This window comes from Psychrobacter proteolyticus, from assembly GCF_003350005.1.
GTDB classification, from domain to species: domain Bacteria; phylum Pseudomonadota; class Gammaproteobacteria; order Pseudomonadales; family Moraxellaceae; genus Psychrobacter; species Psychrobacter proteolyticus.
The window spans coordinates 287,617-402,959 of record NZ_QLKS01000001.1 but is presented as its reverse complement, the minus strand read 5'-3'; the positions used below and the strand labels follow the sequence as shown (position 1 = coordinate 402,959).

At 42.7% G+C, this 115,343-nt stretch carries 91 protein-coding genes, 1 tRNA gene, 2 pseudogenes and 1 riboswitch (2 of these 95 only partly in view); of the genes and pseudogenes, 54 read left to right on the top strand and 40 right to left on the bottom strand.

The genetic code is table 11. The annotated features are described in order from the left end of the window. From DXK30_RS01565 to DXK30_RS01515, 11 genes are all read left to right on the top strand, one after another. Positions 1 to 267, top strand: the end of a protein-coding gene (locus tag DXK30_RS01565) for a pyridoxal phosphate-dependent decarboxylase family protein (RefSeq protein WP_114700163.1). Its footprint begins 1,239 nt before the window's first position; the window shows 267 of its 1,506 coding nt (coding positions 1,240-1,506); its start codon lies off the left edge, out of view; the stop codon is at positions 265 to 267. Position 268: 1 nt separating this feature from the next. Further along, a complete protein-coding gene (locus tag DXK30_RS01560; protein WP_114700162.1) occupies positions 269 to 2,098 on the top strand; it encodes an IucA/IucC family protein in 1,830 nt (609 codons plus the stop codon). A gap of 117 nt (positions 2,099 to 2,215) precedes the next feature. Beyond that, entirely contained in the window at positions 2,216 to 3,613 is a 1,398-nt protein-coding gene (locus DXK30_RS01555) for a lysine N(6)-hydroxylase/L-ornithine N(5)-oxygenase family protein (RefSeq protein WP_114700161.1), read from the top strand. A 61-nt stretch (positions 3,614 to 3,674) separates the two neighbouring features. Continuing rightward, the gene (locus DXK30_RS01550; RefSeq protein ID WP_114700160.1) at positions 3,675 to 4,277 is read left to right on the top strand and encodes a GNAT family N-acetyltransferase; all 603 of its coding nucleotides are present in this window, start codon (positions 3,675 to 3,677) and stop codon (positions 4,275 to 4,277) included. Continuing rightward, positions 4,277 to 5,776, top strand: coding sequence for an MFS transporter (locus DXK30_RS01545; protein ID WP_114700159.1), 1,500 nt, complete (start codon positions 4,277 to 4,279; stop codon positions 5,774 to 5,776). Before DXK30_RS01550 ends, DXK30_RS01545 begins: the two co-directional genes overlap by 1 nt. 120 nt (positions 5,777 to 5,896) lie before the next feature. After that, positions 5,897 to 7,861, top strand: coding sequence for an IucA/IucC family protein (locus DXK30_RS01540; RefSeq protein ID WP_114700158.1), 1,965 nt, complete (start codon positions 5,897 to 5,899; stop codon positions 7,859 to 7,861). A 4-nt stretch (positions 7,862 to 7,865) separates the two neighbouring features. Continuing rightward, a complete protein-coding gene (locus DXK30_RS01535; RefSeq protein ID WP_162799502.1) occupies positions 7,866 to 9,971 on the top strand; it encodes an IucA/IucC family protein in 2,106 nt (701 codons plus the stop codon). A 28-nt stretch (positions 9,972 to 9,999) separates the two neighbouring features. Beyond that, positions 10,000 to 10,641, top strand: coding sequence for an RraA family protein (locus DXK30_RS01530; protein ID WP_162799501.1), 642 nt, complete (start codon positions 10,000 to 10,002; stop codon positions 10,639 to 10,641). A 208-nt stretch (positions 10,642 to 10,849) separates the two neighbouring features. After that, positions 10,850 to 13,246, top strand: coding sequence for a TonB-dependent receptor (locus DXK30_RS01525; RefSeq protein WP_114700155.1), 2,397 nt, complete (start codon positions 10,850 to 10,852; stop codon positions 13,244 to 13,246). 185 nt (positions 13,247 to 13,431) lie between these two features. Continuing rightward, positions 13,432 to 13,599: riboswitch (yybP-ykoY riboswitch) on the top strand. Between the two features lie 7 nt (positions 13,600 to 13,606). After that, positions 13,607 to 14,182 (top strand): manganese efflux pump MntP, encoded by a 576-nt coding sequence (locus DXK30_RS01520; protein ID WP_114700154.1) that lies wholly within the window; start codon positions 13,607 to 13,609, stop codon positions 14,180 to 14,182. Between the two features lie 421 nt (positions 14,183 to 14,603). After that, on the top strand, positions 14,604 to 16,286 hold the full coding sequence (locus DXK30_RS01515) for an NAD-dependent malic enzyme (protein WP_114700153.1): 1,683 nt from the start codon (positions 14,604 to 14,606) through the stop codon (positions 16,284 to 16,286). A 239-nt stretch (positions 16,287 to 16,525) separates the two neighbouring features. On the opposite strand, the gene DXK30_RS01510 is transcribed toward DXK30_RS01515, so the two are convergent. The 7 genes from DXK30_RS01510 to DXK30_RS01480 all read right to left on the bottom strand — a co-directional run bounded on the left by DXK30_RS01510 (position 16,526) and on the right by DXK30_RS01480 (position 25,882). After that, a tRNA-Ile gene (locus DXK30_RS01510) sits at positions 16,526 to 16,602 on the bottom strand. Between the two features lie 95 nt (positions 16,603 to 16,697). Further along, positions 16,698 to 17,510 (bottom strand): pteridine reductase, encoded by an 813-nt coding sequence (locus DXK30_RS01505; RefSeq protein WP_114700152.1) that lies wholly within the window; start codon positions 17,508 to 17,510, stop codon positions 16,698 to 16,700. A 37-nt stretch (positions 17,511 to 17,547) separates the two neighbouring features. Beyond that, positions 17,548 to 18,729, bottom strand: a complete 1,182-nt coding sequence (locus DXK30_RS01500) for a tRNA nucleotidyltransferase (protein ID WP_114700151.1) — start codon at positions 18,727 to 18,729, stop codon at positions 17,548 to 17,550. A 271-nt stretch (positions 18,730 to 19,000) separates the two neighbouring features. Continuing rightward, positions 19,001 to 21,319 (bottom strand): NADP-dependent malic enzyme, encoded by a 2,319-nt coding sequence (locus DXK30_RS01495; RefSeq protein ID WP_114700150.1) that lies wholly within the window; start codon positions 21,317 to 21,319, stop codon positions 19,001 to 19,003. Positions 21,320 to 21,701: 382 nt separating this feature from the next. Further along, entirely contained in the window at positions 21,702 to 23,168 is a 1,467-nt protein-coding gene (locus tag DXK30_RS01490; protein ID WP_114700149.1) for a protein adenylyltransferase SelO, read from the bottom strand. A gap of 335 nt (positions 23,169 to 23,503) precedes the next feature. After that, entirely contained in the window at positions 23,504 to 24,682 is a 1,179-nt protein-coding gene (locus DXK30_RS01485; RefSeq protein WP_191115423.1) for an acyl-CoA desaturase, read from the bottom strand. 471 nt (positions 24,683 to 25,153) lie between these two features. Next, positions 25,154 to 25,882 (bottom strand): glycerophosphodiester phosphodiesterase, encoded by a 729-nt coding sequence (locus DXK30_RS01480; RefSeq protein WP_114700148.1) that lies wholly within the window; start codon positions 25,880 to 25,882, stop codon positions 25,154 to 25,156. 331 nt (positions 25,883 to 26,213) lie between these two features. On the opposite strand from DXK30_RS01480, the gene DXK30_RS01475 reads away from it, so the two are divergent. Beyond that, a complete protein-coding gene (locus DXK30_RS01475; RefSeq protein ID WP_114700147.1) occupies positions 26,214 to 27,143 on the top strand; it encodes a hypothetical protein in 930 nt (309 codons plus the stop codon). Positions 27,144 to 27,322: 179 nt separating this feature from the next. On the opposite strand, the gene DXK30_RS01470 is transcribed toward DXK30_RS01475, so the two are convergent. Beyond that, on the bottom strand, positions 27,323 to 27,916 hold the full coding sequence (locus DXK30_RS01470) for a cob(I)yrinic acid a,c-diamide adenosyltransferase (RefSeq protein ID WP_114700146.1): 594 nt from the start codon (positions 27,914 to 27,916) through the stop codon (positions 27,323 to 27,325). A 233-nt stretch (positions 27,917 to 28,149) separates the two neighbouring features. On the opposite strand from DXK30_RS01470, the gene cysS reads away from it, so the two are divergent. From cysS to pdxH, 5 genes are all read left to right on the top strand, one after another. Then, positions 28,150 to 29,610 carry a cysteine--tRNA ligase gene (gene cysS, locus DXK30_RS01465; protein WP_114700145.1) on the top strand — a complete coding sequence of 487 codons (1,461 nt, stop codon included), beginning with the start codon at positions 28,150 to 28,152 and terminating at the stop codon, positions 29,608 to 29,610. Between the two features lie 154 nt (positions 29,611 to 29,764). Further along, positions 29,765 to 31,750: a mechanosensitive ion channel family protein gene (locus tag DXK30_RS01460; RefSeq protein ID WP_227670733.1), complete on the top strand. Its 1,986-nt coding sequence runs from the start codon at positions 29,765 to 29,767 to the stop codon at positions 31,748 to 31,750. A gap of 268 nt (positions 31,751 to 32,018) precedes the next feature. Beyond that, entirely contained in the window at positions 32,019 to 33,491 is a 1,473-nt protein-coding gene (guaB, locus tag DXK30_RS01455) for an IMP dehydrogenase (protein ID WP_057760534.1), read from the top strand. Between the two features lie 211 nt (positions 33,492 to 33,702). Then, entirely contained in the window at positions 33,703 to 35,070 is a 1,368-nt protein-coding gene (glmM, locus tag DXK30_RS01450) for a phosphoglucosamine mutase (protein WP_114700143.1), read from the top strand. A gap of 90 nt (positions 35,071 to 35,160) precedes the next feature. Next, positions 35,161 to 35,823, top strand: coding sequence for a pyridoxamine 5'-phosphate oxidase (gene pdxH / locus DXK30_RS01445; protein WP_201508029.1), 663 nt, complete (start codon positions 35,161 to 35,163; stop codon positions 35,821 to 35,823). Positions 35,824 to 35,965: 142 nt separating this feature from the next. On the opposite strand, the gene DXK30_RS01440 is transcribed toward pdxH, so the two are convergent. From DXK30_RS01440 to DXK30_RS01410, 7 genes are all read right to left on the bottom strand, one after another. Then, the gene (locus tag DXK30_RS01440; protein ID WP_114700141.1) at positions 35,966 to 37,228 is read right to left on the bottom strand and encodes an HlyD family secretion protein; all 1,263 of its coding nucleotides are present in this window, start codon (positions 37,226 to 37,228) and stop codon (positions 35,966 to 35,968) included. Positions 37,229 to 37,313: 85 nt separating this feature from the next. Further along, positions 37,314 to 39,002 carry an MFS transporter gene (locus tag DXK30_RS01435; protein WP_114700140.1) on the bottom strand — a complete coding sequence of 563 codons (1,689 nt, stop codon included), beginning with the start codon at positions 39,000 to 39,002 and terminating at the stop codon, positions 37,314 to 37,316. Positions 39,003 to 39,403: 401 nt separating this feature from the next. Continuing rightward, complete coding sequence (locus DXK30_RS01430; RefSeq protein ID WP_114700139.1) at positions 39,404 to 40,033, bottom strand: glutathione S-transferase family protein; 630 nt, start codon at positions 40,031 to 40,033, stop codon at positions 39,404 to 39,406. Between the two features lie 30 nt (positions 40,034 to 40,063). Next, positions 40,064 to 40,741 carry a type 1 glutamine amidotransferase domain-containing protein gene (locus tag DXK30_RS01425; RefSeq protein ID WP_057760524.1) on the bottom strand — a complete coding sequence of 226 codons (678 nt, stop codon included), beginning with the start codon at positions 40,739 to 40,741 and terminating at the stop codon, positions 40,064 to 40,066. A 209-nt stretch (positions 40,742 to 40,950) separates the two neighbouring features. Continuing rightward, positions 40,951 to 42,000: an NADP-dependent oxidoreductase gene (locus DXK30_RS01420; protein WP_114700138.1), complete on the bottom strand. Its 1,050-nt coding sequence runs from the start codon at positions 41,998 to 42,000 to the stop codon at positions 40,951 to 40,953. A gap of 167 nt (positions 42,001 to 42,167) precedes the next feature. Then, positions 42,168 to 43,379 (bottom strand): iron-containing alcohol dehydrogenase, encoded by a 1,212-nt coding sequence (locus tag DXK30_RS01415; RefSeq protein WP_114700137.1) that lies wholly within the window; start codon positions 43,377 to 43,379, stop codon positions 42,168 to 42,170. Positions 43,380 to 43,737: 358 nt separating this feature from the next. Next, positions 43,738 to 44,337, bottom strand: coding sequence for a TetR/AcrR family transcriptional regulator (locus DXK30_RS01410; protein WP_114700136.1), 600 nt, complete (start codon positions 44,335 to 44,337; stop codon positions 43,738 to 43,740). Between the two features lie 428 nt (positions 44,338 to 44,765). Between DXK30_RS01410 and DXK30_RS01405 the strand changes: the two genes are divergently transcribed. Next, positions 44,766 to 46,244, top strand: a complete 1,479-nt coding sequence (locus tag DXK30_RS01405; protein WP_114700135.1) for an aldehyde dehydrogenase family protein — start codon at positions 44,766 to 44,768, stop codon at positions 46,242 to 46,244. Positions 46,245 to 46,359: 115 nt separating this feature from the next. Here DXK30_RS01405 and DXK30_RS01400 read toward each other — a convergent pair whose 3' ends face one another. After that, positions 46,360 to 46,608, bottom strand: a complete 249-nt coding sequence (locus DXK30_RS01400) for a hypothetical protein (protein WP_057760515.1) — start codon at positions 46,606 to 46,608, stop codon at positions 46,360 to 46,362. A 212-nt stretch (positions 46,609 to 46,820) separates the two neighbouring features. Here DXK30_RS01400 and DXK30_RS01395 point away from each other — a divergent pair, with 212 nt between their 5' ends. Further along, entirely contained in the window at positions 46,821 to 48,203 is a 1,383-nt protein-coding gene (locus DXK30_RS01395) for a DASH family cryptochrome (protein ID WP_114700134.1), read from the top strand. A 280-nt stretch (positions 48,204 to 48,483) separates the two neighbouring features. On the opposite strand, the gene DXK30_RS01390 is transcribed toward DXK30_RS01395, so the two are convergent. The 3 genes from DXK30_RS01390 to DXK30_RS01380 form a co-directional block, all read right to left on the bottom strand. Continuing rightward, positions 48,484 to 49,230 (bottom strand): hypothetical protein, encoded by a 747-nt coding sequence (locus DXK30_RS01390; RefSeq protein WP_114700133.1) that lies wholly within the window; start codon positions 49,228 to 49,230, stop codon positions 48,484 to 48,486. A gap of 120 nt (positions 49,231 to 49,350) precedes the next feature. After that, the gene (locus tag DXK30_RS01385) at positions 49,351 to 50,097 is read right to left on the bottom strand and encodes a hypothetical protein (RefSeq protein ID WP_114700132.1); all 747 of its coding nucleotides are present in this window, start codon (positions 50,095 to 50,097) and stop codon (positions 49,351 to 49,353) included. 309 nt (positions 50,098 to 50,406) lie between these two features. Further along, complete coding sequence (locus DXK30_RS01380) at positions 50,407 to 51,339, bottom strand: dienelactone hydrolase family protein (protein WP_162799500.1); 933 nt, start codon at positions 51,337 to 51,339, stop codon at positions 50,407 to 50,409. 541 nt (positions 51,340 to 51,880) lie between these two features. Here DXK30_RS01380 and DXK30_RS01375 point away from each other — a divergent pair. From DXK30_RS01375 to mmsB, 8 genes are all read left to right on the top strand, one after another. Then, positions 51,881 to 53,071 carry an MFS transporter gene (locus DXK30_RS01375; RefSeq protein WP_201568044.1) on the top strand — a complete coding sequence of 397 codons (1,191 nt, stop codon included), beginning with the start codon at positions 51,881 to 51,883 and terminating at the stop codon, positions 53,069 to 53,071. Positions 53,072 to 53,551: 480 nt separating this feature from the next. Further along, positions 53,552 to 55,222: a fatty acid--CoA ligase gene (locus tag DXK30_RS01365; RefSeq protein ID WP_114700129.1), complete on the top strand. Its 1,671-nt coding sequence runs from the start codon at positions 53,552 to 53,554 to the stop codon at positions 55,220 to 55,222. Between the two features lie 313 nt (positions 55,223 to 55,535). Then, positions 55,536 to 57,557, top strand: a complete 2,022-nt coding sequence (locus DXK30_RS01360; RefSeq protein WP_114700128.1) for a propionate--CoA ligase — start codon at positions 55,536 to 55,538, stop codon at positions 57,555 to 57,557. A 515-nt stretch (positions 57,558 to 58,072) separates the two neighbouring features. Continuing rightward, positions 58,073 to 59,557, top strand: a complete 1,485-nt coding sequence (locus DXK30_RS01355) for a CoA-acylating methylmalonate-semialdehyde dehydrogenase (protein ID WP_114700127.1) — start codon at positions 58,073 to 58,075, stop codon at positions 59,555 to 59,557. Positions 59,558 to 59,776: 219 nt separating this feature from the next. Then, positions 59,777 to 60,937 (top strand): acyl-CoA dehydrogenase family protein, encoded by a 1,161-nt coding sequence (locus DXK30_RS01350; protein ID WP_114700126.1) that lies wholly within the window; start codon positions 59,777 to 59,779, stop codon positions 60,935 to 60,937. A gap of 32 nt (positions 60,938 to 60,969) precedes the next feature. Further along, on the top strand, positions 60,970 to 61,752 hold the full coding sequence (locus DXK30_RS01345) for an enoyl-CoA hydratase (RefSeq protein WP_114700125.1): 783 nt from the start codon (positions 60,970 to 60,972) through the stop codon (positions 61,750 to 61,752). Positions 61,753 to 61,807: 55 nt separating this feature from the next. Continuing rightward, entirely contained in the window at positions 61,808 to 63,055 is a 1,248-nt protein-coding gene (locus DXK30_RS01340) for an enoyl-CoA hydratase/isomerase family protein (RefSeq protein ID WP_227670732.1), read from the top strand. A 107-nt stretch (positions 63,056 to 63,162) separates the two neighbouring features. Beyond that, positions 63,163 to 64,107: a 3-hydroxyisobutyrate dehydrogenase gene (mmsB, locus tag DXK30_RS01335; RefSeq protein WP_114700124.1), complete on the top strand. Its 945-nt coding sequence runs from the start codon at positions 63,163 to 63,165 to the stop codon at positions 64,105 to 64,107. A 205-nt stretch (positions 64,108 to 64,312) separates the two neighbouring features. Here mmsB and DXK30_RS01330 read toward each other — a convergent pair. Then, positions 64,313 to 65,076, bottom strand: a pseudogene (locus tag DXK30_RS01330) (IclR family transcriptional regulator). Between the two features lie 584 nt (positions 65,077 to 65,660). On the opposite strand from DXK30_RS01330, the gene DXK30_RS01325 reads away from it, so the two are divergent. Next, positions 65,661 to 66,539 carry a hypothetical protein gene (locus DXK30_RS01325; protein WP_114700123.1) on the top strand — a complete coding sequence of 293 codons (879 nt, stop codon included), beginning with the start codon at positions 65,661 to 65,663 and terminating at the stop codon, positions 66,537 to 66,539. A gap of 136 nt (positions 66,540 to 66,675) precedes the next feature. On the opposite strand, the gene DXK30_RS01320 is transcribed toward DXK30_RS01325, so the two are convergent. From DXK30_RS01320 to DXK30_RS01310, 3 genes are all read right to left on the bottom strand, one after another. Continuing rightward, the gene (locus tag DXK30_RS01320; protein ID WP_114700122.1) at positions 66,676 to 67,491 is read right to left on the bottom strand and encodes a 4'-phosphopantetheinyl transferase family protein; all 816 of its coding nucleotides are present in this window, start codon (positions 67,489 to 67,491) and stop codon (positions 66,676 to 66,678) included. Positions 67,492 to 67,707: 216 nt separating this feature from the next. Continuing rightward, positions 67,708 to 68,226, bottom strand: coding sequence for a peptidoglycan-associated lipoprotein Pal (gene pal, locus DXK30_RS01315; RefSeq protein WP_057760480.1), 519 nt, complete (start codon positions 68,224 to 68,226; stop codon positions 67,708 to 67,710). 141 nt (positions 68,227 to 68,367) lie between these two features. After that, entirely contained in the window at positions 68,368 to 68,976 is a 609-nt protein-coding gene (locus tag DXK30_RS01310) for a DUF6231 family protein (protein ID WP_114700121.1), read from the bottom strand. A gap of 434 nt (positions 68,977 to 69,410) precedes the next feature. Here DXK30_RS01310 and pepN point away from each other — a divergent pair, with 434 nt between their 5' ends. Continuing rightward, positions 69,411 to 72,011, top strand: a complete 2,601-nt coding sequence (gene pepN / locus DXK30_RS01305) for an aminopeptidase N (protein ID WP_240314063.1) — start codon at positions 69,411 to 69,413, stop codon at positions 72,009 to 72,011. A 233-nt stretch (positions 72,012 to 72,244) separates the two neighbouring features. Here the strand turns inward: pepN and DXK30_RS01300 are convergent, their stop codons facing one another. Further along, complete coding sequence (locus DXK30_RS01300; RefSeq protein ID WP_102091498.1) at positions 72,245 to 73,327, bottom strand: 3-deoxy-7-phosphoheptulonate synthase; 1,083 nt, start codon at positions 73,325 to 73,327, stop codon at positions 72,245 to 72,247. 429 nt (positions 73,328 to 73,756) lie between these two features. Between DXK30_RS01300 and lpxB the strand changes: the two genes are divergently transcribed. The 3 genes from lpxB (at position 73,757) to DXK30_RS01285 (ending at position 77,462) form a co-directional block, all read left to right on the top strand. Beyond that, a complete protein-coding gene (gene lpxB, locus DXK30_RS01295; RefSeq protein ID WP_114700119.1) occupies positions 73,757 to 75,073 on the top strand; it encodes a lipid-A-disaccharide synthase in 1,317 nt (438 codons plus the stop codon). Positions 75,074 to 75,095: 22 nt separating this feature from the next. Next, on the top strand, positions 75,096 to 75,971 hold the full coding sequence (locus DXK30_RS01290; RefSeq protein WP_114700118.1) for a ribonuclease HII: 876 nt from the start codon (positions 75,096 to 75,098) through the stop codon (positions 75,969 to 75,971). 237 nt (positions 75,972 to 76,208) lie between these two features. Further along, positions 76,209 to 77,462 carry a CAP domain-containing protein gene (locus DXK30_RS01285; RefSeq protein WP_114700117.1) on the top strand — a complete coding sequence of 418 codons (1,254 nt, stop codon included), beginning with the start codon at positions 76,209 to 76,211 and terminating at the stop codon, positions 77,460 to 77,462. 138 nt (positions 77,463 to 77,600) lie between these two features. Here DXK30_RS01285 and DXK30_RS01280 read toward each other — a convergent pair whose 3' ends face one another. Further along, the gene (locus DXK30_RS01280; protein WP_114700116.1) at positions 77,601 to 78,266 is read right to left on the bottom strand and encodes a DUF924 family protein; all 666 of its coding nucleotides are present in this window, start codon (positions 78,264 to 78,266) and stop codon (positions 77,601 to 77,603) included. Between the two features lie 99 nt (positions 78,267 to 78,365). On the opposite strand from DXK30_RS01280, the gene DXK30_RS01275 reads away from it, so the two are divergent. The 3 genes from DXK30_RS01275 to DXK30_RS01265 all read left to right on the top strand — a co-directional run bounded on the left by DXK30_RS01275 (position 78,366) and on the right by DXK30_RS01265 (position 81,727). Further along, positions 78,366 to 79,607, top strand: a complete 1,242-nt coding sequence (locus tag DXK30_RS01275) for a carboxynorspermidine decarboxylase (RefSeq protein ID WP_114700115.1) — start codon at positions 78,366 to 78,368, stop codon at positions 79,605 to 79,607. Between the two features lie 275 nt (positions 79,608 to 79,882). Then, positions 79,883 to 81,157, top strand: coding sequence for a saccharopine dehydrogenase family protein (locus DXK30_RS01270; protein WP_114700114.1), 1,275 nt, complete (start codon positions 79,883 to 79,885; stop codon positions 81,155 to 81,157). 204 nt (positions 81,158 to 81,361) lie between these two features. Further along, a complete protein-coding gene (locus tag DXK30_RS01265) occupies positions 81,362 to 81,727 on the top strand; it encodes a hypothetical protein (protein ID WP_114700113.1) in 366 nt (121 codons plus the stop codon). A gap of 343 nt (positions 81,728 to 82,070) precedes the next feature. On the opposite strand, the gene htpX is transcribed toward DXK30_RS01265, so the two are convergent. Then, positions 82,071 to 82,985, bottom strand: coding sequence for a protease HtpX (gene htpX / locus DXK30_RS01260; protein WP_114700112.1), 915 nt, complete (start codon positions 82,983 to 82,985; stop codon positions 82,071 to 82,073). Positions 82,986 to 83,206: 221 nt separating this feature from the next. Here htpX and DXK30_RS01255 point away from each other — a divergent pair, with 221 nt between their 5' ends. Beyond that, a complete protein-coding gene (locus DXK30_RS01255; protein ID WP_057760460.1) occupies positions 83,207 to 83,539 on the top strand; it encodes a YnfA family protein in 333 nt (110 codons plus the stop codon). A gap of 108 nt (positions 83,540 to 83,647) precedes the next feature. Here the strand turns inward: DXK30_RS01255 and DXK30_RS12865 are convergent, their stop codons facing one another. Next, entirely contained in the window at positions 83,648 to 83,770 is a 123-nt protein-coding gene (locus DXK30_RS12865; protein ID WP_021815223.1) for a hypothetical protein, read from the bottom strand. A 393-nt stretch (positions 83,771 to 84,163) separates the two neighbouring features. Here DXK30_RS12865 and DXK30_RS01250 point away from each other — a divergent pair, with 393 nt between their 5' ends. The 11 genes from DXK30_RS01250 to radA all read left to right on the top strand — a co-directional run bounded on the left by DXK30_RS01250 (position 84,164) and on the right by radA (position 95,020). Then, positions 84,164 to 84,781: a 6-pyruvoyl trahydropterin synthase family protein gene (locus tag DXK30_RS01250; protein WP_114700111.1), complete on the top strand. Its 618-nt coding sequence runs from the start codon at positions 84,164 to 84,166 to the stop codon at positions 84,779 to 84,781. Beyond that, a complete protein-coding gene (tsaE, locus tag DXK30_RS01245; protein ID WP_114700110.1) occupies positions 84,774 to 85,304 on the top strand; it encodes a tRNA (adenosine(37)-N6)-threonylcarbamoyltransferase complex ATPase subunit type 1 TsaE in 531 nt (176 codons plus the stop codon). The genes DXK30_RS01250 and tsaE overlap by 8 nt, the downstream gene beginning before the upstream one ends. 53 nt (positions 85,305 to 85,357) lie before the next feature. Next, entirely contained in the window at positions 85,358 to 87,148 is a 1,791-nt protein-coding gene (gene mutL, locus DXK30_RS01240) for a DNA mismatch repair endonuclease MutL (protein WP_114700109.1), read from the top strand. A gap of 82 nt (positions 87,149 to 87,230) precedes the next feature. After that, positions 87,231 to 88,397, top strand: a complete 1,167-nt coding sequence (gene miaA / locus DXK30_RS01235; RefSeq protein ID WP_114700108.1) for a tRNA (adenosine(37)-N6)-dimethylallyltransferase MiaA — start codon at positions 87,231 to 87,233, stop codon at positions 88,395 to 88,397. A gap of 327 nt (positions 88,398 to 88,724) precedes the next feature. Further along, positions 88,725 to 89,252 carry an RNA chaperone Hfq gene (gene hfq, locus DXK30_RS01230; protein ID WP_114700107.1) on the top strand — a complete coding sequence of 176 codons (528 nt, stop codon included), beginning with the start codon at positions 88,725 to 88,727 and terminating at the stop codon, positions 89,250 to 89,252. Between the two features lie 219 nt (positions 89,253 to 89,471). Further along, entirely contained in the window at positions 89,472 to 90,464 is a 993-nt protein-coding gene (locus DXK30_RS01225) for a KpsF/GutQ family sugar-phosphate isomerase (RefSeq protein ID WP_114700106.1), read from the top strand. Between the two features lie 77 nt (positions 90,465 to 90,541). After that, complete coding sequence (locus tag DXK30_RS01220) at positions 90,542 to 91,108, top strand: KdsC family phosphatase (RefSeq protein ID WP_114700105.1); 567 nt, start codon at positions 90,542 to 90,544, stop codon at positions 91,106 to 91,108. Then, positions 91,105 to 91,689, top strand: a complete 585-nt coding sequence (gene lptC / locus DXK30_RS01215; RefSeq protein ID WP_057760443.1) for an LPS export ABC transporter periplasmic protein LptC — start codon at positions 91,105 to 91,107, stop codon at positions 91,687 to 91,689. The genes DXK30_RS01220 and lptC overlap by 4 nt, the downstream gene beginning before the upstream one ends. Before the next feature lie 89 nt (positions 91,690 to 91,778). Continuing rightward, positions 91,779 to 92,336, top strand: coding sequence for a lipopolysaccharide transport periplasmic protein LptA (gene lptA, locus DXK30_RS01210; RefSeq protein WP_057760441.1), 558 nt, complete (start codon positions 91,779 to 91,781; stop codon positions 92,334 to 92,336). A gap of 143 nt (positions 92,337 to 92,479) precedes the next feature. Next, on the top strand, positions 92,480 to 93,190 hold the full coding sequence (gene lptB, locus DXK30_RS01205) for an LPS export ABC transporter ATP-binding protein (protein WP_379544987.1): 711 nt from the start codon (positions 92,480 to 92,482) through the stop codon (positions 93,188 to 93,190). Between the two features lie 393 nt (positions 93,191 to 93,583). Beyond that, positions 93,584 to 95,020, top strand: a complete 1,437-nt coding sequence (gene radA, locus DXK30_RS01200) for a DNA repair protein RadA (RefSeq protein ID WP_114700104.1) — start codon at positions 93,584 to 93,586, stop codon at positions 95,018 to 95,020. Between the two features lie 162 nt (positions 95,021 to 95,182). Here the strand turns inward: radA and DXK30_RS12915 are convergent. Both DXK30_RS12915 and rodA read right to left on the bottom strand, forming a co-directional pair. Next, a pseudogene (locus DXK30_RS12915) lies at positions 95,183 to 95,524 on the bottom strand (septal ring lytic transglycosylase RlpA family protein); the annotation flags it as partial. 1,097 nt (positions 95,525 to 96,621) lie between these two features. Next, positions 96,622 to 97,764, bottom strand: coding sequence for a rod shape-determining protein RodA (rodA, locus tag DXK30_RS01190; protein WP_057760433.1), 1,143 nt, complete (start codon positions 97,762 to 97,764; stop codon positions 96,622 to 96,624). Between the two features lie 285 nt (positions 97,765 to 98,049). On the opposite strand from rodA, the gene DXK30_RS01185 reads away from it, so the two are divergent. Further along, positions 98,050 to 98,997, top strand: a complete 948-nt coding sequence (locus tag DXK30_RS01185) for a D-Ala-D-Ala carboxypeptidase family metallohydrolase (RefSeq protein ID WP_114700102.1) — start codon at positions 98,050 to 98,052, stop codon at positions 98,995 to 98,997. Between the two features lie 264 nt (positions 98,998 to 99,261). Further along, positions 99,262 to 99,849: a hypothetical protein gene (locus DXK30_RS01180; protein ID WP_114700101.1), complete on the top strand. Its 588-nt coding sequence runs from the start codon at positions 99,262 to 99,264 to the stop codon at positions 99,847 to 99,849. A gap of 148 nt (positions 99,850 to 99,997) precedes the next feature. Here DXK30_RS01180 and DXK30_RS01175 read toward each other — a convergent pair whose 3' ends face one another. From DXK30_RS01175 to DXK30_RS12695, 3 genes are all read right to left on the bottom strand, one after another. Beyond that, positions 99,998 to 101,575, bottom strand: coding sequence for a M16 family metallopeptidase (locus DXK30_RS01175; RefSeq protein ID WP_114700100.1), 1,578 nt, complete (start codon positions 101,573 to 101,575; stop codon positions 99,998 to 100,000). 67 nt (positions 101,576 to 101,642) lie between these two features. Further along, positions 101,643 to 103,139: a M16 family metallopeptidase gene (locus DXK30_RS01170; protein WP_114700099.1), complete on the bottom strand. Its 1,497-nt coding sequence runs from the start codon at positions 103,137 to 103,139 to the stop codon at positions 101,643 to 101,645. 65 nt (positions 103,140 to 103,204) lie between these two features. Next, positions 103,205 to 103,354: a hypothetical protein gene (locus tag DXK30_RS12695; protein ID WP_162799499.1), complete on the bottom strand. Its 150-nt coding sequence runs from the start codon at positions 103,352 to 103,354 to the stop codon at positions 103,205 to 103,207. A gap of 765 nt (positions 103,355 to 104,119) precedes the next feature. On the opposite strand from DXK30_RS12695, the gene ftsY reads away from it, so the two are divergent. Further along, positions 104,120 to 105,031: a signal recognition particle-docking protein FtsY gene (gene ftsY, locus DXK30_RS01165; RefSeq protein WP_227526712.1), complete on the top strand. Its 912-nt coding sequence runs from the start codon at positions 104,120 to 104,122 to the stop codon at positions 105,029 to 105,031. 54 nt (positions 105,032 to 105,085) lie between these two features. Further along, complete coding sequence (locus DXK30_RS01160) at positions 105,086 to 105,652, top strand: methylated-DNA--[protein]-cysteine S-methyltransferase (protein WP_114700097.1); 567 nt, start codon at positions 105,086 to 105,088, stop codon at positions 105,650 to 105,652. Positions 105,653 to 105,726: 74 nt separating this feature from the next. Here DXK30_RS01160 and DXK30_RS01155 read toward each other — a convergent pair whose 3' ends face one another. Beyond that, positions 105,727 to 106,476, bottom strand: coding sequence for a YebC/PmpR family DNA-binding transcriptional regulator (locus DXK30_RS01155; RefSeq protein WP_114700096.1), 750 nt, complete (start codon positions 106,474 to 106,476; stop codon positions 105,727 to 105,729). 317 nt (positions 106,477 to 106,793) lie between these two features. Here DXK30_RS01155 and DXK30_RS01150 point away from each other — a divergent pair, with 317 nt between their 5' ends. Then, complete coding sequence (locus tag DXK30_RS01150; protein WP_057760421.1) at positions 106,794 to 107,624, top strand: ion transporter; 831 nt, start codon at positions 106,794 to 106,796, stop codon at positions 107,622 to 107,624. A gap of 33 nt (positions 107,625 to 107,657) precedes the next feature. On the opposite strand, the gene DXK30_RS01145 is transcribed toward DXK30_RS01150, so the two are convergent. Then, positions 107,658 to 108,959, bottom strand: a complete 1,302-nt coding sequence (locus tag DXK30_RS01145) for an ABC1 kinase family protein (RefSeq protein ID WP_114700095.1) — start codon at positions 108,957 to 108,959, stop codon at positions 107,658 to 107,660. A 123-nt stretch (positions 108,960 to 109,082) separates the two neighbouring features. Then, on the bottom strand, positions 109,083 to 109,619 hold the full coding sequence (aroQ, locus tag DXK30_RS01140) for a type II 3-dehydroquinate dehydratase (RefSeq protein ID WP_114700094.1): 537 nt from the start codon (positions 109,617 to 109,619) through the stop codon (positions 109,083 to 109,085). Between the two features lie 443 nt (positions 109,620 to 110,062). On the opposite strand from aroQ, the gene DXK30_RS01135 reads away from it, so the two are divergent. Next, the gene (locus DXK30_RS01135) at positions 110,063 to 110,278 is read left to right on the top strand and encodes a cold-shock protein (RefSeq protein WP_057760416.1); all 216 of its coding nucleotides are present in this window, start codon (positions 110,063 to 110,065) and stop codon (positions 110,276 to 110,278) included. A 290-nt stretch (positions 110,279 to 110,568) separates the two neighbouring features. Continuing rightward, positions 110,569 to 111,723: a DEAD/DEAH box helicase gene (locus DXK30_RS01130; protein ID WP_102091784.1), complete on the top strand. Its 1,155-nt coding sequence runs from the start codon at positions 110,569 to 110,571 to the stop codon at positions 111,721 to 111,723. Between the two features lie 107 nt (positions 111,724 to 111,830). On the opposite strand, the gene DXK30_RS01125 is transcribed toward DXK30_RS01130, so the two are convergent. The 5 genes from DXK30_RS01125 to DXK30_RS01105 all read right to left on the bottom strand — a co-directional run. Beyond that, positions 111,831 to 112,727 (bottom strand): sulfite exporter TauE/SafE family protein, encoded by an 897-nt coding sequence (locus tag DXK30_RS01125; protein WP_114700093.1) that lies wholly within the window; start codon positions 112,725 to 112,727, stop codon positions 111,831 to 111,833. Positions 112,728 to 112,825: 98 nt separating this feature from the next. Continuing rightward, a complete protein-coding gene (gene ccoS, locus DXK30_RS01120) occupies positions 112,826 to 113,086 on the bottom strand; it encodes a cbb3-type cytochrome oxidase assembly protein CcoS (protein ID WP_227670731.1) in 261 nt (86 codons plus the stop codon). Positions 113,087 to 113,201: 115 nt separating this feature from the next. Further along, the gene (locus tag DXK30_RS01115; protein WP_227670730.1) at positions 113,202 to 113,930 is read right to left on the bottom strand and encodes a YdcF family protein; all 729 of its coding nucleotides are present in this window, start codon (positions 113,928 to 113,930) and stop codon (positions 113,202 to 113,204) included. A 49-nt stretch (positions 113,931 to 113,979) separates the two neighbouring features. After that, on the bottom strand, positions 113,980 to 115,137 hold the full coding sequence (gene murB, locus DXK30_RS01110; RefSeq protein ID WP_114700091.1) for a UDP-N-acetylmuramate dehydrogenase: 1,158 nt from the start codon (positions 115,135 to 115,137) through the stop codon (positions 113,980 to 113,982). 198 nt (positions 115,138 to 115,335) lie between these two features. Further along, a protein-coding gene (locus tag DXK30_RS01105; RefSeq protein WP_114700090.1) for a low molecular weight protein-tyrosine-phosphatase crosses the window boundary here: on the bottom strand, positions 115,336 to 115,343 show its end. Its footprint extends 490 nt past the window's final position; 8 of the gene's 498 nt are visible here — the last part of the coding sequence; its start codon lies off the right edge, out of view; its stop codon occupies positions 115,336 to 115,338.

Genomic DNA, 115,343 nt, shown 5'->3' with positions numbered 1-115,343 from the left:
AGTGTTTTGTTTTACTTTGCACCTAAGGATGCCGTGCTATCTGATGAGCAACTCGCACAGCTCAATCGTCACATTGCACAAGCGTTATTGGTCAATAACATCGCCAATGTGGCCACCACCCAGTTTGAGCAGCGCCTTTGCCTTAAATTCACCATTCTAAATCCCAATACCCAAATCAATGATATTGCAGACATCATTGAGCAGATGGCTATTGCTGGTTTTAACCAACTCAATTCTGACAACCTGAACGTTGATGGGAAGAAATAACATGATGCAGCATAAAACGCTTGATCGTCTCACACTACAAAATCTAATCAATGCTTACTGTTTTGAGACTGGGCACGGCGATATTATTGCCGTAGAGCAGCAGGATGATATACAGAAGCAGGCCTCACAAAACAAGCCTCTATTAGTGCTAATGCTATTGGCTTCGAACACGGTAATGGTCGCACCTGTCGATAGAGTGAGCCAATTGGGTCAGCACCGTTTGGCAGGCACGCCGCTTATATTGAATAAGCAGGTCAGCATACGATCAGACTCAACATTAGACACGCAACTGGACGACCCTTTGCAAAACAGCCGATGGATAAAATCCTCTGCTATGAGCCTAGCGTCTTTGATTATTGAAGACATCGTGCATCGTTATAAAGACAAAGCGACGCTAGATGCTAATGGTGTATTAAAGCGCTGGATTGAGAGCTATGAGGGGCTACAGATTATCTTAGAGCATCGTAATGATGAGATTGATGACATCGTTGACTATCAGCAAGATTTCATTCAAACCGAACAAAACCTTATTTACGGTCATGCCATGCATCCTACACCCAAAGGCCGTGCTGGCTTTTATGGTGCCGAATGGGCAAAGTATGCGCCCGAGACCAGTAGCAAAACCCAGTTGCACTATTGGCTAGTGCACCCCAGCAGCATTACAGAAGAATTTGTAGATGGCGATAGCATTACCACAGCGCTCAAATCAAAGCTACAAGCTGATATGAGTGGTTATCAGCAGCAACTTGTGGATGAGCATCCTGACTATAAGCTGTTGCCATTGCACCCTTGGCAAGCAAGGTTTTTGCAGCAGCAGCCATGGTATCGAAAGCTGCTAGAACAAGGCCAATTGTTTGATTTGGGCGAGCTCGGGTGGCATTTGCATCCAACAACATCAGTACGCACACTGGCTGCCTTTGATGCGCCTTGGATGTTTAAACTGTCGTTGTCTGTAGCGATTACCAATTCGGTGCGGATTAACCTGCCCAAAGAATGCAAACGCGGGATGCATGCCTGCCGAATCTGGCGTAGCGACTATGGTACTCAGCTCAAGACCCAGTATCCTACAATTGCCGTATTGAATGATCCTGCTTGGATTGCCTTACGTGTGGATGGCAAAATCATTGATGAGACTATTTGTATCTTACGTGACAACCCTTTTACAGAGGATACGCAAGTCACCAATCTTGCCAGCTTAAGCCAAGACCATCCAACCCGTCTCACCAATCGCTTAGAGACATTGTTTAAGTCCATCCACAAACAGACAGATGAACCTTTAGAACAGGTGGCTATCCAGTGGTTTGACACTTATTTGCAAGTTGGTTTTATACCGCTTATTCATATGTATTATCAGCATGGTATTGGTTTTGAGGTACATCAGCAGAACACTCTGATTGAGCTAAAAGACGGCTATCCTACTAAATTTTGGGCCAGAGACAATCAAGGGTTTGGCTATATTGCGGAGTACGCCACGCCGCTCATTGATGCTTACCCCGAGCTTATTAGCGAAGGAGAGTGCGTCATTCCAGAAGACTTTGCCGACTCACGTTTTGCCTATTATTTAGTTGGCAACAGTATATTTGGTCTTATTACTGCTATTGCTCGTACTCAGCTTGTGACTGAGGAAGCATTAATTACGACGTTTAAAGAGTGTCTAATAGCGTTAGAGCAACAATACCCACATCGCTCGTTATTTGACTTGTTGTTGCGTAGTCCTACATTGCCGTTCAAGGGCAATCTACTCACCAGACTTTATGCGCTCGATGAGCTGACCGCACCTGTTGAGACCCAGTCTATTTATGTCGATATCCCAAACCCCATGGTGATGTAGCAAATCATATTGTGACGGCAAAGATAAGCACAGGATAGAAGTTAGGGTTCGATAGAAACGAACACCAGAATTAACGTAACTATCAAATCACTACCACCAGATCACTAAGGGGCGACCGTGTTAGATATTATTGGGATTGGCGTAGGGCCGTTTAATTTAAGTTTGGCAGCATTACTGACAAAGACCGACGTAACCGCCAAGTTTTTTGAGCAAAAGGCTGAGTTTAATTGGCATAAAGGCATGATATTGCCGAGCACCACACTGCAAGTGCCTTTTATGGCAGACTTGGTGACGATGATAGACCCAACCAGTCCATATTCTTTTTTGAATTATTTGCATACTCAGCACCGATTGCTTAAGTTTTATTTTTTAGAAGAATTTAAAATTTATCGTAAAGAGTACAACCACTATTGCCAATGGGTAGCAGGGCAACTGGATAGTCTGAATTTTGATTCGCCAGTGATCGACGTGGCATTTGATGACAATAATGGTGGGTTTTTAGTGACTGTATCTGAGCAAGGCACACAAAACACCTATCATGCTAAAAATTTAGTCATAGGAACAGGCACACAGGCCACGCTACCACCATCGTTGCAAGATATTGCCAAGCAAGCGCCTAACCGCTGTATGCACACCGCCCATTTTGCAGATAATTTTGACTTGGATAGCCTCAATAATGCTAGTAGCCTTGATCTGAATAGCACCAAGACTAAGGGCAAACTGACTAAAGTGTTGGTGTTGGGGTCTGGGCAGTCTTCAGCAGAAGTGTATCGAACCTTATTCGATCAGCAGTTTGATGGCGATGATAGTACTAATGACGACCCTAAGTTTCAGTTAGATTGGATGACTCGCTCGGCAGGATTTTTTCCCATGGAATACTCCCCATTAGGTTTAGAGCATTTTAGCCCGGCGTATACAGATTACTTTTATCATTTAGACTCAGCAATCAAACCTCAAGTCACTGCTAAGCAAGACCTGCTCTATAAAGGCATGGGCTTTGAGACCATACGTGATATTTATCACCGTCTTTATGAACGCAGTATTACCAATAAAGATTTGCATTCAACGCTGCTGTCCAATTGTGAAGTAATTGAAGCAACACTGACAACTATGCTAGAAGATCCAGAGCCGACAGACACTATAAAACTGGTGGGTAGACAGCGTGAACAGAATCAATCATTTACTGCTGATTATGACTGTGTGATTGCTGGTACAGGCTATCGTTACGGTCTGCCTGAGTGTTTAAACACGATACTGCCTAGCATCGCGCACGATGAGTTTGAGCAGCCAGTCATTGATAGAGACTATGCACTGAAATATGTACTGACGCATCAAAAAGACATCGCAACTGATGGCAAAATTTTCGTACAAAACCAGGAGGTGCATACCCATGGTGTTGGGGCACCAGACTTGGGGTTGGGGGCTTATCGAGCAGGGTGTATCGTCAATCAGTTAACAGGTGAACAGACTTACGACACTGACGCCTTAAAAGTATTTCAAAAATTTGGCACGTAGTTTTCTATAAGCATCGTATTTCATAAAAACCACATAGCAAAATAATAATTAGGAGCAAGTCATGCCGACCATCACCCAAAATTTGCCCGATACCTTTAGCATTGAGGCTTATCAAAAGACGTTTGCCTTGAGACCTGTCAGCTACCCAGATGATATGCCATTGCTGTATAAATGGATGCATGCTGAGCATGTGGTCGATCAGTGGCAGCTCCATCTCCCGATGCCGCAATTAAAAACCCATTTTGAAAAAATGCTAGCCGATGATCATCAGCGTCTCTATCTCATACTTTGTGATGATAAGCCGATTGGCTATACAGAGATTTATGAGACGGCTCGTGACCGGTTGTCTCATTATTACAAAGCCAAGGAGACGGACATGGGTTGGCATATTTTGCTTGGTGATCCAGCGGTGGTTGGCAAAGGCTATCTCAAGCCAACAGGCATGATGATCAGCAAGTTTATATTTGAGCATACTGAGGCCAAAAAAATCGTAGTCGAGCCGGATAGTAAGGTTGAGGTGTATCAATGGATTGCTGATAGCTTCGCTTATCGCGTACAACGTCTGATTGAGATGCCAGAAAAAACCGCCTCATTATATTTTTGCAATCGCGATGAGTTTCTAGAATCTAGAGGTTATCTCAATTTCTATGGTGCCACTGCTTAATGAGCAACGCGCCTATAAATGAAGCACCTATAGATAAGGTATCTACAACTGAGTCGCCTATAAACGAAGCCTCTAAGAGTAGCAGTCATGGCTTGACCGATAAGCAAGTACAGCAGGTATTACTGACATTACTACTCGGCGGTACGGTCGTCAGCTTCAGTAATAGCGCGCTTAATCCAGCAATTCCTGTTTTTATGTCGGTGTTTGATGTCGATATCGTGATGGGCGGCTGGGTGTTAAATGCTTATGTACTGGCCATGAGTGTGGGGCTTATGCTAAGCGGCTACTTAAACAAAAAGTTTCCGTTTAAGCATGTTTATTTGGCGGCAATTTTTGGATTTATGCTGGGCTCAGTCATTGGCATGCTGGCGTCTAGCATGAGCTTTGTCATCATTGCCAGAGCCATACAAGGACTGAGTGGCGGTCTGATTATCCCGCTGTCTATTGGTATGCTATATCAGATTTATCCGCAGAAACAGCACGGCAGAGTAATGGCGCTATGGGGCATTGTCATTATGATGTCGTTGGCGTTTGGCCCTTTGGTCGGTGCTTACTTGGTTGAGCAGTTTGCGTGGTGGACACTGTTTGCCATTACCTTGCCACTCAGTGCGGCGGTCATGGCGATGGTGTGGTGGTTAATACCTGATATGCGCTCACATGATAAAAAAAGCCCTTTCGATACCATTGGGTTTATCAGCTTACTCATTTGGCTATTGACCATAATGGTGTGGCTGAGCACGCTGAAGATAGACTTCACTGGTGGATTATTCAGCAGTGACGGCTTGTTAAAGATAGCCACGTTGGGTTTATTATCTATTGGATTTCTACTGTCCGCGATGGTTTGGTGGGCATATGAGCGGCGGCAGAAATATCCATTATTAAACGTGCGCTTGTTCAATAATAAAACCTATTTGCACAGTAATATCATTAGCATTAGCCAAACAGTCGGTTTGATGCTGTGTCTCTTGCTATTACCCGTGCTGATACAAGACGTGATGGGCGAAAGTGCTTTATGGACAGGCATTGTCCTGATGGTCGCGACGCTCGTAGCCAGTATCACCACGCATTACGCTGGCAAGATGGTAGATAAGCAAGGTGCCAGAGGGATTGGCATCGTAGGAATTGCGATTAGTGCGCTATCTACTTTGATGTTGGCAGGGTGCTTGTATCAGCCCACGCTTTGGCTATTAATGCTAATTATGAGTATGCGAGGTATTGGGGTAGGTTTGGCTTACCTGCCAACCACTACCGTTGGGTTTAGTAGCTTACCCAAAGATTCGGTCACTGAGGGAGCTGCACTTAATAACATCAGTCGCCGCATCATCTCTACTATATTTATCACGCTTTCCACCCTTTATATAGGCAGTCGAGGTGCGCAATTATTAGCAGCAGGTAGTAGTGACGGCACGGCAAGTGCGATTCAAGAAATACTGGTAGTAATCGCGGTGATTTTATTATTCACGATTCCTTCAGCGTGCAAACTACCACGATCCTTATAAACAAATATTCCGTATCGGGGTTTACCTTAACTTATCAACGTAAATAATTATCATTCGCTTTAAATGTATTTAAATTTATACTTTTATTTAATTCAATTTTCAGACAGGAAGCTTATATCTATGCCCAATCATCTAGCAAACTCTACCAAAAATAATAATAGTGCAAATATCACTTATTCGACTAAACCGTGGCAAGCACCTGTTAATTCTCAAATTATGGCACGCGCTGAGCAACGGGTGATCAAGCAATTGCTACAAGCATTACTATATGAAAATATTATTGAGTTTGAATCTGAAAGTGTGAACATCGCTCATGACAGTGCTGATAATGAGACGCTGCTGAATTTTATTATAAAATTAGGTAAAGCAGGTAATGATGTCTGTTATACCGCACAAGGCTATATTCATTATAGTTTTGACATCATCCGTTTAAGTGACCTAAATGTGCAGCGAGTGGTTAACGGTGTTGCCGAAGACGCCATTCTTGAGCATGTAATCAGTGATATCTTGCTCAATATTGAGGGTGCAGAACTCAAAGACAGTTTTATCAAAGAGCTGCGCCATACCTTAGTGAATGAAGCACAATCTCAAATACTGGCTTCTAATATGCCTATGCCTATTGATACGCTCACTTATGAGCAACTCGAAGGCTATTTGACGGCAGGGCATCCTTATCATCCGTGTTTTAAGTCTCGTATCGGTTTTGATTTACAAGATAACTATGACTATGGCCCAGAGTTTGATCAAAATATCGGCGTAGTGTGGTTGGCGGTCAAAAAAGAGCTACTGGTGAGCAATACCACTACTGGTATCGATATAAATGAATGGGTGAAAGATTATGTGGGTGCTAATGAATTTGATGCACTCAATGCCAAACTCACAAAAGTACTTGCAATCATAAATAAGCAAGACGAAGGTACAGCTAGTCATGAAGTAGACGAGACGGCTAATAATTATTGCCTAATACCTGCACATCCTTGGCAATGGCAAAACACCTTAATTCAAGCATTACAACCATTGATTGCCACGCAAGAAGTTGTCTACTTAGGTAGTGCGGGTCATCAGTACCGTGCTCAGCAGTCTATTCGCTCACTGACGATGCTTGGTAATGCTGATGACAATGTTAATGGTGATACTGACGTTAGTAATAATAAAGCCTACTTAAAGCTGAGTATGCACCTGATTAATACCTCAAGCACGCGTATATTGGCAAAGCATACTGTGATGAATGCGGCTGTTGTCACCACTTGGTTGAATCAACTGATTGCCGACGACAAGACTGCCAAAGCATTACCCATTGCGTTTTTGGGTGAGACCGTTGGCGTTAGTTTAGATCATGAGGCGTTACGCGCGCGCGGCTATCAGCATCCAAATATGTATGGCGGGCTGGCTGCCATTTGGCGAGAAAATGTCAGTCAGTATCTATCAAAAGGTCAAACAGCATTTCCGCTCAATGGTGTCAGTTATGTCAATGCTGATGGCTCGCATCTTATAGCCCCTTGGCTTGATAAATATGGTGTAGAGGAATGGATTACGCAGTTAATTGAGGTCGTCGTAACCCCTTTACTACATATCTTATTTGGTTATGGTGTGGCACTAGAGTGCCATGCGCAAAACATCATCTTGGTACATGAAAATGGCTATCCCATCAAGATATTATTAAAAGATTTGCATGATGGGGTTCGTTATGCACCTGAGCACTTAGCCCAACAACACTTGCGCCCAAATTTTTATAGCTTGCCACCTGCACATGCAGCCTTAAATAGAGGCTCATTCATCGAGACCGAAGATACCGATGGCATTCGAGATATGACGGTTGCTTGCTTGTTTTTTGTGGCGTTGTCAGACATTGCGATTTTTATGCAGACGCATTATAACTATGCTGAAGTGGCGTTTTGGCAACAGGTTGCTGGCTGCGTGACCGACTATCAAACCTCTCATCCAGAGCATCAAGTACGGTTCGACTTGTTTGATGTATTCGCTGAACAAACGCGCATTGAGTCATTGGCTAAGCGCCGATTATTCGGAGATAAAGCATTCCCGATTAAATACATTAATAACCCATTGTTTAAAAGTCGGGGGTAAGACGATGCATACCTTATTTCCTGTGCAAACTTCTGCGCAAAACCGCCACCTTGATGCAAATCCTGAGCCAGATATCGAGGCCATCCAATGGTCGCTGATTAGTCATTTGGTAGAGTGTTTTCTATTAGAGCAGTGGGTGGATGAGCAACTTATTCAAGTGACAACCACCGCTGAGTATTTAGAAAACCATCAGACGACTCAAGCTCAAGACGCGCATCAATTTTTAGAATCACTACCACAGCAGTATCAAGATTTTTTTGACCAAGATACCCCGTTAATGGTGATGCAGATTAATCAGAATAGACAGTTACTACTATTGGTAGAGCCTGCTTATGCGTCACCGTGGCGATTGTCTAAATCCTGTCTGCCTATCATACATAACCTTAATAACAGCTTTAATAGTAACCTTAGTAATAGTCATCATGTACATAGCGCTTGGCTAGAACTAGTAAGCTCAGCACAGCAGTTGTTAGATATCTTTTTATCAATGATGGATAGTGCCGCGTTATCTGACGTTGGTGTCTTAAAGCTAAAAGAGAGCTTAGAAGCCTCCTTTATAGCGCAGAAACAATCAGCAACTGCAAACATCACGACGACAGTATGTCAGTATCCGCATTGGCATCAAACCTTGATTGCAGCGGAGCAGTGGGCATCACTGATGGATCGTCCGTTTCATCCACTGGCAAAAGGTAAACTGGGCTTTACGGCAACAGAATACAAACGTTATATGGCAGAGTTTAATCAACCCATTAAGCTGGTATGGGTCGCCATTGCCAAAAGCCATGTCATGGTGGCAGACCATGTTCAAGACACAACAACGCAAAATCCAGCGACTTATCTTTTGGACACAACGCAGCAGCAGAGTTTGATGCGAGAGCTAAGCGATAAAGGCATTGCAGACACGCACATTGCGATGCCCGTACATCCTTGGCAAATGACTCATGTGGTTGATGACATATATGCCGACGATCTTGCCAATGGCACAGTTGTTGCGCTCAAATTTGATACGCTAATTACTTATGCCAGCTCATCCATGCGCAGTGTGTTAATTGATACGGATACGCCAAATAGCATTAAGCTACCTATAGGTGTGTACGCACTGAACTCAAAGCGCTACTTGCCAGCCCTCAAGCTGATCAATGGTGAAAAAAACCAAGCCATATTGATGCAGGCAAGAACGTTAGACCCCGATCTATCCTCGCAGCTACGGTTATGGGATGAACGTCTGTGGTGGGGTTACATGTCGCCCTCTCATTCGCATGATAAAAGCGCTATCAATCCTTACTTTTATCAAGAAAAGCCCACGCATCTAGGCGCGATGCTACGCCAACTGCCAGCAGACCTGTGTGACGATTCGATTCGACTGTTTCCTATGGCAAGCTTGGGTATGTTGGTCTACAAACAAGGTGTCAGCTATCACGTTTTTGATGGCATTGTTCAGGAGGATATTCATAGTACTACCCAGAATAGTAGCCAAAACAGTGCTCAAGACAGCTTTCAAGAAGGCGCGTCACAGAATAAAAAACTCGCTGTCATAGCGTGCTTTAAAAACCTTTGTGATGTGTTTTTGGGGACGATGCTACACTGCTTACGCCTAGGATTTGCTCCTGAGATGCACGGGCAAAATATTGTTATCGTATTAAAGGAGAATCGTTTTACCAGTCTGTTATTGCGTGACCATGATTCCGTACGCATCCATCTACCATGGCTGGCACGTCATCAAATAGCAGATCCTGAGTATTTAAGCCCGCCAGATTTTAAAAACCGTCTATATCGCGAGACGCCGAAAGCGCTGATATTTTATCTACAGTCGTTAGGACTACTAGTCAATATTCGAGCGATTATCGAGTCATTGGTTGAGCACTATCATATTAATGAAGATGCGCTGTGGCACGAGGCAATGATAAGTATCGAGGAATCCTTAGTAACTATCAATTTTGATGATGATCAACGTCAGGTACTTCGTGATGAGCTATTGAACGCTTCACATTATCCGCATAAAACATTGCTATTGCCTGTGATTGCACGTGGCTCCGATCCTCATGGCAGTATGCCAGCTGGAGAAAGTAAAACGATCAACCCATTCAAGCGTGTCAAGAACAGTGGGTAAAATTATGAAATACCATAATGAGAACATAATGAATGATATTGATATTCGCGAACTTATAGATAGTTATAAAGAGATAGGTACCTCTACCATTGGTCATCTGACGGAAGAGGGGTATTTACCAGATATTAAATCGCTGAATCCATGCACGGCTACTATAGTCGGCCGAGTGTTAACAGTGCAACTAACCTCTGACAACACGGATGTAATCAACCAAGCATTGATTCAAGCAGCGCCCAATGATGTGTTATGTATTGATGCTCGGGTATTAGGCGTCAAGGCATGTTGGGGAGCATTGCGAACTTGCGCGGCTATCTATGAAAGGCTGTCTGCGGTCATTGTTATTGGGCAGGTGACTGATTCGTTACAGATTCAGCAGCTAAGTTTTCCGGTATTTACGCAGGGTATCAGCGCTGTGACTACCTTCAAGAGTAACCAAGTACAAGGCACACTAGCACCCGATATTTGCTATCGCTTCGGTGAGCAGGCAACGACGATTCATTCAGGCGACATTGCCATTATGGATAATGACGGCGTATTTATATTGTCTGTTGATATAGCACAGCAGCTATTATCAGATTGTCAAAAGAAGCATAGAGAGGATGAGGCAAAATTTCAGCGGTTTTTTGAGGCCTATCGTAATAATGAGCTAGATAAGTTATTCAATAACTAATAAAAATATCAGAGGTTAAATAGTCAGCGATATCTAAAAACAGTACAAATAAGCGTTTACTAGCAAGGTGTAAATACATATAGAAATAAAAACGATTATCATTTACAATACTATTCACAAAGTTAGTACACACAGTATTATTAGCTAAATATTACTCATAACACTGTTTATTTATTCAACTAAGTGAAATAACCTAAGTGAAAAAATTATGAAAAGCCATCATCAAGTTGCTCTATCTGTTCTTACCCTTTGTATTAGTCAGCAATTATATGCACAAAACAATGTCAATGAAGCGAATGCCGTATTAGATGCACAGACCTCAGCGGAACTGTCTTCAAGTACTGTGTCTGACGAAACACCTAATGTGACTTTAGACACTATCAATGTCACGGCTAAAGCCAGAACGGGCACGGCACTGGCACAGAAAATTAGTGAGATGCCAGCAGTCACCCAAGTAATTACTGAAAACGAGATTCAGATGCAGGCAACGGGTGACCGTACCACTGGTGATATCTTGGCACAGTTGATACCGAGTCTGGGTGCCAGTAGTGGCTCAACTAGTAACTATGGTACGACCATGCACGGTCGCCCTGTACAGTTCTTGTTGAATGGTGTGCCTTTAAGCAGCTCACGTAGTCTTTCACGCGAGCTAAATAGTATCGATCCTGCGCAGCTTGAGCGGGTAGAGGTGCTTTCAGGTGCCACCAGTATTTACGGTGCTGGTGCAGCAGGTGGCCTAATTAACCTTGTGACCAAATCTTTGGTCGGTTATGGCCCTATCAGACAGACTAGAGTCGGTGTCAGTAGCAGTCGTAATTTTGAGTCAGACTCATTGGGTTATCATGTAGGGCAAACCTTAGGATATGGCGGCGAGCGAGTGTATGGTCGCCTAGATGTCGATTATGATAATAAAGGCGGCAAATTTGATAGTCATGGCGATCGTGTCAGCCCAGATGTGAACCAAACGGATCAACAAGATACCGAATCGCTAAGTGTGAATGGTAGCTTGGGTGTAGAGCTCACTGACAGCCAACGCCTTGATCTTGCAGTGACTTACTATAAGGATGAACAAGACACCGACTATGGTCCAGACTATGGCGATAACTTACAGGTCTTGCTAAAACCTAAGGACGCACCACCGTCTTTAAAAGCCATTGATGGTGCTAACGTAGAAAATGAGCCATATACCGAAAAAAGCTCAGTAAATTTAAGCTATAGCGATGATGACTTTGTAGGCTCAGGGTCTAGCTTAAGCTTGACAGGCTATTATAGAGATGAGAAAGGCCGTTTTTATCCTTCTGGTAAAGATTTCCCTAAACAAGCGGGCAAAGTCTGGGTAGCTAATGGTCTTACCGATAAGAGTACGCTAGAAGAATTATTGGGCGGGGCAGTCGTCGTCACTCAGTCAGAAGCTGATATCGAAGTAATGGGCCTACGTGCCGCCATGCAAACCGAAACCGAAATCGCAGGCAAAAAGACACTTTTTAGTTACGGCGCTGATTTCGAACGCGAAAACAGTGAGCAAACTTACTACGGTCAAGACTTAAATACGTTCCTTGCTAGTAATGGCTTGAGCGCCCAAACCAATGGACTTACCTATAATGGTGGTCCAGATACTACCATTGATAAATGGGGCGCTTTTGTCAATGCAGATGTAGATATAACCGACAAGTGGCATACCAGTGCTGGTGTGCGTTACCAAAAGCTGAAGTCAGAGACTGATAGATTTACGCCTATCTATGAGCAACTGCTTGAAGAGTATTTTAATAGTTCTGCTATTAGTGGAACAAGTGCAGCTTATGGCATCGACTATCAGGCAGGCGACGTAGAAAAAGGCAGCACAGACCACGACAAAACCTTGTTCAATCTCGGCACGAGCTATCAATTAACCCCAAATGATCAAATATTTGCTAATTTTTCACAAGGGTTCACCACAGCGGATATTCAGCGTGCGCTGCGTGATGTGCGTGCAGGTTTTGTAGTTAACTCAGACAACGTGCAACCTATTGCCATTAACAACTACGAGTTTGGTTGGCAGGGCAAGCATGGTGATACTGCTGCGCGACTGAGCGGTTTTTATAACGAATCAGACAAAGTAGTACGTTTTACTGATAGCTATACCGTAGAAGTCGTCGATACTGATGAGCGTGTCTATGGGGTAGAAGGGTCGCTTAGTCATGACATTAGTGATAAATGGCAAGTAGGCGGTAGTGTGGCGTACACTCGTGGTCAGTATGACAAAGATGGTGATTGGCTAGAGCTGGATGCAGTACGTCTAACACCGCTAAAAGGTACGGCATTTGCTCAGTATAACTTCGATGAAGGCAGCAATATTCGTCTGCAAGCATTGGCAATCGGCGGTGATGATAAAGCCTTTAAAGACCAACAACGAGACCCTGATTCTAGTGCATTGCCAGTTACGGGTTATATGACCCTTGATGTATTAGGTCAAGTAAAAATGCCAGTTGGCCGAGTAGATTATGGCGTTTATAATTTGCTTAATAAAGACTATCTAACGGTCTATCATCAAACTACGTATGGCGATCTGAACCGTTTACCTGCATCAGGCACGACTTATGGCCTAAGCTATACTGTCGATTACTAAAAACAGAACGTATTAAAAACCCTTCATGCTAATTTTCATAGTATGAAGGGTTTTTTAATGTTGATAACTCAAATCATTCATTCGATCCAAAGTATTTGCTAGCGTTTCCAACTTTACGCTTGATCAGGTGCAAAAAATTTTCGTTTAGTGTTTTATGGTTGACTTATAGTGTATCAATGCTAATCTTACCCTTCTTTGGGGAGTAGCCTGCTTTCGTACTGCGAAAGCGTTCGTATCAACATACTTGGCCACATGCCATGGTACGAACACCTCTCGGTTGGCGAGACCATCGATATATCTACACTGCAGGTCGAGGGTGTGGCTATGTCGTGGACTCTATACTCGACCAGAGAAAATTACATGAACCCTATCGCTCTTCTCTTACTTGCTCTTTCTATGTCTACTGATGCCTTTTCTGTGGCAATTAGTAAAGGCGCAACTCTTAAAAACCCTCGTTTTACCGAAGCTCTAAGAATGGGGGTTATCTTTGGCACTATTGAATCTATCACCCCTGTTATTGGTTGGTTTATTGGTCATTCTGCCACCTCTTTTGTAGATGCAGCTTTCATTGAAGCATGGGATCACTGGGTCGCTTTTGTCATACTTTGTGCTCTCGGTCTGCACACGTTGCATGAGGGTTTGAAGCCAAATGATGAAAAAGCAGAAACGCTGACGAGACATTCTTTTTTCAAACTCGTTTTGACCGCATTCGGCACCAGTATTGATGCGATGGCTGTCGGTGTTAGTCTCGCGTTTATAGAGGTCAATCTTTTACTGGCGGCAGGTCTGATTGGCTTGGCTACGACGGTGATGGTCACGCTGGGAGTAATGCTAGGGAAAGTGTTGGGCTCACTAATTGGTCACAAAGCTGAAGTGTTTGGTGGTTTTATGCTCATTGCCATCGGTGCATGGATTTTATCCAGCCATCTTCAATGATAGTGTGAGGCTTGAGGCATACTTCGGACAGGTAGTTATGACAAACTACAAGTTAAGCTAATGGTCTATCTAGCTCAAACTGGTACGATAAGATAATATATGACAGATTGTCAAAAGACGTTATTAGTATAAAGAGTTATAAACTAGCTTCCTAATAAAGACGAAGCCCATCTACTCATGTAGATGGGCTTTATTATGGATGAAATTCGACTGCCGAGTAACGCTGACTTGGTATTTGACTCTGTTCATAGACCTCTATAGAAAATAATATTATTTCTAGATGAACGTATAAGGGTCATCAAATTTAGAGCCATATTTAATCAAATGATTTGTTATCTATTGTTAAGTATGGGCTGATGCTATGTATAATGCAGCACTAGCATAGTTTCCATCCATACATCCTTAATAAGAAGATTTTATTATGTCAAAAAAGCGTCCTTTATATATCCCCGTTGCTGGTCCTGCTCTTTTAGAGACACCTTTATTGAATAAAGGTAGTGCTTTTTCATCAGAAGAACGTAGTAGCTTTAATTTAACTGGATTATTACCTCATAATATTGAAACGATTGAGGAGCAATCATTACGTGCTTATCATCAATTGAGCTCATTTACTGACGCTATGGATAAGCATATTTATCTGCGTAATATACAAGATACCAATGAGACCTTGTTCTATCATTTAATTGAGCAGCATATTGAGGAAGTCATGCCGCTCATTTATACCCCAACAGTTGGTCAAGCGTGTGAAAAATTCTCGCAAATTTATCGTCGTAAACGGGGTTTGTTTATCTCATATCCTGAGCGTCATAAAATCGATGATATGCTACAGAATGCGACCAAACAAAATGTCAAAGTGATCGTTGTTACTGACGGTGAACGTATATTGGGCCTAGGAGATCAGGGCATTGGGGGTATGGGCATTCCAATCGGTAAGTTGTCTTTATACACGGCTTGTGGTGGTATTAGCCCAGCTTACTGTCTACCTATTTTGCTAGATGTCGGTACCAATAACCAACAGTTGCTTGACGATCCTATGTATATGGGTTGGAGAAATCCGCGCATTTCTGGCGATGAATATAATGAATTTGTGGACTTATTTATTCAAGCCGTTAAGCGCCGTTGGCCAGAAGTGTTATTGCAATTTGAAGATTTTGCTCAGGAAAACGCGACCCCGTTATTGAATAAATATCGTGATCAGCTATGCTGCTTTAATGATGATATTCAAGGGACTGCTGCGGTATCGGTTGGTACTTTGATTGCAGCGTGTCTAAATAAAGGTCAAAAACTTAGCCAACAGAATATCGCATTTTTAGGCGCAGGATCTGCTGGTTGTGGTATTGCTGAGCATATTATTCGCCAGATGCAGCGTGAAGGATTGACTGAAGAGCAAGCTCGTAGTCAAGTATTCATGGTTGATCGCTATGGTTTATTGACAGATGGCATGACAGAGCTGCAAAAATTCCAAGCACCATTAGTACAAAAGGAATCCGCTATTGCACACTGGGATAAAAGTCAAAAACTAGGTTTGTTGCAAGTAGTTAAACAAGCCAAAGTAACCGTGTTGTTTGGTGTCAGTGGGCAAAAAGGTCTGTTCACCCAAGAGGTGATCGAATCCTTGTGTGTTAATACTGAAAACCCAATTGTACTACCGCTATCGAACCCAACGTCTCGTGTTGAGGCAACGCCGCAAGAAGTGACAAACTGGAGTCGTGGTAAGGCAATTATTGCAACTGGCAGTCCTTTTCCTCATACTACTTTTAACGGTCAGTCTTTTGAGGTTTCTCAGTGTAATAACAGCTATATATTTCCCGGTATTGGTCTAGGGGTTTTAGCAGCACGGGCAACGGGTATCAGCGATAATATGCTAATGGCGGCAAGTCAAGCCTTGGCAGATATATCAATGGAATACGAAAAAGCACCTGGTGCCATACTACCACCAATCAAAGTTATTAGAGAGATCAGTGAAAAAATAGCGTATGCAGTGGCATTGCAAGCAGCTCAAGATAAGCTAGCACTACCTATCACATCGGAGAACTTACAACGCCGATTAAAAGCGAATTTTTGGTTACCTGAATATCGTGACTATCGCCGTACTTCTTTCTAGTTCCATAAAAGAGATATAACAAAGCCTAATGCCGCGATTAAAAGTAGCATTAGGTTTCTTTGTCTGAGTCATCAGATAATAAGTATAACTATGCTATAAGAGATGCGAGAAAATTAGAAGTATACTAACAGTATACTAACAGTATACTGGCAGCTTATAAGTATAGAGATTAAATAACCCAACCAAAGCCATCAAGCAAAAAAAACCCTTACAAGCCAATGCTTGTAAGGGTTTGAATTTGGTGGGCCCAGTAGGACTTGAACCTACGACCAAAGGATTATGAGTCCTCTGCTCTAACCAACTGAGCTATGGGCCCTAACGTTAGACGCACAATGATACCTGATTTTTTTAATTTTTCAAGTAAAAGATAGGCAGTAATCAAGATATTTTTTATTGAGCCATATTTCCGTATTACAGGTGACCGCCAGCTATGGTCAGGCTACGGCCTCCATCCACGGTGATGATCTCTCCTGTGACATAATTTGCCTGCACAAGATACAGTACGCTATTAGCAATCTCATCAGGTTGGCCTATTCGCCGCATAGGGATCGCATTAATGATACTTTGTTGTTGCTCGTTATCAATAGCTTGATCGCTATTAGCATCAGGAAGAATATTGACCCCTGGTGCGACACCATTTACACGTACATCTGGTGCCATCTCTAGCGCTAGCGATTGTACCATCATTCGATGCGCAGCCTTTGCCATGTTATAGACAGTATAGTTATTAAACGGTCTATCATGCGCGTGTATGTCCAATAAGCTGACAATACAGCCTTGTTGTTGCTTAAGGTAGGGCAGTAGGGCTTGGCTTAATAGTAGAGGGGCTTTGGCATTGGTCAAAAGCAACTCATCCCACTGTGCATGATTGATACTACCGAGTGGGCTAGGATAAAACCGTGAGGCATTATGCACCAGTACATCAAGCTGTCCAAACGCCTCTATAATACTTCCAACAAAGCTGTTTAAAGCCTTCCCATCGTTGACTATCGTTAAGTCAGCAACGATAACTTTTGCACTATTAGCACGGATGTCGTTCAGATGGTCAGCTAAGTCATTAGCATCTCGTTCACTACGGTAGCAATGAATGATAACGCGGTAACCTTGCCTATGAGCCGCTTTAACAATAGCCGCCCCAATGCGCCTAGCACTACCTGTGACAAGCATCACTGGCGCTTGGCTACTTATATTTTCTGCTTGATAGGTGTTAAGTTCTTGGTTCATAGCAATACTACTTTTTTCTCTAAGGTGCTTGTCTATATCATTGTTGCGCTTGTAAGTGTTCAATCCTACTTTGGCGTAAGGCTGCACCTATAGCGGGGCCTTTAAGGTCTGGCGCAATATCAGTCATGCCGATGGCGTGAAAGCTATTTAGCGCTAGCATCATTTGACGATGCTGTATTGCTAGCTGTAACACATGACTACATACTAGCAGTTGAGAGAGCTTGTCAGGCTCTTTATGCGCACCGCAGGCTTGGATTAGATCGATTTTTTCAGCTGCATTTAGACTGTTTATTGTGCTTAGTTTGTCAGCTTGCTGAGCGAATAAAATCGCGAACTGAGTATGTGTTTTTGGGACTTTGGCTTTATTACCGATAGCGTTAATATTTTTTATAGCGGTTGATACGTTAGACGTAGACTCAGAGTTTTCGCTATTAAACAATGATGAGGTCAAGCTAGTCATTAGTAGTGCCCAGCGCTGCGATAAATTTAAATGTATCTGTCCCGCAAAGTATAATGCTGTCTGCACTGTTTCCCTTATTTGAGCATCATCCCAAACATGATGCAAAGGCGCGAAATACTCTGTGAGTGCACCAATTTCAAACAGTTTTTGCCAATAGACTTGCGGTGATAACTGCATAGTTGCACGGCTTGACTCTTGCCAGATACGCTCGGCACTTAAATGAGCCAGCTCTCCTGTATCGACCAATTGACGCATCAGCGTTAAAGTGTCATCCGCGATGGTGAACCCCAGATCGTAGTAACGGCTATAGAAACGCACTGTGCGAAGTACACGTAATGGGTCTTCATTAAAAGCACTGGACACATGACGCAATGTCTTGCTTTCTAAGTCTTGTAGGCCGCCATAGTAGTCGATGACTTGTCCATTAATCGGAGTATCATCGGTTAAGCTGGTAACTTCAATTGCCATCGCGTTGATGGTTAAATCACGACGGCGCAAATCATCCTCTAGACTAACATCAGGACTGGCATGTACGCTAAAACCTTTGTAGCCTGATCCTTGCTTGCGCTCTGTACGTGCCAATGCATACTCTTCATGACTGGTCGGATGCAAAAACACAGGAAAGTCAGCGCCCACTTGTTGAAACCCTGCATCAATCATCTCTGCCACAGTAGCGCCAACGACGACAAAGTCCTTGTCCTTGATAGGACGCTTAAGTAGTCGATCGCGCACAGCACCGCCCACAAGGTAAATCTGCATAGAAGCCTCTTGTTATTATCGAGCTTTATATTGCTAGCTCAATTTTTATGAATCAAAAAAACAGCCAATGCTTTATAAGTTGCATTGACTGGTTTTAGTATAGCAGAAGGGCTCTGTCAATGGATGACAGAGCCCTTCTTAATATAGTCAATCCTCTATAAATTGCGTACGGTGTCAGTCTCGCTCAGTCTACTATTTTTAGTACTTTCACTCGGCTTTCTTGTATCCAAATTATATTGAACCGTCTATAGTGCATTCATACTGTGTATGACTATTTTTCGTTTTCTAGGTCTTGTGCTTCAGTAACGGTCAATGCAGTCATGTTGACGATACCACGTGCTGTCGCTGATGGCGTCAAAATGTGGACTGGCTTATTGGTACCCAATAGGATAGGGCCAATAGAAGCACTGCCAGTCGCTGTTTTAAGCAGGTTAAAAGCGATGTTTGAGGCATCAAGGGTTGGCAAGATAAGCAAGTTCGCTGCACCTTTTAACGGGCTTGATGGCATATCGTTTAGACGAATATGTTCGTTAAGCGCGGCATCACCTTGCATTTCGCCTTCAAATTCAAAGTCGACATTCATATTGGTCAATAGTTCATGAACCTTACGCATTTTGACAGCGCTAGCACGATCTGAAGCACCGAAGTTAGAATGAGACACTAGCGCGACGCGTGGCGTGATACCAAAGCGACGTAATTGATCCGTTGCCAAGACAGTCATTTCAGCCAATTGTTCGGCGGTTGGGTCTTCATGGACATAGGTATCGGCGATAAAGATATTACGATCTTGCATGAGTACCGCATTCATCGCATAGAAATCATTCATACCTTGTTTTTTACCAATGACGCTTTCGACATATTTCAGATGTAATTGGTAATGGCCAAATGTACCACATACCATGCCATCTGCTGCACCATTTTCAACCAGCAAAGAACCAATCAAAGTTGTCTTACGGCGAACATCACGACGAGCAAGCTCGATGCTTACACCGCGGCGTTTGTTCTTCTCGTAGTAGCCCTGCCAGTAGTCTTTGTAGCGAGGATCGTCATCAACGTTGACGATGGTTATATTCTCGCCAGCTTTTAGACGTAGGCCTAGCTTTTTAATATTGGCTTCGATAACTGAAGGACGACCAACCAAAATAGGTTGCGCTAGCTTCTCATCAACGACGACTTGCACAGCAAGCAAGATGTTGTTGTCTTCACCTTCACAGTACACAATACGTTTTGGATCGGCTTTAGCACGAGCAAAGATTGGCTTCATCACAAACGCTGAGTTATAAACAAACTCAGACAGACGTTGACGATAGGCTTGCATGTCATCGATCGGTAGCGTGGCAACGCCTGAATCCATCGCTGCTTTGGCCACAGCAGATGCGATTTCAATGATTAGGTTTGGCTCTAGAGGGCCTGGAATCAAGTAATCACGACCAAAGCTCTGCATTTTTTCTATGTTTCTAGCGCTAGTAGTTGGAGTGGCTTCAACGTGTGCCATCGCAGCGATTGCTTTTACGCAGGCGACTTTCATCTCTTCGTTAACAGTGGTCGCACCAACATCCAATGCACCGCGGAAGATATACGGGAAACATAGTGCGTTGTTTACTTGGTTTGGATAGTCTGAACGACCAGTTGCCATGATGACGTCTGGACGTACCGCGTGTGCCAATTCTGGCATGATTTCAGGTGTTGGGTTGGCAAGTGCAAAGACGATAGGGTCTTTTGCCATACGGCGAACCATATCTTCTGATAGTGTACCTGGCATTGATAAGCCTAGGAACATATCGACATCGTCCATGACTTCTTCGATAGCAGTAGCCGTAATATCACGAGCATAACGCTGTTTGGTTTCATCAAGGTTTTCACGGCTAGTACTGATGATACCGCGTGAGTCTGAAACAATGATGTTGTTCTTATTAACACCAAGCGCGCAAATGATATCTAGGCAAGAAATGGCTGCTGCGCCTGCGCCTGAACAAACAATTTTAATCTCTTCAATTTTTTTGCCAGTAATCAACAAAGCATTTAGCATAGCTGCGGCGACGATGATTGACGTACCATGTTGATCATCATGGAACACAGGAATGTTCATGCGCTCACGTAGTACGCGCTCAATTTTGAAACATTCTGGTGCTTTGATGTCTTCTAGGTTGATACCACCAAAGGTAGGCTCAAGAGAGGCAACCGCTTCAATAAACTTATCTGGATCATTTTGAGCAATTTCAATATCAAAAACGTCGATACCTGCGAACTTCTTAAATAGAACGCCTTTACCTTCCATAACTGGCTTCGATGCCAATGGACCGATATTACCCAGACCCAATACAGCAGTACCGTTAGTGATAACACCAACTAGGTTGTTACGTGCCGTGTATTTAGAAGCAAGTTTTGGATCTCTTTGGATCTCAAGACAAGGTACAGCAACGCCTGGAGAGTAGGCGAGTGCTAAATCACGTTGGTTGGCTAGCTGCTTAGTAGGGGTTACCGAAATTTTACCTGGGCGTGGAAACTCATGGTAATGTAAGGCAGCTTGTTCAAACTGCTCTTTTTCTGTACTGAGGTTATCCGTATTCGAAGTGGTATCGTCATTCATAATAATTGCCATGGTTGGAATAAATTGGAATAAATTAAATGGTGATAAAAAACAACGTCCAACCCTCCAAAAATCATTGAATGATAATAATTGAAAAGTATAAAGACGTTAAACGACTCACGACCATCAGAATCATGGTCGACGATCAAAGATCAGGTCAAAAAAGCAAACTAGCTAAAATATTCATTCTAGCATTATTGCCAATTCACTGCCTAGTCAACAACGGTGAATTGTGCGAATAATATAATAAAATGATATTCGTTATTTATCTCGTTGATAATGCCAAAAAATGTGTCTAGATATCAACCTTAATTTCATAATATTTCAAAATATTACAGAATTGAAAAGTGTTAAGGCGAGCAACTACTAAGAAGAGCAGCTACTAAGACGAACAACTAATAGGCATCTGCGGTGTATCAGGCGCAGGCGCACTGCTATCTAAATCACTAGCAATATCTTGCACACTGTAAGGATTGGTCAGTAAACGGAATACCCGATCAACCTCTTCAAACTGACCTTGCTCTGCGGCAGTAATTGCACGCTGCGCCATGCTATTACGAAGGACATAAACAGGATTGTTGGTCTGCATGTCGTTAACTACCTGCTCAAGTGGCAGCTGCTTGATCTGTGCCAGATAACGTGTTGACCAGTCTTGCCATACTTGCTGCGCATCAGCGCTTAATTCAGTGGTCATGGTAGTCAGTAGCTTTTGCTCATAAGGATGATCTGCTGGTGCGACCAAACCGAGTAGGGCGCGGAAGCTATTGGTGTAGTCAAGCAAGTTGTCTTCTAATAGTGTCAACCATTCAAAGGCCAAGCTGAGACTTTCTCTTTGATGCGGTAAGCCAAGCTTGCGGCACAGACCTTGCTGATAGTGCTGCATAAAGGTTGCTTCATAAGGTGCTAAGCAGTCAGATAGGGTCTCACGGGTAACGCCTTCTAAACGCATAAAGTGTGGCAGCCAAACATTTAGATTCCAATGCCCAATAGCAGGCTGATTCTGATAAGCATAGCGACCCGTATGATCAGAATGATTATTAATCCATGCAGGATTGAAGCGTTCCATAAAGCCAAACGGCCCGAAGTCCAAAGTACTGCCTGTAATAGATAAGTTATCTGTATTCATCACACCGTGAGCAAAGCCAATCAATTGCCAATCAGCAATCATACGAGCCGTACGCTCAACCACTGCGGTCAAGAAAGCTAAGACAGGCGTTTCGCTATCGCGGCACTCTGGATAATAAGTGTCAATCATATAGTTAGTGAACTCACCTAGTACATCAGGGGCAAAGCTGGCAATCCATTCGACATGACCTAAACGAATATGACTGTCTGCCACACGCATCAACGCTGCACCTGCTTCGATACGCTCACGGCGTACTCTCGTATCAGATACCACAAACCCCAATGCGCTAGATGAGGGGATGCCAAGCTGGGTCAATGCATGACCGCATAGATACTCGCGAATGGTACTACGTAAGACTGCGCGCCCATCACCCATGCGTGAGTAGGGCGTCAAACCAACACCTTTGAGATGCAAGTCTTGTGGCTGTCCATCATTATCGAGTACCTGCGCCATGAGTAAACCGCGTCCGTCACCCAATTGCCCAGCCCATTGTCCAAACTGGTGACCAGCATAGGCCATTGATAGTGGTTTAAAATCAGCTGGCACGTATTGACCGCCCAATATCTCAACCCAATTGGTCATAAGATCCTCGTCGCTTGCCCAACCTAACTGCTGTGCAACTTGAGTATTGAAGTGACCAGCACGAGGATTGTCTAGTGGCGTCGGTGGCTGCTCATGATAAAGGCGCGTGTCTAGGTTGACGTAAGTGTTTTGATAACGCATACAGGCCGTTTCCATTAAAATATAAAAGTGAGAATGTCACTATAGCATAGCTCTCATATGGCATCGTTGCACTCTGTCCGTCTCTTGTAATATCTAACCAAAAAATGAATTCCTCTGTCTTTAATTGACTGAATGTGATGAGCGAGATTGTTATTGTTTGTAGGTTGAATCTGGCAATAGCTCAGTCAAGGTATTTGACCATTTATTATGATAATAAGGTCATTAGAAGTAGCTGTAGTGACATAAGCGATAAAGTATAAGCAAAAAAATCCCCCTATCTAGGACGGATAGGGGGATGGAGAAGCTTCAAAATTATAAAACAAATCAGAGGTTAATTAAGCCGCTTTTTCATTTGCGCCAATAGAGCGGAAGGCGGTTTTTAAATTGCTGTTATGCTCAAGGATTTTCTGTTCAATTTTGGCATAATCATGCTTTAACTTATCATCAACTTCATGCAAACGATCAGCAAACTCTGTCTTCTTAAGCTCGATAGTTTTTGCTTTTAGCGCTTGCCATTCTTCAACAGTCTGCGTAAAGGCATCATATTCAAACTTAATACGGTCTTGGAAACTCTTCATCGCATGAGGAAGATCAATGCCGCTTACTGCTGCTGTATCGATTTGCTGCTGAGCTTTCTTAAACTGCATTTGTACTTCTGCATGTTTGATAGTCGTATCATCAACAGTACGTAGCTCAGAGGTCAAACCAAGTTTTGATAAACCAGCGATTAACCATTTGGTTGGGTCATATTGCCACCATTTCACACCATTACGATAGTCGTATTGGAAGAAGTGATGATAGTTATGATAACCCTCACCCCACGTAAAGATAGCCAAGAAGAAGTTATCACGAGCACTGTTAGTATCCGTATAAGGACGTGTACCAAACATGTGGCAGAACGAGTTGATAAAGAACGTAAAATGATGCGTCAATACCAAACGTAGTAGGCCTGCAATAACCAACGTACCCCAAACATCACCAAGCAACCAACCGATAGCGGCAACCATACCGACGTTCATGGCAACTACCCATAGACCGTAGTATTTATGCTGAATCTGTAAGACTCTATCTTTAGTCAAATCAGGAATGTTTTTGTAGTCGAACTTGCCGCTAGGGTAGTTACGTAGCATCCAGCCAATATGACTGAACCAGAATCCACGCTGTGCTGAATACGGATCATCCAAACGATCATCTACATGACGATGGTGAGTACGGTGACCAGAAACCCAATCAAACGCAGAACCCTGTACCGCTAGGGTAGAACCAAGCAATAAAAAGTTTCTAACAATTGGATGCGCTTTATAAGCACGATGCGCCATTAGACGATGGTAACCTGCCGTAATACTGATACCAGTCCATACCATAAAGGCACCAAATACACCCCAAACAGGTGCGCTCACTTGATGAGTGAACAAGTACCATGGCGTAATGATAGCAGCAGCAATCGGCGTCGCTACCAAGATAGTCGCCGGAATCCAGTTGATCGGTGCTTTGGTAAATTCAAACTCGCGCATATCAATGCTTTGCTCTTGCGCAGAAAGATCCGCTTGCTCAGAAGCTTTAGCATAATTGCGTTTGGCAACAGGCTGCTCATCAAGCGCCATCTGCGCTTTTTTCTCATCAAAACGAGTTTTAAAACGCGTTACTTGAGTGCTGGCAGTCTTTACAAGCGTGTCACCAGATTTGATAGCGAAACGTAAGCCTTTAAGCGGTAAGCCAAGTGCTTTTTTTGCAATCATATAATATCCCTAACGGTATTAATTTAAGCCACCATAGTACCTTAAAAAGCGTGTAAAGTGAACACTTATACACTATAAAAATATTGCTAAATAACAATAACTTGTATGGATTATAGAATGTATTGGTCAAAAATACGAGTGACTTATCAGACATGAAGGAGAAGTGTAACAAGGAGGGTAGATATGTAGGAAAGAATGCGTTTATCGAAAAAATGATTAAATATCAAAAAAGTACGGTTAAGTCGGTTAAGGCAACAGCAAATGACTTGGAAAATCCGTAATGATGACATCGGTTTGCCATTTTATGAGCTGCTCAATGGTGGGAATATCATTAACCGTCCAAGCACTTACGGGCAATCCATAACGGTGGCTATGTTTGATGATAGCTTGGGTCAAAAGCGGATAATGAATGCCCAGTTGAATACAGCCGAGTTGCAATGCAGTATTGGTAGCGCTTGCCAACGCTTCTGGCGTACGAATGAGCAAGCCGCGAGGCATATGAGATAATAGTTTGTGACGTTGCAAACGGTTGTGTAACTCGACATCGAAGCTCGTCAACACAACTGGTAAGCTGGCAAGAGGTGTATTAATAAATGCCTGCCGAAGCGCTGCAATCAACACCGCATAGTTGGTGCGGCTATGCGTCTTAATTTCCAGCTCAATAACGTTAAATCCACTAAGCGCAGGTGCTATGCTTGCGAGCGTCATAATGGGTTGACCAAACTGCAACTGGCATTGAATCTCAGTCAGTTTTAACTGATCAATACGTGATTGTCGCCCGCACATACGCTCTAGATCGTCATCATGGAATACGATTAAGTGACCGTCAGCGTTTAGTTGTATATCAAACTCTACGCCTGCTAAGCCTCTTGACTTGAGGTTTTGAGAGTATTGAAAGCCTGAAAAGGTATTTTCTAACGCCTCACCGCGTGCGCCTCGATGACCTAATAACAACGTATCTCTAAAATTTATCATATGCACCAATTATCGATGATTTTTATGCCCAATCATATAGCGTCATATCCATGACGTCTAACGAAAACTGTGATGAAATCCGTACTTTTTTAAATATGACTTTTTAGAGTCCAAATCTGCGAATGTTTGTTATGTTTTTGCAACCAAACGCAGGTTTTTTCCACAATGAGGGGCACTATTTGTATATCCATGGGCTACACTAATGACCATTTGATTTAAACACCGTATAATGATGTGGTTTTCATATCTGTAGCAGCTAGCGTTGCGATTTGAATGTTGAACACTGTCAGTCAGTGGCGGTACGAACCTGTAAATTGGGAGTAGAGTTAGTATGAGCGTAGCAAATATAAGTTTGAGCAAGTGGCATAAAGTTGCTGGGATTGGATTGATATGTGGTTTAGCGCTTGCAGGCTGTGATCGCTCAGATAAAGAAGACGCTTCTGAGCAGGCAGAGCAGGAGACTGTCGATACTGAAAATAGCGTGGCGCCTGCGATCAGTTGTGATGATCCTATGGTGCAAGATCGCCTCAAGTCAGCTCTAAAGAATACGCTCAATCAACAAGCACAGTCATTGGCTGCCAATTATGCAAATGATGCTGAAATCAGTTTAGCAAGCGGTGTGGTTAGCGAAAAAACCAATGGCGTCGTCATTGATGTCCAAAACGCTGCTATCTTGCAACAAGCCAATGAGAACGGCATGACCACTTGCCAAGCGAGTGTCAGTATGACGCTACCAAGTGAAGACTTGTATCAAGCCAGTCAGGTACAAGCAGCCAATAATCAGCCAAGCTTACAATCACGTTTAGCCCAAGACAATATCCGTATTAATAACAATATGCTCGTTGATGATGCTTTCACTTACATCGTCGGTACTCAAGGCGGTCAAGTGCGTACGCGTATTGCAGGTCAACCTGCCTTGATCACTGTGGTTGCAGATGTGATGGCGGGCTCTGTATTAAAAAATGCAATGGATGAACAGCGCGTTCAACGTGCTGCTGAGCGCCGCGCAACGCAGAACAATGACACTACTCAAACAGCACCAATCCGTCAGCCAAGAACTGTGACGCCAGTTGAGCCGATTCGTCCAACTGAACCTACGCCGCCGCCAACTATCAACAAACCTACTGAAAGTCAGAATGGCTCGACTTCAAATAGCCAAGCGGCTGCTGCTGAGCCTAGTAAGCCAGCCACATCAAAAGCAGTGCCTAAAGATGAAAGCATCGATATGGTAATTGTAGAAGACGATAGTGCTACTTATTAATTTTTCATTGTAATAAGAGAGAGTGATATCTAGTAAAGCGAATCGCTATTGTCGAATAATAAAACCCCCGCAACAGTAATGTCGTGGGGGTTTTTATGCGTTTAAGCCGATTAATAACAAGTATAGTGGATTGGCTACATTTAGCTCGTTTAGTTAAAAACTATAACGGGTCGACAATATTATTGATTGTCAGTGAACGTCTTCAAGGCTTGACTGTCCCACAACACCTCAGAGACTTTTTCTGGGTCTGTACAGAAGCGTGCAGCGACAAACAACCAATCAGATAAGCGGTTGATAAAGCTGACGGCAGTACTGCGAATCGCTTGTGGACGCTGCTGCAATATTACAGCTTGACGTTCAGCGCGGCGACACACACTACGCGCCACGTGTAATTGACTGACCAATATAGAACCTGTTGGCAAAATAAAGTCTTTTAGCGGTGGCAATGTGGCATTCATCATATCTATTTGCTGCTCTAACCATTCAATATGAGTGGCATTAACCCCTTCATATTCTGGCATGGCAAGCTCGCCGCCTATATTGAATAACAAGTGCTGAATGATGACCAAGGCTTCAGAGAACTCTTTCTCTATAGATTGGCCTTTATTGTGCTTTAGTTGCACACGTACCAAGCCAATATGCGAGTTGAGCTCGTCGATGTCACCCATGACGCTAAATAGATCGTCCGCTTTGCTAAGGCGGCTGCCATCAGCCATACCAGTGCTGCCGTCATCTCCAGTACGTGTGTATATTTTGCTTAAGCGATTGCCCATCTTTACATCCTTAACGGTTTTTATGATTGAATAGCGTTAGTTGCACGCTCATTGTAGTATTTTACGCCTGTTTTCGCTAAGATAATGGGTTACGTTTTATATCACGACGTTTTTTGGTCTGAATTTTTTTATTTGCTTAATTTATAGTCACAGTTGTTGGTATGGCTTATTCATACACCGCGGCTTAGATTTCACATTTCTCTATTTTATTTACGTTACAAGGCTTTTTTACTATGACCACACCACTTGCAGATGCGATGTCCCAACTTGCCATTTACGATTCATTGACTGGCAGCAAGCGTCAGTTTGTACCACTCAAAGCAGGGCAGGTTGGTATGTATGTGTGCGGCATGACCGTTTATGACTATTGTCACATTGGTCATGCGCGAGTGATGGTCGGTTTTGATATGGTCGTTCGTTGGTTAGCGCGCTTGGGTTACGACGTGAACTATGTACGTAATATCACTGATATCGATGATAAAATCATTGCCCGTGCTGCTGAAAACGGTGAAGAGATTGGTACATTGACGCAGCGCTTTATTGAAGCAATGCATGAAGACGCGACTGCCCTTGGTTGCGAGATGCCAAATGCTGAGCCACGTGCGACCGATCATATCGACGATATGCAGAATATGATTGAGACGCTAGTCACTGGCAACTACGCGTATGCAGGCGATAACGGTGACGTCTACTATGCTGTTGATAGCTTTGACGGTTATGGTAAATTATCTAAGCGCAATCTGAACGATATGCAGGCAGGTTCGCGAGTCGAAGTTGAGAATGATAAACGCAATCCATTTGACTTTGTACTATGGAAAGCGGCAAAACCTGACGAGCCGCAGTGGGCGTCACCATGGGGTCAAGGGCGTCCAGGCTGGCATATTGAATGTTCAGCGATGTCGACTAAGTGCTTAGGTAGCACCTTTGATATTCACGGCGGTGGTCATGACTTACAGTTCCCGCATCATGAAAATGAAATCGCGCAGTCTGAGGCAGCAACTGGTTGTGAGTATGCACGTAACTGGATGCATGTTGGTTTTATCAATGTCGATGGCGAAAAGATGTCTAAATCATTGGGCAACTTTTTTACCATTCGCGATGTGATGGCAAAGTACTTACCTGAAACGGTGCGTTTTTTCTTATTATCGAGCCATTATCGCAGCCAAGTTAACTTCTCTGATAGCGCCTTAGATGAAGCGCATAATAGCCTAAGCAGACTGTATAATGCACTAAAATTGGCTGAGCAGCAAAAAGGACAGTCAATCGTAATCAATGAAGATTTGGTGGCTGAAGCTTATAATAGCGCGGTTGGACAAGACTTCATCAAGGCGATGAATGACGACTTTAATAGCTCGACCGCCATCAGCGTCTTATTCGGATTGGCTCGTGATATCAATAAAGCCATTAAAGCAGAAGACGTCGACACCGCATGGCAGTTGGCACAGCAACTAAAAGCATTGGCGCAAGTATTAAATATTTTACAGCAGCCAGTGCAGCAGTTTTTGCAAGCAGTGGTCGGTGATCAGGCAGAAGACGGTCTAACCGATGCGGTTATTGATAATTTGATTATCGAACGTGCAGAGTCTAAAGCCAACAAAAACTTTGCCCGTGCTGATGAGATACGTGAGCAACTAAAAGAGGCGGGTATTGAGCTCGAAGATAGCCGTGCTGGCACGACATGGCGACGAGCTTAAAATAATTTTTGCCGTTTATATAGTAAATAGCTACAAATCTTGTAATAAATTAAGTCAGCTTTAGGCTGGCTTTTTTTGCTTACTGAATTAGGTTAAAGCAGCATGAATATATCTTTTACAGACATTCTCTTTCTAGACTGGTGATTTTTAAAACATGAATACTCTTAAACGTAACCCTATGAACGATCATGATGGCATCATTAGTTCAGACTGTGACCACCGCTTAGACCAAAAATACTACGGTCTACAGCATCACGTTTTACGATGGCTACTAGGCGCTAGTATTGTGGTTTTGAATATCATTTACGTGCCTGCTCATGCAGCAGAGAGAGAGAGTGGGCAAAACGTAAGCGATCAAACAAAACAGCCTTCTAGTAAACCTGATAATTTTGTTGAGTATGCAGTTCAACAAGTTAACACCATCAAAAATGGAAGTATTAGTGTCTCTGGTATTACTGAAGAGATCTTTGATCCTACCGAGCGTAATGCAGTAGAACAAGCGGGAACCTTGCAAGGCAACGCAGAACTAACGGGAGAGTATAGTGAAAGCTATTATTTACTCAGCAAACTCAATGCTGGATTGCCACCGCTGTCTAAATCACCAAATTTAGCAACGCCGCTCGCGACTTTAGAGTTCTTTCAATCTGCAGTAATGAAGCAGCAGTATGACCTAGCAGGTTACGCGCTTAATATGAACTTGATTGAGGAGCAGAACCAGAAAAATCGTGCGATTGATTTGACTAAGCAGTTAGATTTTTTGTTGTCTCAAAAAGAGCTGTATGTATTTGATGACATGCCAGATCGTCCTGACGGTCTTATTGAACCACCTCTTGGTAACAATAGTAGTGTTATGGGTATTGCTAGACGGTCTATTAAGCTGGGTTATGTGGATTATCGAGAGCGACGAGTGCCTATTTATTTGCAGCGGGTTCGAGTAGGTGATAGAGCACCCGTTTGGGTGTTTTCTGCGCAGACAGTGGATAATATCGAAAATCTTTATGAACAATATCATCCAGCAGAATTTGAACGTTACTTGCCCACTTGGTTGAAGTTACAGTTTTTTGGAATTGCTTTATGGGAGTTTTCAGCATTAATACTGTTTTTCTTATTGACCATGGGCGTAGGATGGTTACTCAGTAAAGGCACAGAAAAGCTTATCAGTCGTTATATTGATGTTGAAAAATATCGCATGTATATCGGTAGTACCAACGGTGTGGCAGATTTAGTTAGTAAACTCACTGTGCCATTAACTTTTACGATCAGCTTTTCACTTGTTTTTACCTTAGTTTCAGGTGGCTTTCCTTATTTGGATGCGGTAGCGTCGTCGATTCGTCCACTTATTTGGATTGGACTGGTATCAAGTGCCATGTGGCTTGGCATACGTGTTATCAATTTTTTTGCCAATCGCTATCAAGACATGCAGATTGAAAACTTAGGAGAAGAGCATTTTGATAAAGTGCGCCGTCGTCGAACTTATGTATCGATATTTCGCCGTGTTTTTATATTTGTAATGGTGTTGGGTAGTATATGGATAGGTCTGAGCGAGTTTGCGAATATGGAAGGTCTCGGCAAGACGTTATTAACCTCCGCTGGTATTGCTGGGGTGGTGCTTGGTATCGCTGCTCAACCAATATTAGGGAACATCATTGCTGGTGTACAGGTAGCAGTAACGCAGCCAGTGCGAATTGGTGATAGTGTGATAATGGATGGCAATTTTAGTACTGTTGAAGATCTGCGTTATACTTATGCAGTGTTAAAGACATGGGATGAGCGTCGATTGATTGTGCCGATGCGCGAACTGATTACTGAACGAGTAGAGAACTGGTCACACACGGAAGTGCATCAGACTTGTCCTGTGTTTTTGTATATCGATTATGGTGCGGATATTGGTGCTATTCGAGAAAATTTTATATCGATGGTCAAGTCTAATAAGCTTTGGGACGACAAAACAGAGCCTGAAATGTATGTGGTTGAGGTGACAGAAAACACCATTCAACTGCGCGGCGCTGTTTCATCGGTAGGACCTATAGAAGCATGGACGCTGGCCTGTGAGATACGAGAGCAAATGCTGGGCTACTTGCATGCGCAGCAAAACAAGTATTTACCCACAGAGCGTTTTACGTTAACAAAAGGCGAATAGGAATTGGAAATAGCGATGGGCTTTGCAAGCCTTGAAAAGAAGTTATTAATGGTTTGAAGTATGACTGCTATCGCTAAAGACTCATTTGTGTAAAATAATCTGACAAATATAGTGTGTCAGCGAGGCACTTATTTGTTATAATGTGGCGTTATTTTTATAGGATAACTGAGTGGTTGGTGATGAGTCGGCACTGTGCATGCAGCTGCAATGATTAATACGCTTGACCCTTAGCTCCTACCCATCAAAATAACCACCACTAGGGGTCTGTATGTTGCGAATTGTCGATGAAGCCTTAACCTTTGATGACGTTTTATTATTACCAGCCTATTCTGAAGTTCTGCCAAAAACTGCTGATCTGTCTACTCGTTTGACCAAAAACATCACACTTAATCTTCCGCTAATCTCTGCGGCGATGGATACGGTGACTGAGTCTGAAATGGCTATCACTATGGCACAGCTTGGTGGCATGGGTATTTTGCATAAGAGCATGGACATCGAGAAGCAGGCCACCCAAGTACGCCGTGTCAAAAAATTTGAAGCGGGTACCGTCGTTGATCCTATCACTGTACATCCAGAGATGACGATCGGTGAGTTGCTGCGTTTGACCCAAGATAACAATATCTCAGGTGTGCCGGTGGTCGAAAAAGGCACAGATAATGTTGTGGGTATTGTTACGCATAGAGATTGGCGTTTTGAGACCAATTTATCGTTGCCAGTTAGCCAGATTATGACGCCTAAAGAGCAACTAGTAACTGTGCATGAAGGTGAAAGCAACGAGAATATCAAAAGATTGTTGCATGAGCACCGCATCGAAAAAGTCATCGTTATTGACGACAATTTCCGCCTGCGTGGTTTGATTACTGTTAATGACTTTGCAAAAGCTGAAAACAATCCAAATGCTTGTAAAGACGAGCAAGGTCGCCTACGTGTTGGTGCAGCTGTTGGTACAGGCGCAGACACGCAAGCACGCGTTGAAGCATTAATCGCCGCTGATGTTGATGTGATCGTAGTGGATACGGCGCATGGCCACTCAAAAGGCGTAATTGATAAGGTCTCTTGGATCAAGAAAAACTATCCGCATGTACAAGTAATCGGTGGCAACATCGCAACAGGTGAAGCTGCAATCGCTTTACGTGACGCAGGTGCTGATGCAGTAAAAGTAGGTATCGGCCCTGGTTCTATCTGTACCACGCGTATTATCGCAGGTATCGGTGTGCCACAAATCTCAGCGATTGATAACGTTGCTAGTGCTTTAAAAGACAGCATTCCATTGATTGCTGACGGTGGTATTCGTTATTCAGGTGATATGGCAAAAGCAATCGCTGCTGGTGCATCATGCATCATGGTTGGTTCGCTAATGGCTGGTACCGAAGAAGCGCCAGGTGAAGTTGAGCTGTTCCAAGGGCGCTATTATAAAGCTTATCGCGGTATGGGTAGTCTAGGTGCGATGTCAGGATCAAACGGTTCTTCAGATCGCTACTTCCAAGATGCAAAAGATGGCGTAGAGAAGCTAGTACCAGAAGGTATCGAAGGCCGTGTTCCTTATAAAGGACCAGTTGCGGGTATCGTTAATCAGTTGGTTGGCGGTTTACGTTCATCAATGGGTTATACTGGTTCTGCCACTATCGAAGATATGCGTACCAATCCGCAGTTTATCAAAGTAACCTCAGCGGGTATGAAAGAGTCGCATGTGCACGATGTGCAGATCACTAAAGAAGCACCGAACTATAGAGTAAACTAGATCGTTTCGTAAAATGCTTCTCTGTTCTGTATTTGCATCGTATTAAAATCAGCTGAGACGTAAGGTTGCAGCGAGCTTAAGATACAAACAGCCAACAATGCTCTGTTATTGTTGGCTGTTTTTTTTGTAAAATACAGAAACAGATTATTACAACAATAGTATTGCCTGCGTATACGTTTGGCCTTTTATTTTTTGACTTGAGGAACACATAATGAGCTATTTTGGCACCGATGGTATTCGTGGAAAGTTTGGTGAATTGCCTATTACACCTGATTTTATTTTAAAATTGGGCTACGTCACTGGGCTTGTTCTCATAGAAAAAAATGAAAATCCTACGCGTAAGCCAAGTGTGGTGATTGGTAAAGATACGCGTCTTTCAGGATATGTGATAGAAGGGGCACTACAAGCAGGTTTTAATGCGGCTGGTGTTGATGTTTATATGCTTGGTCCATTGCCGACTCCAGCGATTGCGCATTTGACCCGTAGTTTTAATGCAGATGCTGGCGTGGTTATTTCAGCCTCGCACAACCCTTATTATGATAATGGCATCAAGTTTTTCTCAGGCGACGGCAAAAAAATTACTGATGAGATGCAAACTGCAATTAATGATAAATTGACGGCAATTATGAATGACGTTAGTAGTGACGTTGCTATGATGCCTATTCTTGATCCTGCAAATTTAGGTAAGAACAATCGTATTAATGATGCAAAAGGTCGATATATTGAATTTTGCAAAGGCAGCTTCCCTTATCAATATGACCTCAGTCATCTGACGGTAGTAGTGGATTGTGCCAATGGCGCGGGCTATAGCGTAGCACCTAGAGTGATGCGCGAGTTGGGGGCAAACGTGATTGCCATCAATAATACGCCAGATGGCATCAATATCAATGCTGAGTGTGGTTCTACCCATCCTGAAAGTTTGCAAAAGGCCGTGCTTGAGCATGAAGCAGATGTCGGTATTGCATTAGATGGTGATGGCGATCGTATCGTAATGGTTGATGAGACGGGTAAGCTAGTCGACGGCGATGGTATCTTATACGTGCTTGCTACCCAAGGTCTAGTCAAAGCTGAAGGTGTAGTGGGTACCCTCATGAGTAACATGGGATTAGAGCTGGCACTAAAGGATGCAGACATCCAATTTACTCGCGCAAAGGTGGGTGACCGTTATGTGATGCAGGATTTAGAAGCTAATGGCTGGATATTGGGCGGTGAGCCATCTGGTCATATTCTCTGCTTAGACAAAAGTCGTACAGGGGATGCTATCATTGCTGGTTTGCAAGTACTGGCAGTGATGCAAGCCAAAGAGCGTGCGCTAAGTGAGCTTGTTGAAGGTTTTGAAGTGTTGCCGCAAAAGCTAGTCAATGTACGTTTGTCTCAAATGCAAAACCCATTCAAACATGAGGAGTTGGTTGCTGCTTTTGACAAAGCACAGGCAACGCTAGAGGGTCGTGGTCGTCTTCTAATACGTCAGTCAGGTACAGAGCCTATGATTCGCGTGATGGTAGAGTCAGATGATGAAATTGAATGCGATGTAATGGCTAATGACTTGGCTGATCTTATAAAATCAGTACTAGGCTAATAGTATTTACGACAATAACTGGTATTTAAGATAATGACTGGAATTTAAGACAACAACATTATAGTTTTCAAATAAGGAACTGCCATGAGCATGGACTTTACCGACCAACGCCTCTCATATGAGAAAGGTGAGCTTGACCAACAGTCAGTGCCAACGTCACCATTCGAGCTTTTTAAAGCTTGGATGAATGAGGCGCTAGCGCAAAAGGTGCAAGAGCCTTATGCAATGAGTTTGGCGACATGTGGCGCAGACAATAAGCCTAGCGTCCGTATTGTGTTACTACGCGAGATTACTGAGACAGGTATCGTTTTCTATACCAATTATGAAAGCGCGAAGGGGCAGGATATCGCAGAAAACCCTAATGCCGAAGCGTTATTCTTTTGGCATGAGCTAGAGCGTCAAGTCCGTATCAGCGGTAGTATCGCTAAAATCGCTGCTGATAAATCGGCTGCTTACTTCCAAAAGCGTCCCCATGATAGTCAAGTAGGCGCTTGGGTCAGTCAACCGCAAAGCGGTGAAGTGGCCAATCGTGAAGTCATGGAGCAAACGTTTGAACAGCTTCAAGCAGAGCACCCTGAAAATACTACTGTACCAACGCCAGGGTTTTGGGGTGGGTATGAAATTACGATTGAAAGTATTGAATTTTGGCAAGGCCGCGCCAATCGGATGCATGACCGAATTGTGTATACGCAGAGTGGCGGTAATGACAGTGAAGGCAATACAAGCTGGACGACCAAACGTTTATTACCATAGTTGCTGTAGTTTGAAGCTATAGATTATACAAAACTAAAAAAGCCACTCTAAATCCAATTTCTTTGGTATCTAGAGTGGCTTTTTTACGTTAGCTATTGACCTTATTTGGCATTATTTTTTATTTAGCTTTTTATTCAACCTTTCATTTAATATTGGTATCGACATCCACTGAGACTGACATACCAGGACGTAAGCGTGCAAGTTCAGGCTGGTTTTGGTCTAGGTCAATGCGTACAGGAATACGTTGAGCGATTTTTATGTAGTTACCTGTCGCAGGGTTGGCTGCAGCAGCACTAAACTCGCTACCAGTCGCTGGCGAGATATTACTCACGTGACCCGTAAATTTGGCACCGCCAAGCGCATCAACGTGAATGGTCGCAGGCTCGCCGATTGCCATATTGGCTATTTGAGTTTCCTTAAAGTTTGCAATGATCCAAATGCCTTTTGGTACGATATACATGAGCTGCGTACCAGCGCTGACGTATTGGCCTTCTTTGACACTGACTTGGCTTAGCTGGCCAGATTCAGGCGCAGTGATAATAGTATTGTCTAGATTGATTTGCGCTTGCTTGACGCCTGCCTCAGCATTTTTGATATTTGCATCTAGCGATGAGCGACTGCCACTAGTCTTTTCACGGTTTTCTTGGGCGGCCTGTAAATTGGCTTCTGCTTGCTGTACACCTGCTTGTGCTTGAGCCAATTGCGCCTTGATGTGAGCAACTTCTGCTTTCGATACTGCCCCAATAGCATCTAAACCTTGATAACGGTTGACATCTTCACGCGCGCTTTCTACATTGATTTTGGCACTATACAAATCAGCTCTACGTGCTTCGATTTGTGCTTGACTGGTTTGCGTATCTTGTTCATTGGTAGAACGGTTAGTAAGAGCTACCTCTGTATTTGCTTGGGCTTGTTCGAGCTGCTGCTGAAAGGTTCGATCGTCTATTTTTATGAGTAAGTCGCCAGCTTTTACGTTGGCGAAGTCTTGCACGGCTACCTTGGTGACATAGCCAGAAACTTGCGGGCTAATAATAGTCGTCTGACCTTTGACAAAAGCATTATTGGTTTGCTGTACCGTTGGGGTGAACGGTGGAAGCTTCCATGCATACAAAATCAATGCCACGCCAATGACAATCAATAAAATTAATAAGCCTAAGTTTAGATAGGATTTTTTCTTGGGCGACCAACCAGTAGTATCGGGTATCGGCTCTTTTGGCGGCATTGGTGTTTCATTGCTGTCTGAACTGTTTTCTACCTCATCTTGTGCTGTCTTAGTTACTGATGGCGAAGAGGTTGTAGCAGACTCTTCTTTACTTATATCGGACGCTATAGGTGTGTCTGTTGCTGGAGCGCCAGTGGACGTCTGAGGTGTTTGATTAAGCTCATTTGGTTTTTCTTGGCTCATGACATGCTCCTAAATTCTTAATAAATATTAAAATAGACTGGCTATAAATGAATAGGGTGAAACATTATTAATATAATAAGGTGAGCTATTTTGACTCACGCATTTTTGCAATAACGGCAAGCTCTTTAGCAAGTGGATTGCGCTTGTGGTAACGGTTATAAAAATAGTTGATCAATAAAATGGCTGTAACGAAAGTAGCAAAACTGGCCATCAAAAAGAACAAATCGCTATAAGCGGAGACAGTTGCTTGGCGCTGAATCCCTTGCAACACTTGGCTCATCGCGGCCACATTCGCTTGTGCTGCGTCCGTCGTTTGGTTTGACAATACACTACGAGTACCAGCAATTTGAGCGCTGAACGTAGGATCACCCAAATTCAGTGAGCTGACCATATCTGCATAATGGACCTGTGTACGAATGGTCGTAAATGCCTGAATAGCCGCTGCACCTGCCAATCCGCCAACTGTTTGGGAGATGCCAAAAATCACTGAAAAACTAATAATATACGCAGGGCCACTGCCAATAGCCCGCAAAAACCCTTCAAAAACCAAAGGCCCCATGAAATAGACTGCAGCAAAGGCAATCAAAAACTGGCTAAGATAAAACATATAGGGCGCTGAATTAATAGACACACCAACATCCATCCAAGAACCTAAGGCAATCAATGCCACGGCAAAAATAACAGGTCGGCGCAAATCCATCGCATTGGTACTAAAAATACTAATAATCAAAGCCAGTGCACTGGCGGCTATAATAACAGCATAAAAAGTAACCAGCTGATCGTTACCGTAGCCGAGGTTAGCGAGCAATCCTGCCGCTCCGACGTTTTGCTCAGATAGCAAAATCCGCATGACAGCGCCCGTCACCATGAATGCAATAATATTGCGACTACGCATCCAGCGTACTTGGAGCATTGGATTTTTGCGATGCGTCTCAATCCATAACGCGATGCCAATCCCGACGATAGCAATCATCAGTGGATAGACGAGCCAAGGTGTCGTCCACCATAAAATTCGACCTTGTACCAAAACGACAGCCAATGCAGCCAGACCACTTGCGAAAAAACCAAAGCTTACAAAATCCAATTTCTCAAATACTTTTTCTGTATTCCCTGGTGGTAGCTCTAATATATTAATCAGCCCAAAACAAATCAGCGCCAGACCAAATTGAAATAAAAATAAGTTTTCAAGCTGACCGTCGATGGCGAGGTAGGGCGAGATGACACGTGATAATGGAATACCAAACTGTACCAAACCAAAACCCAATATGAGACCACTAGTACGTTTGACGGTTGGCATACCCTGAAGACAATAAAACAAGCCCAATACGGTCATACCACTTGCCACCATACCACTAAGTCCCCTAGCGACAATCTCTAAATAATAGGGCTCAATGCTAATATTAGGTGTGTCTAACAAGTGACTGCTGATCAGCCACTGTAGACTGGTGGCGGCCAATAAAAAGAACAGAGTGATTTTGCTAAAGAGTGACATGCCAAATTGTTGGCGAATTTTGTACAGCAGAACGGTGATACAGGCATTGGTCATATTGTAGCTAACAGATATCCAACCACCTTCGGCTGGTGTTAAGCCCAGTTGACCCTGAATTTGAGTAAGATTTGCAACGAGTAGACCGTTTTGGAGGCTAGCTGTGAGACCAACGAAAATTCCAATCAGTAAGTAAAATAATTTACGGCGTGCAGGATGATCAGGATTGGCAGGAGAGCCTACCATTATCGGTTGTTCGTGGGGCTTAAACTGATATTCGTTACTCATGGACGTACCATAATCTGTATAAGGAAATAGAATGGCATAGAATAGATTCCAGACACAAAATCAGGTCAGTACGATGAATGTTCATAGCTTAAAACACAGTGGAGTTACTGATATAAATGCTGGTCAAACTGGAAAGATAACACAAGAAATGTAGGGCATATTTTATCATAATTTCTACAGCGCTTTTGTCATTAGCGCGTAACTCATTGGCGCTGCTGAATAAAGATATAGCAGTATTTCATGCAATTTAACGAACATTAAAACAAACGATGCAACAAGCAAAAATGCTATACGCATAAAAAACAGCTCTATACAGAGCTGTTTTTGTATACCAAAAAATTGGGCAGGCAATTACTACGTAGAATTTTGACTAACAGCATAGTATTAATTAATACCAAATACTAAATTGATTCATCATATTCTGCTTCTAGCTGCATCGCCCGCTGATAGCTATCAAGACCGGCCAGCTTTTCAGCATACTTTTTGATATGCGGATAGGCGTCGAGTTTTTGACGCTTAGCGAGAATGATTAAGTCAAATGACAACATAAAGTCAGCACCACTTAGCTTATCACCCACAATGAACGACTTACCTTCAACCGAAGTATCCAGATACTTAAACAATCTGGTTTTTTCTGTCTCGATATAGCCGTTTAAAAACTCATTGTCATTGATGCCTGCTTTATTAGTAAATAGCTCAAGCATTAACGGCAACATGAGCGAGCTCTCTGCAAAATCAATCCACTGTAGATAGTAGCCATAGTCTGAGCTTCCTGTAGCAGGGCGCAGACGCTCTGGCGCAAACCGTTCAATCAATAACTCAGTGATGGCACCTGACTCAGCATAAATCTGTCCATCCATTTCGATAACCGGAGACTTACCGAGTGGATGTACAGCTTTTAGAGAGTCTGGTGCTAAATGAGTTTTGGCATCGCGCTGATGGCTGACTACTTCATAAGGAACGCCTAGCTCTTCTAAGAGCCATAGCGTACGTAATGAACGTGATTGATTGAGATGATGTAAGCGAATCATGGTATCGGCCTTATTGCGTAGTGGATTTGACTAACCTTTCAGCTTCGCCATTAGACGCTTAGCAGCTTCTTCTGATGATGCAGGGTTTTGACCTGTGATTAGAAGACCATCTTCAACAACAAATGATTCCCAATCAGCCGCTTTTTCGTAGTTACCGCCATTGGCTTTCAATGCGTCTTCTACTAGGAATGGTACTACGTCTGTTAGGCCAACTGCGTCTTCTTCAGAGTTAGTAAAACCAGTCACTGTTTTGCCTTTTACCAAATACTCGCCATCGACTTTAACGTTTTTAAGCGCTGCAGGAGAATGACAAACAAAAGCAACAGGCTTGTCTTGCTTAACAAAAGTCTCGATCAGATTGATAGAGTTTTTATCTACTGCCAAATCCCACAATGGGCCATGACCACCAGGATAAAATACTGAATCGAAATCTTCAGCGTTCATATCAGCAAGTTTTTTGGTATTAGCCAAATGCTCTTGAGCGTCTTTGTCGTCTTTAAAACGAGTGGTATCCTTGGTTTGCGTGTCTTCTGTGTCACTACTAGGATCTAGTGGTGGCTGACCGCCTGCTGGAGAGGCTAGAGTTACATTTACACCGGCGTCAAGAAATGCGTAGTAAGGAGCAGCAAATTCTTCTAGCCAAAAGCCAGTTTTTTTACCAGTATCGCCTAAACGGTCATGAGAAGTTAGTACCATTAAAATGTTCATAATTATCCTTGTTTATTATTTATGTGTTATTAACTATATAGCCAACAGTCATAAGTTTTACGTTGCATCGTCAGCCGTTTTTATTTAATTAACCTAAATGCAAATAATGACTGTTAGCATTATTCCTGCTTTGTGAGCAACTTTCAGTAGTGGTATTAGTAATTTATGTTGTTAAGTAGTTATTCACAATGATTGCTAACTGTTAGTGGCTACTTAACGTCAGATACTTTGATTACGGTTTTACCAAAGTTATCACCGTTTAACATACTGACAAATGCATCTGGGGCATTATCTAAACCGTCAGTAATGTGCTCTTTGGTTTTCACTTCGCCTGACTCTACCCATTTACTCATGGTTTCTAAGAACTCTGGGAAGTGGTCGCCGTACTCTTCAAAGATAATGAAACCTCTGACAGTTAGGCGTTGGCTTAATATAAGACCCATCAGCATACCTAGGCGATCTTTACCATGCGGTAAATCAGTTGCATTGTACTGCGATACCAGACCACATACTGGAATACGTGCGTGGTCGTTAAGTAATGGCATCACTGCATCAAATACTTTACCGCCGACGTTTTCATAGTAGATGTCGATACCATCTGGACATGCTGCTTTTAATTGCTCAGCGAAGTCGTCAGCTTTGTGATCGATACAGATATCGAAGCCAAGCTCATTGACCGCAAAGTCGCATTTCTCTTTACCGCCTGCCACACCGACAGTGTGCAGACCATGTTGATTACCCACTTGGCCGACAGTGGCACCGACGGGTCCAGTGGCTGCTGCTACGACTAAAGTTTCGCCTTTCTGTGGTTTACCGATATCAGTCAGACCCATGTAACCGGTAAACCCTGGCATACCTAACACGCCTAAACCATAAGAAGGGTTAGACATGTTTTTGTCTAGTTTGAGGACGCCTTCGCCATCACTGACACTGTAATCTTGCCAGCCTGAGTTTGATACGACCAAGTCGCCTACCGCGAAGTTATCGATATTTGACTCGACCACTTGCGCTACGGTACCACCCATGATGACGTCACCGACTTCTAACGGGTCTGCATAGCTTTTTGCATCGCTCATACGTCCACGCATATATGGATCTAGTGATAGATATACCGTGCGTAGTAGCATCTCGTTATCTTTTGGCGTAGGGATGTCGCTAGTTGCCATGTCAAAGTTGTCAGCAGTAGGTACGCCATTAGGACGGCTAGCCAATTTGATTTGACGGTTTGTTTGTTGATTCTGTTGTTTGTCGAAGCTCATTGTAGGACTCCTTTATATTTATTAATTGTCATTATTATAGTGGTGTTAAATGTAGTAGCTACTCAGCATGGAATAGCTACTACTATAAATAGCATAACGATATGTACTTATGGTTACTGTCGCGATTTTTCTTATAATTCTTCTGACAGTTCTTGCTATAGCGCTTATTAAGAGGCTTTGCTAGTTACAGCGCGCTGCAAGATACGACGTGATACTTCTAGGTCGTTGGTACCATGTTCACCAAGCTTAACCATGTTATGCACTTCAAGCTGCTTGATGATTGGATCAATCGCTGATTCCGTCAAGTCAACGTCTTCTAGGCTAACTGGCAAGCCAAGCTCGCGGAAAAAGTTTTCAGTGTAAATAATGGCCGTTTCGATAATGGCATCGTCATCTAGGTCAGTATCGGTAATGTTCCATACGTTACGCGCATACTGAAGCAGTTTTTCTTTTTTGCTTTCTTTTAGCTCACGCATGACTGATGGTAATACGATGGTTAGCGTACGTGCATGATCGATAGCGTGTAGTGACGTCAGCTCATGACCAACCATGTGAGTTGTCCAGTCTTGTGGTACACCAGTACCGATCAGACCGTTCAATGCCATCGTCGCTGTCCACATAATGTTCTTACGTGTTTCTAGGTTTTCTGGATCTTGCTTAACAACTAGACCTTCATCAATAAGGATTTTAAGCAAGCTCTCAGCAAAGGCATCTTGTACTTTCGCGTTTACTGGGTAAGTCAGATATTGTTCCATTACATGAACAAATGCATCAGCCACACCATTCATAACCTGACGTTCAGGCAAGGTAAGTGTTTTGATTGGATCTAGAATTGAGAATTTAGGGAAGGCAAGTGGGTTACCAAACGGTAGTTTTGCTTGACGTTCACTATAGTTGATCACGCCACCTGAGTTCATCTCAGAACCTGTGGCTGGGATAGTCAATACCGCGCCCAAATCGACAGCAGAATCGATGTTTTTGCAATAACCAGTTAAGGCATCCCAAGCTTGGTCACGTGAGACAGTGCCGTCTTCTTCAGTCAATGAAGAAACGAGTGCGACAAATTTGCTGCCATCAATCACAGAACCACCGCCAACTGCTAATAAGAAGTCGATGTTGTGCTCATTAACCATATCAGCGGCTTTAAGTAATGTGGTGAATTCTGGGTTGGCTTCAATGCCACCAAATTCAAATACAGTACGTTCACCGCTTGCCGCTAATGCAGTTTTTACTTCGTCTAATGTACCAGTACGCTGAGCTGAACCACCACCATAAGTAATGAGTACACGCGCATCAGTAGGGACTAGATCTGATAATTGCTCGATTTGACCTTCACCAAAAACGATACGGACTGGGTTGTAGTATTGGAAGTTATTCATAAGATTCCTAATTAGTAATAAAAAGTTTTTAATAAAAACGATTCAATTAAATTGTTTTGACATGGGATATTGTCTGATATCAATCAATGAATGAAATGATAAGCAATGCTCGTATAGGCATTCATTCTTAATATTTGTGCGCATTGTACACCAATTAGACCAGTCGTCTAGTGATATTTACAAAACTATCGTACAAAACCTTTTTTGCGATCATTGATGAGACTGGTTTAAATGCGGATGTCGAATGGCAAGCTATGATATAGCGCGGCGGTTGAGAACTTAGCCACCGCGCTATTCATATTAATGAATATTCACTTGCTTAGAAATAATTGGCTTGAGGCTAGCTTGCTTAAAAGAGTTAACGTCCCATCTGAGTGGTTGTCATCTGCCAGATTTCTGCTAAAGGCGTATTGGTTTGGCTAATCTTTGCAATCAAGCTTGCACCAAGCCATGCAAAATACCAACGCTTGGCCATACTCTCAGCCGAGATGTTATCGTGACGAGGGATAGACTCATCGAGCCAGCCAGCTTTGATCTGCTTAGCAAGCCACATGGTCGTCTGCTGATAGCCAGTATCGAGTGCCTTACGCATGGTTTCTGACATATCGGCTACCTCTGCGCTGAGCTTCACTACCAAGCATTTTTCATGGTCACAGCCGTTCTGCTGGGTGTCATACCAGTTTTGAAAATAATCATATAGCTTTTGCTGCGCACTGACATCTTGTGCATTGATGACATCTAAGCGAGTCTTATATAAGCTAAAGTAATGATTAATAATGGCTTCACCAAAGGCTTCTTTAGAAGCAAAGTAATGGTAAAAAGAACCCTTTGGTACACCTGCTGTATCTAAAATTTGCTTTAGACCAACAGCGGTAAAACCTTTTTTAGCAATTAATTGGTAGCCAGTAGCAAGTAAATGAGCTTTGGTATCTGGTGTCGTTGCGTCTGTATTAGACATAAACAGGATTATCTCCCTTAGTAGTTGCTTATATTAGCGTATGCATTAAATAGTCAGTTAAGACAGTTAGCGTTCATTTGAACGTCACGTTGATGACGTATTGTAATAGGATATAGTTATATGTGTTACGTTTTATCAACAATATTCACTGACAAAGTAGTCTTGTTTTATTGATAGCTATGGTAGCATTAGACCAGTCGTCTAGCAAGGTAGGTTTTGTTGTTATCCGTTACCGTTAGTATTTATTGCTAAAGATCATTTTTCATTAGAGCTTTTTTTAATTGATGACTATTGATTGATAGCTTGGTAACGATTTCAGACTTATCACTTGCCAGATATTTTCTCATTAAGATATCGCCGACTTAATAATTTTATTTTAATAATCGCAAACCAATACTTAACATAACAAATTAAAAATAAGGATGATTATGTCAACCAATACTACTAGTGCATATAGCGACTTTCATTTGCAGTTCATCGCTGGTGAATGGCAGACTGGTAAAGACGATAGCACCAACAATAATACCAACCCATATAACGGTGATACGCTTGTAGAGATCCAGCAAGCGACCAAAGATCAGTTGAATAAAGCCTATGATGCTGCAACCCAAGCTCAAGAAACGTGGGCTAAGCAGACACCAGCAGAGCGTTCTGCAGTATTATATAAAGTGGTCAACATACTGGATCAGCGCCAAGAAGAAATCGTTGACTGGCTAATCAAAGAGTCGGGCAGTACTCGTATCAAAGCCATGGTCGAGTTCGGTGCGACGCGCGCGATTACCCTGGAAGCAGCGACATTCCCTAATCGTGTCCATGGTGAGATTCGCCCATCAAATACTCCTGGCAAAGAAAACTTTATTTATCGTGAGCCAATCGGTGTTGTCGCTGTTATTAGCCCATGGAACTTTCCACTACATTTAACTCAACGCTCTATCGCGCCAGCCTTAGCACTTGGCAATGCAGTGGTACTCAAGCCTGCTAGCGATACGCCAGTGACTGGTGGTTTACTATTGGCCAAAGTATTTGAAGAAGCGGGTCTACCAAAAGGCCTGTTAAACGTGGTTGTGGGTTCAGGCAGCGAGATAGGCGATGCAATCGTTGAACACAAAGCGTCAAGTTTTGTGTCATTCACAGGATCAACTTCAGTGGGTAAACACATCGGTGAGCTAGCTAATGGTGGTGAGCATATCAAACAAGTGGCACTTGAGTTAGGTGGAAACAGTCCATTTGTTGTACTCAAGGATGCAGATATTGATCAGGCAGTAAAAGCAGCCGTGTTCGGTAAGTTCTTGCATCAAGGCCAGATTTGTATGGCTATTAACCGAATTATTGTTGAAAATGAAGTGTACGATGAGTTTGTAGAGCGTTTCTTGTCTCATGTTAAAACGTTACAGGTAGGTGATCCTAACGATCAAGGTACTGCTATTGGCCCAATCATCAATGAGAAACAAGTTCAGTCACTTAGAGATAAGATTGATGAGGCACAGAAAGAAGGCGCAAAAATGCTCTTGAGCGGTGAAATCAATGGTCAATTAGTCCCGCCCCATGTCTTTACCGAAGTTACTAGAGAGATGGATATTGCCTATAATGAAATATTTGGACCATTGATAGGCATTATTCGAGCCAAAAATGAAGAGGATGCTTTGTCGATAGCTAATGACTCTATGTATGGCTTATCTAGTGCGGTGTTTACCGCAGACATGCAAAAAGGTTTACGTTTCGCTCGTGGTATCCGAGCAGGTATGACCCATATAAATGATATTCCAGTAAACGATGAAAGTAACGTGGCTTTTGGTGGTGAGAAAAATTCAGGTATCGGCCGTTTCAACGGTGAGTGGGTACTAGAAGAATTCACCAGAACACATTGGATCTCAATGCAAAATGAGCCACGTGAATATCCGTTCTAATTGTCATACAGTAGAATGCTAATAGCTAATAAAAAAGACCGCTTATATAGCGGTCTTTTTTTGTGTGTCATTTGGCAAATTACTGATAATGACGTATTTGAAGTTGGTCAATCTCTTATCTAGCATGAAAGCCAAGTAACCCTTCAATCTCTTCCATAGTCATGCGTCTTACCAGTGCTTGTTCTTCTACCGACAGGCGATTGGTGTGCTCTTTTATCATTGTATGAATACTTCGCGATATCTCAGAGGTGGTCGCGTAATACATTTGAGGCTGCTCTTTTGTCAGTCTCATCAAAAATCGATTGATAAGTTTACGCTTTTCATCTGATTTATTTTCTTCAGTCGTAGTATTATTTTGAGTCATGGTGTTCTCCTAGAGGTAAGCCATTTAAGCAGTCAGATACATGAGAGTCAATGCTTATAAATGGTTTCTGGGGCTGAACGCATTGCCTTACAAGTATTAGGCTAGCATCATGGTTGAATGCTAAGTATGTTTTACACTGTATATGATATTTCAAGATTAAAGACTAAGTATTAAAATAATAAATTAGCGCTAAACAGCCAGAAGGATAGGGTATGTCAAATCAAGCAGCGAACAATTCAGAGAACAATAATGTCACATTGGTGCTATTCCATAATGACTTGCGGGTAGCGGATAATGCCACTCTATTAAAAGCATCTGAGATATCTAATAATGGAAAGCTGCTATTGGTTTATGTCTCATCGTTGACAGATGTATTAGACGATAAAAACTATTACGATGCCTATCATTACGACAGTATGGGGCAAGCTCGTCAGCAGTTTTTGCATGAGAGTCTAGCTGATTTAAACGCGTCATTGATGCAGCAGGGTAATAGGTTGCTTTATTTACAGAAAGACGATGAAGCATTGGACATCTTTACTCAGTTGAATGATCTAATTGCGCAGCAACAAGTGACAGATATCTGCATCAGTCAAACGGGAGATTATAATCAAAACAAAGTATATGACCTTCTACAGGCGAAATATCCAGAGATACAGTGGCACATTCAAACGACGGCGACTTTGTTTGACGAGTTACCGCTAGAGAACCTGCCCAAAAGTTTTACACAGTTTCGTAAAAAAATCGAAACTGATTATGATTTGCTGCATGCAGAAAAAGATATAGCCATTTCTCCAACGCCAGAATCACTTGCTCCATTGCCTGAAAGTATACGGAGTAGGGACGAGTACTTTTTTGAATCGCAGTTGTCTAATCAGGCAGAGCTTGATAAACCATCGCAGCCGCCATCCAGTTTTACAGGTGGAGAGTCAAATGGTCTCAATCACTTAGGTACCTATTTTGGTTCCGATGCGCCCAGCACTTATAAAACTACCCGAAACGCGCTAGATGACTGGACACATTCCACAAAGTTCTCCGGTTGGCTTGCAAACGGCTCACTATCTGTAAACACGATATTGAATCGTCTACGTCGCTATGAGCGCAATATTATCGCAAATGACTCTACTTACTGGATATGGTTCGAGCTGCTGTGGCGTGAGTATTTCTACTGGTATACTGTCACCCATCGGCAAAAGTTGTTTTGGTTTAAGGGCATCGCTCAGCACGCGCCTTCAACTCAATTGGACGAAAATCTGTTAGCACAATGGAAAAATGGTACAACACAATATCCTATCGTCAATGCTTGCATGAACCAATTGCGTACGACAGGTTATATGTCGAATCGCGGACGACAGCTGGTTGCCAGTTGCTTTATTCACGAGCTAGGCCTTGATTGGCGCTATGGAGCTACTTACTTTGAGCAATATCTTGTTGATTATGATGTCTGCAATAATTGGGGCAATTGGCAATATCTGGCAGGCGTGGGTGCTGACCCAAGAGGGTGCAGGCAGTTTAATCTCGACAAGCAAACCCAGCAATACGATCCAAATGGTGATTTTATTCGTCAGTGGCAAGGCAACACTCAAAAGAGCGATTAATGTATGTTGAAAACTCCCACTCAACAGGTGACAACCATTATTAGACTAACTATAAGATAGGTTTAAACAATGAAAAAGCCCAGTCCTTATCTAACCTTTGCAAGTACCGTCCACTTATAGCCTGTGCATTTTTGCTGATAATAAACGTTGTTGATGGACCTATACTTGGCTCAGTGGCCGATACACTGAGCGCTTATGGTCTAGTGATTGGGTTTATTGATAGCTTCTTTCTAGATAGATCTATATGTATAGCGTACGGCGGATTTGTATCTGCTTAAGACTATACTGTATCTAACTTTGGACGAGCTTTCTTAATTGCTTTTAACAATGCTTTCTCAAACCCACCTTCTTTGAACTGAACAAGATAAGAATGCGCAGCACAGAAATTGCGAACGTCACGCCATTCATGAGCCAAATTGGTCGCCCAGTCGCAATATTGCGCGCCAGCGTTTGGCTCGTTTTTCAGTGCTTTTTTGGTCGTAGGATGCAGTATTAGCTCAGGCAATACAGCTTCTAATAGCTTAATTGGTGGACTCATAAAAGTATCATCTACGTGTAAGCTTTGGCTGGCAGAATGATAGGCCAATAAAGAACCTGCATGAATCATCTCATTAGGCGAGATATAGTAAATGCCCTCTGACATTGAAAACTTAAGCTCAGGATAGCGTGCAGCGACTGCGTCACTTTCAACCAAGTCATCTGCCCAATTGATTTCTGGTACTTTTTTATGATGACGGCTACTGCCATAAAAGGTGGCTTGCGGGAAGTCTTTGGCCATTTGAGCACAGCTGACTGTATGAAACGGATGTACGTTCAGCACCGCTTCGACATTTTGACCATTATTAGTGAGTGCCATAACCTCATCTCGAACATCACCTTTTAGGGCGTAACTGTCCAAAAAGATAAATTTCCCTGATGGTAGTTTGACCAGCGAGCATTGAGTACCGATGTTTAGCACGCCAGCGAGACGGAATGTTCCGCGTATGTTCCAAAATCCTGCGCCTAAATCATGAATGTGATCAGTCATTTATAATTTTCCTCGTCTAGTAAATTGAATAAAATATGTAAATAAAACAAAGCTACTTTTTCATTGTAAACTTTGTTTTTCGAGTTGTTTTAATAATATGTTTTCTAAAGGTTCACGCTTTTATGCTTTTTCAAGCTCAGGGCGAGCCAAATCAATCGCTGAGATAAGTGCTGTCTCAAACTGACCATCTTCAAATACCACTAAGCCTGAATGTGCGCCGCAAAAATGACGAACATCACGCCACTCGTGTGCCAGCTCTACTGCCCAGTCACAATAATGCTTAGCTGCGTTTGGCTCATCTTTGAGCGCTTTTTTGGTAGTAGGGTGTAAGCCTAGGTTAGGCTGCACGGTATTTATTAACTTGGAAGGGGGTATCTCAAAGGTATCATCGACATAAATGCTCTGGCTAGCAGGATGATAGACCAATAATGAGCTGGCATGAACCGTCTCGTCAGGTGAGATATAATGGATGCCTTGAGGTATAGAGAATTGGAGTTCAGGGTAGCGCGCAGCAATGGCATCGCTTTCGACCAAGTCGTCTGCCCAATTGACTTCAGGTACTTGCTCTGGATGTCGGCTACTGCCATAGAATGTGGCTTGCGGAAAGTCTTTTGCCATTTGAGCACAGTGTACTGTATGAAACGGATGAACATTGAGGACAGCTTCGACATTTTGACCGTCATTGGTCAATGCCATGACTTGCTGACGCACATCACCAGTTAATGTATAGCTATCTAAAAAAATAAATCGCTCTGATGATAGTCTTATGAGCGCACATTGAACACCAATATCAAGTATGCCATTTTTAATAAATGAGCCTCGAATACTCCAGAGTCCTGCACCCAAATCATACATTTCATCAGTCATCAACATTGCTCCTTAGTCGTTCATTTATTCAATCGTTTTACTTGTTTGTAGCACCCTATAGTCGGTTCAATATAATTTGGATACAAGGAAGGCGAGTGAAAGCACTACAATTTGTAGACTAAGCGAGCCTGAAACCGTATCCAATTTATAGAGGATTGACTATACGATTATTAATTTTTATGGCAGTAAAGTCTGTAAGAAAAAAGATAGAAGCAATGTAAATGTGTAAAAATAAAAAAGAGTTGTTATTCAAATGTCATTATTAACAGTGAAAGCTGTTCTTCCTTTCTTAAGTAGGTTAAAAATAGCTTATAAACAGTCTTCGTAATCATAGGCTGATATACGAGTATCATCTTTGTAGCTCTCATTGCCACATAAGAATTTATCGAAACGGGTATCACCATTAATATAACGTTGCATCCATGCGATAGCAGGCTTGCTTAATAGCTTTTCGTTAAAACGATGACTGGCACAGAAATGACTGCCGTTGTTAATCTCGACCTTCATTTTTGGACCGTCAGCTTTTTGATAAAAGGTATTGGTGTATTTTTTATTCGGGGCGATACGGTCATTTTCACAAGCGATGAATAGAGCAGGCGTATCCATCGCGCCATAGTTTTTATCGTGATAGGGCGTTTGTGCAATGATGGCTTGCACCGTACTGCGCTCAGTTGCCAGTCGTAGTGCACCACCGCCGCCCATTGACCAGCCAATCGCGCCCAAACGATTTTGATCTATCATATGACCTACTGTTTCATCAGCGATGAGATGATCGAGAGCCGCGCTCAATTGCTCAGCACGGCTATCTGGGTTATCGTAAATGGAGCTAGTATTAATAGTAATAACGACAAATCCCCAAGAGGCTAAACGCGGTCCCCACCATTTGATAGAAGACTCATAAGACACGTAACCTGGCACCACCGCGATACCACCTAGTAGACCACAGTTAGCAGCATCCGTTGGATAGTGTATGGTACCGCCACCAAAACCATTGGCTGATTGGCGATTCACGTGCTTGGACTTTACAGAAAACGGACCGTTATCACGTGTTTTTGTGAGCTCAGTAGCAGTGATAGCGTCATCCTTTATACAGTCTAATGCCGCTAGTGAGTTTGTAGAGTTAAATGTCGATACGACTGGATTAAGGCTTTTAACCCTAGTTTCGGACACAGTTATTTCTGCTACAGCCATCGTAGAGAAAACCAATGTACTCATCGCAATAATCAGTTTTGAAAGCACCATATTTTTCATCATAGTAAATTGTATTCTAAAAGATTGTGTAGTCGTGCACGTCTCTAGGTTAGAAAAAATAGACGTAGGTAGTGATTGTTAACTGTCACTGTTATCAATCGTTAAAGTAGTTAAATGATTAACAAATGCGTCAACAGCATCTAACCATACTATCCTGTATATGCAATAAACGTAACGTTGATCATGACCTCGTGAGTCGAAAACTGTCTTCACCGTCTTAAGTCGAAATGTGATTCCTAGTCAAGTTTTTCTACGATAATCTCGAACCCAAATAAAGAATCTATCAAGAGGCAATAACACTTTTAAACCTGAGTATATTAGTGAATGTGCTACCATAATTTGCCTGTCATTATGATGAGCATTTATCGTTTAATAACGGTGATTTTGCTTATACATTTAGCATAAGCAAAATCACCGTTATTCCTCTCTATCATCCACGCCAGTGACGGTTATTATTTGCAGTCATGGTATAACCAATATAGTCAGATCCCCTGTGAATAATTCTAAAGATCAGATCCAAGACATAACAGCTGTGCCACCAGTCACCTCCAATCATTCAACGTCGTGGATATTGAAGCTCACAATTGGTCTAATAGGTATGTTTGCTTTTTTGCAAGTATATTCTATCCAAGCAGTGCTACCAGTCATGATGGTGGACTTTGCTGCGACTGAAGTACAGGCTGGCATGATCGTTGGTGCCACTGTATTGGCCATTGCCATCATGTCACCATTTCTAGGCATGCTTTCAGATGCGGTCGGGCGCAAGTCGTTTATCGTTGGTGCTTTATTGTTTTTGGCGATACCGACAGCGCTCATTGCCCAGAGCTCGAGCATTGAATGGGTCGGCATTTGGCGCTTCATGCAAGGATTGTCCGTACCGGGGATTACGGTGGTGACAATTGCCTATATCGGTGAGGAGTTTGAGGGCCGGGCGATGACTGAGCTGATGTCCTTTTATGTGTCAGGATGCGTGCTTGGCGGCTTTATGGGTCGGTTCTTGCTGGGGCATTTGCATGAGTTGATTGGCTGGCGTCATGGTTACTATGTGATGACGGCAATGACCTTGCTAGGCGCGATATGGGTCGGCAAGATGCTACCATCGTCTCGTCACTTTGTGGCCAATCCTAATTTTCGCTCAGCGATACAGACGCTGGGTGAGCATGTCACCAATCGCTATGTGGTGACAGCTTGTCTGCTTGGCGCTTGTGTGCTGTTCTCCCTTGTAGGCTGCTTCACTTTTATCAATTTACATTTGGCAGATAAGCCTTATGAGCTTGGTACTGGTGCGCTCGCCAATATTTTTGCAGTATATTTGCTTGGTGTTATTATCACGCCATTATCGACGACATTGCTACGCCGATTTGGATCGGCGCGTACAGTACGGGTGGCTATCGTCGTATCTATGGTCGGGGTGTTATTGACTCTGGTCACGCCATTATGGGGGGTGATTATAGGACTGGCTATTATGTCGTCAGGTGTATTTATCACACAGTCAGCGACTATCAGCTATATCGCGGTCAATGTGAAAAAAGGCCGCTCATTGGCTTCGGGTCTATATTATATGGGCTACTATACAGGCGGTACGCTAGGGGCATGGCTGGGTGGCATAGCTTATGCGCGAGGGCAGTGGTCTCTTACCGTATGGTTGTTATTGTTTGTGCAGGTACTGGCGTTATTAATAGCCAGTTTTGGAATGATTAAAACCACAGTACGTGCAAAGTGACTGACTGACTGTCTGTAGTGTATGTTTGGTCGGCCGTCTTGTGATACTTAATGTAAGACCGCTTTACACAGCGCCGCTTTTTTCTTACTATCAATAACGATGTTAGGGTCTGTTGAACATTCAAATATTAGGGCTGCTGATTGCTAAAGGTGCACCAAACGAGGCGCAAGCCGCCGATAATGTCGAGACCTTAGCTAGGCTTGCAACAACGTTTGGGGTGATTTTAGCATCAGCCTTTCAGGGCAGTACTATTTTTTGCCAATATGTGGAGAAATTGTCTAACCTAGGATGACTAGGCGTCAAAAATTGCACTGCATATTGTCTAAAAAATAGTGACTGCCAGCACCACATTTGAATGTTCAACAGACCCTATTATTATAAAAATTAAAATGGTTAGCGCAGTAGATTTTATGCTGCTATTAACTTGATTATTATTGTTACTTATCCCTTATAAGTACGACAAACAAGGAAGTCAGATCTATGTCAAACATTTACCACAGTGCACCATCTGCCTACGATTATCCATTACTGGTCAAGCAGTTATTAAGCCGTGCAAAAACGGTATCGCAAGATCAAGAGATTGTGTATGCGGACAAAAAGCGCCTGACTTATAAAGAGTTGTTTGAGCGTATCAATCGCTTGGCCAATGTATTGGCAGACTTAAAGCTTGATGCAGGTGATGTGGTTGCCGTGATGGATTGGGACAGTCATCGCTATCTTGAGTCTTATTTTGCCGTGCCAATGTCAGAGTACGTTTTACAGACCGTCAATATCCGTCTATCGCCTGAAAAAATACTTTATACAATCAACCATGCCAAGCCTAAAGTGCTCATGCTCAACTCTGAGTTTGCGCCATTGGTTAAAGACTATCAGTTCGAGAACTCAAGTATTGAGCATATTATCTGGCTTGATGACAACGGTGTCACTGCTGAAGGTATCTTTGGTAGCAATCAAAGCCGTGTCACAGGCGAATATGAAGCGCTATTAGAAGCTGCCAATAGCGAATTTGATTTCCCGGATTTTGATGAAAACACCATTGCGACGACTTTTTATACGTCAGGCACGACAGGTGATCCAAAAGGGGTTTTCTTTAGCCATCGTCAGCTAGTACTACATACACTAGCAGAAGCGGCAACTTTGGGTATGCTGCCTGATAAGCAAGGCGTGAGCTATGGTGATGTCTATATGCCGATGACGCCAATGTTCCATGTGCATGCATGGGGGTTTCCATTTACGGCGACGATGGTAGGTTTAAAGCAAGTCTATCCAGGTCGTTATGCGCCTGATACGTTGATGGATTTGATTGTCAATGAAAAGGTCAGTATCACCCATTGTGTACCAACGATTTTGCAAATGGTACTTAAAGAAGCACAAGATCGCGACGCTAGCTTTAATGGTCTAAAAATGATTATTGGTGGTTCAAGATTGACCGAAGGTCTAGCAAAAACGGCCATGGCCCAAGGCATTGAGGTCTATACAGGCTATGGTATGTCGGAGACAGCGCCGCTCATCAGTTTGACCCACTTTAGCTTAGATGAGCCAGCAATGACGGAAGAAGAAGACATTGCCCGTCGTTGTATGACAGGTAAACCCGTACTCATGGTTGATGCTCAAGTATGGGGTGAAGGCAACAAGTCAGTGGGAACTGGACCAGACAATACAGGCGAGCTGGTATTGCGTGCGCCTTGGTTGACCCAAAGCTATCTCAAAAATGACGACGCTGGCAAAGAGCTATGGGAAAATGGCTATATGCATACCCAAGATATTGCGTACATACGTCCTGATGGCTATATCAAAATCACCGATCGCTTAAAGGATGTGATCAAATCAGGTGGTGAATGGATTTCATCACTAGAGATTGAGACCATTTTATCATTACATCCGTCAGTGGCTGATGTGTCCGTGATTGGGGTGCGTGATAAGCAATGGGGTGAGCGTCCATTGGCTTTGGTGGTATTAAAGCCTGATGCTAAGGATACCAGTGCTGATGATATCAAAGCGATTGCAGAAAAAGCGGTAGAGCGCGGTATCATTCCTAAGTATGGCGTGCCAAGTCAGTTTAAGTTCGTTGATGAGCTACCAAAAACTTCCGTTGGCAAACATGACAAAAAAGTCATGCGTGAGATGTATGCCAATCAAACTGAAATTTAATTAGTATTAGTTAGATTTTCAAATATTTGTATTCGTAAAAATGTAGTGCGTATTACACGCTTAATAGTTGACCTTTACGATAGGCTCTGCTACATTTTAAACCGATACGATATGTATCGGTTTTTTAATTCTGGCAAGGATGACCAGTATTTATTAAGACATGGTTTTTTATAGTTGAAGCATTTTAGAGTTAGTATCAGCCAGTTGCACGCAGACAGTGCGCCGCGCGAGGTGAATACCGTTATAACTTATTGAGTGTCTTAACTATAAAATACTATTGCCTCATTTCTCGTTTATGCTAAGGATAGCTACTATGAGCGACCATTCCCAATCCCCAGTTTCTACCCAAACGACAGACACGCCAAACTTCGCTGATATTTATCATGAGTCTATTACGGATCGAGAGCAGTTTTGGGCTGAGCAGGCGAAGCGTATCTATTGGCATAAAGAGCCTGAACAAATTTTAGATGACAGTAATCTGCCTTTTGCCAAATGGTTTGTCGGCGGTGAGACCAATCTTTGTTACAACTGCGTCGATCGCCATCTGGCAGACCGTGCAGAGCAAGATGCCTTTGTGTGGGTGTCATCAGAGATTAATCAAGAATTGATAGAAACCTTTCCAGCGGTCGTTGATTCGTTTAAGGATCTCGGCAATAACGTTGAGTTTTATACAGACTATACCAAGCGTCGCCTGACTTATAATGACTTGTATAAAGAAGTTAATTATTTTGCCGATGTGCTACAGCGTCACGGTATTGGCAAGGGTGACCGTGTCATTATCTATATGCCGATGATATTAGAGGCGGCTTATGCCATGCTGGCTTGTGCTCGTATTGGTGCCGTCCATTCAGTCGTGTTTGGTGGGTTTGCCGCCCATAACTTGGCTATCCGTATGGATGATGCTGAGGCCCAAATGGTCATTACCGTAGATGCAGGGTTGCGCGGCGGTAAGGTTGTCAATTACAAAAACCTCGTCAATCAAGGCGTTGAGCAAGCGACTGTCAAACCAGAGCATGTCTTAGTGATTAATCGCGGAATATTGCCATTCGAAACAAAAGACATCGATGTCGATTATGCGACCGAGCGTCGTCATAGCTGTGAAGCCAATGCAGTCGTAGATCCAGTTTGGCTTGAGTCAAATACCCCATCCTATTTGCTTTATACTTCTGGTACTACTGGCACACCAAAAGGGGTGCAGCGCGATACGGGTGGTCATGCCGTCGCGCTGACGACGTCGATTGATTATGTCTATGATGGCAAGGCAGGCGAGACGTTCTGGGCGATATCTGATATTGGTTGGGCTGTAGGACATTCTTATACTATCTATGCGCCGTTACTAGCAGGTATGACCAGTATTATGTATGAGGGCTTGCCGCATATGCCAAACCCTGGTATCTGGTGGCGTATCGTTGAAGCCAACAAAGTTAATATTTTATTCACCGCACCCACAGGCGTGCGCATGCTCAAAAAACAAGATGAAAGCTGGATGACGCGCTACGATGTGTCTAGTGTGAAGTCGTTCTTTTTGGCAGGCGAGCCGCTTGATGAATCAACGGCTAGTTGGTTGACTCAGCATCTAGGCGTACCAATTTTAGATCACTATTGGCAAACAGAATCTGGTTGGCCAATCTTGAGCCATACGCCAAAGTTCAATCATAAGCCGCACAAGCAGGGATCACCTGGTTACCCAATGTATGGCTATGAAGCGCATGTCATCAACGAGGAAACGGGCGATCCTTGTCAGGCTGGCGAAAAAGGATTGCTTGCAATTAAAGCACCACTACCACCTGGGTGTCTCACCACGGTATGGCGTAATGACGAGCGCTTTATTAGCAGCTACTTTGGTCTGTTTGATGGTCAGCAGTACTCAACCTCGGACTATGCAGTGACAGATGAAGAGGGTTATTTTTATATCTTAGGACGTACCGATGATGTGATTAACGTTGCAGGACATCGCATAGGCACACAAGAGATTGAAGAGGCCATCAGCACACATCCAGAGATGGCAGAGTGTGCCGTAGTGGGTATTCAAGATGAGCTAAAAGGCGAGCTACCTATTGCGTTCTGCGTCCTAAAAGATCAGACGCAAATTGAAACCACCGAAAACCGTTTCCGTATCGAGCAGCAAGTGATAGGCGCTGTCGTCAAATCTTTGGGCGGTATTGCGCGACCAGCTGCTATCTATTTCCCGCAGGCACTGCCAAAAACTCGCTCTGGCAAAATATTACGTCGCTCAATTCGTGCTCTGGCGGAAAACCAACCGACAGGAGATATGTCAACGCTTGATAATCCAACCGCTATTGATGCGATCAAGCAGGCGATGAAAGATTATTGATTGGTATAAATTAGCCTTATACAAACCAATGATGGTATTCATCAGGTATGAAAGTCAGGTTAACTTTAAAAAGCTCATGAGTAATCATGGGCTTTTTTGTTTTTGTTATTTAGGGCGTGTCCTCAATTCAATCGATAGTCATCTAAATGGGTTAAAAATGGCTAAATCTTGCCAAACGGCGTCAAATAGCTGACTAATATCTCGATATTATCTGCGCTATTTTCCTTGTTTGACTGCAATTTATCTCATTTTTATCACCATTTTTAAAATGAGGACACGCCCTATGTAATTCTTTATAAGAACACTCGTCAGTAAAATAAACTTAGATAAAATTTCGATAAAGCGCTTGACCGTAAAAATGATTTATTGTTATAGTCAATAACGATACAAAATAAATCATTTTAAAATTTAGTTTTTAATAATGTTTTATAGATAAATACTCATCGCTTTTATTTTTCTAATAAATATATAGGTGCCGTCACACGGTAGTCTCGCAAAAAAGATAAGGATATCTTATGCACCACGTTCAACAGCTCATCAATGGTCAGTTCGTACAATCAAACACCGATGAATGGATCGATATCACCGATCCTGCGACGCAAGAAGTCATCGCCAAAGTCCCACAAACCACCAATGATGAGATTAACCAAGCGGTTGCATCCGCACAGACTGCGTTTGAAACATGGCGCAAAACGCCAATCACCACGCGTGCACGTATTTTTTTGAAGTATCAGTCTCTGATTCGTGATCATATGGATGAGCTGGCAGAAATCTTGACCGCAGAGCAAGGCAAGACGATTGCTGATGCGCGTGGTGATGTGTTCCGCGGTCTAGAAGTGGTCGAGCATGCCGCTGGTATTGCCAATCTGCAAATCGGCGATTTTGTAGAAAACGTCGCATCAGGTGTCGATACTTATAGCATTTGGCAGCCACTCGGCGTTTGCGCTGGTATTACGCCATTTAACTTCCCAGCGATGATTCCGCTATGGATGTTCCCAATGGCTATTGCTACGGGTAATACGTTTATCCTAAAACCTTCTGAACAAGATCCGATGGTGACTATGCGTTTGGTAGAGCTAGCGATTGAAGCGGGCGTACCAGAAGGCGTGCTAAACGTGGTACATGGTGGCAAAGCAACCGTCGATGCTATCTGCGACCATCCAGATATCAAAGCGGTTTCTTTTGTCGGCTCTACTCATGTAGGCAAACACGTCTATGAGCGTGCAAGCCAGTCAGGTAAGCGTGCCCAGTGCATGATGGGTGCAAAAAACCATGGTGTTATCTTACCTGATGCCAATAAAGAGCAAACGCTCAATCAGCTAGCAGGCGCAGCATTTGGTGCAGCTGGTCAACGCTGTATGGCATTATCAGTGGTCGTGCTAGTAGGCGCAGCTGGTGAGTGGATTGATGAAATCAAAGCCAAAGCAGAAAGCTTGGTCGTCTCAGCTGGCAAAAATGACAAGGATTTGGGACCACTAATTTCTCCTGCGGCAAAAGCTCGTGTCGAGCACTTGATTGGGACTGGGGTAGAAGAGGGTGCGAGCTTGATTTTGGATGGTCGCGGAATTACCGTTGAAGGGTTTGAAAAAGGTAACTTTGTTGGCCCAACTATCTTTGATAATGTCACAAGCGATATGCAAATTTATCAACAAGAAATCTTTGGGCCAGTACTGTGTATCATGCGTGCTAACAGTTTGGACGAAGCGATTGAACTACTGAATGCCAATCCGCATGGCAATGGCACGGCGATATTTACTCAGTCAGGGGCGGCTGCACATAAATTCCAGCAAGACATTCAAGTCGGTCAAATTGGTATTAACTTGCCGATTCCAGTGCCACTACCTATGTTCTCATTCTCAGGTTCACGTGGTAGTAAGCTTGGCGACCTAGGTCCTTATGGCAAGCAAGCGGTGCAGTTCTATACTCAGACGAAGACTGTGACAGCACGTTGGTTTGATGATGAAGCGAGCCGCGGTGTCAATACAACGATTTCAATTTAATCGTCAGCTCATTGTTTTATCAGTATGACATTTTGTGTTTTAGGTATGACGATAATGCGACTTGCGGTACTATTAAACGCAATTTTATTATCGTTATACCGCTATCATGTCGCGCTAATGTCTTATAAAATCTCTGACCAACATCTTTACTAACATTTTTATTAACGTTTATCTGAGATTTAAGCCCTCTATTTGATCTATAAGAACAAGGATGACCCTATGGATTTTTCATTGACCGATGACCAAGTCGCCTTTCGCCAAACGGCTCGTCAATTTGCGCAAAAAGAGCTAAAACCAAACGCTGCTGAGTGGGATCGCAACTCGCACTTTCCAATAGATGTAATCAAAAAATCTGGCGAGCTTGGCTTTTTGGGACTGTACACCAATCCAGAATATGATGGCTTGGGCCTACCAAGACTCGACTCAGCGATGGTATTCGAAGAGCTTGCATGGGGCGATACGGCTGTGGCCGCTTATATGAGTATTCATAATATGGCTGCATGGATGATTGGTGAGTATGGTAGTGATACGCTATGCAAAAAATATCTACCCAATATGGTCAGCGGTGAGTGGCTTGGTAGCTATTGCCTAACAGAACCAAATGCAGGCTCTGATGCAGCCTCCTTACGTACTAAGGCTGAAAAGAAAGGCGATCATTACGTACTGAATGGTGAAAAAACCTTTATTTCTGGCGCAGGCTCAACCGATGTATTGGTAGTGATGGCACGTACGGGCGCGGCAGGGCCAAAAGGCGTATCCGCGTTCGTCGTAGATGCCAATAGTGCTGGTATCGAATATGGTAAAAACGAGCACAAAATGGGCTGGAAAGCACAACCAACACGGACAATTAGTTTTAAAGATGTAAAAGTACCAGTAGAGAACTTGATAGGTGAGGAAGGTCAAGGCTTTCGTATCGCTATGAAGGGGTTAGATGGTGGCCGTATTAATATCGGTATTTGTGCGGTAGGAACGGCACAAGCTGCGTTAGAGACGGCAACCAGTTACGTGCAAGAGCGCAGCCAGTTTGGTAGCCCAATTGCCAGCTTACAGTCAGTACAGTTTAAGCTTGCTGATATGTTGACTCAGACTATTGCCGCGCGCCAAATGCTGTATCTAGCAGCTGATAAAGTCGATAACAATGATGGACAAGCATCTACCTACTGCGCAATGGCAAAACGTCTGTCTACAGATCTTTGTTTCGATGTTGCCAATGAAGCCCTGCAGTTGCACGGCGGCTATGGTTATCTAAATGAGTATCCGCTTGAGCGCCATGTACGAGACTTACGTGTGCATCAAATCCTAGAAGGTACCAATGAGATCATGCGTGTGATTATTTCACGTCAAGTTCTACAGGATGAAGGGTTAAACCAGCTACGCTAATTTATCTCGTTTTACTGAAACAAGGATGTTTTATGACAGATTATACAAATCTACAGCTATCAATTGATGGTCATACCGCAACGTTAACGTTGAATAACCCACCGGCACATACGTGGACGATGGACAGTCTACATGCACTTAAGCAGCTCATTACCGACCTCAATGCCAACGACGATGTCTACGCATTAATCGTGCATGGAGATGGCGAAAAATTCTTCTCAGCTGGTGCAGATTTAAACAACTTCTCAGACGGCGATAAAGGCCGCGCAATAAGTATGGCGATTGCATTTGGTGAAGCATTTGAAGCGCTATCTGCCTATCGTGGCGTCAGTATCGCTGTCATCAATGGCTATGCGATGGGCGGCGGACTAGAGTGTGCGCTCGCATGTGATATCCGTATCGCAGAAGCGCACGCCCAGATGGCACTGCCAGAGACGGGCGTGGGATTATTGCCATGTGCTGGCGGCACGCAAAATCTACCTATGTTAGTAGGAGAGGGTTGGGCTAAGCGCATGATACTGTGCGGTGAGCGGGTCGATGCAGAGACGGCATTGCATATCGGTCTGGTGGAAGAGGTCGCTGCAAAAGGTGAGGGATTGCAAATCGCTCAGGCCTTGGCAAAAAAAGTCGCTAAGCAATCACCCGTTGCTGTCAGTTATTCTAAAAAGCTTATCCAAGCGGCTAGAGAAACCCCACCTGCGCAAAATCTTATCCATGAGCGTGAAGCTTTCGTGAAGTTGTTTGATACCAAAGATCAGCGCGAAGGGGTACAAGCCTTTTTAGAAAAGCGTAAACCCAATTGGCAAAACAAATAAACAGCAGTCAAAACGCTTGAGCCATTTTTATTATTTAATTTTGTAGGTCACTTTTATGACATCAGCTATGACAGCGACGAACGATACTAAACAAGAAGCACCTGTGTTATTCAATACTGAGCCGACAGATTGTGGACGCTTGATTGGAGTCATGACACTTAACACCCCAAAATCACTTAATGCACTCAGCGTTGATATGTGTCAATTGCTATCAGCGCAGTTAGAGCAGTGGCAAGCGGACGAGCAAGTGGTAGCGCTTGTGTTAAAAGGTGCGGGTGACAAAGCGTTCTGTGCAGGCGGCGATATTCGTAAGCTCTATGACAGTATGTCTACCAGTGCACCAATGCCAAACCCGTATGCTACTGAGTTTTTCAGTCACGAGTATCGTCTCTATCGTCAAATGCACTTTTATCCAAAGCCACTAATACTTTGGGGTGACGGTATTATTATGGGCGGCGGTATGGGACTGATGGCAGGATGTAGTCATCGTCTGATCACTGAGCGCACACGTTTTGCCATGCCTGAGGTCACCATTGGACTGTTCCCTGATGCTTCTGGCAGTTGGTTTTTACAGCGTATGCCTGCCAAAACAGGACTGTTCTTGGGTTTAACTGGCGCGATGTGTAATGGCAGTGACGCGCTATTGGCCAATCTCGCAGAGTATGCTGTTGCCAGCCATGACTATGATGCCGTTATCCAATGTCTCAAACAGAGCAACTGGCAGGCAGTTGATAACGCAAGCAGTTCGAATAAGTGTCATGACAATAGCGCACATAGTATTGTCAGTCTTGCGCTTGCTGAGTTGCCAGTAGCCGAACTGCCTGATAGTAAGCTTGCAATATATTGGCAACCTATTCAGCAACTGATGAATAGTGGGGGTTTGGCTAATATCAATGCACTGCTACAAAGCGATACTGCGCTCGCACAGCTAAACCAAGATTTTGCAGCAGACAGTTGGACTCAGCGAGCAGTTGCAACCTATCGGCATGGTTGCCCAGTAACAGCAGCGTTAACCTATGCGCTGTATCACAAAGTCGCTGACCTATCGATCGAACAAGTACTGTATTTAGAGACCAATGTCGCAGTACATTGCGCGGCCAATCCTGATTTTAAAGAAGGCGTACGGGCATTATTGATTGATAAAGATAGAAATCCTAAATGGTCGCGATCATTAGCAGACTGTCTAAGTGTAGAAGGGCAGACGTATATCGATAAACACTTTGTCAACCCTTATCCAAAAGGTGAGCATCCTTTGAGCGATTGGCTGGGTGATAATGCTTTGAGTAGTCAGTATGTCCGCTAACTGCTTAAGAGCAATTTATAAAGTAGGGCGTAAGCAAGATTTACTAATAAACACTGTTAAATAGTATGTAGCTATTGCTACATCATAAATCATCAAGGAGTGATGAGATGGGTACAAAGGATACAAGTACGATGGATAATAATAACTCTAAACCAAATATCGCCTTTATTGGGCTTGGTAATATGGGTGCGCCAATGGCAGAGAACTTATTAAAGGCAGGTTACAAGCTATCTGTCTTTGATTTGTCTGAGGTTGCAACCCAGCGCCTAGCACAAGCAGGGGCTAGTGTCGCAAAAAGTCCTAAAGATGCTGCAAGTAATGCTCAAGTTGTGATTAGTATGTTGCCTGCAGGTCAGCATGTACATTCGGTGTACTTGGGTGATAGCGGATCTAATGGTCTACTAGCAGAGTTGCCAAAAGGTACGCTTGTGATTGACAGTAGTACGATTGCGGCGGCTGATGCAAGGACAGTGGCAGAGGCGGCAAGTAAGCTTGGGATAGACTTCTTGGATGCACCAGTCTCTGGTGGTACCGGCGGGGCAGTTGCTGGTAGTTTGACCTTTATCGTCGGCGGCGATGATGCTGCTTTTGCTAAGGCTGAGCCGATACTTGCCGTAATGGGAAAAAACATCTTTCATGCTGGCTCGCATGGCGCAGGACAAGTCGCAAAAATCTGTAACAATATGCTGCTAGGCATTCTTATGGCAGGCACGGCAGAGGCGATTAATCTAGGAGTCAAGAACGGCTTAGACCCCAAAGTGCTATCAGACATCATGCTACAGAGCTCAGGGCGTAACTGGACACTAGAAGTTTATAATCCTTATCCAAAAGTCATGGAAAACGTTCCTTCTAGCAATGGCTATCAAGGCGGATTTATGAGCAAATTGATGCAAAAAGACCTGAACCTTGCGATGCAAACTGCTCAAGACACTGAAGTAGAAACGCCAATGGGTGCCAAAGCGACAGAACTATATGCCTCACACACGATAGAGAATGGCGATAAAGACTTTTCTAGTATCATTGGACGTCATGATGTCTCATTATTGTCTTAAACATGAATCTCTTAACTGTGACTCTCTTAAATATAACCTTCTTAGACATATCAATTTTTAGGAATACCAATTCTTAAACATACTAATATTAAGAGTTTTTAGTATCACTAGTAGGTGGTATTAATTAAGAGAATGCATTTGCTAAAAAGAAAAAGGTCTACGCTAAAATCATAGCGTAGACCTTTTTCATGACCAATAGACTGTGTTAGCTTTGCAGATCGTAGACGAGCGTCTGAACGTCTTGCGCGGCTTTTTGTAGTCGTGGTACATGAGTCAGCAAATCATCTAATGAGACGCGTATGGTGGGCGCATGTAAGTAGAGTGAGGCCAGATAGCGTTGCTTTTTATCCAAGATAGGTACAGCGACTGCGACCATCTCAGAGATAAACTCCTCATTATCGATACCGATACCAGTATCAGCAATGCGATCAAGCTCGGCATTTAATGCATCGATATCAGTAATCGTATTCTTAGTGAATTTATCTAGTGGCAACCCTTGTAGTATTTTCATACGGCTAGTCGTAGATAGTTGGCTTAGATAGAGCTTGCCAGTCGCGGTACACCACATAGGTGATTTTGCCCCGACGGGAAGATAAATCTGTAGTGGCAAGGTCGTCTGAGCGCGGTATTGGCATTCCCTATCATATCCATATGATAGGGAATGCCAATACCGCAGGTTTCTTTAAGCTCATCAACCAGTTTTTGCAAAATCATCTGTCGCTCGTTAAAGAACAGTCGTTGTTGCCATAGCTCAACGCTTAAATTGCGTACGCGCTTCCCAGGGATAATGCCACCACCAATATCAACAGTCAAAAAACCATCATCAACCAAGTTTTGAATCAATCTATGAATGGTCGGTTTAGGGATGTCTAGCTCCTGCGAGAGCTCAAGTGGAGAAAGCGGTTTTGAAGCATAGGACACTGCCTCTATGATTTCTAGTACACGGGTAATCGACGATACTTTAGGCATATATATGACTCAGTAGGAGTAAAGAAATAAAGCAGACAGCATTACAAGGTTTTCATAAATAAGACAAATAATGACGTTCTATAACAAATCTATTATAACAACTAATTTAGCATAATATTCGCTTGAGGCAAGCGTTAGTCGCGTTATGTGAGATCATTTATATCGTTTTATCTATTGGCGTATATTTTCTCATATAAGTAACAATAGATACGTCAACTCACAAGGCACACTATTCTGTAAGGTTAAGCCATATAACTGTCATTGAATCAAAATGCGTTCTAGATAATTATGTGGACATATTTTGCAATACCCTTACATAAACATTAAGCAAGCGAAGTCTCATGTTTATGCTGCTTGGTTACTTTAAGGACGTTATGTAACATAAAGGCGAATTTTTGCAGATTGGTGTAGCAATTATTACAGTACCTATGCAATCTTTACATAATGGCAAATAAAAACAGCATCAGTAGGGGTGACTTTTCAAGTTAGAATTGTTTTAATCACTTCAACAAAATGATGGTTTAAAAAAAGCACAATCATCGTTTTTTATGGGCGGGTTTATTTCACACTTTAGGAGAATAATTATGAAATTTATTAAATTGACAGCTATCTCTGCTGCTGTTCTAGCATCAACTGCTGCATTAGCTGCTGATCCGGTTATCGTTGTTGATGACAATGACGCAGTCGTATACGAAGCTGAGCCAGTTGCATACCAAGCAGCACAACCTTCTTATGCATATAATTCTGATGCTGGTATCGTACGCAACACTACTGGTGCTGTGGTCGGTACTACTAAAACTATCTTCAACACTTTAACTCACCCAGCCTCTGTAAGCGCTGAAGCAGGTACTTTGGGTTACGGTGCTAACGTTGGTTTTAGCGTGAATGAAAAAACTGAATTGCAAGCTGGTTGGGCAGGTGGTGATGCTGCTGACCTTTTCGGCGGTGATTTTGATGCAAATGATGTAAATTATGATGTGGATTCTGACTTTAGCAACCCATATTTAGGTGTTCAAGTACGTCCTATGGCGAACTGGTTCACTATGGGTGCTGGTATTATTGTTCCTGATAACGATATCGATGTACGTGCCAATTCTGAAGGTTCTGACGATGGGTATTTTGAGCTTAATAATATCCAATATAATGCTGCTCAAACCGGCACATTGGAAGGTACTATCGAACACCGTAATAAGTTAGCCCCTTATTTAACTGTTGGCTTCCGTCCTAATATCACTAATAACTTTGGCTTGTTCGGTGAAGTTGGTGCAGCTTATATGGGTAAAACTGATGCAACTGTCCGTGCTGTTGATTCAACTAGTTTGGTTAACTACACTGATAAAGACGGCACTCCATCTACTACTACCGCTGGCGAAGTTGCTAGTATCGCTGAGAAAGAGCTTGAAGATAAAGACTGGTTAGAGTGGTTCCCAATCGTGAAAGTTGGTGCAACTTACCGTTTCTAATCTAATCATAGTTTAAATGCTATTATTAGTAGAAAATAAAAAAACGATCCTTTTCAGGGTCGTTTTTTTATACTTAGAATAAAGTATCAAATAGCTTTTCAAAAATCAGGTTTGAACTTTGCTCAGAAGACCTTGATCAGAAAACGATGACAGTTTGCTGAGATTGTAACGCGGCAATGCGGTAAACAGATTGGCAGTTAGCATCCTCACTATCATTGGGTACAGAGGTAGAGTTAATCTCTTTATCATTCTCGATTAAGCTAGAAATAAGGTGAGAGTAATCTATACCCAAGCCTTGAGCTAATGTATATTGGTTGACTTTGATAAAGCTTTCTTTTATTTGCCATAACAGTTTGGCAGTGCGTTCACGCTGATCTGTAGATAGCTCCTGTAAAATGGCTAGCTCGCTCTTTGAATAGAAACGCTTGACTACATGCCACGCAATATTATTACTCTCGATATCGATACCAGCAGGACGCTGACGACTGATCACGACCGCTATTTTGCTGTGTAAACGTGTACAATTTGTCTGATTCGATTCTGTAGTTTGCTTTGAACTACCAGCTCCTGTATGGCTAAAGCATACGTAATGCTGGCTGTTGACGAGCCGATAAGGAAAGCTTGACTCATCCAAGGTGTCATCTATTTCTAATTTTTTGAGCAGCTCTTGCAATAGTTGCCTGACGCCTTGCCGCTGCTGCTGACGCTGTTTACGTGCTAGAGCAGGTACTAAGTGTTTAGGTGCTGTTGTCGCCACCTGATAGTGCCAATTTAAGCTACTGAACTTGATGATGTCTTTACACGATGTATTACATGATGATAACCATAATGACTTGTTCCACAAGCTTTCAGTGACTAAATGACTCACTGACTCGCTCACTTGAGCCGTCACACACCATGTCGTGGTGTCGAGTTGAGTATATTGTATCTGGGTGAGGTTAGAAGTCGGCATATATTAATAGTCATCAAAAACGATTATTGTAGAATTGAATATATAAGAATGTGTAATTATGAACGCTATGTATTTGATACATAGATAGTCATACAATAGCTATATTTAAATAGTTTATATCTAATTAACCTACTAAAAATCCAAAAAGCCCAGCAAGATACTCTTGCTGGGCTTTCATTAAACTATCGAACGCTATAAATAACGCTAAATCACAATTTAGTAAGACAACTCGGCACGACGGTTTTGTGCATACGCGTCTTCAGTGTTGCCAGCTGCTGCAGGGCGTTCTTCACCATAGCTAATGACACGGATATTGTTTGCAGTGACACCTTGAGCAGCAAGGTAGTTACGAGCAGCTTGTGCGCGTCGCTCACCTAGTGCCATGTTGTATTCACGGCTACCGCGCTCATCAGTGTGACCTGCGATAACGACAGTCGCTGCTGGGTTTGAATTTAGCAGGCTTACGTGTTGGTTAAGGACGCTCGCTGATTGAGCAGTAATTTCGCTGCTATCAAAGGCAAAGTAGACCACTGCTTGAATATTCTCAGCGCCAGTAATGACAGCGTTTGAGTTATCAACGATAACCGCACCATTGTAGCCAACTTGTCCACCTGGAATACCTAGCGGGGCAACGACAACTTCTGAGGTAGAACGCTTGGTAGCACAACCAGTGGTTAGTGCAACGGCGCTTGATAGCACAGCAAGAACAGCGATCTTAGAAAAACTGATTGACATGACGAGCTCCTAAAATTTTAATTAAATTTGTTTTTTTAAACTGCTTCCGATAAAACTTAGGCAATCTCTATCTATAATATACTAAATGTTAATTTATGTAAGTATTTTTACTGTAAATTACGATAGATAAAATTGAGTGTATTACCAGCGGTGCTTGCCCCAGTTTTCAGGGTTGGCCCAGTAGTCAGCATTGAGCCAATTTGGTAGTTGTTTGTAATCATATAGGTTAAATTGCCAAAGCGTTGCCGTAACGTTTGATGAGGTAATAGATTGAATGTCATCAATATTTAGAGATGGCTCATTCAATATATCAAATGGCGTAAAGCCATAAGGTTTTAGGTCTATCGAGCTGTCCAATGCAATAAGCAAATGCGCGGCATACAGGTCACGGTAGCGCATCAGTAGCGGCACATAGTGTTGAGTCAGCTCTTCTGACAAGGTGGGCAGCCAAAAGCAAGCAAGATCATAACGATCAGGTACATGCTGTTTAGCAAGATCTGATAGCGTTGATAAGTGTCGTGCGTTCAGCCTTGATTCAGTGTTCTCATTAGTAGATGTAGTGTCGTCAAGTTGTGCTTGTAGTGCTAATAAGTCCGCATGGTTATGTGTTACCCATAATGCTTCACTATTATCTTTTTTATGCTCAGGTGACTGTTCTGTCTGAATCGTCAGTGAGGGTAGTAGCGCGTCAACATACTCTATAAGCAAAGGTAGGGTAATGTCTGCGCGTTTCACCGTATTTTTTGTCATATAATAGGCCGTTAGTTAAATGATTGGTCATCAGTACGACTATTAAATCATTTTCAACGACATTATCCAATTGATAACGTATGTTTCATATTTAAATTATCTTGAACCGACGATATCTTATTCTACATACTTGAAATTTGGCGATTTAGGTCAATCTAGCTATAAGCTTAACAAGAAAACCAATTTAGTAATAAAAATTAGCTTAATCATTGCAAAGCTTTGTCTATGTGCTTAGCTTACTATGCGCTTAGCTGATTAGTTAGCCTAGAGACTAAGTCTTTATTTGCACTAGAGCCTTCTGCAAATAGCGAAATGATATTACTCATTATTATATTGCTCATTCCTAGTAAAAATAACTTATAACCAAATCACCGATAATAATAGGACACCATATGTCTACTGCTGAAACTGATGCACAAATCATCAATCCTGAAATGCCAGATGTGCCGCCACATGCGCCAAGCAAGATTAATCTAAAGGACTATACCAAACCAAGTTTTGATGTCGAGACAGTACATTTAGATATTAAGCTGTTCGAAGACTATGCGCAGGTAGACAGTACGCTTGAGATGATACGTCAAACGGCAGGGGATATTGTCTTATTTGGTGAGTCGTTAGAGTTGCTAACGATTACGATGAACGGTAAGGCACTAACCACTGAGGATTATCAGCAGGAAGCGGGTAAGCTGACGATTTATAATGCCCCTGAGCGAGCTACTTTAGACATTCAAGTGCGTATCTGCCCACAGACCAATACGGCGCTTGAAGGTTTATATATGGCAGGTAGCGGTGACGACACGATGTTTGTCACTCAATGTGAGCCAGAGGGTTTCCGTAAGATTACTTTCTATCCTGATCGCCCTGATGTGTTGGCGATATTCACTACTCGACTTGAAGCAAATAAGCGCTATCCAACATTATTGGCTAATGGTAACTTAGTCGAAGCAGGCGAAGTGGCCGACGCTCCAGACCGTCATTATGCTATCTGGCACGATCCAACCAATAAGCCAAGCTATCTATTTGCCTGTGTGGTTGCCGATTTAGATGTATTGACAGATTCTTATACGACTAGCGAAGGTCGAGAAGTATTGCTTGAGTTGTATGCCAAGTCTGCTGATATCGATAAATGCGATGTCGGTATGCAAGCCCTAAAAGATGCCATGAAGTGGGATGAGGTCAATTATGGTCGAGCCTACGATCTAGATCGCTACATGATTGTGGCGGTCAGCCAGTTTAATATGGGTGCGATGGAAAATAAGGGCTTGAATATTTTTAATACTGCTTGCGTGTTATCTAGCCCTGAAACGACCACCGATGCGCGCAGCTTTAGCGTAAAAGCCATTATTGCTCATGAGTATTTTCATAACTGGACTGGTAACCGTATTACCTGCCGTGATTGGTTCCAGCTTTGTTTGAAAGAAGGCTTTACCGTTTACCGTGATCAGTCATTTTCAGCAGACCAACAGTCAAGTGCGGTGCAGCGTATTGATGACGTAGCCACACTACGTGCACATCAATTCAGCGAAGATGCAGGTCCATTAGCACATCCAGTACGTCCAGAGAGCTTTGTTGAGATTAATAACTTTTATACGACGACTGTCTATGAGAAAGGCGCTGAAATTGTACGCATGATTGCCAATACGTTAGGGCCAGATGACTTCCGTAAAGGAACAGATGAGTATTTCCGTCGCTATGATGGACAAGCGGTAACGGTTGAGGACTTTTTATCAGCACTTAGTATCACTGATGATAAAATCGAGAATTTTATCGATTGGTATCGTCAGCCTGGTACGCCAGTGGTGTCGGGCTCTCAAACTTACGATAGCACCGCACAGACGCTGACCATTACTTTGAGTCAGCAAACACGCCATGTCAAAGGCTTTGATGCGCCAAAACCAATGCCGATACCAGTAGCAACGGCATTGTTTGATAAAGACTCAGGCGCTATCGTTGCTGAGCGTATGTTATTGCTTGACGAGGCGACGCAAACCTTTGTCTTTGAAAATGTCGCAAGCGAGCCTGTCGTATCATTACTACGTGACTTTAGCGCGCCAGTACAGCTCAATTATGACTATCAGGATGCAGACTTAGCGTTTTTGCTTAAGCATGAAACCAATGGGTTTAACCGCTGGCAAGTAACTCAAATGCTGGTAAATCGTATTTTACTGCAAGGACAAGGTGCGAAGAGCAGTCCTGATGTATACCTAGAAGCATTGGCGCAAACATTGCCTGTCTTAGCGGCTGACGATGCGATGCTAGCGGCACGGTTACTTGATATTCCATCAGCGCAAGAGTTGGCTTCTGCTATTTCTAAAGACTACGATCCAGCGCTGGTTAAAGAGCAGCGCAATGGGCTATACAAGCAAGTAGCTGATAAGTTAAAAGATCAATGGGCTGAGCTTTACAACAACCTGCCAATGCAGTCTTATGAGGATAGCGCTGAAGCTCGAGGTATTCGTGCACTGCGTAATGTCGTGCTCGATATGGCGTTGACTGCCAATGTAGATGATGCAGCACACTGGGCACAGCAGCAGTATGACAATGCGAGCTGTATGACTGAGCGCTTCGGTGCATTGAAGGCAATGGTCAATCATCAATTGGTAGATGCAGATAAGTACTTGGCTGATTTCTACGAGCGTTTCCAAGCAAATGATCTGGTCATCGATTTGTGGTTCAGTGTCCAAGCTGCCGCTGACGATGTGACGCCTGATATGGTCAAGTCGCTACTGACGCACACAGACTTTGATTGGAATACGCCTAACCGTGTCCGTTCGGTCATCAGCGCTTTTAGCTCGCAACCGACGGTACTTTGGACGGCAGAAGGTCTAGAGATGTATACAGGCGTGATTCAGAAATTAGATGATGCTAACCCTGTATTAGCATCGCGCTTACTGCAAGTACTAGCTCGCTGGAATACGTTGGCTGAGCCTCGCCGTCAAATGGCGCATGAGCAGCTATTAGATTTACAAAAGAATGTCTCATCTAAGCATGTGCTTGAAAGCTTAGAAAGTGTGCTAGGTGCTGCAAATAGTTAATTGAGAGCAGTGCAATATTGGTTAAGATGCAGTATCAATTTTAGAGAAGCACTAATATCAAGATAAGGCTAGCTCTGACCAATCAGTTAGATACGTATCGTTGATGGTCATTGCTAACCAAGTTTTAAAATACAGTATTTTCTATAAACGTTCAGAAATAAAAAGCCCCTTTCGCACTAATACGAAAGGGGCTTTTTATTGTTTGCTCGACGATAAATTATCGCGAATAGCTATTAGCGATTTGGTAGTACATCTTTTACCATATCACGTAAGTCACGTAATGCTGTGACAGTGCTCTCCCAATCTAGGCAGCCATCGGTGATCGATTTGCCATACTCGAGCTGGCTTAAATCCGCAGTTAGTTTTTGGTTGCCGCCTTTTAAGTGGCTCTCAATCATCATACCGATAATTGATTTATTGCCATTTTGAATTTGTTCGGCAACGTTTTTGATAACCATCGGTTGTAGGTAAGGGTCTTTACCGGAGTTGGCATGACTTGAGTCAATCATAATCTTGCTATTGGTCTTGCCTTTTGCTAGCTCATTTTCAACTTGGGCTACCGCAGTTTCATCATAGTTAGGCTTGCCATTACCACCGCGAAGTACCACGTGCGCGTAAGGGTTACCTTTAGATTTGATGATAGAGACTTTACCATCTGACGACAGACCTAAGAAGCTATGACCTTCTTTAACCGCTTGCATGGCATTTACAGCAACCGTCATACCGCCATCAGTACCGTTCTTAAAGCCAACTGGGCATGATAAACCAGAGCTCATTTCGCGATGCGTTTGGCTCTCAGTGGTACGTGCACCAATAGCTGACCAGCTGATTAGATCCTGGATGTACTGCGGCGTATTTGGATCAAGTGCTTCAGTCGCGCAAGGTAGACCTTTTTCATTCAGATCAAGTAACAATTTACGAGCCGTGCGCAAGCCTTTTTCTATATCAAAGCTGTCATTCATGTCAGGGTCGTTGATCATGCCTTTCCAGCCAACCGTCGTACGAGGTTTTTCAAAATAAACACGCATGACTACAAATACACTGTCTTCGATTTCTTTTGCCAATACGGCTAAACGATCGGCATATTCGTGAGCGGCTTTGATATCGTGAATAGAGCAAGGGCCAATGACCACAAACAAACGCTTGTCTTTACCATCCAATATATCTTGAATAGTATTACGACCTTTTAATACGGTGTTATACGCGTCGTCTGACAGAGGCAGCTCGGCTTTTAGCTCGGCGGGGGTAATCAAAGGAATAAATTTTTCAATATTCACGTCGTCAATATCTGCATTATGGGTAACTGATGTTGTCATGGTTATATATCGTCTAGCTGATTTATAGGAATAATCATTATGCGGACAAAAGTGTTGGTTGACAAGGGTAGTCGAGCAGTTAATTGACTGATAACTGGAATGAGGAAACTAAAACTTAGTTATACTTATAGAGACTTAGCGTGATATTTGACGTTCCAAATGCACGTTTAGCATTTGGTTTTTCTATCTATTAATAAGAGTTGATTGAGTTTTTGGTGCATAACGCTCAGATTTTATGCGTGAATTTCGCTATTTGTATCATCGTCAAGTATGATAGCAACATTAGCGATGGATAGCCCAAACTGTGGCATTAAAACAGTACGGATGAGTGTGCACATTATCCGTGAGGTCGTATCGCTGATTTATTACGTTATATTTTATAATAACGGTTTATTTTATTTTGTGTATTTCTAATATCGAGAGCTTGTCATGACAGATTCTGCTACGTCTCATCACCATACTGACCTCATTCATCAAGCCGAGACGGATTCTCAAGTACCAAATATAAATGCTACGCCGCTAGTGATAGGCATCGTCGCAGGTGAGGTATCTGGTGACAGCTTAGGCGCAGATTTTATGCGGCAAATGAATAATCTACGTGATGATATTGTCTGGGTAGGTGTAGGCGGTACAAAAATGCAAGCGCAAGGGCTACAGAGTATTTTTCTGTTAGAGCGCTTGGCAGTGATGGGTCTGGTTGAAGTCATGTCGCAGCTACCAGATTTGCTCAAAGCGCGCCGTGAGCTACTGAGCGCATTTAAGGCTGCTAATATTGATTGGTTCGTCGGTATTGATGCACCTGATTTTAATTTACGAGTATCCAAAAAACTAAAGCCCCAAGGCGTGTTCTGTGTGCAGTACGTCAGTCCTTCTATCTGGGCGTGGCGCGAGTCGCGTATCCATAATATTAAAGCGGCGACCAATTTGGTGCTATGTCTATTCCCGTTTGAGTTGCCAGTTTATGAGCGACATAACCATCCAGCGATCTGTGTGGGTCATCCATTACTACGAACCATTGATCAGAACCTGATCGATACACCAATCAATCAACGTCGTAGTGAGTTGGTCTGGGACAATGATGGATTACAGCAGTTTTTTATTGAACGTTTCGATGATGTGAGTCAGCTTATTTGTGTGATGCCAGGCTCTAGGCGCGGTGAAATTACAGCTATTCTGCCATTGATGCTTGATGGTATCCAAAAGTTAATCCTGTTAGATCCTAAGCTGTGCTTCATCATTCCAACAGTCGATCAAAACCATCAATATATCGTACAAGAGGTTATCGATCAACGCTCAGAGCAGCTGCGTGCGGCAATTGTGGTGGTCTACGATGATACCCAGCCAGAGTTTAGCCAACATGCCATGGCGGCATCAGACATCGTGATGCTGGCATCTGGGACAGCAACGCTGGAGGCAATGCTGCTTGAACGGCCGATGGTAGTGGTATATCAATTAAATCAGCTAACTTACCAAATAGCCAAGCGTCTGGTAAAAGTGCCATATGTGGCATTGCCTAATATATTGGCTAATGCACCGATTGTACCTGAGCTTATTCAAGAGCAGGCGAGCGGTGACAATATTTGCCGTACCGTGATGCGATTGCTGCAACCACGCGCTTATGCCGAGCAATTACACGACTTACTAGTGACAAAGCAGTCATTACAGCAGCAAAGTAACCATGAGCCTGCAAACAGCGTGATTGAACAGTGGTTTATCCAAAATACCGATACCATCCATCCTAATTAAATGAGAACTACCTTCTACTATTATGCATATTCAACACAGTACAGAAAGCCCAGTTCAAGTAATTGATATTAATATTGAGCATATTGATGTTAAAGGACAATATGTTCAGTTAGCAGCGCCCATACGTTTATATGGGCAAATGAATACCGCTGAATTGCTTACTCAATATCTGACTAATGATAACCAAGAGACGGAGCAATCAATACTACAAATCGGCGTTGATGAAGCAGGGCGCGGACCATTACTAGGTAGCGTCAATGTGGCGGCGGCAATATTACCTGCGACTTGGTCAGGACTAATTGAACAACAACCGCTTAAAGACACGCCGTTGTCGATACTGACCGACTCCAAACAACTGAGTGAAAAAAAGCGCGATATCCTTTATCCATTGGTTCAGCAGCATGCTATCGGCTATGTCGTCGCTGATATACCAGCAGCAGTGATTGACCAAGTAAACATCTTGCAAGCAACGATGCTTGGTATGCGCTTATGTACTGAATCATTGCTAGAAGTGATTGTTAAAAAATTCTTGACTACTGGAAATACTAAAAGCACGTCGCTTGATCAATTAAAGATCGAAGTGTTGTTTGATGGAAATCGTTGCCCTGACTTGAACTATGATAGCTTTAAACATTTAGAGGGAGCGCCATTGGCGATTGATTGCCAAGCATGGGTAAAAGGCGATGCGCGTCATACTAGTATTGCAGCGGCCAGTATATTAGCAAAAGTAAGTCGTGATGAGACGATGTATGCACTGGATACTCAGTATCCGGAATATGGTATTGCCAAACACAAAGGCTATCCAACGCGTGCGCACATGGAGGCGATTGAAAAATATGGCGTCTTGCCAACGCATAGACGTAGTTTTGCGCCAGTGAGAAAAATGCTAGAAACTTAATAATACTGGACTTATAATCAGTCTTCGAAATAGCCTAAGCGAAAAATCATATTGTAATATGAGAGTAAAAAATTTATACTCATAAATGTAATTTCTTTAAAAAACAATGAGCAAGGTTTTATAAAATTTAAATACAGCACGTTTTTAATATCAAAGGCTATTAAATCAATAGCTAAGTTCTAATATTTATTTTTACTATAAGTGACACACAAATATTACTACTTTATAGGATGAGATATGATAGCCAACACTTCCCAAAAAAGCCTTGCTGCAGTGCTATTTTTGACTCTATTTCTGACTGGTTGTGGTGGAAGTAGTGAGTCTGAAGGAAGTGATCCATCTGTGGATGGTTTAAATGGCTCGAAAAGTGATGAGAAAGTTAAGCTAACAACGTCAGAACCAATCACCTCAGCACCGATTATAGCAACACCTATTGATCAAAGTGACAAACCAAGCAGTGGTACTCCTGACACTGACAGTAGTGTACCAGCTGATAACAATACACAAGCAGCATTAAGTGCGAATAATCAGTTTAGTTTGGCAAGAAGCAGTTGTGGCCTAAATGGTCTATCCGTTGATACAGAGCTAGACGATATTGCCGTTAAGCACGCGAACTACATAAAATATGTATTTGCCAATAGCTCGCCAACCAGCTTTAACGCGCATTTTGAAAATGAAATCAGCGATATTGCTAGTGTGACAGGTTCTAATAATCCTTTTTTCAGTGGGTTAGATCTGGCAGATCGATTGATCAATGCAGACTATGGCAACTCTCAATATGGTGTCACTGAAAATATTGCCCAGTCTGTCTATTACAGTTCGGCAGGCAATTTTTTGAGTGCAGAAGCTGTGGCAAGTTCTATGGCAAAGTCGTTGTTGTCAGCGCCTTATCATCTACGCTCTTTAATGTTGCCAACCTCAGGCGTAGTAGGAACAGGAATGGTTACCTATACGCCTAGTGGTAAAAATGCTGCTAACAACAAAGGCTATGTTTTGGTAAGCAATGCTGCAGGGACAAAAACCACGACAAATAAAACGCTTGAAGGTGTTTTTACGTACCCATGTCAAGATGTGACGGGAACAGTTACTGCACTTTATAACGAAACCCCAAATCCAGTCAGAGGCTCTGGGCGCAATTTACGTACTGATCCTATCGGACAGCCGGTTTATATCAACATGCCATCCGCCGATAAAGTTAAAGTAAGTAACGTTAAATTCCGAGATGTGCAGCGCAATATAGATGTACCGATTCAATTGCTTGATTCTGACAATGATCCGTACAAAGGTACGAATTATGCGCTACCAACGAATGAAGCATTTATTTTGCCATTAACTGATGCGCTCAAAAGCTGTGAATCAGGTAGTAATAAAGGTGGTAATTGTGGACTTTATGGCAATAGCAAATATAAGGTCAGCTTTGATATTTTGGTTAACAATAAAACATTAGAGCAGCAATCATTTACGTTTACTACTGGTAAGGTAAATTACTAATACGTATTTAATACTCTCTAAATATTTATCACATAAAAAGAAGGTCTGAACCAGTGATATGATTCAGACCTTCTTTTTATGTGATAAATTTTTTGTGTAATAACTTTAAGTATCTTCATACAATACTAGGAATGTAGCTTAAAACGATGAATTAGGCTGTTTTAAAAAGTTCTTTTCATCTTCGGTAGAGTCGCGATTTAGTACCTCGTTGCGATGTGGATATCGCCCGAATTGATCAATGATTTGTTTGTGACGATGTTCAAAATCTAATGTATTTGCATCATCTAATTGTTCAAATAGCGGTAGATAACGTTTATGAATCATGGCCGATTCAGAGTGCATGAACGGTATGATAATAAATCTACGCCATTGCATCGGTAGAGTATCAAAATAAGGCTGTTGAATGGCTTCTTGGGCGAGTGCTAATGCCATACCGTCTTGTGCAAATGCACTTGCTTGTCCGCGACATAAATTACGTGAAAACTGATCCAGCACAATAATTTCTGCCAAGCGTCCTGCCAATGCCGTTATCGAGCTATTACCATCCAATGATGATTCTGCGATACGCCAAGTGACACATTCGCCTTGTTTCGCTGCTTCCCAAATACTGCCAAACTTATCTTGTATTTGCTTATCAAAACGATCGTTTTGTTCAAACCAGTAAGCTTCATTGTTTTTATCAAACCAAAAATCCAACACGGCACGCGCATCAGGATCTAGATAAGTCAAATCTATGTTTTTCGGATCCAATTGTGATGAATGGGATCGACTGGCTGAGGTGGAATAATCGGTTGAGAGTGCCATAAGATATTCTAATTATGATGAATTTAGTCTACTATAGCGCAAATATTTATATCTGTCTGTCAAGATAGCAACAGCAGAGTGTCTATTAGGTAATCTATTATGAATGCAAAAAATCTAGAGAATTCTATCAACGCGGCATTGCCACCAACGCCTTACTACGTGCTTGATGAAGCGGCTATCGTTGCCAATATGAAAATCATCGCTAGGCTATGTGAGCTGTCTGGTGCAAAAGCATTATTAGCACTAAAATGCTTTGCCACATGGGGCGTGTTTGATGTGATGCAGCCTTATCTGCATGGCACGACTTCGTCTTCACTTAACGAAGTCAGATTGGGCTATGAGACCTTTGGTAACAACGATGATGCCAGTAGCAGCGATAAAAAAGAAACGCATGCTTATAGCGTCGCCTATAGTGCAGATGAAATCCCTGAAGTATTGAACTATGCGGATAAAATAATCTTTAACTCAATCTCACAGCTCAACGCTTTTAAAGAGCAAGCCGCCGCGCAAAATATACCTGTAGGTCTACGACTCAATCCAAAGACCAGCAACTCATCTTTTTTGATTGCTGATCCTGCACGCCCATTTAGCCGTCTTGGTGAGCATGATAAAGATAAAATCGCAGCGGTACTTGGCGATATCACTGGCGTCATGATTCACAACAATTGCGAAAATGACAGCTTTGAAGCCTTTAGTGAAAGCTTGGCGGATATCGAAGCTAGATTTGGTGGTATCTTAGCCCAACTTGAGTGGGTGAGCTTGGGCGGTGGTATCCACTTTATCGCGCCTGACTATCCATTAGAAAAATTGGCTGCACGTTTGAAAGCGTTTAGCGAAACCTATGGCGTGCAAGTGTATCTTGAGCCAGGTGAGGCAAGTATTCATGGTGCAGGTACGTTGGTGACCACCGTGCTAGATACCATGCATAATGAAAAAAATCTAGCAGTCGTCGATGCGTCTATTGAAGCGCATATGCTTGATCTATTGATTTATCGTGAGTCCGCACCGATTGCCGCGATTAACCATACAGCTGCCGATATTGTGCCTATTGGCAATCCTGCAGAAGCTGCACCGTCTGAAGCGAATGCTGAGTCAGCAGACCATACTATTATTTATGGTCGTTCTTGCTTGGCAGGTGATATCTTTGGTGAGTATGCATTACCGAGTAATCTTCAGATAGGTGATAAGATTGCCTTTGGCAATGCTGCTGGTTATACAATGGTTAAGAAAAACTGGTTCAATGGTGTCAACATGCCAGCGATAGTCATCCGCCGATTGGATGGCAGTATCGATATCCAGCGTGAGTTCGATTACCAAGACTATAAAGCCAGCTTGTCTTAACGCGATATTTCCAAGGCTTTTCTACATTAGAAAACAAAGGCTTAGTCTTAATAATGGGTAATTTTAAGGTATCTGCTATTGATACATTATTTTTTACCGATAAGGGAATAAAAATTGTTATAATCGCGTCGGGCAAATAATGGAGTATTATTTGCCCGACGGGTGCGTGGGTTTTCCTCGGTCTTCCTTTTTAATTCACGCATATCATTCACTCGTTTCTGTTTTGCATAGCCGCAATCAATGGTATCGACAGGGACACAAAGGAGGATTGTTCATTGAACACAAACCAACAAGCCAAATCTAACAAAAAAGACGTACTGATCATCGGAGCAGGCGGTGTCGCTCAAGTGGTCGCGCATAAATGTGCGATGCACAATGATGTGCTTGGCGAGATCCATATCGCCTCACGTACCAAAGACAAATGCGATGCTATCGCGCAGAGCGTAAAAGAAAAAGACAGCTTTAAGCAAGCTGCGGTCTTGCATACGCATCAGGTCGATGCCATGGACAGCCAAGCACTCGTGCAGCTGATACAAGACACAAAAATACAAATACTTATCAATGTTGGCTCGGCATTTATCAATATGACCGTACTAGAAGCTTGTATTGAAACAGGCACGGCGTATATAGATACGGCTATTCACGAAGATCCACGCAAGATTTGTGAGACGCCGCCTTGGTACAACAACTACGAGTGGCAACGTAAAGAGCGCTGTGCAGACAACAATGTTACGGCCATTTTAGGTGCAGGATTTGATCCCGGTATGGTCAACGCCTACGCGCGTCTTGGCTATGACATGATGGATGCAGGATCTGTGACAGATATCGATATCATTGATATCAATGCAGGCAGCCATGGTAAATACTTTGCGACCAACTTTGACCCAGAGATTAACTTCCGTGAGTTCACCGGTACGGTTTACTCTTGGCAAGACAGCAAGTGGCAGTCTAACAAAATGTTTGAAGTCAAACGTACGGACGACTTGCCAGTTGTAGGTGTACAGAACAGCTATCTAAGCGGTCATGATGAAGTACATTCATTGTCAGCCAATCTAGATGTACCAAACATTCGCTTTTGGATGGGTTTTGGTGAGCATTACATTAATGTCTTCACTGTCCTACAGAGCTTAGGATTGTTGTCTGAGCAGCCAGTGATGACTGCTGAAGGCCAAGAAGTTGTACCACTAAAAGTTGTTAAAGCAGTACTACCAGATCCAAGCTCACTTGCACCGAACTATACAGGCAAGACCTGCATTGGTGACAAAGTAAAAGGCAAGATCAATGGTGTTGAGACTGAAGTGTTTATCTACAATGTCTCAGATCATAAAGATGCTTACAACGAAGTCGGTAGCCAAGGCATCTCGTATACCGCAGGCGTGCCACCTGTTGCTGCTGCGATACTGGTCGCGACTGGCGAATGGGATGCAGGCAAGATGGTCAATGTCGAAGAGCTAGATGCTAAGCCATTTATCAATCTACTGAACAAGATTGGTCTGCCAACGCGTATCAAAGATAGCGAAGGTGATAGAGCGCTTGAGTTTGATATTTAATTAGCAAGTTTATCCAGACATAAAAAAAGCCTATCTATAAAAGATAGGCTTTTTTTATGTCTGGGTTTTTACGTTAATTTTACGAGGAGGTAGGAGAGCCAATCCTGCCATCCGCTATATACACACTACGATTACTTACTTGCACATAGTTAAAACATTAGTAGATAATCGAATTTCTAAATTACATAAATAAGGATGGATTTTATGAACTTACAAGCTCTAGAAGAGATTATTAACAATAATGTAGAAATTATTGAAGAAGCTGCTGCTGATAATAATGCAGATAAAGATGTTGTTATTGGAATTGCAAAATTTGCTATTATTAATGGGTTTGATAAATTATCAGACCCACAAAAATATCATTTTAATAACTGTATTAGACACTTAATCGAAGATGTTCAGTGTCCTGGTTACAATCATGAATGTGAAGAAGTACCAACAGAATGTCCTAATATTTTAGATGAAGATCAGCTTGTAGAGTACTATCAAAATATAACTGAGTATTGTGAACAATGTGAGGCACAAGCTTCTGATGATGCCTATAGAAAAGCGGCATTTTTCCGTGATTGAAAGCAATATATCATAATAGAGGTTCTATAAGTTGGACGTCTTGTCCAGCTTATTATCTTTGAATTAGTTCTAATAAATTGGCTCCTTTGAATAAAGAAGTTTAGTCAATCGACTAAAAAGGAGTTACAGCATTAACCTCCTCTTGAGTTATGACATACACATTCGGTTGCTTTTTATCTCTTTTAGATTGAATCAACTATATTCATTTAATGGTTCCTCAATTACAACTGACTTATATTCGCTTAACTAGGTCTTTCTATGCTTTAATCAAAAGCTAAGGCATAATCCATAGACGGTCAATTCAATCTACAAATTATGCCCTTAGCATTTCAAGAGTCTTCTATTATGCTTCACTAGGATTATATTCTCTCAATGCCGCAATACGGTCATCAAGCGTGGGGTGTGAGCGGAATAAGTTTGCAATACTAAAGCCTTGAGTTTGCCCAGACGAAATTGCAAATGCCTTCATGCTCTCAGGCATTTGGTCTGGTCGCTGTGCAGAAGGACGCAATGCATCAAGCGCGCTGATCATTTTTTCGCGGCTGGCAAGCTTTGCTCCCATTTGATCCGCACGGAATTCACGTAAGCGTGAGAACCACATCACGATGGCAGATGCCAAAAATCCAAGCAAAATATCCATCACAATACTGGTAATAAAGTACCCAATACCTGGGCGATCACTGGTGTTTTTAAACACTGTCCGATCCACGAAGCTACCGATAATGCGCGCAAAGAACATCACAAAAGCATTTACCACCCCTTGAATAAGGGCAAGGGTTACCATATCACCGTTAGCCACATGACCAATCTCATGCGCCAATACGGCTTCCACTTCATCTTGATTCATATTCTGTAGTAGACCAGACGATACCGCCACCAGTGCCTTGTTTTTATTCCAGCCAGTCGCAAAGGCATTCGGCTGCGAATTATTAAAAATACCAACCTCAGGCATACCGATATTTACGGCTCGTGCTTGTTTGGCGACTGTATCAACTAACCATTGCTCAGTAGCGGTGCGTGGCGATTCTATGACTACCGTACCAGTGGATCTTTTAGCCATCCACTTTGATATAAATAGCGACACCATCGAGCCGACCATACCGTAGATACCACACATAACAGCAAGGCTAATGTAGTTAATACCACCTGCGCTGTGTACACCACCGATTCCAAAAAACCTCGATAGAATACCAAACACAATGCTAAATACCAAAATCACTGCTAAGTTGGTTAATAAAAATAATCCAATACGCATCATGATGCTAACTTCCTATTTACAATGTCGGTATGGCCTCGATAGACGGTTATCTAAGAGGTTTGTTTGTTATGATAGATTTTACTGTGATTTTGACTGTAATGTCAGCCAAAATAGTCTTTTATAAGTGGTGACAGAGATAGGGTGATTATTTTGGGGAATGCCGTACAATACCTGACTGGTTTTATCAGGTTAGAAAAGTAGTAGATGAGGAGTAGTGAGTTTTGACAGAATTAAAGACGGTTGGGCTATTTGCGCTTACTGCATTGGCTGAGATTGCAGGATGTTATCTGCCTTATCTTTGGCTGCGAGAAGGCAAATCAATCTGGCTGCTGATACCTGGTGCGCTGAGTTTGGTCGCGTTTGTTTGGCTGCTGTCATTACATCCGACTGCTGCGGGCAGGGTCTATGCGGCATATGGTGGTGTTTATATATGTATGGCGATTTTATGGTTGTGGACGGTCAATGGTATACGACCAACCATGTGGGATATAGTGGGTTCGGTAGTTGCGCTGTTAGGAATGGCGATTATTATGTTTGCGCCGCGCGGAGCTTAATAAAAACCTAAGCTTAATTAAAGGCAGGGCTTAGCTAAAAGCCAATGACGAACTAAAAAAATACCAATCAAACGGTTAGGTTAGATTGGTATATTGATGTATTTATTATTAATGTTTGCCTAAAATACTACCGTTGTCGTCTTTCTTGGCTTGTTTGGCAGCTTTCTTTTCTTTAGCAGTCAAAAGGGGCTTTTTCTTAACGTTCTTCTTACTATCTTGACCTTTGCTCATAATCGTTTCCTTTTTTACAGCACACTACTCATTACGCCAAGTTAAGCGAATTCAAGACAGTGTGAATACAGCTAACATAGCTGTTTACTGAATAGAGTATAGGCTTAAGCTTTAGTAATAGATAGCGCTCGCACAATTCGTCTACGATTCAAGTATCATTCAAATTCTTTATGGTTTGTGCTGAGTGTTCTTTGCGCAGAATGACGAGCAACCCTAATACGGTTAGTCCTAGTCTATCAATTGATTCGTTCAATCAATCATCGTATTAATAAGTGCTTACTTACGGATACATGGCGATTTGCTATAATGGACTATAAATCGATTCATAAACGCGGCAAACTCTTATTTATTAACATTTAGCACCATAGTGCTTACTGTTTTGGTCAAATTATTATGCGTATTCGTAAACTGTTCAAATTTGAAAATGCTCACATCGTTCGTAACTGTAGTTCTGAGCGTTGTAAGCACTCGATTCATGGCCACAGCTATCAGATTGAGCTGATTCTTGAGGCCACTCGTTTAGACCATGGGCAAATGGTTTACGACTTTGGTCTGCTAAAATCTTCCATCAAAGACATTATTGATAGCTTTGATCATGCTATTTGTTTTTGGAACAAAGATGATCCTGAGTATGTCGCAGCGTGTAAGAAATTTAGCGCACGTTGGATAAGCTTGCCAGTTTCACCATCGGCAGAGCAGTTTTCACGAGTGATATTCTTTTGGGCGCAAGAAATACTGCGCCAGACACAAATGCAAAATGGCGAAGCTGATGTCAGCGTATACTCAGTGATTGCCCATGAGACAGCGACGGGGTATGCGCAGTGCTTTGCTGATGATGTTGCAAATGATCAAATGGGTAAACTGGTCTTAGAAGATTTTGAATTCAGTGAGCAGGTTCGTGTTGAGTGGACTGACTCTGAGCTATATGCCAAGCTGATTCGCGGTGAAAGCTTTACCAATCCAACTGTGACCATGCAGGTACAGACAGAGCAGGTTCAGTCTGATGTGTGATGCTCAATCTATAGAAAATGGTAAATACTTAAAGACTCTGATACTAAACTCTGAGCAAGATACTCAATCATTGGCTGAGCAATTAGCGACATTACCACTGACAGGTAGCGTGTGGCTGGCAGGGGACTTGGGCGCTGGTAAAACGACATTGACGCGTTATTGGTTACAAGCGCTTGGTCATACAGGTGCGGTAAAAAGTCCAACCTATACCTTAGTTGAGCCTTATAGTATTCAGCGAAAAGATGGTTCGATCAAGCCAGTTTATCATGCAGATTTATATCGTCTCCAAGATCCAGAAGAACTGTCTTTTATTGGATTTGACGAGTATCTGGATGAGCCTGAAGCATTAGTCATCATCGAATGGGCTAGCCGTGCTGATAGCTATCTTCCGCCGCCCACGTTATTTATCGATATGACTCAAAGTGTAAGCGATGATAATGGCACTGAAGCTCGCCAAGTGCAGTTGAGACTGTCAAAGGCAGGTCAAGCGCAGGGCTTAGATCTATCGCAACTTATCATCTAAATGAATATCTAAATTACACCAATCGCTACCTTCCAAGAATATGACATCTATCCATGCCAGATAATCATCCTAATACCCGCATCAAAAAACTATCGCCGTTGTTAATCAATCAGTTAGCAGCAGGTGAGGTGGTGACACGTCCAGCAGCAGTTGTCAAAGAGCTACTGGAAAATGCCATCGATGCAGGCGCGACCAATATTGAGGTGCGCATCACTCAAGGCGGTATGGGTTTGATTGAAGTAGTGGATAATGGGGTGGGCATTTATCCTGATGATATGGTCATGGCCATCACTCGTCATGCGACCAGTAAGGTTGCTGACGTTGCTAATTTGCATGGTATTACGACGTTGGGTTTTCGCGGTGAAGCGTTAGCGGCGATGGCTGCTGTCTCGCGTTTGACCTTAACCAGTAGTCATGATGAGAGCGGTATCGGTCGTCAATTACAGGTCGCTGGCGTATTGGATGACACACCGAAACTTTTACCAGTTGTGCATAACCGTGGTACCACGATTGTCGTAAAAGATTTGTATTTCAATGTGCCTGCCCGCCGTGGCAATTTGAAATCTATTGCTACTGAATTCGGTCATATCGAAAACATTGTCCGAGAAGTCGCACTGGCGCGTGCCGATGTTGCTTTGACACTTTTTCATGACAATAAACAGCGGCTATCATTATCTGCAAGTGCTACGAGTATTAGTGGTAACAATGACAATAATGACAGTCGCTTACCACTGCCGCGGTTGGAACAAGCGACTGGTATGGCGTTAACAGATAATGCATTAGCAATATCGATAGATTTGTCGAGTCTGGTGCAGTCTTCTGTAGCGTACGATGATAGCAATGTTAATCAAGCAGCGATTAGTGGTTGGTTATGGCCGCTACATCATGACAAATCTGACTTACCAAAGCTGATTTATGTAAATGGTAGACTGGTAAAAGAAGCGTTGATTAGCAATCAAATACGTCAACTGGCACAAGGTGCGCAGCTAGCAGGTATGGGGTATGCACTGTATTTTGATTTACCAACCCAATGGTTAAATATCAATGTACATCCATCTAAACAACGTATCAAAATCAGTCCATTGAATAATATTATGGCGCACTTAGGCCATACAGTTCGTACGCAGTTGAAAACGATTGATGTAGCTAAGTTTGGGTCTGCATCTGCGTCCGTAGCGACGACCGAAACTGACAGTCAATACAAATCTACGGAACGGGTAAATAACAATGCTTCTGAAGGTTGTTCGTCTGAAACGCCCATCTCAAGTAGTCAGTCTAGCAATAACCAAAGGCAGAATAATCAAGTAGAATCTACTAGACAGTCTTATCAGTCTACTGCAAACCAATCACTTTCAAGTAATCCTTCATTGCAAGAGTCATTGCGATCTCATATCAATGAGCGATCAGACCAAAGTAACAACAGTAACAACAGTAACAACAACACTTCATATTATTCTGATGGAGCAGCTACTTCTGCATCTTTACCAATTTGCTTAGATATTATTAAAAACGTAGAGACTATTGGTATTGACTCAAGCACAGAGGATAGAAGTCTACCTTGGCTGTTATTTTATCACCAAGGGCAGTGTGTATTGATAAGTGCTAAAGACTGGCAGCTTAAAGTAAGCCAGTTATTTGAATCACTTACCTATAGTCAGCAAGTATTCAAAAAAGATAGGTTGCCAAACAGTGCTACTAAGATTAATCAGCAACTTATGACGGTCAATACGCAAATGTCTGCGCAAGATTCAATGGTTTTCGTGAATGATCTTGCTGAAATAATTATGAACAATGCTATTAAAGCGATAGATAGCCATCGTTTAGTAAAGCTAATGCTATCCTGAATATCTGAAAATAATTACAACATCTTAAAGCAATCAAACCCATCGTTATTTGAGTTATCCATATATTATGAAAGGCCACTTTATGCAACATTCGTCTGATAGCCTACCTCACAAATTGACGGATAACAGCGTGGTTTGTCTTATGGCACCAACTGCTAGCGGCAAGACGTCACTGGCGTACGAGCTATACGATACTGGCCGTTTTGAATTAATTTCTGTGGACTCAGCACTGATATATCGTGACATGAACATTGGCACAGCCAAGCCAACAGCGGCTGAGCTAGCGCGTTATCCACATCATTTGGTCGATATCATTGATCCTATGCAAAGCTATAGTGTGGCTGAGTTTGTCAGTGATGTTGCCCGTCTCATTGACGAATGTTATAGAAATGGCAAGATACCATTATTAGTGGGCGGTACCATGATGTATTACATGGCGCTACTCGATGGATTATCTCCTGTGCCCGATAGCGATGACAGCGTACGCGCGCGCGTAGAGCAGTGGCGTCAAGAGGAAGGTATTAGCGCTCTATATGATTATTTGGGTAGTATAGACCCTATAAGTCATGAGCGCTTGAATGCTACTGATACTCAGCGTATCACGCGAGCAATTGAAGTCTATCTACAAACAAATATTCCAATAAGTGACTGGCAGCGCAAGCCAAAGCAAGCATTGGCACATAATCCGAATCAGCAGTGGCATGCGCTATCGGTAATGCCAGATCGTTCATGGCTACATAATCGTATCGAACAACGCCTAGATATCATGTGGAATGAAGGGCTAGTAGCTGAAGTCATAGACTTACTAAAAAAGTATCCGCTCACGCCTAATATGCCGTCAATGCGCTGTGTGGGCTACAGGCAAGTACTAGAATACTTGGTGCACATTGATCATCCGATATTTGATGAGACTCATCTTGATAAAGCTCAATTTTATGAAGCTTTTAGAAAGCATACAGCTGTCAAGGAAGAAAAAGAAATCTCAGATAATGTTGTTAAGTCGGCTGCTCAACCAAACATGGCTAACCAAGAGACCGAGGCGCTTGCTTGTCAGGAAATGCAAAATAAGGCATTATATGCTACAAGACAGCTAGCAAAACGTCAGTACACGTGGCTGAGAAAGGTAATGCAACTGCCCAGTGCATCATCAAGTGGGATAGCAGACTCTGAGAGCGGGGCTGATGCTAGCAGTCGTATGATATTACAAACGTTTGAAACCATGGCCGAAGCACGAGAGTACTTGTCTTAGGGTGCAATGATAGCTAACACAATTAGTTTCAAAAATTGGCATAGATAGCTGTTATAATTTGGCTCAGTACGTTGAGCATTGTTATGATGTCTAGGTTATGAACTTTTGTAGACAGAAAGTATTAACGAAACAACTAGTTACTTAATTATTTACAATAATAACGTATTCGCGATAAAGTGGAATCACTTAAGAGCAACGAATATTTATTTAGATACGTTTTATAAAGAAAACACCTTATTGTATCTACCTTTTAGCCATTATAATTAAATTAACACTTAAAATAATTGGCACTCAAAACATAACTATATAATATTTAGGAGAGATTTCATGTCAAAAGGACAAACTTTACAAGATCCGTTCTTGAACTCGCTGCGCAAAGATCGCATTCCTGTCTCTATTTTTTTGGTAAATGGTATTAAATTACAAGGCCAAATTGAATCATTTGATCAATATGTTGTTCTCCTGAAAAACACAGTGAGCCAAATGGTATATAAACATGCCATCTCAACAGTCGTGCCAGCGCGTAACCCGCGTAGTAGTACGACGACAGGTGCAAGTGCTCAGCCGCAGAGCGCAGCACCGACTGGATATCAAGGCGGTGGCTTTGAACGTGGTAGTAACCCTGCTGCTAGTGGCTTTGAAGAACGTGGTTTTGCATCGAGTCGCAGTGGATTTAATCGCGGTGGTTTTAGCCAAGGTCAAGATCGTGGTTTTGAACGCGGTAGCTTTGGTCAAGGTCAAGAGCGCGGATTTGAGCGTGGTGGTTTTGGTCAAGATCGTGGCTTTGATGCCACGGCAGATAACACAGGCTTTGAAGATAAGCCAAACGACGGTTCTAATGATAACAATAGCTAACTAATTGCCCTAATCGAGCATGTTATCTCAAAAAACATTAAGACATGATTTATTCGTTTAAAACCTGCTGATAATAGTGGGTTTTTTTTGTATAAATAGCAGCAAGCTATTTGTCCAGTACGAAGCACTATATTAGTGTAGATTTTGTAGACCATTACTAATATGAAACATAGTGTAGTAAAATAGAGTATTGATTCATTATAAAAACAGAGCGGATCCATGAGTGATACCAAAAACAACTTAACCCATGAGCAATTTATTACTACTGCTATCGAGGCCATTAATACCGAAATATCTGCGTTAGCATTGCTAACAGAGCAGATTGACGACAGATTTGCACAAGCATGTGACATCATTCTGACTTGTAAGGGTCGAGTGGTAGTCACAGGCATGGGTAAGTCCGGATTAATTGGACGCAAGATTGCAGCAACTTTTGCCTCAACTGGTACGCCTGCTTTTTTTATGCATCCTGGTGAAGCAGGGCATGGCGACTTGGGAATGCTGGTAAAGGGTGATGTGCTGCTTGCTATTTCAAATTCAGGTGAGTCAGATGAAATCAAGATGCTATTGCCAGTGGTCAAACATCTAAATATTCCTCTCATCAGTATTAGTCGTGATAAGCGCGGTATGCTACCGCGAGCAGCTGACATTGTATTAACGCTAGGTCAATCGCAAGAGGCTTGTCCACTTAATCTAGCGCCTACCTCCAGTACGACGGCTACTTTGGCGCTCGGAGATGCATTGGCGGTGGCTTTAGTACATGCACGTAATTTCACTTCTGAAGATTTTGCATTATCGCATCCTGCTGGTGCCCTGGGTCGTCAGCTATTGACGCGTGTTGAAGATTTGATGCATACCAATTCAGAAGACTTGCCTTTGATTCATCAGCAGGCCCCATTGCAACAAGCTTTATTTACCATGTCTGCTGGTCGCTTGGGCATGACCGTAGTGACTGATGATAACAATAAGGTCGTCGGTGTGTTCACAGATGGTGACTTGCGCCGAGGGTTAGAAAAAGGTATCGATCTACAAACGCCAATGCATGAAGTAATGGTCAGTAATCCACGCCATATCAGTAAAACGATGCGTGCGTCAGATGCGCTGAGTGTCATGAATGAGAGTGGTATTAGCCAGTTATTGATTATTGATGATGAAGATCGTTTAGAAGCTATTATTACTGTACATGATTTGCTGCAAGCTGGGGTCAAATAAGGTTTGTGAGTTGCCGTTGAAATAGTTAAGCTATATAGAATAATGCTTCGAAAATAAATATTAAAAAGAGACAAATAATGCAGGACTTGATACAAAAAGCCGGACAAGTAAAATTATTGGTCATGGATGTCGATGGTATTTTATCCAATGGTCAAATTATCTATGATGCCAATGGTGTTGAGACCAAAGCGTTCTCTGTACACGATGGTGTGGGTGTTAAGTCGTTAGCACGCTACGGTATTTTGACAGCCATTATTACCGGCCGTAGTAGTGCGATGGTAGACAAGCGCGCAGCAGAAATGGGCATCAACCATGTGGTGCAAGGCCGTGATGATAAGCTTGTTGCACTAAACGAGCTGCTGTCCTCTCTAGATCCTGCCCTGAATATCACTGCTGCCGACTGTGCCTATATAGGTGATGATTTACCGGATATCAAAGCAATGCAAACAGTAGGCTTTGCGGCAACCGTACCTAACGCGCATGCTGAAGTCATCAAGCGCAGTGACATGGTAACGACTCGTGCTGGCGGTACTGGTGCAGTGCGCGAGATATGTGATCTTATTTTAAAAGGTCATGGACATTATCAAGGCTTTATCGCGCATTACACGCTTGATGAGGCGCAAACTCAGGATAAACAGTCGTGAATACACGTGTCTTAATTGTATTAGCCTTAATTATTGCTGGTATCGCGGGTTGGTTTTTTCAGCAGCAAGGCGACGTAACGCCGCCAGTCAATATTGAAACGACAGATGTCGATTATGAAGCTACCGATATCAAAGCTGTACAGACCAATGAACAAGGTGAAACCGAATACGAGCTTACCGCTGAGTCTTTGACGCATAATCCTGAGACCAATCAGGATGAAATGTCAGGCATTACCATGAATTGGGAACCATCTGCAGAGCAACGCTATCGTATTCAAGCGGGCAGTGCAGCCATTAGTCAACAGACAGGGGAGCTTAGTTTATCAGGTGGATTTACACTGGTGAGTGAAGGCAATAAGAGTACCCCTGATATTGAACCGATAAAAGTGACCGGTAGTACGCTAAAAGGTAATACGAAATCAGGCAAGGTATACAGTGACGCGCCTGTGAAAATCGAACAAGGCATGAATCGATTTGAAGCCTCTAGTATGACTGCCAATCTTGAGACGGGAGAGTATGAATTTGGCCAAGTTGCTGTTGCCTTTTCTCCATCTGAACGCCAAGACAAAGCATTATTTTAATTAAAGTATTTCTTATTTACTGTGTCAAAAAATAGCAGCTAGCATAAAGTTTGCAAATCCTACCACCTATTATGAAATGAGTTATTTATATGAAACTTAAATTTTTGCCTACTTTACGCGCATCATCACTCTGCTTGCACAAATTGCGCGCACTGCCAATGGTAATGTTATTGGCGCTACCGTTATATAGTCATGCATTGCCATCAGATTCTAATCAGCAGATTAAATTGCTAGCAGATAAAGCCACTTATAGTGAGCGTACTGGCGTGACCAGTTATGCAGGTAATGTCATTATTACTCAAGGTACGTTTAAGATGACGGCCGATAACATCACGGTCAATCTTTCTCAGCAGCGCAGCATTAACTCAGCGGTAGCAACTGGCCGTCCAGCGACTATGCAGCAAGTAGTCACGCAAGAAAAGGGCTTGGCAAAAGGGCAGGCTAATAAGATTGACTACAACGCAGTGTCTGGGATTATTACACTAACTGGCAATGCAAAACTGGTTCAAAATGGTGCAAGCTTCGCTGGTAATGTTATCCGTTATAGCCTAAAAGCAGGCGATGTTGAAGCAACTGCTGGTGGTAATCAGCGCGTTGAATTGGTATTCCCGCCTAATAACGGTACAAACCAAAGTGGCGTACGTTAATCCAAATAAACAGGCTATGAGTAAATAAGTCTGCCTTTAGCAATGCTTAAATTTTGTGAAAGTAAGAGTAAGTTATGAGCGATGATAAAAATCTAGACCTATCGGCATCAAATACCAATACGGCGCCTGTCGCTCGATTGACTATGCAAAATCTAGGCAAGCGCTATGGTAAGCGTTGGGTGGTCAAAGACGTTTCATTTTCTGTCGAACAGGGTCAAGTCGTCGGATTGTTGGGACCTAACGGTGCGGGTAAAACAACTAGCTTCTATATGGTGGTGGGACTGGTCAATATGGATAAAGGCCGTGTGACGCTAGGTAAAATGGATTTATCTAAATACGCAATGCACGAGCGTGCGCGTGCGGGTATCGGCTATCTACCACAAGAAGCATCAATCTTTCGTAAACTGTCTATCGAAGATAACATCTTAGCTATCCTACAAACTCGCACAGAATTAAGTAAAGCTGAACAGCAGCAAGAACTTGAAAAGTTGATTGGCGAGTTCCATTTAGAACATGTGCGCAAGTCTCAGGGTATGAGCGTGTCAGGCGGTGAGCGTCGTCGCTGTGAGATTGCGCGAGCATTGGCCGCTGATCCTAAGTTTATCTTATTGGATGAGCCTTTTGCAGGGGTAGATCCTATCTCTGTCGGCGATATCAAAGACGTTATTTTAACGTTAAAGAATCGCGGCATTGGCGTTTTAATCACCGATCACAATGTTCGAGATACGCTGGCTATTTGTGAAAAAGCTTATATCGTATCAGAAGGGGCTATCATTGCAGAAGGCACTTCGGCTGAAGTGTTAGAAAATGATTTAGTAAAATCTGTTTATCTAGGTAAAGACTTCCAAGTATAAGTGAGAGCGTTAAATCCCTTATCTCATACTCTATTTTATAAAATCGGTTCAGAGTAAAACAGAGCTACTAAAGTAGAGTTATGCTGGTATAGGTTTTCCTTACTTCCTATGCATTTTGCTTTCCAAACGCTGCGTAAAATTTATACCAACAGTTTTGTATTTTCTGATTAACTAATAGAGCTGGCTAAAACTATTTTATATAGAGCTTATAAGCCAGTTACTACTTATATCTACAATTAATATCTCTACAATTAACACCATCCTCTTTCAAGTACAGCTTGCAAAACCAATGGCTGGCTTATCATGAAAAATATTTTTGAATCAGCGCTTATAAAGCGTGACATTATTACCTTCATTATTCTCGATTGATCCTCTGAATAAGGCTTATAAGCTATGGCAAAAAATAAAAGCAGCTATGTCTGTCAGCATTGCGGTGCGCATTTTGGTAAATGGGCTGGACAGTGTACGGATTGCGGGGAATGGAATAGCTTGGTCGAAGCCCCAAATGTCAGCATGCCACATCACAATAAAAGCACCGCGAAGCCCAATAACGCACGAGCTGCTACTCGTGGCACCAGTGCGCCAACTGGTAACTACTCCGGTACTCACAGTGCTGTCATGCCGCTTAATGCAGTAAGTGTGACGCTCGACACGCGCCTACCAACCGGTATCAGTGAGTTTGATCGCGTACTCGGCGGTGGACTAGTGGCAGGTTCTGTGGTGTTAATCGGTGGTGATCCAGGTATTGGTAAGTCAACGATCTTGCTGCAAACAGCGACCAATATGGCACGTGCTGATTCATTGGCAGGTAGTGCGTTATACGTGACAGGTGAAGAATCACTTGCACAGGTGGCCATGCGAGCCAAACGATTAGACTTGCCTGCTGATAGACTGCGTGTACTGGCCGAAACTAACGTAGAAACCATTTGTGCTGCATTAACGCAAGAGCAGCCAGCCATCGCTATTATTGATTCTATTCAGACGATTTATACGGACGCTATCAACTCTGCACCAGGTGGTGTCAGTCAGATTAGAGAGTCTGCAGCGATTTTGACGCGCTATGCTAAGCAAACAGGTACAGCGCTATTTTTAGTAGGGCATGTAACCAAAGAAGGCACGCTAGCGGGTCCGCGAGTATTGGAGCATATGGTTGATACCGTACTTTATTTTGAAGGCCAGTCTGACTCGCGTTTTCGTATGATTCGTGCGGTCAAAAATCGCTTTGGTGCGGTTAATGAGTTGGGTATCTTTGGTATGACTGATATGGGGCTCAAAGAAGTCGCCAATCCATCAGCGATATTTTTGAGTCGTTACGATAAACCTGTTGCGGGATCTGTGGTGATGGTCAGCCGTGAAGGAACAAGACCGTTATTAGTAGAAGTGCAGGCCTTGGTCGATGATTCACAAGGTTCGCCTAGAAGAATGGCACTGGGTTTAGACTTCCAACGTTTATCCATGCTATTAGCAGTGATGCATCGCCATGGCGGGATACATACCAGTGGACAAGATGTCTACGTCAACGTCGTTGGTGGCGTCAAAGTCATAGAGACAGGATCTGATTTGGCCGTACTGTTGGCTTGTGCTTCAAGTATTAAAGAGAGAGCGCTACCATCTTCATTAGCAGTATTCGGCGAAGTCGGTCTATCGGGCGAGATTCGCCCAGTACCTAATGGACAAGAGCGCTTGAAAGAAGCGATGAAACATGGGTTTAAGCATGCCATCATTCCAAAGGCCAATGCACCTGCTAAAGATGCGCCTCAGTTTAAAGGTATCAATGTGATTGCTGTTGAGCGACTCGATGATGCTATTGAAAGCGCATTTGAGTTATAAAGTACATAGGACTAATAGTACTTTGTTTTGAGTGGTTTAGTCGCTACTATTAGCATAGAGCGATAAATATGAACCATAAAAAAAGCCTAACTAATCATTAGTTAGGCTTTTTTTGCTATATAGGCTAGTAATATTATTGGTCTTTAAAACCGAGACTTAAAATTAAGGTCCTGCAACGCGCTCGATAGCAACGTTACCCACGCCTTTGCTTGTAATACCAAGTTTTTTGGCAGCACCATAAGATAAATCTAATACACGGTTACCATGGAATGGGCCGCGATCGTTCACTTTTACTACGACACTTTTGCCATTAGTCTTGTTAGTAACTTTGACATAGCAGTTTAGCGGCAATGAGCGATGCGCTGCAGTTAAACCGTTCATATCGAAAGTTTCGCCACTGGCAGTCTTGCGACCATGAAACTTACGACCATACCAAGACGCAAGTCCAGTCTGCTTAAATTTGCTGACAGAGTTAGAGGCGACAGCTGTTAGGCGCTCTAGTACGTCTTCATCATTGGTAACTTGTGTCGTATCACTGGCTAATAATGAGCTGCTAAGCGCCAATGAAGTCGGCTGACGGGCTGACTTTACCAAACTTGATGCACCATCATGTTGACGGCTTAATTCACCAAGTACGCGGTCAATGTGGGAGGCGTTATCTTGCGAAATCATAGCAAGTGTGGTCTTTGCTTCTACAGCATTCGCATTGGTAGCGACTGCAGAGCCTGCAAACAACATTGCTGAAACTGTAAGTAAACCAGATAAACGCTTGTTCATAAATACCTCTATAACTTATACATCAAAACCTAACTCTAAATATTTTAGATTGAGCATGGCATTAATCTGTTGTTTTCATATTGATTAAGGAATGGCTCTTATAGATATTAATATATGGTAATTTTTCATTTCATTATCATCAGTGTTTAGCAGAAATAGAGCTAAAGTGACTGAAGATACGCTTAAATGATAGTTAGCGATAAACATTGAATACACAGTGCAAACTGAGTAGTAATGTCACTATATGTCGTATTTACATTATGTGTGATCTACAAACTTCTTTAAAAGGCTACATTAGTAAAAAGTCTAGAAGACATCGCGTGTCGCTTTGTTATCAAACCGTTAATTAAGTAGTGCATTTGAAAGTCTGAAATCTACAAGATGCTAACTATACGGCTACGCTACAACCTAAATATATTTAAATGCAAAGTTTATTAGTAGCTATGTACGGGTTATGTATCAAAGTACAGTAAAACGAGGTTAACGCAATTTTTTGTAAAAAACAAGGAATAAAATATTTCCGCATCTATCATCAAGAGATGAGCAATGGAAATAGTTGTTAAGTAATAGTAGATTTTATGGGAGCAATAACGAAATAGTAAGACTAACTTGTAAATTTAATAGTTATAAGAATAAGTATAGGTCATATAAAAATGACGAGTATTAAAAAAGAATAGTATTAAGATCAGAGTCTTTCTGAATGCTATTCTTTTTTAGGAGCACTCGCATTATAGACAAGGAAACACAATTGATTTGGCAACAATAAAAAATCGATGACATTATTTATTACAAAAGTAAGTAATATAAAGAATTTTTGATATCAGTTAGCCAGATTTATGTGTATGGATAGACATGAGCAAGCCAAATCCTGCCATCAGAGTCACGATAGCCGTACCACCATAACTAATGAATGGTAGTGGAACACCTACGACAGGCAAAATGCCGCCAACCATGCCGACATTGACGAATATATAAACAAAGAAAGACATAGCGATAGCACCAGCCAACAATCTGCTATAAACATCAGGATGGGTGAAGGCGATGTATAAGGCGCGTGATAAAAGGCAGAAATAAATGAACATCAGTAGCATCACGCCGAGCAAACCAAACTCTTCGGAGAAGGCGGCAATAATAAAGTCAGTATGGCCTTCTGGTAGAAAATGTAGGTGTGATTGCGTGCCTTCCAGATAGCCTTTTCCAGTAAGACCACCAGAACCAATGGCTGTCTTCGATTGAATGATGTTCCACCCAGCACCTTGTACATCTGCTTCAGGATTAAGGAGTGTCAATACCCGTGTACGCTGATAGTCGTGGAGTAAAAAGTTCCAAGCAAATGCTATAAACGGTACAGCTAAAATTACAGCAGCAGAAATCAATCGCCATGAAAGGCCTGCTAAGAAAAGCACAAATATGCCGCTAGCAGCGACCAGTAATGATGTACCAAGATCAGGCTCTTTAGCAATTAATAGCACCGGTACAATGATCAATGCCAAGGTAATAGCAATGCTAGACGCTGACGGTGGCAAATCACGCTTAGACAAAAACCAAGCACACATCATTGGCATGCCGAGCTTCATAAACTCTGAAGGCTGCACACTACCGAACCCAGGCAAATTGATCCAGCGCTGAGCACCCATACGTACTTCACCGATAATATCTACCAATACTAATAATATAAGTCCTAAGACATAAAATATAGGCGTGAAAGTACGATAGAGACTGGGCGGTATCTGTGCCATGGTAAACATCACAGCGAATGCCACACCGTAACTGACCATTTGGCGAATGACCATACCAATATCTTGACTTGCGGCACTGTATAGAATCGTCAGACCAATACAACAAACCGTCAATAACAGTAAAGTTAACCATGGGTCAATATGAATACGTTGCCATAATGTTGGTGCATGACCTTGCCCCAAATGATGGCTCTGACGTGAAAAACGATATTGCGGGTTAGAAGACATAGGCAGAATTTGGCTAACAATTGGTGTAGGAGGGAAGTACTAACTAAATTATCTCATTATAAATAATGATGAGAAGCATACTTAAAAGTACCGACTCTAATAGAAGTATGAGAGTAATCAACGACTAGATAACTCACAAGTAAGTAATAAAGTCACTCTATTATAAAAGTTGTAAGGATAAGTGTTAATTATCAATATTGGACTTCAAATTAGAAGCGATAGTTTAGCCTGCTTGTTGAAAATTTGATAGTATCGATAAAACGTTTTTAGCGGTAGTTTCTTGCAATGATAAAATCAAAAATCCATGCGTATAGGCAAATTTGCCAACCTATTATCACCCTTATCCTGTGTGCTGGCAGTGTCAGTGCTCATGCCGTTATTATCAGTGACGATAGTGAACGCCGTATTCAAATACGTCAAAGTAGTGGTACAAGCAATAACAGTAATGCGTATATAACACCTTCTACCAACAGCTCAAATCAGCGTTCTGGTGTCACCATGTTAAGTGGTGCGAGTGCATCAAATGGCGACAGTATGCAAAACTTGATTGTACAAAAACAGCGGGATTTCGAGATTGATGCTAGGTTGTCCATTGAAGAAAACAAACGTGTAAATGTAGTGAGACGCGGTACTACTTATAGTACAGCAAACAACACCTATAATGGTGCTTATAACGATTCTATGAGTATGGACTTTAACGCATGGTTAAATAGCAATAGCTATCGTGTCAGACAAGTAGCAGAGTATGAGCGTTATCTCAGTTCACGAGTCGGGTCACAGAATGTACCACCATTGTCTCAACTGCTGACGACTGCCCGTAGTTGGAGCAAATGCGGGTATGAGCCGTATCAACTGCCGCCTCAGGAGTTATGGTCTAATATTGTACCAACATTGCGCCTTTATAGTGAATTGAAAAACCAAGGTATTTTACCACTCAGCAGTGAGATACGTTCGGTATATCGTAATCCAGGTTTGAATGATTGTGCAGGTGGGGCAGACGGTAGTAAGCATATGAATGCGAGCGCTATCGATATCTGGGTGCCTGAATACGAAGACAATTTATGGCGCTTGAGTACCATGCATGATGGATTGTGTCAATTTTGGCAATATCAGGGACAGTCTTATAATTTTGGTCTAGGTTTATATGCAACAGGGGCTATTCATTTAGATACTGATGGCTACCGTAAGTGGGGGTTTAATCACGCTAGTAGCTCTTCCTCATGCCGCTATTAGATTGATCGTTGGCAGTGAGATGATATTATGAATGTGCGTTGATTATGATAAAACAAAGAATGAGTACATACTTTCTAATCTCTCTAGTTACTGAAAGCTACTAATTTTGCAATTTTTAAGTAATGCGAATGAGTTATACGCATAAGTTCACTGAAAATTTGTTTGGAATCAAAAGAATATGCTTTAATGATATATATTTATTGTCCGTATTTATATCATTATAGTCTATAAATAAAAAGACCCCGTTTACTTTAAGCGAAAATTATGAAAAAGCAGCACTCAACAATAGAAAACTATCATAAGTTAAATAGCGATAAGCAGCGCTTTTTGCACTCGAACTATAAGTATGGCGCTTTATTTATTTCTGCACTTGTAGCCGTGCTGATTATTAGCGCTTGTAGTACAGAGATGTCTTTTGAAAATAGTATTTTGATGACAGATGAGCCTGCTATAGAATCTGATAGACATATACAAAGTTCTAAAGAAATAGAAGATGGCATTAAGAACTCTTACGCTCGTTTAGCATCTAAGCGCTCTGATGTCTGTCCCAAACTGATTCAAGAAGAGAAAGGTAGTCAGGTTATTGAGCGCATATCAGAAGTCATGATAAATGATTACTGTGATTATTTTCTATATCCGCGAGAGGGTCAGAGTCTTTCCGTACAAGTAGATGATCGCCAAATAGAAGCGCTATTAATTGTGCCAACATTACATAATTTCGCCAACGGTAATTATGAAGTGACGTCTTATGATAAGCATATTATCCGTTTAAGCTATAATGGGGCTACTCATAAACCTGAGCATTTTGTCTATGATGTTGCGTTGAGTATCTCTGAGGCCAAGTATTCCTAATACTAAGCATTTGGAATGTTCTGCTTCTTATTTAAAGATTACAGTAGTTCAAATATTAAAGTAGAAATTATGAGTAGTACTCTTTACCACTCATAACACGTCCACTTGGTTAATAAGTTTTATCCTTTTCACACTACTTGCCAGTTAATTATTTCTTACTGGTTTTCTTTACAGTTTTCTTGTCTTTCCAAGGGTCTTCTTGCCCAACCGTAACTATCAAAAAGTTATCAGGCTTTAGCGTATCTCGCATGGTTTGATTGACCTCTGAAAGTGTGACTTGATCGATGCGATTGGTATAGTCAGCTAAGTAATTATTCGGTAATTGGTAAAAGTTCATCATTCCGAGTAAGCCATTAATACCTGCATTGCTTGCAAATCCCATCGGAAAGCTGTTTTTAAGATTATCTGTAGTTAAGTGCATCTCCTCATTGGTGATACCCTTGTCCAGCGTTTCGTTGATAACCGCTAAGCTTGCATCAATGGCCGCACGCGCCTTGTCATTACGTGTCGAAAAACCAATCTGATAGGGACCTCGAGAGAGCATTGGATTCATCGATCCCGAAATTCCATAAGTATAGCCAAGGTTTTGTCTCACCTCCGTCATTAGCCGCGCATTAAAATCACTGCCTGCCATAACTTCGTTTCCAACAGCAAAGTTGGTTTGCTGTTGCTGTGCTATTGGGTCGGTTGCCCGTTTGCTACCCAGTTGTCCCATAAGGACAGTGGTTTGAGTGCTTGGGAATGGAATATGAACGTGCTGTGCTTTAGTCAGCGGTTTTGGCTCAGGTAAGTCAGTGGCAGCTTGGCCAGTAGGCAATTTAGCAGTGATGTTTTCTGCCAGTTTTTTTGCTTGTTCTAATGTCAGGTTACCTGTCATAGCAACAGACGCGTTTGCTGCTACCAGATATTTGTTCTTAAAGTCTACCAGTTGTTGTTTCTCAATCGTAGGCACGCTTTCTAGCGTGCCTACTGATGGATGCGCGTAAGGGTGAGTACCGTACAAAGCATCATTGAAAGCGATACTTGCTAGGCTATTGGGATCTTGTTTTTGTTGCTGCAGGCCTACCAACAGTCTTGCTTTATTGCGTGCTAGAACTTGCTCGTCAAACGTAGGCTCACTTACCATCTGTGTCATTAAGTCAATGGCTGGCAGGAGGTGCTTGTCATCGGATAAGCTACGCAGTGAAACGATAAACATATCTTTATACGCGCTACTGCTTAGATTGATGCCCAATGTTTCCACTGCACGTGTAAATGCGTTTTCATCTAGACTTTTTGAGCCCTGTTCGAGCATCGTCGCTGTCATATTAGCAATACCAAAACCTTCTTTTTTGATACTACCATCACGCGCGCTACCAGCATTAAAACGCAAATCAACATCGACAATTGGCAAGGTAGTCGTTTGTACAAACATAACAGGTACGCCAGACTTGGTCTTAAACTGTTGAATGGTCGGTACGGTGACTTTTAAAGGTTTGTCATCGTCTAAACTGGTCAGTTTAGATAGAGCCGCAATTGGCGCACTTGCATCGACTGCAGCAGGTGCCCGGTAATCTTCAGCAGCTGTTGCATCTGCCTGCGCGGGAGTAGCCAAGATACCAAAAGCAAAAATTACGCTAGCACTGAGGTAGGCTCGCTTTTTAGATGCGATAGTGCTTCTTATAGAGGGTGAAGTAATATTAAAAGCTTGTTGTCTGACTTTATAGTCGTATTTATTCTGAATCATGAGTTTCTTCTTATTAAGAATACGGTGTTATGGCCATTTTTATGAGACGTTTGATAATAGGTAGCTACTATTTTGCTGGAGTTTTATTATCTTTAGGTGGCACGACATGCATCACCGTTAAGTTGTCTTTGACCAAATACTTTTTACTAGCAGCCTGAATGTCAGCCACACTGATACCGTCGAGCTTAGTTGGCAGTTTAGCAAGCAGTCTGTCATCTAGACCGATAGATTGTAACGAGCCTATCATACGTGCTTGTCCTTCCATGCTGTCTTGCGCATAGATCAAACCAGTAACCGTATTGGTCTTGGCACGACTGATTTCGTCATCGGCAATAGGATCGGTTTTTAACTTTTCTATTTCTGAGGTTATGGCTTGTTGTGCTTGCTCTAAGCTAACGCCTTCACGCGGTGTTGCTTGAATCAAAAACAGCCCATCACCGCGATCTAGCAAGTCGTAAGAAGTACCAACCGTCGTCAATATACCTTGCTCACGTATCAATCGACTTTCTAAGCGTGCAGATAAGCCGCCATCGAGCACATCTTGCGCAAGTGACAGGGCATAAGCTTGTTTTTCATTGTTTGAGCCTGCCGTGGCAAGGCTTGGCACGTTGTAACCCATCAGTAGAACGGGCACTTGAACGGCTTGCTCAGAGTCTACCTTTTGATAACCACGGAAGCCTTTTTGAGTTACAGAGGTACGTTTGGGTAGGTTGCTTTTTTCTAAATCACCAAAGTAACGCTTGACTTGAGTAAGTACTTCTTGTGGTTGCACGTCGCCGACGATGACTAATGTCGCATTATTTGGTGCATACCATGTCTTATACCAGTCTTTTAAATCTGAAAGTTTAATCGATTCTAGCTCGTTCATAGGCCCAATGACAGATTCGCCTTTTGGGCTGTCAGGTAAGGCCAGCAGACGAAATGACTCATACGCTTTGGCAAGCGGATTGTCATCAGTACGTTGGCGGCGCTCTTCCATGACCACTTGATGCTCTTTGGCAAATTCTTTGCCATCGAATATAAGGTTTTTCATGCGATCTGCTTCAAGCTCCAGCGCTAACGGCATACGATTGGCAGGGAATAGCTCGTAGTATCCTGTATAGTCATAACTGGTAAAGGCATTGTTGACGCCGCCAAACTTAGCAATTAGCCGCTCATAATCATCACTAGAGACATTGGTCGTGCCCTTAAACATCATGTGCTCGAGTAAATGAGAGATACCACCTTTATCAAGAGGCTCATCTGCCGAGCCCACTCGGTACCAGATTTGTGTCATAGCGATTGGGGCACGGTGGTCTTCTTTTATGACGACTTTTAGACCATTTTCTAATTGGTATTCATGTCGACCTGACATGTCCATTGTCAACTCAGACGGCTTTGTGTCTTTGCTCGTTTTATTCTCATCTGATATGTTTTGAGCCAAGCTATCTGTTGTGATTGAGCTTGTCGCGGTTGCAGAATTAGTAGGCATCGTGTTGGTTTGACACGCAGTAAGTGACGCTGCTACTGCTAAGGCACAAGCCATGCGTAATGGCGCAGCTGCTATAGGTAAAGACAATGGCATGGTATGGTCTACTTATATAGAATAATAATAGAAGAATTAAATGCTAATCATAGTGATAGAAGACATTACAAAGAAGTCTGAGCACCAACCATAACGCTAGCAGTCGGTCTAAACTCTTGCGTCGTGGTGCAACCTGTCACCAATATAGTCGTCGTTAATAAAGCAGCCACACTGATGCTGCTGATTTTTTTGTAGTGCTTAGAGAGTAATGACATAACGGATTCCTAATAAGTATTTATCGAATAAGTCTTGGTAGAGTAGGCGAAGTCTGACAAGTAACAGGTCAGAATTTTGTGTCCAAACCTTAAGCAAAACTTTCTCAAATCATCGAGTGATTTTTTAAACAGATAAATTTTGACGATAGTCTAATAGGGTAAGGGCTGAGCATGACTTGAATTATGCTAAAATAGGTCAAAACTAGATATTATGTCGCTCGTAGCCAGATGACAATATGCAAATCCATTAACAATAAACAAATAATTAATCGTGATAACTTTTAGGGCAAACTTATGAACAACCCAAACAATAGCAACCGCGTAGTCATTAACCTTGATGCTGGTCTTGACGACTTAGATGACGATGATATTACCTTACCCAGTCTACCAGTGCAATCTGTGCCCATTATTGATGAGACAGAGAGTATTGCGCCACAAAAGGACAGTACGGTAAACCAGGACGTCTCTAGCAATGATGCTGCAGAAAATATTGCTTTGGCGACGCCAATTGTCATGACAGAAGAGCATAATGTCCCTAAAGGTAATTCTGAAAGCTTTTCAAGCGCTAAAGAGACAGCCGCCGCTACAAGTCAAACTAATACTGCGTCAACCATTCCCGCTATGCCGTTGCAAGAACAATTGGGTGATACGCCAAGCGTAAACCCAGTGGCTAACAGCGACGTACAGGCAGATACTGCAAAAGAGTCCGCTACAGAGTCACAAGAGACTGAAGAAAATAAGAAGAAAGGCAGCTGGTTCAACCGTATGAAAACGGGCCTCAGTAAGTCACGCAAAAACTTAGCCGAAGGCATGGTCAGTATCTTAATCGGTGGTAAAGAGATTGATGACGAGCTATTAGAAGAAGTTGAAGATCAGCTATTGGTAGCCGATATTGGCGTCAACGCGACGAACCGTATCATCAAGAGCCTTACTGAGCAGACAGATCGTGGTGACTTGATTTATGCACATTCTCTATATAAAGCATTGCAAAGTGAGTTGGTTGATATCCTAACGCCAAAAGTTGAGCCATTGGTGATTGATACTAGCAAAAAGCCATTTGTTATATTGGTAGTAGGTGTTAATGGGGTGGGGAAAACCACAACGATTGGTAAGCTTGCCAAGCGTCTACAGGGTGAAGGTAAATCAGTTATGCTGGCAGCGGGTGATACGTTCCGTGCGGCAGCTACTGAGCAGCTACAGATTTGGGGCGAGCGTAATCATATTCCAGTTGTGGCGCAAGGTCATGGTTCTGACAGCGCTTCTGTCATTTTTGATGCGATGCAGTCAGCCAAAGCAAAAAATATCGATGTGCTCATCGCCGATACTGCTGGACGTCTGCAAAACAAGACACATTTGATGGCAGAGTTAGAGAAAGTCGTACGTGTCATGCGTAAAGCGGATCCAAGTGCTCCGCATGAAGGTATGATTGTACTGGATGCTGGCACGGGTCAAAATGCTATCAACCAAGTCGAACTGTTTAATAAAGTTGTGCCGCTGACAGGCATCACTATTACCAAACTAGATGGTACTGCTAAAGGTGGCGTGGTGTTTAATATTGCCGAAACGACAGATGTACCGATCCGCTATATTGGTGTGGGTGAGTCGATTGATGACTTACGTTCTTTTAGTCCGAAGCAATTTGTCGCTGCCTTATTCGAGACCGACGATAAAGAATAAGAGAGCCAGTTTTAATTGGTAAATCATTTTTAAGATAATAGGGAAGTAGACGCTATGATAGTTACCACCGCAGCCTTTGGGTCATATCGATTAACGCTAATTGCTCGTGTCAATGAGCATGGTCAGTCTATGCTTGTTGAAGCCAACTGGCTGCTGGCAGGTAACTCATGGCATAGCTCAAAATCTGTACCCAAACTTAAAAAGTACTATGGCCTGACAGATGAAGACTTTACTTTTATAGATAGAAATAGCCTAAGCATGAATGAACCTGTTCAAGCGTTATTAATTGAAACGATATTCCAACTCAAAGACTATGCTGATGGTAAACGTAAGACGTTGGACTTACCTCTAGACTTCTCTATGGGTACTGAGTTTCAGCAAAGAGTGTGGCAGGCACTACAAGGTATTGAGTATGGAGAAACCATCAGCTATGCCACACTTGCGCAGCGTGTCAACAGTCCAAAGGGATTCCGTGCGGTTGCGCAGGCTAATGGTAAAAATCCTTTTAGTATCATCGTTCCTTGTCATCGAGTCATTGCTAGTAATGGTAAGCTCGGTGGCTATACAGGCGGGCTAGATAAAAAAGAGTATTTACTAGCATTAGAAGGAAGTTGGACGTAAAACTAAATCTATCTTAATAAAAAAGGGCCAAATACTTTTAGTATCTGGCCCTTTTTACTGAACAATTAATACGCTTATGCTTCAAGCTGAGCCATGACGTCAGCAGAGAAGTTCACGTTAGTATAAACCTCTTGCACATCATCAGCATCTTCTAGCATATCAATCATCTTTATGATCTTTTCAGCATCATCGACATTGTCGATCTCAGCCGTGGTAGATGGTGACATAGTGACCTCGGCGTTGTCAGAAATAAGACCAGCCGCATTAAGGGCATCTTGGACTTGACCAAAACTTTCCCATTCAGTGATAACGAGTAAGCTTTCGCCATCATTTTCGATATCAACGGCGCCCGCATCTAGTGCAACGAGCATGACCTCATCTTCTAAGCTGACATCGTTAAAAGCGATTTCGCCACGTTTGGTGAATAGATACGCCACTGAGCCTGATGTGCCAAGATTACCATCATTCTTGGTAAAAGCATGACGTACTTCGCTGACAGTACGGTTAAGGTTATCAGTCATGGTTTCGACCAATACAGCCACACCACCGACACCGTAGCCTTCGTAACTGACTTCTTCCATATTCTCGTTATCGCCGCCGCCTGTACCACGGTCGACAGCACGATTAATCGTGTCGCGCGTCATATTGACGGATAGAGCTTTTTCGATAACGGCACGTAAGCGTGGGTTTTTGTCAGGATCGGGATCGCCTTGTTTGGCAGCTGAAACGATTTCACGAATAATTTTGGTAAATATCTTACCCCTTACTGCATCCTGACGGGCTTTACGGTGTTTAATATTTGCCCATTTTGAATGGCCTGCCATATAACATCCTTAAGTTCTACGTACTATTTTTATGGGTAAAAAGAGTGATCAACAACAACCTTCGGTATCTGATTGCCTGATTTTATACTATCATTACTTTGTCTATTTGAGGTAGTAGCGCTACTGGCACGTTAACGATTTGTATGTTGTTGAGAGTGCTTTTTTGCTACACTGTGGCAACTTATAGATTGTATTCACTGTGATAGGTGAGCGATATTATAAACCAGTTTTAGCTATTTTGACCAACTTGCCCTTATCCATCACATTTTAAGTCATTGCGTGCTATCAAGCCATTGATTTTATAAAGTACTGATTCTATGAAGCAACCAACCGCCGAAGCTCTTACACACTTGCGTAACCGTACGCATATCATTATTGAAGGCACAGATACTCGTCTGGGTAAGCTCTTTGATATTGTATTGCTGATTGCAATTTTAGCCAGTGTGGCCGTCGTCATGCTTGATAGTGTGCTATATATGCGTTTGCAGTATGGCACGTTGTTCTTTTATGCAGAGTGGTTTTTTACCATTTTGTTTACCATTGAGTATGCGTTAAGGCTGTTTTCAGCACCCAACCGCTTACGCTATGCTTTTAGTTTCTTTGGGATAGTAGACTTACTGTCTGTATTGCCAAGTTATTTGAGCCTCATGTTTGTGGGCGTGCAGTATCTACTCGTGATACGGGTATTACGTATTTTACGTGTGTTCCGTGTTCTTAAACTCAAAGCCTATATGCAGCAGGCTGGGTTCTTGGCTTCTGCATTAAAAACCAGTCAGCAGAAAATCACGGTCTTTTTCTTATCGCTTGTATTATTGGTAACCATCTTTGGTTCAATTATTTATGTGGTAGAAGGGCCGGAAAACGGATTTACCAGTATTCCATTGTCTATCTACTGGGCAGTTGTCACAATGACGACAGTAGGCTACGGTGATATGTCACCCAAAACACCGCTCGGCCAAGCAATTGCAACCATGGTCATGATCACCGGTTATTCGATTATTGCTGTACCAACAGGTATTTTTACGTCAGAGTTAGCACGTAATATGCGTCCGCAGCTCAACCCAGTGACTTGTCCAAACTGTGGTAAGTTCGGCCATGCAGTAGGGGCAGACTTTTGCGATCGTTGTGGTCACGCGCTACATATCTAAAGATAGATTTAATCGTGACAGTACATGGATATATTACGCATCTATATATTCATCAACCAGTGGTGACAGGTCGATCTCGACGCCTAGATTGACCAGATTCCAGTATTGTCCTGATACAGTACGGTCTAGCATCATAGTGGTAGCTGAGGGTTGAAACTGACCGAAGTACTTTAAAGATGTACGCATCTGTGCAATGGCCTCGTGATGTACTTGGCTACTCCCAAAATCAAATGCGCCTTCTTGATACGGGCTAATGGATAAAGGTTTGAGTCCGATAAATAGCCACTTTTCATAAAATTCACCAGGGATGTTCTTATCATCTTCGCGGCGAATATCTAGTGCGATTAAATCTTGTTCAAGTGCAGTGACGTCACCTCTTAGTGCATGTTTGACAAAGCGTTTGAATAGCTGCACTTCGCTATCGCTATAGCTGCGAATACCGCCAAAGTCATAAGCCACGACACTGCCATCATGACGGAACGCAAAGTTACCTGGATGAGGGTCGCAGTGCATACGGTACAACCCAAACAGCTGGCCTGCGGTAAAATGAAATAAACGCTCTGCTATTTTTTGTTTGACGTCATTATCCCACGTCGCGGCGACAGTTAATGTCTCTCCCATCTCTTCGGTCAACGTTAAAATCCGTCTAGAAGAGTGGCTACTAATCACTTTGGGAATAATAAGGCCTTCATCTTCTGCATGAAAGGCGCCGAATACTCGTAAGTTATGAGCTTCTTTAGCATAGTCCAATTCATCGTGCAGACTCTGACGAATCTCATTAAAAAGCTGCTCTTGTAGTTGCTTACTCATATTGAGCACGCCAGCGATTTTTAATGCCATACGTACTTGTTTGAGATCGCTATCACAGTTTTCATCGACATCAGGATACTGGACTTTGACCACCACTTTTTGTCCCGATGGCAAAGTCGCTTTATGCACTTGTCCAATGGATGCTGCGGCAAAAGGTGTCTCTTCAAACTCGCTGAATAACTCTAAGATAGGCGCTTTTAGCTCGCGTTCAACTTGGGCTTGTATCTGCGCATACGGCATTGGCGGCGCATCTTTCTGTAGCTTTTCGAGCGCTGACGCTACCTCAGGCGGAAACACATCTTTATATTGTGAAGCAATCTGTCCGACTTTCATCACTGCGCCTTTCATCTCACCCAACGTTTCGGCAATTTGAACGCCCACGTCTTGCATCAGATCTGAGCGAGCTTGCAGACGTTTTTCTTCGTCACTTGAGAGATGCTTAAATGAGTTTTTAGCGGCTTTGCCAGCAATACTTGCTGTCATGCCAGCGAGTTTCATAAAGCGTTTTCCGGACGATTTTGCCATTCATGTCACCGTATAATGGGTTGTTTGCTCAGTCGTAATTCTATTATTTTAATTGCAAGATTACTGTTTGACTAATGTGTGAAGACGCGAGTAATCATTTATAAAAAAGTAAGCGCAGTCACATCATTTGTTTCTGTCAACTGCATACATATTGCTCAACCAGTAATCAAGCGCCATTTGATAGCCCAATTGTCCCAAGCCGCAAATGACACCGACCGCAACATCACTTAAATATGAATGATGACGGAAAGGCTCACGGGCATGAACATTGGATAAATGTACTTCTATAAATGGCTTTTGGGTAGCCAATAGCGCGTCGCGTAGAGCCACTGAAGTATGCGTAAATGCAGCCGGGTTGATAATGATAGCATCGACTTGGGCAGATTTGTCCGCCAATAATCCATGATGTTGAATGTCGTCTACTAGCTTACCTTCATGGTTGGACTGTATGCATATTAACTCTATACCGTGGCGTGCCGCGCGCTCAACTAGTTGCTTTTCTATATCAGAAAGTGTCGTATGACCATAAATATGCGGTTCCCGCTTGCCTAGTAAATTTAGATTTACGCCGTTTACCAGTAGTAATTTATGAGTCAGTATTTGGTTTGAATTTTCGTTAGTCGATTGTTCGGCTGTTTTTGACGGAGTAGAGGAGGTCATAATGGTCTCGGTAACTATTGAGCGATGTTAATAATTTATTATAATATAAGAATAATCTAAGGTGCGAGTCACCGGACTAAACCAGCTTCAACGCATTTTGCTCTTTATCATAACAGCTTGCCAGCTAGGTTATAAAAATTTGTTTAAAAAATTATTTAGATGTCAAAAAGCATATTAAAAGTCTTTATGTTGCTAAAAACCCGTGCTATGATATTTTTTATGCAATAAATATTGCAAGTTTGTTGCTATCATCAAATTTCATGACGATAAGTGCGTTTGGCGAATTCGTTATGGAAGCACTATGTAGGTAATTAAAGCACTATATATGATGGTAAGTAGAGTAGTAATACTCTTAATTTTCGATTTCATAATCTTAGACCCTGTTTATATGCAATGTCGCAAAGGAAGCTAGGGCTAAGCGGACTTTTTTAGGAAGTAATATTATGTCAGCTCGTGAGCAAGGTATCGTTAAGTGGTTTAATGACTCAAAAGGCTTTGGTTTCATTCAACGTGACAGCGGAGAAGATATTTTTGTCCATTTCCGCGCGATTCAGGGTGATGGCTATCGTTCTCTAAAGGATGGCGAAAAAGTTGAGTTCAGCGTAGTAGAAGGTGACAAAGGTCTGCAAGCTGAAGAAGTCAGAAAGATAGAAGAGTAATTTACTCAGACATTAAAGCGGTTTAGTTATAATGTCTGTACAAACTACTGATATACTACTGAGTCAAGCCCATCTTATCTTACCTATGTTGAGTGAACTGCAGCATATTTGGTAGGATTGGATTTGGGCTTGGCTTTTTTTATGCCTGTATGTCTGATGGTTTTCCACAGACTTAATAAAGCTACTCTTACTGATTACGGTTTAAACGCTACATTTGACACTATAAAGGTTGATTTTGAACCTATTTATAATTAATAAAATACAAGCAATTCATTTAAAAGGATATTTTTTTGAGCAATTTTACAACGTTTACTGATTTGCCACTTTCAACAGCGACCCTGCGTGCAGTAAGTGATCTAGGCTTTACTGAATTGACGCCCATTCAAGCAAAGATACTACCGCATACATTGGCACATCAAGATGCTATTGGACAAGCGCAAACGGGCACAGGGAAAACAGCGACTTTTCTACTGACTATTATGGAAGCCTTGCTTAAGCGTCCATTTACCAATGACGAAGAGCGCTATCTTGGTGAGCCGCGCGCTGTGGTCATGGCGCCAACTCGCGAACTGGCGCAGCAAATATTTGACGACTGTATTGCATTAACCAAATATACTTCGCTACATAGTGTTTGTATTATGGGCGGTACTAACTATGAAACTCAGCAGCACGAGCTTGAACGTCAATACGTTGATATCTTGGTAGCGACGCCTGGTCGTCTAATTGACCTTGCTAATAAAGGTATGGTGTATCTAGATAGAGTAGAGGTACTGGTACTTGATGAAGCCGATCGTATGCTAGATATGGGATTCATTCCTGATATCAAGCGCCTAGTTGGTCGAATGCCTGCCAATACTGATCGTCAAAGCTTGCTGTTTTCTGCTACCTTTAACCAAGATGTGATGAATTTAGCTTACCGCTGGTTACATGAGCCTCAGTTTGTTGAAATTGAGCCTGAACATAAGACCAGCGAGTTAGTAGATCAGCATTTTTATTTGCTGACAGAAGATCAAAAACTAGACGCCCTACAGCGTATTATCAGTGATGAAGCAGTAGAGAAGGTCATCGTCTTTGCTAATCGTAAAGACCAAGTAAAGCGTCTATATCACAAACTGCGTCAAGCGCATAATATCGTGATGCTCTCAGGTGATGTCATTCAGCAAAAACGCGAGAAATACTTACAGCGCTTTAAAGATGGTCACGCGTCTATCTTGGTGGCGACAGATGTAGCAGGGCGCGGTATCCATGTCGATGATATCAGTCATGTGGTCAACTTCACTTTGCCTGATCAACCAGATGATTATGTACATCGCATTGGTCGTACGGGCCGTGCAGGCCAGACAGGTATTAGTATCAGCTTTGTAAGTGAGGATGATGCCTTTAATATACCAGCATTAGAAAAGCATTTAGAGACCAAGTTTACGCTTGAGCAGTGGCAGGAATAATTGCTATAAACTGAGTTTTATTTAGTAAATAAAAGCCCTCAATATCAAAAATGGTATTGAGGGCTTTTTTATATGCTAAGCGTTAATAATATCTGTTACCGATAACTTTATTGAGCGTGTTCCATCATCTCAGTATGCTCATGGTGATTCATGTCCATTGATTCATCACTCATGTCACGCATACTATGATCTTGGTTGTCCATATCCTGCATGTTATGATCCATGTCTTCTGCCATATCCATATCATGATTCATTTGGCTCATGTCGTGAGAGTCCATATCAGACATCATAGCAGCTTGGCTACCATGGTTCATCTCACCATGGCCACCATGCATATTTGCCATGACCATCGGCACGACCGCTACCGCCAAACCTGATATGACCATAACCGCACCATTTAACTGCCTTAGGCGAAAACGTCCAATCTTATCACGTAGCCAACCGACCGTTTCATGCGTTGCAACCAACATCGGTATGGTTCCTAGACCAAAGACAAACATCAACGCAGCACCGCTTAATGGATTATGAGCAACGACCGCAATTAGTAGAGCGCCATATACCAAACCACAAGGCAAAAAGCCCCAAAGCAAACCTGCTGTTAGTGCGCGCGGAAAAGTATTGAGTGGAAATACCTTTTGACGCAATGGGCTAAGATATTGCCAAAAGCGCATACCAAAACGTTCGAGCTTAGTCAAAAACGGTGCACCAAGCATCGTCACACCGACGAATACCAGTACCAATCCTAATAAAATACGCGGTGTACTATTACCCATCATCAATGGCTTTAATACGGTAATACCGATAAGCCCTGCGATTAAACCCAATAATGCGTAACTCGTTAAACGCCCAAGATGGTAAGTAGCCACCAAAGAACGACGTTTGGCGGGGCTGACATCTTTCATAGACAGACCAAACGCGGTCACAAGACCGCCACACATGCCTAAACAATGCGGTGAACCAAAGAATCCCATTAGTAATGCCGCCACAAGTAAAGCGATGGTCATGAATGCGTCTCCTAAGAGTAGTAAAGGGCGAACTTGCTAATGCTGAATTATTTAATAAAACGGCACCAATAAATTACACATTTATAAGGTAGATAAGATTAGATTTCTGAGTTTTTATTTATCTCAGAATTATCGTTATTTCCATCAGTTGCCACTGTCTTATCTTGCTGCTGGGCAGGCGCTGCGCGTTCATGAGCTTGCATGGTTTGGCGGCGTTCTTGACGGTCATCCAATATAATACGCTGTGATGCATTGTCCAGATCTTCGAATTGATTTGACTTGACCGCATAACGCACTGCCCAAATAGCAACCACAAACAGCATGAGACTTAATGGTATTAATAAAAATATACTGAGCATGGCAAATCTCTTAAATAGCAGTGTCTCTTATTATTATACACCCATCACAAATGTAGTGGATGATCGGTAGCATTTAGAATGCGTCTCTCAATAGTATCGTATATATCTTTAACGTTTATTCGTCAGAGTTTTTTGCGGCATTGCCTCTTGGAGTCAATAGCTGCTGTGAAGTCACATCATTGGCATGGCGGCAGTCCATCTGGGGGCGTATCACATCGCGCAGGTAGGCAGCGACCTCATAGACAGCGCGCCGTGAGTGACTTAAGTTGTGGGCAGGCTTCATCCAGTCGCGCCTCACTGGTAATGGCGCAGGAAGTGGTGTGCTATTGATACCATTTAAGGCAAACTGTCTGCGTGCACGCGCCATATGATAGCTATCAGTAATCAGATATACATGGCGTAGCGGAATGCGTTTGGCCGTAAAACGGGCGTTTTCACATGTATTCATGCTGGCATTTTCACTGATCAGTCCGTCGATACCGTGTTCCATCAACCATTGACCGAGCCATGGAGCTTCAGCACCACTCAGTACGATCGGTAGAGGTAAGTCATGGTAAGCGCCTGCAGCGGTACGGGCGCGATTGAGGCTATAGCGATTGAGGATAATCTGGTTGTTATGGTCATTGGTCAGACCGCCGCCTAAGACTACATAAGCGGTAGGCGGGGAGCTCATGGCAGCAGAAGGCATATCAGGTAGCGGCAGTAGAGAAAAGATATAAACGATTGCTTGCGAAAACAGCGGGGTAAATAGGCTAATAATCACTAAAATGACAGCCGTTGAGCCTAGTATGAAAGTAATATTGATAATGCGAAATAGTGTCACCATGCGTTCAGAAAACCGCAAGTAATATCGCCATAATCGTTTAGATAATAGCCGCTTAGACCATGATTTTTTAGGCCACATGCTCAGCATATCCAATTGAGCCATCAGCATTTACCCAGACTGGCTCACGTGACAATTGAATGGCAAATTTTTCATAGACAGTAGCAGCGATATATTTCTGCGCGATGGCTACATCCTCTTGCTTAGCTTGCTGAGGCGTATGGTTGGTCAGTACTAGTGCTTGCTGCTTATGCGTAAAAATAGGTGCAATGCCGCCCCCTTTTAACCCTGCTTGCTCAATGAGCCAGCCTGCAGCCACCTTTACCATTGCATCAGGCATCGCGTAACCAACGATAGCTGGATAAGTTGCTTGCAGCGCCGTGAACTGTTCCTGAGCGATAATAGGGTTTTGAAAGAAACTGCCACAGTTAGGTAGCTGCTTTGGGTCTGGTAGTTTTTGTTGTCTAATATCTATAATGGCTTGCATAACGTCAGCAGGCATTGCTTTCTCGCGCCCTTGTTGCTCCGCATAGCGCTGCGCCACAGTCTGTACATCGCCATAACTGGCTAAAATATTGGCAGAATCAGTATGTAATCTGAAACCCACACGGCTAATAAGCCATGTGTTTGGTGTACGTTTAAAGATACTGTCACGATAGCCAAATTGGCAATCAGCAGCTGACAAATGGTGCCAAGTTTGTGTCGGCAAATGATAGGCGCGTACATACTGTAAGCGGTCTTCTAATTGTACGCCGTATGCACCGATATTTTGTATGGGTGCTGCACCCGTCAGACCCGGTATTAGGGCAAGATTTTCTAACCCATACCAACCTTGATTGACCGTATGTACGACCAAATCATGCCAGTTCTCGCCAGCCATTACTTCGATATCAACATAATCGTCGGTTTGATTGGTTAGATGAATACCACGCATCTTTGGCTGCAATACTATGGCTTTTAACGCGGCAGGTAATAAAACATTGCTACCGCCAGACAGTACAAACAATGGCAATTTGTCTGCTGTATCTTCTATATAAGCTGCCATACAATCATCAAGCTGCGCCTCATTCTCTAATGTCACGACAGAGTCAGCAACACAGGCCAATGCCATAGTATTGTCGTGTGACAAGTCAAATGTTTCATTGACTACGGCAGTCGATGAAACATTCGAAACATCAGAACTGATGGTAGACGGAGTACTGTGGTCAAGGCGTGAAGCTTGGGTCATAACATAGCCTATGTGGCAAAAGGATAATAAATGATAAGGTAGCTGTAGTTGATTCAATTTAAAAGAGATACAAGGCAACTGAGTGCAGACGTAACTGTGATACTTCAAGCGAGGTTAACGCTGTAGCTCTTTTATAGAAGATTAACTATATTATAGAGGATACCGGATGCAAGAGTAGCAGAAATATAGACAGTATGGCTAGCAGG

What these genes read in the sequence shown, in the direction of transcription:
- DXK30_RS12865 (WP_021815223.1), bottom strand. Translation starts at nt 83,770, where the DNA reads ATGAGCAAAGGTCAAGATAGTAAGAAGAACGTTAAGAAAAAGCCCCTT.
- hfq (WP_114700107.1), top strand. Translation starts at nt 88,725, where the DNA reads ATGTCAAAAGGACAAACTTTACAAGATCCGTTCTTGAACTCGCTGCGC.
- DXK30_RS01415 (WP_114700137.1), bottom strand. Translation starts at nt 43,379, where the DNA reads ATGAATAACTTCCAATACTACAACCCAGTCCGTATCGTTTTTGGTGAA.
- rodA (WP_057760433.1), bottom strand. Translation starts at nt 97,764, where the DNA reads ATGTCTTCTAACCCGCAATATCGTTTTTCACGTCAGAGCCATCATTTG.
- DXK30_RS01480 (WP_114700148.1), bottom strand. Translation starts at nt 25,882, where the DNA reads ATGATAAATTTTAGAGATACGTTGTTATTAGGTCATCGAGGCGCACGC.
- lptB (WP_379544987.1), top strand. Translation starts at nt 92,480, where the DNA reads ATGCAAAATCTAGGCAAGCGCTATGGTAAGCGTTGGGTGGTCAAAGAC.
- murB (WP_114700091.1), bottom strand. Translation starts at nt 115,137, where the DNA reads ATGACCCAAGCTTCACGCCTTGACCACAGTACTCCGTCTACCATCAGT.
- DXK30_RS01365 (WP_114700129.1), top strand. Translation starts at nt 53,552, where the DNA reads ATGTCAAACATTTACCACAGTGCACCATCTGCCTACGATTATCCATTA.
- DXK30_RS01535 (WP_162799502.1), top strand. Translation starts at nt 7,866, where the DNA reads ATGCATACCTTATTTCCTGTGCAAACTTCTGCGCAAAACCGCCACCTT.
- DXK30_RS01430 (WP_114700139.1), bottom strand. Translation starts at nt 40,033, where the DNA reads ATGATTCGCTTACATCATCTCAATCAATCACGTTCATTACGTACGCTA.
- DXK30_RS01325 (WP_114700123.1), top strand. Translation starts at nt 65,661, where the DNA reads ATGAAATTTATTAAATTGACAGCTATCTCTGCTGCTGTTCTAGCATCA.
- aroQ (WP_114700094.1), bottom strand. Translation starts at nt 109,619, where the DNA reads ATGACCTCCTCTACTCCGTCAAAAACAGCCGAACAATCGACTAACGAA.
- DXK30_RS01475 (WP_114700147.1), top strand. Translation starts at nt 26,214, where the DNA reads ATGAGCGTAGCAAATATAAGTTTGAGCAAGTGGCATAAAGTTGCTGGG.
- DXK30_RS01470 (WP_114700146.1), bottom strand. Translation starts at nt 27,916, where the DNA reads ATGGGCAATCGCTTAAGCAAAATATACACACGTACTGGAGATGACGGC.
- DXK30_RS01410 (WP_114700136.1), bottom strand. Translation starts at nt 44,337, where the DNA reads ATGTCTAATACAGACGCAACGACACCAGATACCAAAGCTCATTTACTT.
- DXK30_RS01400 (WP_057760515.1), bottom strand. Translation starts at nt 46,608, where the DNA reads ATGACTCAAAATAATACTACGACTGAAGAAAATAAATCAGATGAAAAG.
- DXK30_RS01435 (WP_114700140.1), bottom strand. Translation starts at nt 39,002, where the DNA reads ATGAGTAACGAATATCAGTTTAAGCCCCACGAACAACCGATAATGGTA.
- DXK30_RS01145 (WP_114700095.1), bottom strand. Translation starts at nt 108,959, where the DNA reads ATGGCAAAATCGTCCGGAAAACGCTTTATGAAACTCGCTGGCATGACA.
- mutL (WP_114700109.1), top strand. Translation starts at nt 85,358, where the DNA reads ATGCCAGATAATCATCCTAATACCCGCATCAAAAAACTATCGCCGTTG.
- DXK30_RS01520 (WP_114700154.1), top strand. Translation starts at nt 13,607, where the DNA reads ATGAACCCTATCGCTCTTCTCTTACTTGCTCTTTCTATGTCTACTGAT.
- DXK30_RS01265 (WP_114700113.1), top strand. Translation starts at nt 81,362, where the DNA reads ATGAACTTACAAGCTCTAGAAGAGATTATTAACAATAATGTAGAAATT.
- DXK30_RS01405 (WP_114700135.1), top strand. Translation starts at nt 44,766, where the DNA reads ATGTCAACCAATACTACTAGTGCATATAGCGACTTTCATTTGCAGTTC.
- DXK30_RS01345 (WP_114700125.1), top strand. Translation starts at nt 60,970, where the DNA reads ATGACAGATTATACAAATCTACAGCTATCAATTGATGGTCATACCGCA.
- cysS (WP_114700145.1), top strand. Translation starts at nt 28,150, where the DNA reads ATGACCACACCACTTGCAGATGCGATGTCCCAACTTGCCATTTACGAT.
- DXK30_RS01170 (WP_114700099.1), bottom strand. Translation starts at nt 103,139, where the DNA reads ATGCCATTGTCTTTACCTATAGCAGCTGCGCCATTACGCATGGCTTGT.
- DXK30_RS01155 (WP_114700096.1), bottom strand. Translation starts at nt 106,476, where the DNA reads ATGGCAGGCCATTCAAAATGGGCAAATATTAAACACCGTAAAGCCCGT.
- DXK30_RS12695 (WP_162799499.1), bottom strand. Translation starts at nt 103,354, where the DNA reads ATGTCATTACTCTCTAAGCACTACAAAAAAATCAGCAGCATCAGTGTG.
- DXK30_RS01310 (WP_114700121.1), bottom strand. Translation starts at nt 68,976, where the DNA reads ATGACAAAAAATACGGTGAAACGCGCAGACATTACCCTACCTTTGCTT.
- mmsB (WP_114700124.1), top strand. Translation starts at nt 63,163, where the DNA reads ATGGGTACAAAGGATACAAGTACGATGGATAATAATAACTCTAAACCA.
- pal (WP_057760480.1), bottom strand. Translation starts at nt 68,226, where the DNA reads ATGTCAATCAGTTTTTCTAAGATCGCTGTTCTTGCTGTGCTATCAAGC.
- htpX (WP_114700112.1), bottom strand. Translation starts at nt 82,985, where the DNA reads ATGATGCGTATTGGATTATTTTTATTAACCAACTTAGCAGTGATTTTG.
- DXK30_RS01440 (WP_114700141.1), bottom strand. Translation starts at nt 37,228, where the DNA reads ATGAGCCAAGAAAAACCAAATGAGCTTAATCAAACACCTCAGACGTCC.
- DXK30_RS01545 (WP_114700159.1), top strand. Translation starts at nt 4,277, where the DNA reads ATGAGCAACGCGCCTATAAATGAAGCACCTATAGATAAGGTATCTACA.
- DXK30_RS01385 (WP_114700132.1), bottom strand. Translation starts at nt 50,097, where the DNA reads ATGACTGATGAAATGTATGATTTGGGTGCAGGACTCTGGAGTATTCGA.
- pepN (WP_240314063.1), top strand. Translation starts at nt 69,411, where the DNA reads ATGCCAGATGTGCCGCCACATGCGCCAAGCAAGATTAATCTAAAGGAC.
- DXK30_RS01220 (WP_114700105.1), top strand. Translation starts at nt 90,542, where the DNA reads ATGCAGGACTTGATACAAAAAGCCGGACAAGTAAAATTATTGGTCATG.
- DXK30_RS01280 (WP_114700116.1), bottom strand. Translation starts at nt 78,266, where the DNA reads ATGGCACTCTCAACCGATTATTCCACCTCAGCCAGTCGATCCCATTCA.
- DXK30_RS01185 (WP_114700102.1), top strand. Translation starts at nt 98,050, where the DNA reads ATGATAAAATCAAAAATCCATGCGTATAGGCAAATTTGCCAACCTATT.
- glmM (WP_114700143.1), top strand. Translation starts at nt 33,703, where the DNA reads ATGAGCTATTTTGGCACCGATGGTATTCGTGGAAAGTTTGGTGAATTG.
- DXK30_RS01485 (WP_191115423.1), bottom strand. Translation starts at nt 24,682, where the DNA reads ATGCGCGAGTTTGAATTTACCAAAGCACCGATCAACTGGATTCCGGCG.
- DXK30_RS01180 (WP_114700101.1), top strand. Translation starts at nt 99,262, where the DNA reads ATGAAAAAGCAGCACTCAACAATAGAAAACTATCATAAGTTAAATAGC.
- DXK30_RS01380 (WP_162799500.1), bottom strand. Translation starts at nt 51,339, where the DNA reads ATGGTGCTTTCAAAACTGATTATTGCGATGAGTACATTGGTTTTCTCT.
- DXK30_RS01390 (WP_114700133.1), bottom strand. Translation starts at nt 49,230, where the DNA reads ATGACTGATCACATTCATGATTTAGGCGCAGGATTTTGGAACATACGC.
- DXK30_RS01340 (WP_227670732.1), top strand. Translation starts at nt 61,808, where the DNA reads ATGACATCAGCTATGACAGCGACGAACGATACTAAACAAGAAGCACCT.
- DXK30_RS01525 (WP_114700155.1), top strand. Translation starts at nt 10,850, where the DNA reads ATGAAAAGCCATCATCAAGTTGCTCTATCTGTTCTTACCCTTTGTATT.
- DXK30_RS01250 (WP_114700111.1), top strand. Translation starts at nt 84,164, where the DNA reads ATGCGTATTCGTAAACTGTTCAAATTTGAAAATGCTCACATCGTTCGT.
- DXK30_RS01550 (WP_114700160.1), top strand. Translation starts at nt 3,675, where the DNA reads ATGCCGACCATCACCCAAAATTTGCCCGATACCTTTAGCATTGAGGCT.
- DXK30_RS01560 (WP_114700162.1), top strand. Translation starts at nt 269, where the DNA reads ATGATGCAGCATAAAACGCTTGATCGTCTCACACTACAAAATCTAATC.
- DXK30_RS01150 (WP_057760421.1), top strand. Translation starts at nt 106,794, where the DNA reads ATGAAGCAACCAACCGCCGAAGCTCTTACACACTTGCGTAACCGTACG.
- DXK30_RS01320 (WP_114700122.1), bottom strand. Translation starts at nt 67,491, where the DNA reads ATGCCGACTTCTAACCTCACCCAGATACAATATACTCAACTCGACACC.
- DXK30_RS01300 (WP_102091498.1), bottom strand. Translation starts at nt 73,327, where the DNA reads ATGACAACATCAGTTACCCATAATGCAGATATTGACGACGTGAATATT.
- lpxB (WP_114700119.1), top strand. Translation starts at nt 73,757, where the DNA reads ATGACAGATTCTGCTACGTCTCATCACCATACTGACCTCATTCATCAA.
- DXK30_RS01500 (WP_114700151.1), bottom strand. Translation starts at nt 18,729, where the DNA reads ATGCAGATTTACCTTGTGGGCGGTGCTGTGCGCGATCGACTACTTAAG.
- DXK30_RS01540 (WP_114700158.1), top strand. Translation starts at nt 5,897, where the DNA reads ATGCCCAATCATCTAGCAAACTCTACCAAAAATAATAATAGTGCAAAT.
- ftsY (WP_227526712.1), top strand. Translation starts at nt 104,120, where the DNA reads ATGAAAACGGGCCTCAGTAAGTCACGCAAAAACTTAGCCGAAGGCATG.
- DXK30_RS01285 (WP_114700117.1), top strand. Translation starts at nt 76,209, where the DNA reads ATGATAGCCAACACTTCCCAAAAAAGCCTTGCTGCAGTGCTATTTTTG.
- DXK30_RS01275 (WP_114700115.1), top strand. Translation starts at nt 78,366, where the DNA reads ATGAATGCAAAAAATCTAGAGAATTCTATCAACGCGGCATTGCCACCA.
- DXK30_RS01360 (WP_114700128.1), top strand. Translation starts at nt 55,536, where the DNA reads ATGAGCGACCATTCCCAATCCCCAGTTTCTACCCAAACGACAGACACG.
- DXK30_RS01425 (WP_057760524.1), bottom strand. Translation starts at nt 40,741, where the DNA reads ATGAACATTTTAATGGTACTAACTTCTCATGACCGTTTAGGCGATACT.
- DXK30_RS01460 (WP_227670733.1), top strand. Translation starts at nt 29,765, where the DNA reads ATGAATACTCTTAAACGTAACCCTATGAACGATCATGATGGCATCATT.
- DXK30_RS01530 (WP_162799501.1), top strand. Translation starts at nt 10,000, where the DNA reads ATGAATGATATTGATATTCGCGAACTTATAGATAGTTATAAAGAGATA.
- DXK30_RS01505 (WP_114700152.1), bottom strand. Translation starts at nt 17,510, where the DNA reads ATGAACCAAGAACTTAACACCTATCAAGCAGAAAATATAAGTAGCCAA.
- DXK30_RS01125 (WP_114700093.1), bottom strand. Translation starts at nt 112,727, where the DNA reads ATGACCATCGCTTTACTTGTGGCGGCATTACTAATGGGATTCTTTGGT.
- DXK30_RS01395 (WP_114700134.1), top strand. Translation starts at nt 46,821, where the DNA reads ATGTCAAATCAAGCAGCGAACAATTCAGAGAACAATAATGTCACATTG.
- DXK30_RS01135 (WP_057760416.1), top strand. Translation starts at nt 110,063, where the DNA reads ATGTCAGCTCGTGAGCAAGGTATCGTTAAGTGGTTTAATGACTCAAAA.
- DXK30_RS01420 (WP_114700138.1), bottom strand. Translation starts at nt 42,000, where the DNA reads ATGAGCTTCGACAAACAACAGAATCAACAAACAAACCGTCAAATCAAA.
- radA (WP_114700104.1), top strand. Translation starts at nt 93,584, where the DNA reads ATGGCAAAAAATAAAAGCAGCTATGTCTGTCAGCATTGCGGTGCGCAT.
- ccoS (WP_227670731.1), bottom strand. Translation starts at nt 113,086, where the DNA reads ATGCTCAGTATATTTTTATTAATACCATTAAGTCTCATGCTGTTTGTG.
- DXK30_RS01290 (WP_114700118.1), top strand. Translation starts at nt 75,096, where the DNA reads ATGCATATTCAACACAGTACAGAAAGCCCAGTTCAAGTAATTGATATT.
- DXK30_RS01515 (WP_114700153.1), top strand. Translation starts at nt 14,604, where the DNA reads ATGTCAAAAAAGCGTCCTTTATATATCCCCGTTGCTGGTCCTGCTCTT.
- guaB (WP_057760534.1), top strand. Translation starts at nt 32,019, where the DNA reads ATGTTGCGAATTGTCGATGAAGCCTTAACCTTTGATGACGTTTTATTA.
- tsaE (WP_114700110.1), top strand. Translation starts at nt 84,774, where the DNA reads ATGTGTGATGCTCAATCTATAGAAAATGGTAAATACTTAAAGACTCTG.
- lptA (WP_057760441.1), top strand. Translation starts at nt 91,779, where the DNA reads ATGAAACTTAAATTTTTGCCTACTTTACGCGCATCATCACTCTGCTTG.
- miaA (WP_114700108.1), top strand. Translation starts at nt 87,231, where the DNA reads ATGCAACATTCGTCTGATAGCCTACCTCACAAATTGACGGATAACAGC.
- DXK30_RS01225 (WP_114700106.1), top strand. Translation starts at nt 89,472, where the DNA reads ATGAGTGATACCAAAAACAACTTAACCCATGAGCAATTTATTACTACT.
- DXK30_RS01160 (WP_114700097.1), top strand. Translation starts at nt 105,086, where the DNA reads ATGATAGTTACCACCGCAGCCTTTGGGTCATATCGATTAACGCTAATT.
- DXK30_RS01490 (WP_114700149.1), bottom strand. Translation starts at nt 23,168, where the DNA reads ATGCGTTATCAAAACACTTACGTCAACCTAGACACGCGCCTTTATCAT.
- DXK30_RS01175 (WP_114700100.1), bottom strand. Translation starts at nt 101,575, where the DNA reads ATGATTCAGAATAAATACGACTATAAAGTCAGACAACAAGCTTTTAAT.
- DXK30_RS01350 (WP_114700126.1), top strand. Translation starts at nt 59,777, where the DNA reads ATGGATTTTTCATTGACCGATGACCAAGTCGCCTTTCGCCAAACGGCT.
- DXK30_RS01355 (WP_114700127.1), top strand. Translation starts at nt 58,073, where the DNA reads ATGCACCACGTTCAACAGCTCATCAATGGTCAGTTCGTACAATCAAAC.
- pdxH (WP_201508029.1), top strand. Translation starts at nt 35,161, where the DNA reads ATGGACTTTACCGACCAACGCCTCTCATATGAGAAAGGTGAGCTTGAC.
- DXK30_RS01495 (WP_114700150.1), bottom strand. Translation starts at nt 21,319, where the DNA reads ATGAATGACGATACCACTTCGAATACGGATAACCTCAGTACAGAAAAA.